General features: G+C 64.9%; 111 protein-coding genes, 1 tRNA gene and 1 other RNA gene (2 of these 113 only partly in view). 72 read left to right on the forward strand and 41 right to left on the reverse strand.

Features of this window, described 5'->3' with window-relative positions; genetic code table 11:
• The 7 genes from CYJ07_RS00775 to tldD all read left to right on the forward strand — a co-directional run.
• Positions 1-617, forward strand: partial view of a rod shape-determining protein gene (locus CYJ07_RS00775; protein WP_104201758.1) — the 3' portion only. The gene continues 421 nt to the left of window position 1, outside the view; the window shows 617 of its 1038 coding nt (coding positions 422-1038); its start codon lies off the left edge, out of view; it ends in the stop codon at positions 615-617.
• 162 nt (positions 618-779) lie between these two features.
• Positions 780-1694, forward strand: coding sequence for a rod shape-determining protein MreC (gene mreC, locus CYJ07_RS00780; protein ID WP_269320529.1), 915 nt, complete (start codon positions 780-782; stop codon positions 1692-1694).
• Complete coding sequence (gene mreD / locus CYJ07_RS00785) at positions 1694-2185, forward strand: rod shape-determining protein MreD (RefSeq protein WP_104201760.1); 492 nt, start codon at positions 1694-1696, stop codon at positions 2183-2185. The genes mreC and mreD overlap by 1 nt, the downstream gene beginning before the upstream one ends.
• Positions 2186-2189: 4 nt before the next feature.
• Positions 2190-2822 carry a Maf family protein gene (locus CYJ07_RS00790; protein ID WP_269320525.1) on the forward strand — a complete coding sequence of 211 codons (633 nt, stop codon included), beginning with the start codon at positions 2190-2192 and terminating at the stop codon, positions 2820-2822.
• A 51-nt stretch (positions 2823-2873) separates the two neighbouring features.
• Positions 2874-4337 carry a ribonuclease G gene (gene rng / locus CYJ07_RS00795; protein WP_104201761.1) on the forward strand — a complete coding sequence of 488 codons (1464 nt, stop codon included), beginning with the start codon at positions 2874-2876 and terminating at the stop codon, positions 4335-4337.
• 7 nt (positions 4338-4344) lie between these two features.
• Positions 4345-8205: a YhdP family phospholipid transporter gene (locus tag CYJ07_RS00800; protein WP_104201762.1), complete on the forward strand. Its 3861-nt coding sequence runs from the start codon at positions 4345-4347 to the stop codon at positions 8203-8205.
• Positions 8202-9656, forward strand: coding sequence for a metalloprotease TldD (gene tldD, locus CYJ07_RS00805; protein WP_104201763.1), 1455 nt, complete (start codon positions 8202-8204; stop codon positions 9654-9656). The genes CYJ07_RS00800 and tldD overlap by 4 nt, the downstream gene beginning before the upstream one ends.
• 127 nt (positions 9657-9783) lie before the next feature.
• Here the strand turns inward: tldD and yjgA are convergent, their stop codons facing one another.
• Complete coding sequence (gene yjgA, locus CYJ07_RS00810) at positions 9784-10290, reverse strand: ribosome biogenesis factor YjgA (RefSeq protein ID WP_104201764.1); 507 nt, start codon at positions 10288-10290, stop codon at positions 9784-9786.
• A 147-nt stretch (positions 10291-10437) separates the two neighbouring features.
• On the opposite strand from yjgA, the gene pmbA reads away from it, so the two are divergent.
• The gene (pmbA, locus tag CYJ07_RS00815; RefSeq protein WP_104201765.1) at positions 10438-11778 is read left to right on the forward strand and encodes a metalloprotease PmbA; all 1341 of its coding nucleotides are present in this window, start codon (positions 10438-10440) and stop codon (positions 11776-11778) included.
• Between the two features lie 110 nt (positions 11779-11888).
• Here pmbA and CYJ07_RS00820 read toward each other — a convergent pair whose 3' ends face one another.
• The 11 genes from CYJ07_RS00820 to CYJ07_RS00870 all read right to left on the reverse strand — a co-directional run bounded on the left by CYJ07_RS00820 (position 11889) and on the right by CYJ07_RS00870 (position 20034).
• On the reverse strand, positions 11889-12158 hold the full coding sequence (locus tag CYJ07_RS00820; protein ID WP_104201766.1) for an HPr family phosphocarrier protein: 270 nt from the start codon (positions 12156-12158) through the stop codon (positions 11889-11891).
• A 2-nt stretch (positions 12159-12160) separates the two neighbouring features.
• The gene (gene rapZ / locus CYJ07_RS00825; protein ID WP_104201767.1) at positions 12161-13081 is read right to left on the reverse strand and encodes an RNase adapter RapZ; all 921 of its coding nucleotides are present in this window, start codon (positions 13079-13081) and stop codon (positions 12161-12163) included.
• A gap of 44 nt (positions 13082-13125) precedes the next feature.
• Complete coding sequence (ptsN, locus tag CYJ07_RS00830) at positions 13126-13596, reverse strand: PTS IIA-like nitrogen regulatory protein PtsN (protein WP_104201768.1); 471 nt, start codon at positions 13594-13596, stop codon at positions 13126-13128.
• A gap of 6 nt (positions 13597-13602) precedes the next feature.
• Positions 13603-13911 carry a ribosome hibernation-promoting factor, HPF/YfiA family gene (hpf, locus tag CYJ07_RS00835; protein ID WP_104201769.1) on the reverse strand — a complete coding sequence of 103 codons (309 nt, stop codon included), beginning with the start codon at positions 13909-13911 and terminating at the stop codon, positions 13603-13605.
• A gap of 111 nt (positions 13912-14022) precedes the next feature.
• Positions 14023-15441 carry an RNA polymerase factor sigma-54 gene (locus CYJ07_RS00840; RefSeq protein WP_104201770.1) on the reverse strand — a complete coding sequence of 473 codons (1419 nt, stop codon included), beginning with the start codon at positions 15439-15441 and terminating at the stop codon, positions 14023-14025.
• Between the two features lie 163 nt (positions 15442-15604).
• Positions 15605-16330: an LPS export ABC transporter ATP-binding protein gene (gene lptB / locus CYJ07_RS00845; protein ID WP_104201771.1), complete on the reverse strand. Its 726-nt coding sequence runs from the start codon at positions 16328-16330 to the stop codon at positions 15605-15607.
• A 7-nt stretch (positions 16331-16337) separates the two neighbouring features.
• Positions 16338-16850: a lipopolysaccharide transport periplasmic protein LptA gene (lptA, locus tag CYJ07_RS00850; RefSeq protein ID WP_104201772.1), complete on the reverse strand. Its 513-nt coding sequence runs from the start codon at positions 16848-16850 to the stop codon at positions 16338-16340.
• A complete protein-coding gene (lptC, locus tag CYJ07_RS00855; RefSeq protein ID WP_104201773.1) occupies positions 16847-17443 on the reverse strand; it encodes an LPS export ABC transporter periplasmic protein LptC in 597 nt (198 codons plus the stop codon). Before lptC ends, lptA begins: the two co-directional genes overlap by 4 nt.
• A gap of 14 nt (positions 17444-17457) precedes the next feature.
• Positions 17458-18015 (reverse strand): KdsC family phosphatase, encoded by a 558-nt coding sequence (locus CYJ07_RS00860; RefSeq protein ID WP_104201774.1) that lies wholly within the window; start codon positions 18013-18015, stop codon positions 17458-17460.
• Positions 18016-18038: 23 nt separating this feature from the next.
• Positions 18039-19055 (reverse strand): KpsF/GutQ family sugar-phosphate isomerase, encoded by a 1017-nt coding sequence (locus CYJ07_RS00865; RefSeq protein WP_104201775.1) that lies wholly within the window; start codon positions 19053-19055, stop codon positions 18039-18041.
• 31 nt (positions 19056-19086) lie between these two features.
• The gene (locus CYJ07_RS00870; protein ID WP_104202022.1) at positions 19087-20034 is read right to left on the reverse strand and encodes a calcium/sodium antiporter; all 948 of its coding nucleotides are present in this window, start codon (positions 20032-20034) and stop codon (positions 19087-19089) included.
• 140 nt (positions 20035-20174) lie between these two features.
• Between CYJ07_RS00870 and CYJ07_RS00875 the strand changes: the two genes are divergently transcribed.
• The 9 genes from CYJ07_RS00875 (at position 20175) to hisD (ending at position 27065) form a co-directional block, all read left to right on the forward strand.
• The gene (locus CYJ07_RS00875) at positions 20175-20987 is read left to right on the forward strand and encodes an ABC transporter ATP-binding protein (protein ID WP_104202023.1); all 813 of its coding nucleotides are present in this window, start codon (positions 20175-20177) and stop codon (positions 20985-20987) included.
• Complete coding sequence (gene mlaE / locus CYJ07_RS00880; protein WP_422666930.1) at positions 20987-21766, forward strand: lipid asymmetry maintenance ABC transporter permease subunit MlaE; 780 nt, start codon at positions 20987-20989, stop codon at positions 21764-21766. The genes CYJ07_RS00875 and mlaE overlap by 1 nt, the downstream gene beginning before the upstream one ends.
• Positions 21767-21803: 37 nt before the next feature.
• Complete coding sequence (gene mlaD / locus CYJ07_RS00885) at positions 21804-22268, forward strand: outer membrane lipid asymmetry maintenance protein MlaD (RefSeq protein ID WP_104201777.1); 465 nt, start codon at positions 21804-21806, stop codon at positions 22266-22268.
• Positions 22269-22320: 52 nt separating this feature from the next.
• Positions 22321-22977, forward strand: coding sequence for an MlaC/ttg2D family ABC transporter substrate-binding protein (locus tag CYJ07_RS00890; protein WP_422666931.1), 657 nt, complete (start codon positions 22321-22323; stop codon positions 22975-22977).
• Positions 22974-23309, forward strand: a complete 336-nt coding sequence (locus CYJ07_RS00895; RefSeq protein WP_231489492.1) for an STAS domain-containing protein — start codon at positions 22974-22976, stop codon at positions 23307-23309. Before CYJ07_RS00890 ends, CYJ07_RS00895 begins: the two co-directional genes overlap by 4 nt.
• A 129-nt stretch (positions 23310-23438) precedes the next feature.
• A complete protein-coding gene (locus CYJ07_RS00900) occupies positions 23439-23708 on the forward strand; it encodes a BolA family protein (protein ID WP_104201779.1) in 270 nt (89 codons plus the stop codon).
• Between the two features lie 13 nt (positions 23709-23721).
• Positions 23722-24984 (forward strand): UDP-N-acetylglucosamine 1-carboxyvinyltransferase, encoded by a 1263-nt coding sequence (murA, locus tag CYJ07_RS00905; protein ID WP_104201780.1) that lies wholly within the window; start codon positions 23722-23724, stop codon positions 24982-24984.
• A gap of 35 nt (positions 24985-25019) precedes the next feature.
• A complete protein-coding gene (gene hisG, locus CYJ07_RS00910) occupies positions 25020-25682 on the forward strand; it encodes an ATP phosphoribosyltransferase (RefSeq protein ID WP_104201781.1) in 663 nt (220 codons plus the stop codon).
• A gap of 54 nt (positions 25683-25736) precedes the next feature.
• Positions 25737-27065, forward strand: a complete 1329-nt coding sequence (gene hisD, locus CYJ07_RS00915) for a histidinol dehydrogenase (protein ID WP_104201782.1) — start codon at positions 25737-25739, stop codon at positions 27063-27065.
• 33 nt (positions 27066-27098) lie between these two features.
• On the opposite strand, the gene CYJ07_RS00920 is transcribed toward hisD, so the two are convergent.
• A complete protein-coding gene (locus tag CYJ07_RS00920) occupies positions 27099-28283 on the reverse strand; it encodes a Do family serine endopeptidase (protein ID WP_104201783.1) in 1185 nt (394 codons plus the stop codon).
• Positions 28284-28383: 100 nt separating this feature from the next.
• Here CYJ07_RS00920 and CYJ07_RS00925 point away from each other — a divergent pair, with 100 nt between their 5' ends.
• Positions 28384-29145, forward strand: coding sequence for a Nif3-like dinuclear metal center hexameric protein (locus tag CYJ07_RS00925; RefSeq protein ID WP_104201784.1), 762 nt, complete (start codon positions 28384-28386; stop codon positions 29143-29145).
• Between the two features lie 24 nt (positions 29146-29169).
• On the opposite strand, the gene CYJ07_RS00930 is transcribed toward CYJ07_RS00925, so the two are convergent.
• Complete coding sequence (locus tag CYJ07_RS00930; protein WP_104201785.1) at positions 29170-29619, reverse strand: Z-ring associated ZapG family protein; 450 nt, start codon at positions 29617-29619, stop codon at positions 29170-29172.
• Positions 29620-29825: 206 nt separating this feature from the next.
• Here CYJ07_RS00930 and zapE point away from each other — a divergent pair, with 206 nt between their 5' ends.
• The 8 genes from zapE (at position 29826) to CYJ07_RS00970 (ending at position 36194) form a co-directional block, all read left to right on the forward strand.
• Positions 29826-31010, forward strand: a complete 1185-nt coding sequence (zapE, locus tag CYJ07_RS00935) for a cell division protein ZapE (protein WP_104201786.1) — start codon at positions 29826-29828, stop codon at positions 31008-31010.
• Between the two features lie 216 nt (positions 31011-31226).
• Positions 31227-31655 carry a 50S ribosomal protein L13 gene (rplM, locus tag CYJ07_RS00940; protein ID WP_104201787.1) on the forward strand — a complete coding sequence of 143 codons (429 nt, stop codon included), beginning with the start codon at positions 31227-31229 and terminating at the stop codon, positions 31653-31655.
• Positions 31656-31668: 13 nt separating this feature from the next.
• Positions 31669-32058, forward strand: a complete 390-nt coding sequence (gene rpsI / locus CYJ07_RS00945) for a 30S ribosomal protein S9 (RefSeq protein ID WP_104201788.1) — start codon at positions 31669-31671, stop codon at positions 32056-32058.
• A 212-nt stretch (positions 32059-32270) separates the two neighbouring features.
• The gene (gene petA, locus CYJ07_RS00950) at positions 32271-32870 is read left to right on the forward strand and encodes a ubiquinol-cytochrome c reductase iron-sulfur subunit (RefSeq protein ID WP_104201789.1); all 600 of its coding nucleotides are present in this window, start codon (positions 32271-32273) and stop codon (positions 32868-32870) included.
• Positions 32870-34129, forward strand: a complete 1260-nt coding sequence (locus CYJ07_RS00955) for a cytochrome b (protein WP_104201790.1) — start codon at positions 32870-32872, stop codon at positions 34127-34129. Before petA ends, CYJ07_RS00955 begins: the two co-directional genes overlap by 1 nt.
• Positions 34129-34896: a cytochrome c1 gene (locus CYJ07_RS00960; RefSeq protein ID WP_104201791.1), complete on the forward strand. Its 768-nt coding sequence runs from the start codon at positions 34129-34131 to the stop codon at positions 34894-34896. The genes CYJ07_RS00955 and CYJ07_RS00960 overlap by 1 nt, the downstream gene beginning before the upstream one ends.
• Before the next feature lie 149 nt (positions 34897-35045).
• The gene (gene sspA, locus CYJ07_RS00965) at positions 35046-35672 is read left to right on the forward strand and encodes a stringent starvation protein SspA (protein ID WP_104201792.1); all 627 of its coding nucleotides are present in this window, start codon (positions 35046-35048) and stop codon (positions 35670-35672) included.
• Positions 35673-35723: 51 nt separating this feature from the next.
• A complete protein-coding gene (locus tag CYJ07_RS00970) occupies positions 35724-36194 on the forward strand; it encodes a ClpXP protease specificity-enhancing factor (protein ID WP_104201793.1) in 471 nt (156 codons plus the stop codon).
• A 76-nt stretch (positions 36195-36270) separates the two neighbouring features.
• On the opposite strand, the gene CYJ07_RS00975 is transcribed toward CYJ07_RS00970, so the two are convergent.
• From CYJ07_RS00975 to CYJ07_RS00990, 4 genes are read right to left on the reverse strand one after another with little or no spacing between them, the layout of a single operon-like run.
• Complete coding sequence (locus tag CYJ07_RS00975) at positions 36271-36849, reverse strand: BON domain-containing protein (protein ID WP_104201794.1); 579 nt, start codon at positions 36847-36849, stop codon at positions 36271-36273.
• 5 nt (positions 36850-36854) lie between these two features.
• A complete protein-coding gene (locus tag CYJ07_RS00980; protein ID WP_104201795.1) occupies positions 36855-37448 on the reverse strand; it encodes a phosphoheptose isomerase in 594 nt (197 codons plus the stop codon).
• Positions 37449-37488: 40 nt separating this feature from the next.
• Positions 37489-37857 (reverse strand): YraN family protein, encoded by a 369-nt coding sequence (locus CYJ07_RS00985; RefSeq protein WP_104201796.1) that lies wholly within the window; start codon positions 37855-37857, stop codon positions 37489-37491.
• The gene (locus tag CYJ07_RS00990) at positions 37841-39598 is read right to left on the reverse strand and encodes a penicillin-binding protein activator (RefSeq protein ID WP_104201797.1); all 1758 of its coding nucleotides are present in this window, start codon (positions 39596-39598) and stop codon (positions 37841-37843) included. Before CYJ07_RS00990 ends, CYJ07_RS00985 begins: the two co-directional genes overlap by 17 nt.
• Positions 39599-39699: 101 nt before the next feature.
• Here CYJ07_RS00990 and rsmI point away from each other — a divergent pair, with 101 nt between their 5' ends.
• The 17 genes from rsmI (at position 39700) to lpxC (ending at position 58596) form a co-directional block, all read left to right on the forward strand.
• Positions 39700-40557 carry a 16S rRNA (cytidine(1402)-2'-O)-methyltransferase gene (gene rsmI, locus CYJ07_RS00995; protein WP_104201798.1) on the forward strand — a complete coding sequence of 286 codons (858 nt, stop codon included), beginning with the start codon at positions 39700-39702 and terminating at the stop codon, positions 40555-40557.
• Between the two features lie 52 nt (positions 40558-40609).
• An RNA gene (rnpB, locus tag CYJ07_RS01000) (RNase P RNA component class A) lies at positions 40610-40974 on the forward strand.
• A gap of 63 nt (positions 40975-41037) precedes the next feature.
• Complete coding sequence (gene rsmH / locus CYJ07_RS01005) at positions 41038-41994, forward strand: 16S rRNA (cytosine(1402)-N(4))-methyltransferase RsmH (protein ID WP_104201799.1); 957 nt, start codon at positions 41038-41040, stop codon at positions 41992-41994.
• An 8-nt stretch (positions 41995-42002) separates the two neighbouring features.
• Entirely contained in the window at positions 42003-42341 is a 339-nt protein-coding gene (gene ftsL, locus CYJ07_RS01010; protein ID WP_104201800.1) for a cell division protein FtsL, read from the forward strand.
• On the forward strand, positions 42338-44047 hold the full coding sequence (locus CYJ07_RS01015) for a peptidoglycan D,D-transpeptidase FtsI family protein (RefSeq protein ID WP_104201801.1): 1710 nt from the start codon (positions 42338-42340) through the stop codon (positions 44045-44047). The genes ftsL and CYJ07_RS01015 overlap by 4 nt, the downstream gene beginning before the upstream one ends.
• Before the next feature lie 31 nt (positions 44048-44078).
• Positions 44079-45590, forward strand: coding sequence for a UDP-N-acetylmuramoyl-L-alanyl-D-glutamate--2,6-diaminopimelate ligase (locus CYJ07_RS01020; protein WP_104201802.1), 1512 nt, complete (start codon positions 44079-44081; stop codon positions 45588-45590).
• Positions 45587-46948 carry a UDP-N-acetylmuramoyl-tripeptide--D-alanyl-D-alanine ligase gene (locus CYJ07_RS01025; RefSeq protein ID WP_104201803.1) on the forward strand — a complete coding sequence of 454 codons (1362 nt, stop codon included), beginning with the start codon at positions 45587-45589 and terminating at the stop codon, positions 46946-46948. Before CYJ07_RS01020 ends, CYJ07_RS01025 begins: the two co-directional genes overlap by 4 nt.
• 9 nt (positions 46949-46957) lie before the next feature.
• Positions 46958-48040, forward strand: a complete 1083-nt coding sequence (gene mraY / locus CYJ07_RS01030) for a phospho-N-acetylmuramoyl-pentapeptide-transferase (RefSeq protein WP_104201804.1) — start codon at positions 46958-46960, stop codon at positions 48038-48040.
• A 41-nt stretch (positions 48041-48081) separates the two neighbouring features.
• A complete protein-coding gene (murD, locus tag CYJ07_RS01035) occupies positions 48082-49455 on the forward strand; it encodes a UDP-N-acetylmuramoyl-L-alanine--D-glutamate ligase (RefSeq protein WP_104201805.1) in 1374 nt (457 codons plus the stop codon).
• On the forward strand, positions 49445-50686 hold the full coding sequence (ftsW, locus tag CYJ07_RS01040; protein ID WP_104201806.1) for a putative lipid II flippase FtsW: 1242 nt from the start codon (positions 49445-49447) through the stop codon (positions 50684-50686). The genes murD and ftsW overlap by 11 nt, the downstream gene beginning before the upstream one ends.
• Before the next feature lie 29 nt (positions 50687-50715).
• Complete coding sequence (gene murG, locus CYJ07_RS01045; protein ID WP_231489503.1) at positions 50716-51771, forward strand: undecaprenyldiphospho-muramoylpentapeptide beta-N-acetylglucosaminyltransferase; 1056 nt, start codon at positions 50716-50718, stop codon at positions 51769-51771.
• Between the two features lie 58 nt (positions 51772-51829).
• Entirely contained in the window at positions 51830-53242 is a 1413-nt protein-coding gene (gene murC / locus CYJ07_RS01050) for a UDP-N-acetylmuramate--L-alanine ligase (protein WP_104202025.1), read from the forward strand.
• On the forward strand, positions 53239-54168 hold the full coding sequence (locus CYJ07_RS01055; protein WP_104201808.1) for a D-alanine--D-alanine ligase: 930 nt from the start codon (positions 53239-53241) through the stop codon (positions 54166-54168). The genes murC and CYJ07_RS01055 overlap by 4 nt, the downstream gene beginning before the upstream one ends.
• On the forward strand, positions 54165-54887 hold the full coding sequence (locus tag CYJ07_RS01060) for a cell division protein FtsQ/DivIB (protein WP_104201809.1): 723 nt from the start codon (positions 54165-54167) through the stop codon (positions 54885-54887). Before CYJ07_RS01055 ends, CYJ07_RS01060 begins: the two co-directional genes overlap by 4 nt.
• 197 nt (positions 54888-55084) lie before the next feature.
• Entirely contained in the window at positions 55085-56371 is a 1287-nt protein-coding gene (gene ftsA / locus CYJ07_RS01065; RefSeq protein ID WP_104201810.1) for a cell division protein FtsA, read from the forward strand.
• A 33-nt stretch (positions 56372-56404) separates the two neighbouring features.
• Positions 56405-57574: a cell division protein FtsZ gene (gene ftsZ, locus CYJ07_RS01070; RefSeq protein WP_104201811.1), complete on the forward strand. Its 1170-nt coding sequence runs from the start codon at positions 56405-56407 to the stop codon at positions 57572-57574.
• 110 nt (positions 57575-57684) lie between these two features.
• A complete protein-coding gene (lpxC, locus tag CYJ07_RS01075) occupies positions 57685-58596 on the forward strand; it encodes a UDP-3-O-acyl-N-acetylglucosamine deacetylase (RefSeq protein ID WP_104201812.1) in 912 nt (303 codons plus the stop codon).
• Between the two features lie 74 nt (positions 58597-58670).
• Here the strand turns inward: lpxC and bioA are convergent, their stop codons facing one another.
• The 7 genes from bioA to bioB all read right to left on the reverse strand — a co-directional run bounded on the left by bioA (position 58671) and on the right by bioB (position 64714).
• Positions 58671-59939, reverse strand: coding sequence for an adenosylmethionine--8-amino-7-oxononanoate transaminase (bioA, locus tag CYJ07_RS01080; protein ID WP_104201813.1), 1269 nt, complete (start codon positions 59937-59939; stop codon positions 58671-58673).
• A 138-nt stretch (positions 59940-60077) separates the two neighbouring features.
• Positions 60078-60162, reverse strand: a tRNA-Leu gene (locus CYJ07_RS01085).
• 44 nt (positions 60163-60206) lie between these two features.
• Positions 60207-60908 (reverse strand): dethiobiotin synthase, encoded by a 702-nt coding sequence (gene bioD, locus CYJ07_RS01090; RefSeq protein WP_104201814.1) that lies wholly within the window; start codon positions 60906-60908, stop codon positions 60207-60209.
• A 2-nt stretch (positions 60909-60910) separates the two neighbouring features.
• The gene (locus CYJ07_RS01095) at positions 60911-61714 is read right to left on the reverse strand and encodes a methyltransferase domain-containing protein (RefSeq protein ID WP_104201815.1); all 804 of its coding nucleotides are present in this window, start codon (positions 61712-61714) and stop codon (positions 60911-60913) included.
• Entirely contained in the window at positions 61711-62451 is a 741-nt protein-coding gene (locus CYJ07_RS01100; RefSeq protein WP_104201816.1) for an alpha/beta fold hydrolase, read from the reverse strand. The genes CYJ07_RS01095 and CYJ07_RS01100 overlap by 4 nt, the downstream gene beginning before the upstream one ends.
• Positions 62448-63611 carry an 8-amino-7-oxononanoate synthase gene (gene bioF, locus CYJ07_RS01105; RefSeq protein WP_104201817.1) on the reverse strand — a complete coding sequence of 388 codons (1164 nt, stop codon included), beginning with the start codon at positions 63609-63611 and terminating at the stop codon, positions 62448-62450. Before bioF ends, CYJ07_RS01100 begins: the two co-directional genes overlap by 4 nt.
• A gap of 5 nt (positions 63612-63616) precedes the next feature.
• The gene (gene bioB, locus CYJ07_RS01110) at positions 63617-64714 is read right to left on the reverse strand and encodes a biotin synthase BioB (protein WP_104201818.1); all 1098 of its coding nucleotides are present in this window, start codon (positions 64712-64714) and stop codon (positions 63617-63619) included.
• 152 nt (positions 64715-64866) lie between these two features.
• Between bioB and CYJ07_RS01115 the strand changes: the two genes are divergently transcribed.
• Together CYJ07_RS01115 and CYJ07_RS01120 are read left to right on the forward strand one after the other, a co-directional pair.
• Positions 64867-65622, forward strand: a complete 756-nt coding sequence (locus CYJ07_RS01115) for a ComF family protein (protein WP_231489493.1) — start codon at positions 64867-64869, stop codon at positions 65620-65622.
• Between the two features lie 65 nt (positions 65623-65687).
• The gene (locus CYJ07_RS01120; RefSeq protein WP_104201819.1) at positions 65688-66677 is read left to right on the forward strand and encodes a serine/threonine protein kinase; all 990 of its coding nucleotides are present in this window, start codon (positions 65688-65690) and stop codon (positions 66675-66677) included.
• A 29-nt stretch (positions 66678-66706) separates the two neighbouring features.
• On the opposite strand, the gene CYJ07_RS01125 is transcribed toward CYJ07_RS01120, so the two are convergent.
• Entirely contained in the window at positions 66707-67270 is a 564-nt protein-coding gene (locus CYJ07_RS01125; RefSeq protein WP_104201820.1) for a hypothetical protein, read from the reverse strand.
• A gap of 270 nt (positions 67271-67540) precedes the next feature.
• Between CYJ07_RS01125 and folE the strand changes: the two genes are divergently transcribed.
• The 4 genes from folE to CYJ07_RS01145 all read left to right on the forward strand — a co-directional run bounded on the left by folE (position 67541) and on the right by CYJ07_RS01145 (position 70525).
• Complete coding sequence (gene folE, locus CYJ07_RS01130) at positions 67541-68098, forward strand: GTP cyclohydrolase I FolE (RefSeq protein WP_104201821.1); 558 nt, start codon at positions 67541-67543, stop codon at positions 68096-68098.
• 78 nt (positions 68099-68176) lie between these two features.
• Positions 68177-68587, forward strand: coding sequence for a dihydroneopterin triphosphate 2'-epimerase (gene folX, locus CYJ07_RS01135; protein WP_104201822.1), 411 nt, complete (start codon positions 68177-68179; stop codon positions 68585-68587).
• 96 nt (positions 68588-68683) lie between these two features.
• Positions 68684-69004, forward strand: a complete 321-nt coding sequence (locus CYJ07_RS01140) for a hypothetical protein (protein ID WP_156085455.1) — start codon at positions 68684-68686, stop codon at positions 69002-69004.
• A gap of 63 nt (positions 69005-69067) precedes the next feature.
• The gene (locus tag CYJ07_RS01145) at positions 69068-70525 is read left to right on the forward strand and encodes an NAD-dependent succinate-semialdehyde dehydrogenase (protein ID WP_104201824.1); all 1458 of its coding nucleotides are present in this window, start codon (positions 69068-69070) and stop codon (positions 70523-70525) included.
• Positions 70526-70646: 121 nt separating this feature from the next.
• Here CYJ07_RS01145 and purH read toward each other — a convergent pair whose 3' ends face one another.
• From purH to ppa, 8 genes are all read right to left on the reverse strand, one after another.
• Positions 70647-72230: a bifunctional phosphoribosylaminoimidazolecarboxamide formyltransferase/IMP cyclohydrolase gene (gene purH, locus CYJ07_RS01150; protein WP_104201825.1), complete on the reverse strand. Its 1584-nt coding sequence runs from the start codon at positions 72228-72230 to the stop codon at positions 70647-70649.
• A gap of 77 nt (positions 72231-72307) precedes the next feature.
• Positions 72308-72658, reverse strand: a complete 351-nt coding sequence (gene fis / locus CYJ07_RS01155; RefSeq protein ID WP_104201826.1) for a DNA-binding transcriptional regulator Fis — start codon at positions 72656-72658, stop codon at positions 72308-72310.
• A complete protein-coding gene (gene dusB / locus CYJ07_RS01160) occupies positions 72655-73698 on the reverse strand; it encodes a tRNA dihydrouridine synthase DusB (protein WP_104201827.1) in 1044 nt (347 codons plus the stop codon). Before dusB ends, fis begins: the two co-directional genes overlap by 4 nt.
• 77 nt (positions 73699-73775) lie before the next feature.
• The gene (prmA, locus tag CYJ07_RS01165) at positions 73776-74693 is read right to left on the reverse strand and encodes a 50S ribosomal protein L11 methyltransferase (protein ID WP_104201828.1); all 918 of its coding nucleotides are present in this window, start codon (positions 74691-74693) and stop codon (positions 73776-73778) included.
• 67 nt (positions 74694-74760) lie between these two features.
• The gene (accC, locus tag CYJ07_RS01170; protein WP_104201829.1) at positions 74761-76101 is read right to left on the reverse strand and encodes an acetyl-CoA carboxylase biotin carboxylase subunit; all 1341 of its coding nucleotides are present in this window, start codon (positions 76099-76101) and stop codon (positions 74761-74763) included.
• A 28-nt stretch (positions 76102-76129) separates the two neighbouring features.
• Positions 76130-76594, reverse strand: a complete 465-nt coding sequence (gene accB, locus CYJ07_RS01175; protein WP_104201830.1) for an acetyl-CoA carboxylase biotin carboxyl carrier protein — start codon at positions 76592-76594, stop codon at positions 76130-76132.
• A 183-nt stretch (positions 76595-76777) separates the two neighbouring features.
• Complete coding sequence (gene dsbD / locus CYJ07_RS01180; RefSeq protein WP_104201831.1) at positions 76778-78673, reverse strand: protein-disulfide reductase DsbD; 1896 nt, start codon at positions 78671-78673, stop codon at positions 76778-76780.
• Positions 78674-78895: 222 nt separating this feature from the next.
• Positions 78896-79426 carry an inorganic diphosphatase gene (gene ppa, locus CYJ07_RS01185; RefSeq protein WP_104201832.1) on the reverse strand — a complete coding sequence of 177 codons (531 nt, stop codon included), beginning with the start codon at positions 79424-79426 and terminating at the stop codon, positions 78896-78898.
• A 317-nt stretch (positions 79427-79743) separates the two neighbouring features.
• On the opposite strand from ppa, the gene CYJ07_RS01190 reads away from it, so the two are divergent.
• Positions 79744-81396, forward strand: coding sequence for a protein kinase domain-containing protein (locus CYJ07_RS01190; RefSeq protein WP_422666932.1), 1653 nt, complete (start codon positions 79744-79746; stop codon positions 81394-81396).
• A 71-nt stretch (positions 81397-81467) separates the two neighbouring features.
• On the opposite strand, the gene CYJ07_RS01195 is transcribed toward CYJ07_RS01190, so the two are convergent.
• A complete protein-coding gene (locus CYJ07_RS01195) occupies positions 81468-82727 on the reverse strand; it encodes a 6-phosphofructokinase (protein ID WP_104201833.1) in 1260 nt (419 codons plus the stop codon).
• Between the two features lie 191 nt (positions 82728-82918).
• Here CYJ07_RS01195 and mpl point away from each other — a divergent pair, with 191 nt between their 5' ends.
• From mpl to CYJ07_RS01210, 3 genes are all read left to right on the forward strand, one after another.
• Positions 82919-84298, forward strand: a complete 1380-nt coding sequence (gene mpl, locus CYJ07_RS01200; protein ID WP_104201834.1) for a UDP-N-acetylmuramate:L-alanyl-gamma-D-glutamyl-meso-diaminopimelate ligase — start codon at positions 82919-82921, stop codon at positions 84296-84298.
• 16 nt (positions 84299-84314) lie between these two features.
• On the forward strand, positions 84315-84932 hold the full coding sequence (locus CYJ07_RS01205) for a flavin prenyltransferase UbiX (protein ID WP_104201835.1): 618 nt from the start codon (positions 84315-84317) through the stop codon (positions 84930-84932).
• An 82-nt stretch (positions 84933-85014) separates the two neighbouring features.
• Complete coding sequence (locus CYJ07_RS01210) at positions 85015-85638, forward strand: LysE family translocator (protein ID WP_197038218.1); 624 nt, start codon at positions 85015-85017, stop codon at positions 85636-85638.
• Between the two features lie 15 nt (positions 85639-85653).
• Here the strand turns inward: CYJ07_RS01210 and CYJ07_RS01215 are convergent, their stop codons facing one another.
• The 3 genes from CYJ07_RS01215 to CYJ07_RS01225 are packed head-to-tail and all read right to left on the reverse strand — an operon-like array spanning position 85654 to position 88883.
• Complete coding sequence (locus tag CYJ07_RS01215; RefSeq protein WP_104201836.1) at positions 85654-87057, reverse strand: bifunctional DedA family/phosphatase PAP2 family protein; 1404 nt, start codon at positions 87055-87057, stop codon at positions 85654-85656.
• Positions 87058-87088: 31 nt separating this feature from the next.
• Complete coding sequence (locus tag CYJ07_RS01220; RefSeq protein WP_104201837.1) at positions 87089-88021, reverse strand: diguanylate cyclase domain-containing protein; 933 nt, start codon at positions 88019-88021, stop codon at positions 87089-87091.
• Entirely contained in the window at positions 88014-88883 is an 870-nt protein-coding gene (locus tag CYJ07_RS01225) for a hypothetical protein (RefSeq protein WP_104201838.1), read from the reverse strand. Before CYJ07_RS01225 ends, CYJ07_RS01220 begins: the two co-directional genes overlap by 8 nt.
• A 91-nt stretch (positions 88884-88974) precedes the next feature.
• On the opposite strand from CYJ07_RS01225, the gene CYJ07_RS01230 reads away from it, so the two are divergent.
• The 11 genes from CYJ07_RS01230 (at position 88975) to lipB (ending at position 99460) form a co-directional block, all read left to right on the forward strand.
• A complete protein-coding gene (locus tag CYJ07_RS01230; RefSeq protein ID WP_104201839.1) occupies positions 88975-90279 on the forward strand; it encodes a glutamate-5-semialdehyde dehydrogenase in 1305 nt (434 codons plus the stop codon).
• A 53-nt stretch (positions 90280-90332) separates the two neighbouring features.
• Complete coding sequence (gene nadD, locus CYJ07_RS01235; RefSeq protein WP_104201840.1) at positions 90333-90962, forward strand: nicotinate-nucleotide adenylyltransferase; 630 nt, start codon at positions 90333-90335, stop codon at positions 90960-90962.
• An 84-nt stretch (positions 90963-91046) separates the two neighbouring features.
• Positions 91047-91409 (forward strand): ribosome silencing factor, encoded by a 363-nt coding sequence (gene rsfS / locus CYJ07_RS01240; protein WP_104201841.1) that lies wholly within the window; start codon positions 91047-91049, stop codon positions 91407-91409.
• Positions 91406-91873: a 23S rRNA (pseudouridine(1915)-N(3))-methyltransferase RlmH gene (gene rlmH / locus CYJ07_RS01245; RefSeq protein WP_104201842.1), complete on the forward strand. Its 468-nt coding sequence runs from the start codon at positions 91406-91408 to the stop codon at positions 91871-91873. Before rsfS ends, rlmH begins: the two co-directional genes overlap by 4 nt.
• Before the next feature lie 38 nt (positions 91874-91911).
• Positions 91912-93819 carry a penicillin-binding protein 2 gene (mrdA, locus tag CYJ07_RS01250; protein ID WP_104201843.1) on the forward strand — a complete coding sequence of 636 codons (1908 nt, stop codon included), beginning with the start codon at positions 91912-91914 and terminating at the stop codon, positions 93817-93819.
• Positions 93820-93828: 9 nt separating this feature from the next.
• Complete coding sequence (rodA, locus tag CYJ07_RS01255; protein WP_422666934.1) at positions 93829-94983, forward strand: rod shape-determining protein RodA; 1155 nt, start codon at positions 93829-93831, stop codon at positions 94981-94983.
• A 58-nt stretch (positions 94984-95041) separates the two neighbouring features.
• The gene (mltB, locus tag CYJ07_RS01260) at positions 95042-96106 is read left to right on the forward strand and encodes a lytic murein transglycosylase B (protein ID WP_231489494.1); all 1065 of its coding nucleotides are present in this window, start codon (positions 95042-95044) and stop codon (positions 96104-96106) included.
• On the forward strand, positions 96103-97095 hold the full coding sequence (locus tag CYJ07_RS01265; protein ID WP_104201845.1) for a septal ring lytic transglycosylase RlpA family protein: 993 nt from the start codon (positions 96103-96105) through the stop codon (positions 97093-97095). The genes mltB and CYJ07_RS01265 overlap by 4 nt, the downstream gene beginning before the upstream one ends.
• Before the next feature lie 84 nt (positions 97096-97179).
• Entirely contained in the window at positions 97180-98343 is a 1164-nt protein-coding gene (locus CYJ07_RS01270; protein WP_104201846.1) for a D-alanyl-D-alanine carboxypeptidase family protein, read from the forward strand.
• A 113-nt stretch (positions 98344-98456) separates the two neighbouring features.
• Complete coding sequence (locus CYJ07_RS01275; protein ID WP_104201847.1) at positions 98457-98771, forward strand: HP0495 family protein; 315 nt, start codon at positions 98457-98459, stop codon at positions 98769-98771.
• Positions 98771-99460, forward strand: coding sequence for a lipoyl(octanoyl) transferase LipB (gene lipB, locus CYJ07_RS01280; protein WP_104201848.1), 690 nt, complete (start codon positions 98771-98773; stop codon positions 99458-99460). Before CYJ07_RS01275 ends, lipB begins: the two co-directional genes overlap by 1 nt.
• Before the next feature lie 112 nt (positions 99461-99572).
• Here lipB and lipA read toward each other — a convergent pair whose 3' ends face one another.
• A complete protein-coding gene (lipA, locus tag CYJ07_RS01285; RefSeq protein WP_104201849.1) occupies positions 99573-100625 on the reverse strand; it encodes a lipoyl synthase in 1053 nt (350 codons plus the stop codon).
• A gap of 182 nt (positions 100626-100807) precedes the next feature.
• Positions 100808-101797, reverse strand: a complete 990-nt coding sequence (locus CYJ07_RS01290) for a LysR family transcriptional regulator (protein WP_104201850.1) — start codon at positions 101795-101797, stop codon at positions 100808-100810.
• 115 nt (positions 101798-101912) lie between these two features.
• Between CYJ07_RS01290 and CYJ07_RS01295 the strand changes: the two genes are divergently transcribed.
• The 8 genes from CYJ07_RS01295 to CYJ07_RS01330 all read left to right on the forward strand — a co-directional run bounded on the left by CYJ07_RS01295 (position 101913) and on the right by CYJ07_RS01330 (position 111961).
• Positions 101913-102863, forward strand: a complete 951-nt coding sequence (locus CYJ07_RS01295; protein ID WP_104201851.1) for a biotin carboxylase N-terminal domain-containing protein — start codon at positions 101913-101915, stop codon at positions 102861-102863.
• Positions 102864-103007: 144 nt separating this feature from the next.
• Positions 103008-105404, forward strand: a complete 2397-nt coding sequence (locus CYJ07_RS01300; RefSeq protein WP_104201852.1) for a DUF3141 domain-containing protein — start codon at positions 103008-103010, stop codon at positions 105402-105404.
• A gap of 285 nt (positions 105405-105689) precedes the next feature.
• Positions 105690-108317, forward strand: a complete 2628-nt coding sequence (gene topA, locus CYJ07_RS01305; RefSeq protein WP_104201853.1) for a type I DNA topoisomerase — start codon at positions 105690-105692, stop codon at positions 108315-108317.
• A complete protein-coding gene (locus CYJ07_RS01310; RefSeq protein ID WP_104201854.1) occupies positions 108314-108778 on the forward strand; it encodes a DUF6586 family protein in 465 nt (154 codons plus the stop codon). Before topA ends, CYJ07_RS01310 begins: the two co-directional genes overlap by 4 nt.
• Positions 108779-108909: 131 nt before the next feature.
• Entirely contained in the window at positions 108910-109368 is a 459-nt protein-coding gene (locus CYJ07_RS01315; RefSeq protein WP_104201855.1) for a hypothetical protein, read from the forward strand.
• A gap of 144 nt (positions 109369-109512) precedes the next feature.
• Entirely contained in the window at positions 109513-110760 is a 1248-nt protein-coding gene (locus tag CYJ07_RS01320; RefSeq protein ID WP_104201856.1) for a GspE/PulE family protein, read from the forward strand.
• Between the two features lie 131 nt (positions 110761-110891).
• Positions 110892-111506, forward strand: coding sequence for a L,D-transpeptidase family protein (locus CYJ07_RS01325; RefSeq protein WP_104201857.1), 615 nt, complete (start codon positions 110892-110894; stop codon positions 111504-111506).
• 191 nt (positions 111507-111697) lie between these two features.
• On the forward strand, positions 111698-111961 hold the full coding sequence (locus CYJ07_RS01330) for an Lpp/OprI family alanine-zipper lipoprotein (RefSeq protein WP_104201858.1): 264 nt from the start codon (positions 111698-111700) through the stop codon (positions 111959-111961).
• A gap of 139 nt (positions 111962-112100) precedes the next feature.
• Here the strand turns inward: CYJ07_RS01330 and CYJ07_RS01335 are convergent, their stop codons facing one another.
• A protein-coding gene (locus CYJ07_RS01335; RefSeq protein ID WP_104201859.1) for a L,D-transpeptidase family protein crosses the window boundary here: on the reverse strand, positions 112101-112884 show its 3' portion. The gene runs 293 nt beyond the window's last position; 784 of the gene's 1077 nt are visible here — the last part of the coding sequence; its start codon lies beyond the right edge, outside the window; it ends in the stop codon at positions 112101-112103.

Here is a 112884-nt window from a genome sequence, read left to right on the forward strand (position 1 = left end):
AGCCGATGGCCGCCGCCATCGGCGCCGGGCTGCCGGTCGACGACGCGCAGGGCTCGATGGTGGTGGATATCGGTGGCGGTACCACCGAGATTGCCATCATCTCGCTCAATGGCGTGGTTTATTCCGAATCGATTCGCGTCGGCGGCGACCGCTTCGACGAGGCCATCTCCGCCTATGTACGCCGCCATTACGGCAGCCTGATCGGCGAAGCCACAGCCGAGCGCATCAAGGAGGAGATCGGCTGCGCCTATCCCGGCGGCGAGCTGCGCGAGATCGACGTGCGCGGACGCAACCTGGCCGAGGGTATACCGCGCAGCTTCACCCTGAATTCGCATGAAATTCTCGACGCCCTGCAGGAGACGCTCTCCTCGATCGTCGCCGCGGTCAAAAGTGCCCTTGAGCAGTCACCTCCCGAACTCGCGTCGGACATCGCCGAGCGCGGCCTGGTGCTGACCGGCGGCGGCGCTCTGCTGCGCGATCTGGACAAGCTGATCGCCGAGGAGACAGGGCTGCCGGTCATCGTGGCCGAGGATCCGCTGACCTGCGTGGCACGCGGCGGTGGCAAGGCCCTCGAAATGATCGATCGGCACACCTTCGAGCTGCTCTCGAGCGACTGACACTGGCGCAAGGCCTGGGGTCTGAAAGCCGCGGGCGACGGTGCTTCGAACCGTTCTGTTGCCGCGAGGCCGAGGTGGGCGCTTTGCGGGTCTGGGTCAGTGCGAATCGACGAATAATCAAGCGCCGCTGGACGGGCGGCGCCTGGTGCGGGGGGAACGTCTATCAAACCGCTGTTCTCGCACGCTTCCGTGCCTGGCTACCGCATGCTGCTGTGTGCGCTGGCCGCTGCTGCGTTGATGTTCGTCGAACATCGGTTCACGCGTATGGAAGAGGTGCGTGGCCACCTCACCACCCTGGTCGCCCCCATTCAGTGGCTGGTCGCCGTGCCCAGTGATGTGCTCGCCTGGGGCTCACTGGCGCTTTCCGAGCAGCGCGCACTGGTGGAGGAGAACCGTCGCCTGCGCGAACAGATTCTGCATCTGTCACACCGTGTCCAGCATATGTCGAGCCTGACCGCCGAGAACGTGCGTCTGCGCGAACTCCTGGGTGCCGCCGCGCGTCTCGAGGCGCCCTATATCACCGCCGAGCTGCTGTCGCTGGATTCCGATCCCTTCACCCATCAGATGGTGATCGATCGCGGGCGCCGCAACGGGGCCTTCGTCGGCCAGCCGGTCATGGATGCCTCGGGCTTGGTGGGGCAGGTGACCGCAGTTTCCGCCTATTCCAGTCGAGTACTGATGGTGGCCGATGCCAGCCATGCCCTACCGGTCCAGATCAACCGCAACGGGCTGCGTTTCGTGCTGCAAGGCAGCGGTCAGTACGACGCGCTGCGGGTGCTGCACGTGCCGGACACGGCCGATATCCGCGAGGGCGACCTGCTGGTCACCTCGGGCCTGGCCGGCCGTTTTCCGCCGGGCTACCCGGTGGCGCGCGTCACGGAGGTGGTCCACGATCCGGGGCAGCCGTTCGCACGGGTCACGGCCGCTCCCGTCGCGCGACTGCAGCGCTCGCGTCACTTCCTGCTGATCTTTCCCCCCGAGCCGGCTCCCGTGCCCGACGATGCCTTGTGGGATCGTGAGCCGGTCGACGACATGGATGACATCGAGCTGCCGCCGACGGCGCAGGGAGAGGGGTAATGGCCGCCGGATACCGTACCTCGCTGTTCTGGATCTGGCTCACGCTGCTGCTGGCGCTCAGCCTTCAGGTCATGCCACTGGCCGAGGGCTGGCAGATCTGGCGCCCCGACTGGCTGGGCCTGATGTTGATCTACTGGTGCATGTCGGCACCCGACCGGGTGGGCGTCCTTCACGGGTTCGTGCTGGGGCTGTTGCTCGATCTGATCGAGGCGGCGCCGCTGGGTCAGAATGCCCTGTTGCTGTCGCTGCTCGCCTTCCTCGCGGCGCTGGTCTATCCGCGCTTCCGCGCTTATTCGCTGCTGCAGCAGGCGCTGCTGGTTCTGGTGTTGCTGGGCCTGGTGCAACTGGTCGAACAGTGGCTGCGCACCCTGTTCGGCTCCTTCTCGATGCACTTGGCTTTCCTGCTGCCCTCACTGATCGGGGCCGTGCTATGGCCGTGGTGGACCACCATGTTCCAGGCCTTCGAGCGCCGCTTGGCGGGTGGGGAGTGAGGCTATGCCGATGATACCCCTGGCGTCCTCGGGTTCGTGCTCTCCCGATGCCCCGGCGCTGTGCCTGGCCTCGGCCTCGCCGCGGCGCCGTGAACTGTTGGCCTCGATCGGCGTCACGGCCGAGGTGAAACCGGTCGATATCGACGAGACGCCACGCCACGGCGAGACCGCCGAGGCCTATGTGCTACGGCTGGCGCGCGAGAAGGCGGCGGCCGGAGCGCGACTCTCGACGCTGCCCACGTTGGGGTCGGACACCGCAGTGGTGTGCGATGGTCACATCCTGGGCAAGCCCGGCGGACCCGACGAGGCGGCGGCAATGCTGCGCCGGCTGTCGGGACGGACCCACCAGGTACTGACCGCCGTCGCCGTGACGGGGCTGGCAGGCCTGCTCGATGTCTGCGTTGAGACGAAGGTGCTGATGCGAGAGATCGCCGAGCACGAAATCGCCGCCTACTGGGCCACCGGTGAGCCGGTCGACAAGGCGGGTGGCTATGCCATACAGGGATTGGCGGCGGTCTTCGTCGAGCGCATCGAGGGCAGCCATTCCGCAGTCGTCGGGCTGCCGCTGTTCGAGACCGCACGCCTGTTGGCGCGGCAACGCGTGCCGCTGTGGTGCGTACATGGGAATGCCGTCTAGCCGACTCCCTATGTCATAATGCGGCGAAGACGAATTGGACAAGGATTCCGCATGAGCGGCGAAGTACTCATCAACCTGACGCCGATGGAAACCCGCGTGGCCGTGGTGGAAAACGGCGTACTGCAGGAAGCGCTGATCGAGCGCACGCGGCGGCGCGGCATCGTCGGCAATATCTACAAGGGCCGCGTGGTGAGGGTGCTTCCCGGCATGCAGGCCGCCTTCGTCGACATCGGCCTCGATCGGGCGGCTTTCATCCACGCCCACGAAGTGATGCCGCCGGGCACTCCGCCGGAGGAGCAGGTCTCGATCGGTCAGTTGCTGCACGAGGGGCAGGCCCTGGTGGTGCAAGTGACCAAGGACCCCATCGGCACCAAGGGGGCGCGCTTGACCACGCACCTGTCGGTGCCTTCGCGCTATCTGGTCTACATGCCCGATTCGCCACACAACGGCGTCTCCCAGCGCATCGAAGACGAGCGTGAGCGCGAGCGACTACGCGAGCTGCTCGACGTCTGCCAGGGCGAGCAGGAGATCGAGGTCACCGGTGGCTTCATCGTGCGCACGGCGGCCGAGAACGTGGGCAGGGACGAGCTCCACACCGACATGCACTTTCTTTTGCGGTTGTGGCGCAAGGTCAGCGAGCGCAAGTTGACCGCCCCCGCGCCCAGCGTGATCTACGACGACCTGCCGCTGTTCATCCGCACCCTACGCGACCTGATGCGCGACGAGATCGAGAAGGTGCGTATCGATTCGCGGGAGAACTACGTCAAGCTGGTCGAGTTCGCCGAGGAGTTTATGCCGGACTCCACCGCCCGCATCGAGTACTACCCGGGCGAGCGACCGATCTTCGACCTCTACAGCGTCGAGGACGAGATCCAGAAGGCACTGGGGCGCAAGGTGCAGCTCAAGTCCGGTGGTTATTTGGTGATCGATCCCACCGAGGCGATGACGACCATCGACGTCAACACCGGCGGCTACGTGGGGCATCGCAACCTCGAAGAGACCATCTTTAAGACCAACCTCGAGGCGGCCAACGCCATCGCCCGCCAGCTGCGTCTGCGCAACCTGGGCGGCATCATCATCATCGACTTCATCGATATGGAGGATCCCGAACATCAGCGCCAGGTATTGCGCGTGCTCGAGAAGGCGCTGGAGCGTGATCATGCCAAGACCAAGTGTACCGGGGTCACCGAGCTGGGCCTGGTGCAGCTGACGCGCAAGCGTACGCGCGAGAGCCTGGAGCAGACCTTGTGCGAGGCGTGTCCCACCTGCGGCGGGCGGGGGACGCTGAAGACCGCCGAGACCGTCTGCTACGAAATCTTCCGCGAGATTCTGCGCGAGGAGCGCGCCTACAACGCGGAGACTTACATGGTACTGGCCTCTCAGCCGGTGGTGGATCGGTTGCTTGACGAGGAGTCGGCTGCGGTGGCCGACCTGGAAAGCTTCATTGGCAAGACCATTCGCTTCCAGGTCGAGGGCCATTATTCCCAGGAGCAGTACGATATCGTGCTGATGTGAGCGGCTCATGCATCCGCTTCGCCTGGTCGCTCGCTGGTCGCTCACCCTGCTTGCCGTCGCGCTGGCGTTGGTGGCCGTGCTCACGCTGGTGCTGCGCCTCGCCCTGACGCAAACCGATGAGCTGGCACCCCGCGTGGAGCGGCTGCTGGAGGCGCGCTCGGGGGCGGCGGTAGGCTTGGCGCGGCTCGAGGCCCGTATGGTTGGACTGGACCCGGTACTGGAGGGCGGCGGCCTTACCGTCACCACCCACGAGGGCGACAGCGGCCTGCCTCTGCTCGAGGTCGAGCATGCCCGCATGCGACTCGACAGCGCCGCCAGCCTGCGCGCGGGCATGCCGGTGGTCGCGGATGCCCGTCTGAGCGGGCTGACACTGCATCTCTACCAGGACGAGCAGGGCGGCTGGCACTGGCCCGATCCCGCCGATCTTCCCGCGGCTCTGATCGAGGGTGAATTCGACCTCAGCCAGATGGATGCCATGGTCGGGCGACTCCTGCGCCAGCGGGCCTGGGCGGAGGACGTGAGACTGGTACTGCATGGTCGTACGCGCAGGCTCGACATGATGGCACCGCGCCTGCTGCTCACCGGCGACGAACGGCGTGCCCACCTGGAGGGCGAAGTGCACTTGATGGGCCAGGAGGAGACCACGCTGCAGGCCGCGCTGGAGGTCTTTCCCGGCCCTCGCGGTTTACGTGACTTCAGTGCTGCGCTGCAGGCCGAGATGAAGCTCGATACCTTGGTCGACTTGGTCGAGGTGTTCACTTACGGCGATCCTCTGCAGCTGGAGGATGCCAGCGGCGACGTGACTCTCTGGGGGCGCTGGCACCGTGGTGCCCTGGCCGATGCCCGTCTCGACATCGACGTGCCGCGTCTGGCCCTACGACGCGACGACGACCCCATCGTGCTGGAGCCCTTCCGCGCCCGTGGCCAGTGGCTGCGGGGCGATGAGGGTTGGGAGGCTTGGCTGCAGGGCGACGCCTCGGCGGCGAATTGGGCGGAACCACGGGAAATGGAGGACGAGGAGAAGCCGGCTCTGCCGCACTTCTGGCATGTGCGAAGCGACGGCGAGGGTTGGTGGCTCAATACCAGCCAGTTCGAGCTGGCCTCGCTGGCCGCATGGCGTGAGCGAGTGCTGCTGCCAGAAGGGCTGATCCGCACCATCGACGCCCTCGACCCTCGCGGACTGGTCTCGGGCCTCGGTTTTGGCCGGCGCGACGGTCAGTGGATTGCGCAGGCTGCCGTGCATCGCGTCGAGGTCTCGCCGCTGGACGATGTGCCGGGGGGCGGTCCGTTGGATGCCTGGGTCGAGGCGCGCGACTTCACTGGGCGTATCGAATTCATCGGTGTCGACGACCCCGTACTCAAGATCCCCCAAGTCTATGCGGAGCCGATGGCACTGTCTCACGCCAGCGGCGAGGTGCGCTGGACTTATGAGGGGCCGCGTACTTTCGTCAGCGGTCGAGGGCTCAAGGCCGGCTGGCAGGGCGCCGAGGTCGAGGGCGGCTTCGGCCTGGCGATCGGCGGCGGCATGCGCGGCGGACTGGGACTCGACCTGAGTTTTCGTGACGTGGATGCGGTGGATCGGCCGCTGACCGACTGGCTGCCTGCCGACGTGCTGGGAGAACAGCTGGATGCCTGGCTGGCGGAGGGTGTGGCCGGCCGGGTGCCGGCCGGCGAACTCAAGCTGCATCTGCCGCTGCAGCGCGATGGTGAATCCGTCCCGCCGCGCTTGCGGCTCGATCTCGCCATCGAGGAGGGGCGCCTGCCCTTCGATCCCGAATGGCCGGCGCTCGAGTCGCTCGAGGGGCATCTCACGGCGGGCGTCGATACGCTAGAGGCCGAGGTACGCCATGCCGAGAGTCTCGGGGTCCAGGGACGTAACGGACGGGTGACTCTTGCCGATGACGTATTGCGAATCAGCGGTGACGTGGCCGCGGACGGCGAAGCGCTGCGTCGCTACCTGCACGCGCTTCCCGTCGACGGCATGGAGCGGGTCGACGACTGGCGTGGCGAAGGAAACGCCTCTGGCCGACTCGATCTGGCCATGCGATTGGGCGAGGAAAAAGAGCAGGAGCAAGAGCAGGAGCAAGAGGACGACTTCACGCTCACGCTCGATACGCAGGTGGACTTGGAGCGTCTCGTCTATCTGCCGCTCGACGTGTCCTTCCGCGACGTCAGCGGTCCGCTCGCCTGGTATCAGCGCGACGAAGAGGGCGGTCTCGAGGGCTATCTTGAGGCGAGCCTGCTCGGTGGACCGATCAGCGCCGATATAGACACCCTGAATGGGGGCGTGGAACTCGAAGGGTCGATCAAGATGGCGCGCCTACTGGAGCTCGGCGGTGCGGACGGCCTCAACGCTCGACTCTCCGGCCGATTGCCCTGGCGTGGACGATTGACGCTGAGCGATGGCCGCAACGCCTTTCGTTTCGACAGCAGTCTCCAAGGGGTCGCGATCGATCTGCCGTCGCCTCTCGGCAAGGCGGCCGGCGAGCCGCGTCCGCTATGGCTGGAGGCCGATCTGGATCGGGAGCTGGTAGAGGCGGAGCTCGGCGGCGACACGCGCTTGCGCTGGCGAGGGCTGTCGTATTCCGACTTGGGGCAAGGGCAGCTATGGCTGGGGCGCTTGCCCGACGCGCCGACCTGGCCCGAGCGCGAAGGCTGGGAGGCGACGCTCTATCAGTCACGCCTGGACCTGCGCGAATGGGCCTCGATGCTCTCTTCCCTGACCGGGGGCGACACTGGCCCCCCCTCCGGCACCGAGGCCGTGAAGCGACTGCGAATCGAGGCCGCTTGCCTGGTCGGGCCCGGCGACGGTTGTCTCGGCCCGATGACCGCCGAGGCGCGCCCCCGCGACGATCAGGGCTGGCGCGTCAATCTCGGGGGAGGGCTGCTCGAAGGTCACTTCGATTATCGCCCGACGCTCGACGATGCGCTGGATATCGCGCTGGATCGGGTGACCCTGGACGGCCTGCTGCCAGCGCAGAGCGAAGGCGCCGGCGAACTGCTCGAGGAGCTCGATGTGCCGCCCGACCCCACTCCGCTGCCGGACTGGGTGACCGAACTGCCAAACGGACGCTTGCGCATCGCCGACATTTTCTACCAAGGGCGTGCGATCGGCCCGCTCACGACCCGTTGGGAGAGCGGGTCCGAGCGGCTCGTGCTGGGACCGCTGGGATTGACGCTGGGTCAGATATCGGCGACCGGTGAGCTGGTCTGGGAGTCGGCAGGGCCGGACGACAGCCTGACCCGGTCACGGCTCAATCTCGATGGCAGCGACCTGGGCTCCGCCTTGGAGCTCCTCGGACAGCCAGTTTCCATCCGCAGCGACGAGACCCGGGTGCGGAGTCAGCTGGCCTGGCCGGGCCCACCATGGCAGTTCGCCCTGGCGCGCTCACGCGGCAGCATCGAGGCGGAGCTGCGCGACGGCCGCTTCGTCCAGCTGGAATCGCCCACGGCGCGGCTGGTCGGGCTACTGAACGTCGACAACCTGCTGCGTCGGCTGCGTATGGATTTTTCCGACGTTACCGGCCAGGGCACGGCCTTCGATCAAGTGAACGGGGCTGCTACTCTCTATGAAGGTGTACTCGAAACGAGCGGGCCGGTACGCATCGACGGTCCGGCCACTACCTTCACTCTCGATGGCACGGTCGATCTTGCGCGCCGGGAACTCGACCAGCACCTGAGCGTCACAGTCCCGGTAAGTAGCAATTTGCCGCTGGCCGCCGTCATTGCGGGGGCGCCGGTGGTGGGAGGCGCACTCTTCATCGCCGACCGTCTGTTCGGTCGCGTTCTCGATCGAGCCACCCGAATTCACTATCGCGTGCGAGGTCCCTGGACCTCGCCCGAGATCAAATTGGAAACCGCTGAATGACGACACCAACACCTGCCCTGCTCGATACCGCCGCCGAGATCCTGTTGCGCCCCGGCGGGCTGGACATCGATGCGCTCGATGTCGGCCTGGGACACGTCCTGACCCCGGGCGTCGACTATGCCGATCTCTACTTCCAGCGCAGCTGGCACGAAAGCTGGGTGCTCGAGGACGGCGAGGTCAAGGAGGCCGGGTATAACATCGACGGCGGGGTCGGAGTGCGTGCGATGGCCGGGGAGAAGACCGGGTTCGCCTATTCCAATCAGATCACCGCCGATGCGCTGGCCGAGACGGGGCGTACGGCATCGGGCATCGTGCGCAGCGGCAGTCGCCTGGCGGTCGCGCCACGTGTGACGAGTCAGTCGGCGGCGCGCTATGCCAACATCGATCCGCTTGCCGGGCTCACCGCCGAGGACAAGATCGCTCTGCTCAAGCAGGCCGATCGGATCGCGCGGGCCGCGGACCCTTCCGTGGTTCAGGTCAGTGCATCGCTCACCGGCGAGTACGAGGTGATGCTGGTGCGAGCCAGTGACGGCACGCTGGCCGCGGACATACGTCCTCTGGTGCGCTTCAACGTCAGCGTAATTGCGGCGAAGGGCGGTCGGCGCGAGCGCGGCAGCGCCGGCGGCGGCGGTCGCTACGCCATGTCCCGCCTGCGCGACGAGAACGTGGCCGAGCGTTTCGCCAAGGAGGCGGTGCGCCAGGCACGGGTCAATCTGGAGGCGGTGGATGCGCCGGCGGGGCAACTGCCCGTGGTGCTCGGTCCCGGCTGGCCCGGCATCCTGCTTCACGAAGCGGTGGGGCATGGCCTGGAGGGCGACTTCAATCGCAAGGGCAGTTCCGCATTCGCTGGACGCATGGGGAAGCGCGTGGCGGCCCCCGGCGTGACGGTGGTCGACGATGCCACCCTGGCCGACCGGCGTGGCTCGATGAGCATGGACGACGAGGGCACGCCGGGCCAGTACACCCCGCTGATCGAGGACGGCATCCTCACCGGCTACATGCAGGACAAGCTCAATGCGCGACTGATGGGCATGCAGCCCACCGGCAACGCCCGGCGCGAGTCCTTCGCCCACTTGCCGATGCCACGCATGACCAATACGTACATGCTCGCCGGCCAGGACGATCCCGCCGACATCATCGCCAGCGTCCGGCGTGGCCTCTATGCGGTCAGCTTCGGCGGCGGACAGGTCGATATCACCTCGGGCAAGTTCGTGTTTTCGGCCAGCGAGGCTTACCTGATCGAGGACGGGCGCATCACCGCCCCGGTCAAGGGTGCTACCTTGATCGGCAACGGACCAGAGGCGATGGGGCGGGTGTCGATGATCGGCCATGACCTCGAGCTCGATACCGGCATTGGCGTATGCGGCAAGGAGGGTCAGGGCGTACCGGTCGGTGTCGGCCAGCCGACGCTGAAACTCGATGAGCTCACCATAGGCGGAACGCAATCCTGAGGGTAAAAGATAAGAGGTAAGAGATAAGAGGTAAGAGTGCAGAAGGAAGAGAGGAGTGAGTTTCCTTCTTTTTCCAGGCGCATGGCGCCGTCTTCCTTCTGAAAGTGGCGCAGCCGCGCCTTGCGATTTACAGTCCGGCGGTATCGCGGATCAGGCGAAACAGCTTGCGAGCGTTGGCTGGAGGCTTACCCCGCTCGCGCTCGCTCTTGGCGTTGCGGATCAGCTGACGCAGCGCCTGTCGGTCGACATCGGGGTGCTCCTCGATGAAGGCCTCCACGGCGGCGTCGCCTTCGTCGATGAGACGATCGCGCCACTTTTCGAGGCGATGGAAGGCCAGGTCGCGACGTCGGCTTTCCTGCTCGATTTCGTCGAAGACGGCTTGAATCGCTTCCAGGTCCTCGCGCCGCATCAGCTTGCCGACGTACTGCATGTGGCGGCGGCGGCCTTCATGGGAGCGGATGCGCGAGGTTTCCTCGACGGCCGCCAGCATGTCCTCCGAGAGAGGGAAGCGAGCCCGCTCGGCGGGGCTCATGGCGATGATGCGTTCGCCCAGCGCCTGCAGCGCGTGCATTTCGCGCTTGAGCTGGGATTTGCTGGGCCGCTCGTCGGCGGGAGAGGGAGAGTCCTGAGTCATGCCGCATCCAAATCGTTTGAGGGTACGCGTCGGTTGGCCGAGATGGCCAAGGTAGAGCGAAGTGCCGCAGTATACCAGCCCGCTGCACGATGGCGGGACAACCACATGTTAGGTGGCCGGTACCACCGGTGAACGAGGGAGAATGACATGAGCAAGGCTTTCGATGCCGCCGCCCAGCAGTCACTGCTGGAATCACGTGCCGAGCAGGCGCTGGCTCTGGCCCGGCGCTTGGGGGCCGAGGCCTGCGAGGTCGGAGCCAGCGTCGACCAGGGGATCGGCATCAGCGTCCGCGAGAGCGAGGTGGAGACCGTCGAGCTCTCGCGCGACCAGGGCATCGCGGTAACCATCTACCTCGAAGGACACAAGGGCAGCGCCTCTTCGACCGATGCCAGCGAAGCCTCGATTCGCGAAGTGGTCGAAAAGGCCATGGCCATCGCCCTGTATACGGGCAAGGATCCCGCCGCGGGGCTGGCCGATGCCGAGCTGATGGCGAGCGAACTGCCCGATCTCGAGGTGCATCATCCCTGGGAGCTCTCCACCGAAGAGGCCATCGAACTGGCGCTGGCGTGCGAGGCGGCCGGTCGCGGTGAGGCGAGAATTCGCCAATCCGAGGGCGCTTCGCTCTCGAGCGGCGAGGGGGTGCGGGTCTACGCCAACAGCCACGGCTTCCTGGGCAGCCAGCGCGGCAGCCGGCATTCGCTCTCGTGCATGCTGATTGCCGGTGACGACAAGGGCATGCAGCGCGACTATGACTATACCAGTGCGCGCAACCCACGCGATTTGCTGTCAGCGGAGGATGTCGGCAGGAGTGCGGCGCGACGCACGCTGCAGCGGTTGGGCGCGCAGCGTCCGGCAACCGGACGCCTGCCAGTCATGTTCGACGCCACCGTGGCGAGCGGGTTGATCGGCCATCTGATGAGCGCCATCGCCGGCGGATCGCTTTATCGTCAAGCCTCGTTCTTGTGCGATCGCCTGGGTGATGCGCTGTTTCCCGAATGGTTCACACTGGGCGAGCGTCCCATGGAGCGGGGCGCCATGGCGAGTTCGCCGTTCGACAACGACGGCGTCCAGACGCGCGACAACGTTTTCATTGAGCGCGGTCGCCTGGCCAGCTACATGCTCTCGGCCTATAGCGCCCGTCGGCTCGGCATGCAGACTACCGCCAACGCCGGTGGGGCCCGCAACCTGCGCATCGCGGCACCGTTGACCTCACGCGAGGAGCTGCTGGCGCGGATGGGGCGCGGCGTGCTGGTCACCGAACTGATGGGGCAAGGGGTCAATGGTGTCACCGGCGATTATTCACGCGGTGCGGCCGGCTTCTGGGTGGAGAACGGCGAGATTCAGTATCCCGTGGAAGAGTTCACCATCGCGAGCAATCTTGAGGCGATGTTCAAGGGGCTGATCGGAGTGGGCAGCGATGTCGACACTCGCGGCAGCATTCACACCGGTAGTTGGCTGATCGATGAAATGACCGTCGCTGGCGGCTGAGGCAAACATGCCCATCGCTTTTTGCGGCTGAATTGCGGAAGCGAAGGTCAGGCCAGGCGAAGCCCGCCGAGCGGACGAGATGCTGGTTGATCGCGAGCGATCATTCATTCCTAAGCATCCTCATCGAAGCGGGCCTCGAAAAGGGCCTCGACGGCTTGCAGCGCTTCGGTAGCGTCCTCCCCCTCGGCATGGATCTCGAGTTCGGTGCCGCAGGGGGCGCCGAGCATCAAGAGCGCCATGATATTGCTGGCGTCGGCCTGCTGGCTTCCGCGGCTGACGGTAACCTGGGCCTGAAAGGGCTGGCAGCGCTGCACCAGTTTGGTGGCGGCGCGGGCATGCAGGCCACGCTTGTTGGTCAGGGTCAGTTTGCGGCTCGGCACGCTCAGGATTCCTTGCTGACGGTGGATTCCGGAATCACCTCCTGTTCTGGAGCGACCGGGGTATGAATGCCGAGTTCTCGATGACGAATACGCACGTCGGGGTGTCGCTGGGCCAGATGATGCGCCAGCCGCTCGGCCAGATAGACCGAGCGATGCTGTCCGCCTGTGCAGCCGATGGCAACGGTCAAATAGCTGCGATGGGAATCGCGATAGGCGGGCAGCCAGCGTTCGACCCAGGCGATGATGTCGTCGAGCATCTGCTGCACCAGCGGATACTGCTCGAGGAAGGCTACGATGCTGGGTTCGCGGCCGGTGGCCGAGCGCAGTCGGGGATCCCAATAGGGATTGGGCAGGCAGCGGGCGTCGAAGACGATGTCGGCGTCCAGTGGTACGCCTCGCTTGAAGCCGAACGACTCTACGGTAAGGGTGAGTTGGTCGGCGTGATGACTGGCCACCTGGTCGGTGATGCGGCCGCGCAGATCGTGGACCGACAGTCGCGAGGTGTCGATGATCAGATCCGCCAGGTTGCGGATATCGCTCAGCGTTGTGTCTTCCGACTCTATCGCCTCGCCCAGCGTCATGTCTCGGCCTCGGGTCAGCGGATGCCGCCGGCGCGTTGCCGAGTAGCGCTCCAAGAGGATGCGAGCGTCGGTAGTGAGATAGATGACCTGGCAATCGACCTGGCGTGAACGCAGCTCTTCCAGCAGGCGAGGAAAGCGCTCCAGCGCGTGGGGCAGGTTGCGTGCATCGATACTGACGGCGATGGAGGTCTGAGCCACCGGTGCACTGCGCAATTCATCCACCAGAGCGCCGAGCAGCATGGCCGGGAGGTTGTCGATGGCGTAGTAGCCGATATCCTCGAGCGCCTGCAGTGCGATCGACTTGCCGGAGCCGGAGCGGCCGCTGATGATCACAAGCTGCATGGCGGTTCTCCTGGTCGGATGGCTGGCCGAACGATGCGGCGGGTTCAGGCCGACGACTGTCGTCGGATGGCGTCGATCAGACGCTCGTGAAGCTCGCGCTGGCTACCGCTCTTGCGTAGCTGGACGCGAGTCTCGGCATCGTTCATCACGGCGGCGACCTGGCTCAGCAGCGCCAGATGGGTATCGTCCGCTTCCTCGGGGACGAGCAGCACGAAGACCAGGTCGACCGGTTCGCCATCGATGGCGTCGAAGTCGATCGGTTCGGCCAGCTTGAGAAAGGCGGCGACGGGGCTATGGCAGTGAGGGCTGCGGGCGTGAGGTATGGCCACACCGTTACCGATGCCGGTACTGCCCAGCCGTTCGCGGCCGATCAGTCTGCCGAACACCTCCTGGCTATCGAGGCTCGGGGTATTCTGCGCAATGAAGGTGCTGAAGAACTCCAGCACCCTCTTCTTGCTGCCCCCGGGGACGTCGAACAGCGCGCGCTCCGGGGGCAGAATGGTTTCCAGTATCATGGCAACTCAGCGAATGCCGGCGCCTTGGGCGCGGGCCTGGGCCTTTTCCTTGTGTTTGACGAGTTGGCGGTCCAGCTTGTCGGTCAAGGCATCAATGGCGGCATACATGTCGGGATCGCTGGCTTCGGCGTGAAGATCGGCACCCGCAGCGTGCAAGGTGCAGGCGGCCAGTTGGCGCTCCTTCTCGATCGAAAGAGTGACCTGCACGTTGGTAATGTTGTCGTAGTGGCGTTGGACGCGGCTAAGCTTCTCGCTCACGTAGTCACGCAGGGGGTCGGTCAGCTCAACATGATGGCCTGTGATGTTGACTTGCATGACAAGCTCCTTCGTCCTTCGAGTGGTAGATCGATTGTAACCCTTTTTACAGCCGTGCAAACCCCCCCGAACCGGCGGGTTTTGTCCGGGATCAAGTTGTTGGCGCGGGATTTATCGGAAGCGCTTGCGCTCACTCGAAGAGGGGATGCCCAGCGCTTCGCGATACTTGGCCACCGTGCGTCGCGCGACCTTGATGCCGTCTTCGGCCAGCAGCTCCACCAGCCGACTGTCGGAGAGCGGCTTGCGCGGCGGTTCGTCGGCGACCAGCTTGCGGATCCGGGCGCGGATCGCCGTACTGGAGTGGGCGTCGCCTTCGCCACCGCCTACATGACTGGAGAAGAAGTACTTCAGCTCGAACACTCCCCGAGGAGTGTGGATGAACTTCTGCGTCGTCACCCGCGAGATGGTCGATTCGTGCATCTCAACTGCCTGGGCGATATCGGCCAGTACCAGGGGTTTCATCGCCTCCTCGCCCTGCTCGAGAAAGTCGATCTGACGTGCCATGATTTCGCGCCCCACGCGCAGCAGGGTGTCGTTACGGCTCGACAGGCTCTTCAACAGCCAGCGGGCTTCCTGCAGGTGGTCCTTCAGGAACTGGTTGTCCTGACTCTTGTCGGCGCGCCGCACCAGGGCCATGTAGTCGGGTTGGATGCGCAGCCGGGGCAGGGCCTCGACGTTGAGCTCCACGCGCCATCCCGACTCGTCATGGTAGGCCACCAGATCGGGGGTGACGTAGCTACTGCCTACCTCGGTATAGTCGCTGCCCGGGCGCGGGTCGAGCGAGCGCACCAGGGCGATGACATCGTCAAGGGCGCTCTCGTCGAGCCCCAGGCGGCGTTTCAGCAGCCGACGATCGTCCGCGGCCAGCGGTTCGAGGAACTGCCGTACCAGGCGCCGCGCCTGAGGCAGCAGGGGGGTGTCGTCAGGCAGGGCGGCGAGCTGCAGCATGAGACATTCGCGCAAGTCGCGGGCGAACACGCCGGTGGGTTCGAACTGCTGCAGCCGCAGCAGGACCTGTTCGACCTCGCGCGTGGGAAGGCCTTCGAGACCCTGCTGGCGCAGCCCGTCGCGAATCTCCTCGAGCGGCTGTGAGAGGTAACCCGCGCCGTCGACGGCATCGATCAGACTCTCGGCAATCTGTCGCTGGCGCTCGTTCAGGTCGGTCATGGCAAGCTGCCAGATCAGATGTCCGGCCAGCGTCTGGCCTGCCGCCTGGCGTTCGAAGTCGGGGCCCTCACCGGCGCCGCCGGTGCTCGTGCCGTGGTCGGGATAGGTGTCCGTCCAGTCGCTGTCGGTGGCCAGCTCGTCGGGAATTTCGCTGGCCCACTCATCCGTCGACGGGATCTCGTCGACGGTCTGCTCGCCATAGTCCTCGTCGAGCTCCAGCATGGGGTTGGATTCCAGTGCCTGCTGAATTTCCTGGCGTAGATCGAGCGTGGAGAGCTGCAGCAGGGCAATGGCCTGCTGCAGCTGGGGCGTCATGGTCAGCTGGGTGCCGACACGCAGTTGCAAAGAGGCTTTCATGGCCATGAGAATAAGAGCTCATCCACCGAAAACCCTACCCTAGACTGGCAATGCATAGGTTGCAAGAGGAAAGTGTGCAATAAGCATGCCATGCGCAAATCCCATGCCTATTTTAGTTGAGTTGGAAAATAACAGTATCTTGCATGGCAGGGTGTGAGCCCGACGCGACTCAAAGGCGGAAATCTTCCCCTAGGTAGACTTCCCGAACGCGCTGGTTGGCCAGGATGGTTTCGGCGTCTCCCTCGGCGATGATCTGGCCATCGCCGACGATATAGGCCGAGTTGCAGATATCCAGCGTCTCGCGCACGTTGTGGTCCGTGATCAGTACGCCGATATCGCGCGCCTTCAGTTGGCGGATAATGCCCTTGATCTCGCCCACCGAGATGGGGTCGACCCCGGCAAAGGGCTCGTCCAGAAGGATGAACGCCGGCTCCGTGGCGAGGGCCCGGGCAATCTCGACACGCCGCCGCTCGCCCCCCGAAAGGCTCATGCCGAGGTTGTCTCGGATGTGCGTGACGTGAAAATCCTCCAGCAGCTGTTCGAGCCTGGCTTCTCGGCCTTGCCGGTCGAGGTCCCGGCGCGTCTCGAGGATCGCCATGATATTGTCGGCGACTGAAAGCTTGCGAAAGATCGAGGCTTCCTGGGGCAGGTAACCGATGCCTGCCCGGGCGCGTTCGTGCATGGCGCTGCTCGTCAGGTCGTGATCGTCGATGGAGACCTTGCCCGCATCCGCCCGTACCAGACCCACGATCATGTAGAAGGAGGTGGTCTTGCCGGCCCCGTTGGGTCCGAGCAGGCCGACGATACTTCCCTGTTCGATGGAGAGGCTGATGTCGTGCACGACGCGGCGACGCTTGTAGCTCTTGGCCAAATGGCGGGCGTGCAGGGTCTTCATTGGCACCTCAACGCTCCGGCTGCAGAGTCATGCGAATGCGCTGGCTACCTTCGACGCCTTCGCCCTGGGCGCGAGCCTGAACCACGCGACGGTCGAGGAAGTACTCGAGATAGCCGCCGGTAAAGGTGTCGCCCCCCTGGTGCAGCTCGGCGCGGTCGATCAGTTCCACGCGGCGTTCGGCGACGTGATAGATGATCGTGCGTCCCCAGCCCCGCACCACCGGTTCGTCGGGGTTGGGCTGCTGCTCGATGTAGGCGCGGTCACCGCGTGCCGCGGCGCGGGTCAGTTCTCCAGCCGCGTTGCGTCGCATCTCGACCCGGTCGCCGGTCAGGAGCATGCTGCCCTGGCGGATCTCGACATCGCCGGTATAAACCGCCGTGCCGGCGTTGTCGTCGAGGTCGAGTCGGTCGGCTTCGACTTCGATGGGTTGTTCGGAATCGGGTTGCTGCGCCAGCCCAGGCGCGGCGATGAAAGCGAGACCGCTGAGCGCGAGGGCCATCAGCAGGGCGGGTCGCGTCATGGTTCGGACTCCTCGTGGTTGGCGGCATGGTCGGGCGGATGATGGCCGCGCACATTGTCGGTCAAACGAGCGCGGTTGTCATGGATCCAGGCATCGAAGCGGTCGCCGCGCATGCGCTGGGGCGGTTGCTGGAGCAGGACTGGAGTGTCGCTCCAGGCGTGCCCGGTGTTGGCGTCGAAGTGCAGTATCTCGGTATCGAGCTGCCAGCGCTCTTCGGGGGCGAACAGGCGCGCATCGCCCGTTAGCGTCAGCGGGTTGCCCCCGGGGCCGAGACGCCCCTCGTTTCCGCTGGCGATCCACAGGCGGTCGTCGCGGTCGTAGAGGTGCGCCAGTGGCGTGACCATCCGGGTCACGTCGTCGTGGGGCGTGTGGACCAGGCGCGGGCTCTCCAGGCGCTGGTGGGCCTGGCCCTCGATGTCGAAGCGGGTCAGCCGGGCGTGCTCCAGGAAGTAGTCGGGTTCTCCGGCTTCGTCGGTGGGCACCGGTCCGGGGGGCGGCGCCTGCCATGGGTCCAGCCATGTCAGCAATCCGCCCAGCGCAAGCAGCAGCAGGAACAGCCAGATGCGAAACGAGGGACGCGGCAGGCGAGGCATGACGTTGGTGATCCTCAACGGCGAGCGTGAAGATAGGTGTCGACGATGGCGTCGCGATGGCCCTGGGCCTCGAGCAGCATATCGCAGATTTCACGCACCGCGCCGTGTCCACCGCTGCGCTCGGTCACATGATCCGCCAGGGCGCGGATGTAGGGCGGGGCGCCGGGTACGGTAATGCCGATGCCCGAGCGCTGCATGGGTGCAAGATCTGGCAGGTCGTCGCCGCAGTAGGCGACCTGCTCAAGGTGCAATCCTTGGCGGGAGCAGAGTTCACGCAGGGTGGCTAGCTTGTCCTCGCAGCGCTGGAAAACGTGGTCGATGCCCAGGGCGGCGGCCCGATGGCTGACCATGGGAGATTCGCGCCCGGTCAGCAGGGCGACCTGCAGGCCGGCGCGAAGCAGTAGTTTGATGCCCAGGCCGTCCTGGGTATGAAACGCCTTGATTTCCATGCCGTCGGCCTGGAAGTAGAGACGTCCATCGGTCAGCACACCGTCCACATCCAGCGCCAGCAGGCGGATCCGGCGCAGGCGGTCGAGAAGCTGGGGAGGAAGGGTGGGATTGGCCAGCGCCATGGGCTCTCCTTGGATTGGGGGCGTCAGATCACGCCGCTTCGCAGCAGATCATGCATGTGCAGGGCGCCGATCGGGTGCCCTTCGTCGTCGACCACGGCGAGTGCCGTGATCAGGTTGTCCTCCATGATACGCACCGCCTCGGCCGCCAGCAGGTCGGGGGCGATTCGCTTGCCCGGGCACGTCATGACCTCGTCGACCCTCAGGCCACTGAGATCCTGATACTGGTCGAGCGTGCGGCGCAGATCGCCATCGGTATAGACGCCGATCAGATGATCCTCCTCGTCGACGACGCAGGTGAAGCCGAGCCCCTGGCGGGTGATCTCCAGCAGCGCGTCGCGTAGCGGGCTGCCCAACGGCACGCGGGGGACTCGGTCGCCCTGGTGCATCAAGTCGTCGACCCGCAGCAGCAATCGCTTGCCCAGGCTGCCGCCCGGGTGCGAGCGGGCGAAGTCCTCGGCGGTGAAGCCGCGCGCTTCGAGCAACGCCACGGCCAGCGCATCGCCCAGGGCCAGGGCGGCAGTGGTCGAGGCGGTAGGCGCCAGGTCCAGAGGGCAGGCCTCGCGCTCCACGCCGGCATCCAGGTGGGCGTCGGCATGTCGGGCCAGGGTCGAGTCGGGGCGCCCGGTCATGCTGATCAGCGGTGTGCCGATGCGCTTGAGCAGAGGGAGCAGCGCCGTGACCTCGCCTGTTTCGCCGGAGTTCGACAGCGCCAGTACCACATCGCCGGGCGTGATCATGCCCAGGTCGCCGTGGCTGGCTTCGCCGGGGTGGACAAAGAACGCCGGGGTGCCGGTACTGGCCAAGGTTGCGGCGATCTTGCCGCCGATGTGGCCCGACTTGCCCATTCCCGTCACCACCACGCGACCCTGACAGGCGAGAATCAGCTCGCAGGCATGATCGAAGTGGCTGTCCAGCTTGTCGGCGAGCGTCGCAATGGCCTGCTCCTCGATCACGAGGGTGCGGCGTGCGCTGTCTCGCAGCGGCGACCCGGTCGAGGGGATGTCGGCGCAAGAGGTTGGGGGGGAGCGGTCTCTGGTCATGGTGAGATTGTTGCCCGTTGTGGGATTTCACTCAAGGGCTGACACCGCCGTGCAGGCCGAGCCATGCGAGGTAGCCGGCATAGACCGCCAGGAAGAGGCCGCCTGGCACCCGGCCGAGGCGCCCCTGGCGCTGCCATAGCAGGACCAAGGCCATGGCGAGGGTCAGCACCAGCATGACGCGGTAGTCGCGACTGGCCGCCTCGGGGCTTGCCGGGCCCGGTGCCAGGATGGCGGGGATCGGCAGGACGGCGAGTAGATTGAACAGATTGGAGCCGACCACGTTGCCTATCGCCAGATCGTGGTGACGCTTCACTGCGCTGGCCACGCAGGCAGCCAGTTCCGGCAGACTGGTACCGACCGCCACCACGGTCAGTCCGATGACCAATTCGCTGACGCCAAGGCTGCGTGCCATCTCGCTTGCGCCCCATACCAGAGCGCGAGAGCTAAGCATCATCAGGGCCAGGGTGAGCACCACCCAGCCCAGCGCTTGCGGCAGCGTCATGGCGGGTATCTCGTTAGCTGGGTGAGTGTCGGGCGTATCGGCGCGTATCAGCCACCAAAGGCTGAAAACCAGCAGGGAGAGCAATACCAGGGCATCAAAGCGTCCGAGGATGCCGTTGGCTAAAGCATAACCCGCCACCCCAGTGGCGCCGAGCAGTAGCGGCAACTCGCGTCTGATCAGCGAGAAGGGAACCGGGATGGGGCGAACCAGCGCCGTGACGCCCAGTACCAGACCGATGTTGGCGATATTGGAGCCGAGGGCGTTGCCGGTGGCCAGGTCGGGCACACCATCGAGCGCGGCGAAGACGGCGACGACCATCTCGGGCGCGGAGGTGCCCAGGGCAACCACCGTCATACCGACCAGCATGGCGCTCATGCCGGAGCGATGCGCAGTGGCGGCGGCGGCCCCGACGAAGCGGTCGGCGCTCCAGGTGAGCCCAACGAGGCCGATGGCGACCATCAGTAGTGGAAGCAGCATGGCGATAGCGTTTGGGTCGAGGATGAGGGCGCCCATTAGACGTGTTCGGACGCCATGGTGCAAGCGCTGGCGAGGGTTGGGCTAGCGCCGCGCGACCGAGTTAGGATACGATGTTCGATAATTTTTCGACGGGTGTTGCCATGATCGGTTCCCCTTTCGTAAGGGTGGAGGGCCTGCACTTCTCGCGCGGCGAGAAGGACATCTTTCGTGGCGTCGATCTTCAGGTACCCCTTGGCAGGATCACTGCCATCATGGGGCCCAGCGGGACCGGCAAGACCACGCTGCTGAAGTTGATCGGAGGCCAGCTCGTTCCCGATGCCGGCCGGGTCGTCATCGATGATCAGGACGTACATGCCCTCTCGCGTCGGACCCTGTTTCGCCTACGACGACGCATGGGCATGCTGTTCCAGAGCGGTGCGCTGTTCTCCGACCTGAGCGTCTTCGAGAACGTGGCGTTCCCGCTGCGTGTGCATACCGACCTGCCCGAAACGATGATCCGCGATCTGGCATTGATGAAACTGCAGGCGGTGGGGTTGCGTGGAGCTCGTGGGCTGATGCCGGCCGAACTCTCCGGCGGCATGGCGCGTCGCGTTGCGCTGGCTCGCGCCATTGCACTGGACCCGGAACTGGTGCTCTACGACGAACCTTTCGTGGGGCAGGACCCGATTTCCAAGGGCGTGCTGGTACAGCTGATCAAGCGACTTAACGAGGCGCTGGGACTCACTTCCATCGTGGTCTCGCACGACATTCAGGAAACGCTGTCCATCGCCGACTACGTTTACGTGATCGCCGACGGACAAGTGATGGCGCACGGCACGCCGGATTCCCTCGACAGCCACGAGGATCCTCGAGTCAGTCAGTTCATTCATGGCGAACCCGACGGACCGGTGCCGTTTCATTATCCGGCCGGCGATTTCTTCGATGACATCCTCAGTCTGGAGGCGCGGCCATGATGGAGCATCTCCGCGGCCTCGGGAGGCGCAGCTGCGATGTGCTCGAGGCACTGGGGCGCTCCGGGCTGTTTCTGGGGCAATCGATGCTGGGCATACCGTCACGCGAGGGCTGGTCGCTCTGGCTGAGCCAGATGCATTTCGTCGGTGTGTTGTCGCTGGCCATCGTGCTTGTCTCGGGCCTCTTCATCGGCATGGTGCTGGCCCTCCAGGGCTATACCATCCTGGTCGACTTCGGCGCCGAGCAAGCGCTGGGACAGATGGTGGCGCTATCGCTACTGCGCGAGCTGTCGCCAGTGGTGGCCGCGCTGCTGTTCGCCGGTCGTGCGGGCTCGGCGCTGACGGCGGAGATCGGCCTTATGAAGGCCACCGAACAGCTGACGAGCATGGAAATGATCGGCGTGGATCCACTGCGGCGCGTCGTGGCGCCGCGCCTGTGGGCCGGTTTCGTGGCGCTGCCGTTGCTGACTGTCGGTTTCAGCGTGGTCGGCATTTATGGCGGCTACTTGGTCGGCGTCGAGTGGCTGGGCGTTTTCGAAGGCTCCTATTGGAGCAATATGCAAGCCAGCGTAGGTTTCATCGAGGATATCGGCAACGGCTTGGTCAAGAGCCTGGTCTTCGCCCTCGTGGTGACCTGGATTGCAGTCTTCCAGGGTTATGACCTGGTGCCGACTTCGGAGGGAATCTCACGCGCCACGACGCGCACGGTGGTGTATTCCTCACTGGCCGTACTGGGGCTGGATTTCGTGCTGACTGCGCTGATGTTTGGAGGCTTTTCCTGATGAAGACACGTTTTCTGGCGACTGACGGAGTGACGCAATGAGGCGCAGCAAGACGATGGAGCTGGGAGTCGGGCTATTCATGCTAGCCGGCATCCTGGGGCTGTTGTTCCTTGGGCTGCGGGTCAGCGGCCTGACCTTCGGTGTGCCGGAAGATACCTTCCGACTCGAGGCCAACTTCGCCAACATCGGCAGCCTCAAGCCGCGTGCCCGGGTCACCATGGCCGGCGTCACGGTCGGCCGGGTCGCGGCGATCGAGCTCGACAGAGAGTGGTACGACGCCCGCGTCGTGCTAGAGCTGAATGCGGAGCTCGAGGATCAGCTTCCGCGCGATACCACCGCATCGATCCTTACCGCCGGTCTGCTCGGTGAGCAGTATATCGGCCTCTCCGTCGGCGGTGATCCCGAAATGCTCGGCAATGGCGACACCATACGTGATACCCAGTCGGCCATCGTGCTCGAAGAACTCATACAGCAATTCGTGTCCAATATGGTCAACGATTGAGTTCGCTTCGCGTCATTCACCGATTCTCCCGTTAGAGGTTCCCATGAGCCAGATGATTCTCCTGCACGCATCCTTTCGCCGCCTGCTGCTCGGCCTGTGCCTGGCGTTGTTCGGGCTCTCCTCGGCGGAGGCCGCTCCCGAGCGCAGCCCCGATCAGGTTATTCGCGACAGCATCGACGAATTGATGAGCCAGATCGAAGGGCGCAAGGACTATTACGCCGACAATCTCAATGAACTCGAGGCTCTGGTGGATGCAAGCCTCGACGACATCGCCGACTTTCGCTACATCGGGGCCAGCGTGATGGGGCGGTATTTCCAGAATGCCTCGCCCCAGCAGCGCTCGCGCTTCGTCGATACCTTCCGCCAAACCTTGATCGATACCTACACCAAAGGCCTGGTCACCTTCGATTACCGTGAGTTGCGAGTGCTGGACAGCCAGCGGCCGCCGCGCCACGACGATCAGGCTTCAGTGGCCATGGAAGTGGTGGCGATGGACGGCACCGCCTACCCGGTCAGCTATACGATGCGGCTCTCCGATGGGGAGTGGAAGGTGGTCAATGTCATCGTCAACGGCATCAACCTGGGCCTGACTTTCCGCAATCAATTCGACCAGGCGATGCGCGAGCAAGGCCGCGACTATGATGCGGTGATCAACAACTGGTCGCCGGAGCTTGCCGCCGAAGAATTGGAAGAAGGCGGCAACTCATGATCCAGCGCCTGCTCGAGCGTGGCGGCGTGCAGCTCGCAGCCTCCCCGGAGGGGCTGGCCGTGAGTGGCGATGTCGATTTCGAGATCGCCGCGGCGCTGGCGGAAACCGGCGCCGACTGGTTGGCCACCCGGCCCGCCGGCACGCGTATCACGCTCGACCTGTGCGGTGTCGAGCGGGTCAGCAGCGCGGCATTGAGCGTACTGCTGGAGTGGACGCGCCGGTCTCGTGCCGCCGATGTCACGATTCGTGAGGTCCGGCTGTCGCCGCCGCTGGAACGTCTGACCCGGGTGGCCGGTCTCGACGACCTGTTGCCCTTGGCCGCACGAACCTGACGGCGGCGACCTCCCTACCCGGCATCGCCAAGCGCGATGCTTTTCTTTACCATGTAGGAATTCTCGTCTCGGCGGCGATTCCGCGTGGATCGCGTGCTGCTTCTCTCGGCCGAAGGAGTTCCGAACTACATGCAACCCAGTGACGTCAAGGCGCTGCTCGAGGCACGCCTCGAGGATTGCGATTTTCATATCCAGGGTGAAGGCTGCAACTTCCAGGTCATCGCCGTGGGCGATGTCTTCGAAGGCCTGTCACCGGTCAAGCGGCAACAGCTGATCTACGGTGCGCTGTCGGAGGAGATCGCTTCCGGGGCCGTGCATGCCGTGAGTATCAAGACCTATACGCCGGCGCAGTGGGCTGATGCGCCGGAAAATGCGGCTTCGCGCCGCCAGGGCGGCTGACGGTCGAATCTCCATGGACAAGTTGATCATTACCGGCAATGGCCCCGTCGACGGCGAGGTCTGGGCCAGCGGTGCCAAGAACGCGGCGCTACCCATACTATGTGCGACCCTGCTGGCCGACGAGCCGGTAACCATCGGCAACCTGCCACACCTCCAGGACATCACCACCACCCTCGAGCTGCTGGGGCGCATGGGCGTCGAGCCGGTCATGGGCGAGAAGATGACCATCCAACTCGACGGCTCCCAGGTGCGCGATTGCCATGCCCCCTACGAGCTGGTCAAGAAGATGCGTGCCTCGATCCTGGTGCTCGGCCCGCTGCTGGCGCATTTCGGTCACGCCGATGTCTCGCTGCCGGGCGGGTGCGCGATCGGCACGCGACCGGTGGACCTGCATATCCGTGGGCTCGAGGCCATGGGGGCGGAGATTCGCGTCGAGAGCGGCTATATCCGGGCTCGCGTCGACAATCGCCTCAAGGGCGCGACCATCTTCTTCGATACCGTCACCGTGACCGGCACCGAGAATCTGCTGATGGCCGCGGCGCTGGCGGAAGGCACCACGGTGCTGGAGAATGCTGCGCGCGAGCCTGAGGTCGTCGATCTGGCCGAGTGCCTGATCAAGATGGGGGCCAAGATCCAGGGCCACGGTAGCAACACCATCGTCATCGAGGGCGTCGAGCGCCTGCACGGCGCCTACCATGAGGTGATGCCCGATCGTATCGAAACGGGCACCTTCCTGGTGGCCGCCGCGTTGTCGCGCGGTCGTGTGCGGGTGCGCAACACGCGGGCGGATATCCTCGAGGCGGTACTGGCCAAGCTGGAAGAGGCGGGTGCCCGGATCCGCACCGGCGAGGATTGGATCGAGCTGGACATGGAGGGGCGCCGACCGCATCCCGTCAACGTGCGCACTGCTCCCTATCCCGGCTTCCCCACCGACATGCAGGCTCAGTTCGTGGCCCTCAATGCCGTGGCCGACGGTACCTCGCGGGTGGTCGAGACCATCTTCGAGAATCGCTTCATGCACGTTCAGGAACTGAACCGCATGGGGGCGAACATCGCGCTGGAGGGCAATGCGGCGCTGATCACCGGGGTCGAGCGGCTATCCGGCGCGCCGGTGATGGCGACCGATCTGCGTGCCTCGGCATCGCTGGTCATCGCGGCGATGATGGCGAGCGGCGAGACCTTGGTGGATCGCATCTACCACATCGATCGCGGCTACGAATGCATAGAAGAGAAGCTGCAACTGCTGGGAGCAAAGATTCGTCGCATTCCCGGCTGAGTGAGCCGCGCAGCGTTCCGATCATAGGCGAGACCATGAGCAAGCAACTGATTCTGGCCCTGTCGAAGGGCCGTATCCTCGACGAGACCCTGCCGCTTCTGGCCGATGCGGGTATCGTGCCGGCGGAGGACCTGAGCAAGAGCCGCAAGCTGCTGTTCGATACCAATCTGCCCGATGTCAAGCTGGTGGTCATTCGCGCCACCGACGTACCGACCTACGTGCAGCTGGGGGCGGCCGACTTGGGCGTGGCGGGCAAGGATGTGCTGCTCGAGCATGGCGCTGAAGGGCTCTACGAGCCGCTGGATCTGGAGATCGCCAGGTGCAAGCTGATGACCGCCGGTATCGACGGTGCCAAGCCGGCGCGGGCACGGCGCCGGGTGGCCACGAAGTTCGTCAACGTGGCGCGACGCTATTATGCCGAGCAGGGTATACAGGCCGAGGTGATCAAGCTCTACGGCGCCATGGAGCTGGCGCCGTTGATGAATCTGGCCGATGAGATCGTCGACATCGTCGATACCGGCAATACCTTGCGCGCCAACGGCATGTCGCCACGCGAGTTGATCGCGCCGATCAGCACCCGATTAGTGGTCAACAAGGCGGCTATGACCATGAAGCACTCTCGCCTCAAGCCGCTGATCGCCCGACTCTCCGAGGCGGTGGAGCGACGCCGGTCGAGCGTGGAGCCGACAGCCGGTTGATGCCATGCAGCATGTAGATAGACGCAAGCAATTCACCTGGAGGCGAAAGCGATCATGAGCGAGACCCTTGCCGATACCGTCGATATCGCCCGACTGTCGACCGGTGACGCCGACTTCGAGGTGCGCCTCGAGGCGCTGCTGGCTTGGGAGGGTGTCTCCGATGCCGGCGTGCAGACGCGCGTGAACGAAATCTTGACCGAGGTCCGCTCGCGCGGCGATGCGGCGCTGATCGAGTTCACCAATCGCTTCGATCGCCTGTCGGCATCGACCATGACCGAGTTGACCCTCGGCGCCGAGCAGCTGGAGCGGGCTTATCTCGGCCTGCCGGCCGAGCAGCGCGAGGCCCTGGCCCATGCCGCCGAGCGCATTCGTCTCTATCACGAGCGTCAGAAGCCGGGCTCCTGGTCTTACGTCGAAGCGGACGGCACGGTGCTCGGACAGCAGGTCACACCGCTCGATCGGGCCGGCATCTACGTGCCCGGCGGCAAGGCGGCCTATCCGTCGTCGGTGCTGATGAACGCGATTCCCGCCCATGTGGCCGGCGTCCGCGAGATCGTGATGGTGGTTCCGACCCCTGACGGCGTGCTCAATGAGCTGGTCCTGGCGGCAGCGCACCTGGCCGGAGTCGACCATGTCTTCACCGTCGGCGGTGCCCAGGCGGTGGCGGCGCTGGCCTACGGCACCGAGAGCGTGCCGCGCGTCGACAAGATCGTCGGTCCGGGCAATATCTACGTGGCCACTGCCAAGCGCGCCGTATTCGGTCAGGTGGGCATCGACATGATCGCCGGACCTTCGGAAATCCTGGTGGTTTCCGACGGTGGTACCGATCCCGAGTGGCTGGCCATGGACCTGTTCTCCCAGGCCGAGCACGACGAGGATGCCCAGGCGCTGCTGGTGAGCTGGGATGCCAATCATCTGGCCGAGGTCGAGGCTGCAGTCGCGCGGTTGCTGCCGACGCTGGATCGGGAGACGATCGTGCGAGAGTCGTTGTCGCGTCGCGGAGCGCTCATCCACTGCCGCGATCGGGACGAAGCGGTGGAGCTGGTCAATCGCATCGCGCCGGAACACCTTGAACTTTCCATGGCCGATCCGGATGCGCTGCTACCGCAGATCCGCCATGCGGGGGCTATCTTCATGGGGCGCTACACCGCCGAAGCGCTGGGCGACTACTGTGCCGGTCCCAACCATGTGCTGCCGACTTCCGGCACGGCGCGTTTCTCCTCGCCGCTGGGGGTTTACGACTTTCAGAAGCGTTCGTCGATCATCCACTGCTCCGAGCAGGGCGCCGCGACGCTGGGTCGCGTGGCCTCGGTGCTGGCACGCGGCGAGTCGTTGACGGCGCATGCTCGCTCCGCAGAGTATCGTACCTCGTCCAAGACATAGCGCTCCACCTGAGGCGTCGCCTCAGGGCGGTTGTCAGCGCTCGGTTCGCCGGCTCGACGGTAGCGGGCGCTCGCCCACTTCCAGGTCGATCGTGAGCTTCTCGCCGCTGCGAACCACGGTCAGCGGCAGGGTGGCGCCGGGCTGGATGGCGGCAATGTCGCTCATCGCCGCCCTGGCGTCGAGTATCGGTCGGCCATCCACTTCCAGCAATACGTCGCCCGGGCGCAGGCCGGCCTGGTCGGCGGGGCCGTCGGGCACCACGCCGGAGATCACCACCCCCCGTGGGGTCTGCAGGCCGAATGAGGCGGCCAGGTCGGACGTCATCTCCTGGGCTTCGATGCCCAGCCAGCCGCGGATTACTCTGCCTTGGGTCACCAAGGCGTCGAGGATGGTGCGCGCCAGGCGCGTGGGGATGGCGAAGCCGACGCCCTGAGAGCCTCCCGAACGGGAAAAGATCGCCGTGTTGATACCCACCAGGGCACCCTCGGCATTGATCAGCGCGCCACCGGAATTGCCGGGATTGATGGCGGCATCGGTCTGAATGAAATCCTCATAGGCGCTCAGGCCCAAATGGCTACGCCCCGTCGCGCTGATGATGCCCATGGTGACGGTCTGCCCCACGCCGAACGGATTGCCGATGGCCATGGCGATGTCGCCTACCGCCACGCCCTCGCTGTCGGCGATCTGAATCACTGGAAGATCGTCCAGCTCGATGCGCAGCACGGCCAGGTCGCTCTCGGGATCGGTACCGATCACCTCCGCCAACGTCTCGCGTCCATCGCGCAGCGCCACTTGAATCTCGTCGGCGCCATCGATCACGTGATGGTTGGTCAGCACATAGCCGTCTTCGCTGACGATGACGCCCGAGCCCAGGCTCGACAGCAGCCGCTGCTGACTCGGCAAGTCCTCGCCGAAGAATTGGCGAAAGAAAGGGTCCGACATCATGGGGTGCTCTTCGCGCGCCACCACTCGGGAGGAGTAGATGTTCACCACCGCCGGGGCGGCCTTCTCGACGGCTTCCGAGTAGCTGACCGGACCTTCGCTGCGGCTTAGCGGGGCGGCTTGCTGGAGCTCCGGCGCGGGGCGCGCTGCGCTTTGTCGAGCCTCGTCGGGATCCGTTGAATGGCGTAGCAGTTGGGGAAAGGTGTTGAGCAGTACAATGGCCAGCAGCACGCCGATGACGACGGGCAAGGCGTAGGCAATGAGAGAACGACGCATGCGGCGCTTCCTGGTCGGCGGACGGTCGAAGGCATCCCGCCCAGTCGGTACAATGGCAAGAAGTGTAACATTGACACCGAACCGCTGTCCGGAGGCCTGGATGATTTCGCGAGACGAGCTGGTACGGGCTTGCGATACGCTGCTCGATGCCTCGACTTTTAAGGATTACACCGTCAATGGCTTGCAGGTGGCGGGGCGTGACGCCGTCGGTCGGGTCATGAGTGGCGTGACCGCCTGCCAGGCACTGCTCGACGAGGCGGTGGCGTGGGAGGCGGACCTGCTGCTGGTCCATCATGGTTATTTCTGGAAGAACGAGCCCATCCCCATTACCGGAATCAAGCAGCGCCGCATCCGGACTCTACTGCTCAACGATATCAATCTGTTGGCCTACCATCTGCCGCTCGATGCCCATGCGACGCTAGGCAACAACGCCGAGCTTGCTCGACACCTCGGCTTCGAGGTGGATGGCTGCGCCGATGGCGAGATCGGCAAGGGGCTAGTCTGGCTGGGCCGGCTGCCCGCGACACGTTCGCCTGCGGCGTTGGCCGAACATATCGGCGAGAGCCTGGGGCGGCAGCCATTGCTCATCGAGGCGCCGGGGGGCGGTGATATCCACCGCGTCGCCTGGTGCACCGGCGGTGCGCAGGACATGATCACCCAGGCCTGGGAGGCGGGTGCCGATGCCTTCGTGTCCGGTGAAATCTCCGAGCGCACCACGCACCTGGCGCGCGAGCTGGGCATTCACTATCTGGCGGCCGGCCATCACGCCACGGAACGCTATGGCGTGCAGGCACTCGGCGAGTGGCTGTCGCGGGAGTTCGGCGTCGAGCATCGCTTCATCGACATCGACAACCCGGCTTGACCGCACCTCGGCCCGCCGCAGATCTCAGTAGCGCGGCGGCTGGGGATCCACGCTCCTGTCGCTGCTCGGCTTGAGACCGAAGTCCTCCGAGAGCGTGCCGCCGGTGCCGTCGGCATAGTCGCGAGGCGCCGGTATATCGTCGTCCTGGCCGGTCAGGGCGGGGCGGTCGGCAGCGTCGAGCCGGGGGCGACCCGGCGGCTCGCAGTGCAGCGTGCTGGCATCCTCGGTCAGGCGATGCTCCAGAGTGCGCATCTCGCGCTGGAGATTGCCCACCATCATGCCCACCTGGCTGAAATGCTCGTTCATGCCCTTGCGCAGCTCGCTCAACTCACGCTCGCGTTCGGCCAGTTGGCGGCGCAAGGCTTGTTGCTGGTTCGCCGACGTTGCGAAGTAGCGATAGCATGCCGCTCCGATACCCAGGCCGGCCAGCAGGCTGACGATGGCTACAATCCAGTTCACGTTGCCGTAATCCACATGGTTCTCCTGATGCTAGATACCCGCAGCTCGTTAGGTCGCGAGTCGTTGGCGATGCGCAAGCCGCCTGGCGGCCCATTATAGAAGCGTTGGCGCCGGGCGGGTCAACGCCGGGGCGGGCGTCGACCATTTTCCTGCGCGCGACGAGCCGGATGCGTATAATGCTTGGCTTATCGAGACGAGCCAAGATAAGCAAGGATTCTGCCATGAGCGCGACTGCGACTCCCGCGGAGACCCGTTCGGCCGGCCCCAGCACGCCGATGGCGCGCTATCGCGCCGACCTCGAGCGCGACGACTTCCAGTACGACCCAGCCCAGGAGCGGGCGGTGGAGCACCTTCAGCGTCTCTACGACCAACTCGTGGCCTCGCCGCGTACCGAGCCGCGAGCGGTGACCACCGGGCGCGGGCTGAAGTCTAAAATGGCGGGGTTGTTCGGCAAGCGTGACAAAAGCTCGCAGGAGCCGGTGCTGCCGACTATCCAGGGGCTCTATTTCTGGGGTGGCGTGGGACGAGGCAAGACCTACCTGGTCGATACCTTTCACGACTCCCTGCCGTTTCCCGACAAGATGCGCACCCATTTCCACCGTTTCATGCAGCGGGTGCACAACGAACTCGAGCACTACAAGGGCGAGAAAAACCCGCTTACGCTCATCGCCGGCAAGTTCGCCGCCGAGGCGCGGGTGATCTGCTTCGACGAGTTCTTCGTCAAGGACATCACCGATGCCATGATACTCGCCAACCTGCTGGAGGCGCTGTTCGAGCGCGGCGTCGTGCTGGTGGCGACCTCCAATATCGTGCCAGACGAGCTTTACAAGGATGGCTTGCAGCGGGCGCGTTTCCTGCCCGCCATCGAGCTGCTCAAGCGACATTGCCAGGTGGTCAACGTCGACTCGGGGATCGACTATCGACTGCGTGCGCTGGAGCGTGCCGAGATCTTCCATGCGCCTCTGGACGAGGCGGCGGAGCGTGAACTGGCCCGCAGCTTCCGTGAGCTTGCAGGGCACGATGGCGAGGTCGATGTAGCGATCGAGGTCAATCGACGCGTGCTTCATGCTCGGCGCCTGCATGACGATGTGGTCTGGTTCGAGTTCCGCGAGCTCTGTGACGGCCCGCGTAGCCAGAACGATTACATAGAGCTGGCGCGTGAGTTCCATACCGTGCTGGTATCCAATGTCACGCGCATGGGAGCGGCGACCGACGACCAGGCCCGACGCTTCATCAACCTGGTCGACGAGTTCTATGACCGGGGCGTCAAGCTGCTGATGTCCGCCGAGGTGCCGGCCGAGCAGCTGTATGCCGATGGACGCCTGGAATTCGAATTCCAGCGCACCCTGTCGCGGCTGCAGGAAATGCAGTCGCAGGAGTATCTGGCGCTGCCCCACAAGCCCTAGACGGAACATGCCGTCATCTGGCGGCGGGGCGTGGAGCGAACCCGACTTTTCGCTATCAATCCCCTTACTCCGGACGCGCGAGTCGTGTAGAATGTGCGCTCCTCGACCGTTGTCGCCGCTATCGGCGTCGACAACCAAGAAAAATAGGGACGATCCTGAAGCGCGTTTCGACGCGGTGGGGTCCAATACACTTGTTTGATTTGTGGTGATTTCTCCATGAAGACGTTTACTGCCAAGCCGCAGTCCGTGCAGCGTGACTGGTACGTCGTCGACGCGACGGACAAGACGCTCGGCCGCCTGGCCACCGAAATTGCGCGCCGACTGCGCGGCAAGCACAAGCCCGAGTTCACCCCTCATGTCGATACCGGCGACTATATCGTCGTGATCAATGCCGAGAAGGTTCAAGTGACCGGCAACAAGGCCAAGGCCAAGACTTATTACCGTCACACCGGTTACCCGGGCGGCCTGCGCTCCATGAGTTTCGAAAAAATGATCGCCCACGCTCCCGAGCGCGTGATCGAGTCCGCCGTCAAAGGAATGCTGCCGAAGGGCCCGCTGGGGCGCGCCATGTACTCCAAGCTCAAGGTCTACGCCGGCGCCGAGCATCCGCACGCCGCCCAGCAGCCGCAAGAACTGAACATCTGAGGGGAATATCACCATGGCACAGCAGTATTACGGTACCGGGCGCCGCAAGACTTCTACCGCTCGCGTCTTCCTCAAGCCGGGCACCGGCAAGATCACCGTCAATAATCGTGATCTCGATCAGTATTTCGGTCGCGTCACCGGTCGCATGGTGGTTCGTCAGCCGCTTGAGCTGACCGAAACCACCGGTCAGTTCGATGTCTACGTTACCGTCAAGGGCGGCGGCGGCTCCGCGCAGGCGGGCGCCATTCGTCACGGCATTACACGTGCCCTGATGGAGTACAATGAGGACCTCCGCCCGGCGCTGCGCGCCGCCGGCTACGTCACTCGCGATGCTCGTCAGGTCGAGCGGAAGAAGGTCGGCCTGCGCAAGGCGCGTCGCCGTCCGCAGTTCTCCAAGCGCTGATCGCGACTGTCTGCGACAAAAAAGCCCGGGCAATGGCCCGGGCTTTTTTATTTTTATTTCAAGAAATTGCAGTTGAGATACCACCTTGGTCAGGCCCGCGTCGTCTTGTGCGAAGCGGTGCGATTCCTTAAGATATGCCGGATTTGGTATCCGTGGTCGCGGGAGTCATCTCGTGCTGGATCAACGGGTAAGCTGATGGGAGAAACCAGAAAATGGCAGACAACGGCGTGAACAAAGGGCGGCGCCGTCTCCTCCTGGGTGCGACAACCGTCATGGGGGCGGTGGGCGCAGTCGGAGTAGCGGTTCCCTTTGTGTCTTCCTGGCAGCCGAGTGCCAAGGCGAGAGCGGCGGGGGCACCCGTTCAAGCGGATGTGTCGAAACTCGAGCCGGGTCAGCGCATGACCGTCGAATGGCGAGGTCGTCCGGTGTGGATCATCAATCGCACCCCGGAAATGATCGAGCGGACCGAGGGTTTCGACCCTTCCCGTCTGGCCGACCCCGATTCCGAGGAGCCGCAGCAGCCTAACTATGTCGAAGGGCCGCTTCGCTCGATCAGGCCTGAGATCGGTGTGCTGATCGGTATCTGCACCCACCTGGGCTGCTCGCCGCTGTTCCGCCCCGAGCCGAATGCCGAAGGCGTTGGTACCGACGACTGGCCGGGAGGTTTCTTCTGCCCCTGTCATGGCTCTCGTTTCGACCTGGCGGGTCGCGTGTTCCGCAACGTGCCGGCGCCGACCAATCTCGAGGTGCCGCCGTATCGCTTTGAAAGCGACAGCGTGATCGTTGTCGGCGAAGATGAGGAGGCCGCGTGATGGGTAACCCGAATCGTGTCAAGGCAGAAAGCGGGTTCATGCGCTGGGTGGACGACCGCTTCCCCGCCACGCAGATGTGGCAGGAGCATCTTTCGCAATACTATGCGCCCAAGAACTTCAACGTCTGGTACTTCTTCGGCTCTCTCGCCCTGCTGGTGCTGGTCAACCAGATCCTCACTGGCGTCTGGCTGACCATGAGCTACAACCCCTCGGCCGAGGGGGCGTTCGCTTCCGTCGAGTACATCATGCGCGACGTGGAGTGGGGCTGGCTTATCCGTTACATGCACTCCACCGGTGCCTCCGCCTTCTTCGTGGTGGTCTACCTGCACATGTTCCGAGCGATGCTCTACGGCTCCTACAAGGCGCCTCGCGAGCTGGTCTGGATCTTCGGCATGGCCATTTATCTGGCGCTGATGGCGGAGGCCTTCATGGGCTACCTGCTGCCCTGGGGGCAGATGTCCTACTGGGGAGCCCAGGTGATCATCTCGCTGTTCTCGGCGATTCCCGCTATCGGCCCGGATCTGGCCCAGTGGGTGCGCGGTGACTATCTGATCTCCGGCATTACGCTCAACCGCTTCTTCGCTCTCCATGTGGTGGCGCTACCCATCGTGATTCTGGCTTTGGTGGTGCTGCACATCATTGCGCTGCATGAAGTCGGTTCCAACAACCCCGACGGCATCGACATCAAGGCCAAGAAGGATGAGGCCGGCAAGCCGGTCGACGGCATTCCCTTCCATCCGTACTACACCGTCAAGGATATCTTCGGCGTGGCGATGTTCCTGTTCGTGTTCTGTGCGGTGCTGTTCTACTTCCCGGAAGGCGGCGGCTACTTCCTCGAGAAGCCCAATTTCGAGCCGGCTAACCCCTTGAAGACGCCGGATCACATCGCGCCCGTCTGGTACTTCACGCCCTTCTACGCCATCCTGCGGGCCATTACCTTCTCGATCTTCGGGCTGGATGCCAAGTTCCTTGGCGTGGTCTTCATGGGTGCGGCCATCGCGGTGCTGTTCGTTCTGCCCTGGCTCGACCGCAGCCCAGTGAACTCCATGCGCTACAAGGGCTGGATCTCCAAGGTCATGCTGCTGCTGTTCGCGATCAGCTTCGTGATTCTCGGCGTGCTGGGCGTTCTGCCGGCTACCGACGGCCGAACAGTGCTGGCGCAGGTCTGCACCGCGATCTACTTCGCCTTCTTCCTGCTGATGCCGTTCTACACCAGGATGGAGAAGACCAAACCCATTCCGGAGAGGGTGACTGGCTAATGAAAAAGCAACTGTTCGCACTGCTCTTCGCGCTGGTGCCCTTCACGGCGATGGCCGCAGGCGGCGAGAGCGTGCCGTATTCGATGACGCCGGATCTCCACGACAAAGCGTCGCTGCAGAGGGGTATGCAGCTCTTCGTCAACTATTGCATGGGTTGCCATTCGCTCGAGCATCAGCGCTTCGCCCGGGCTGCCGAGGACCTGGACATCCCTCAGGACCTCATCGAAGAGAACCTGATCTTTTCTTCCGGACTGGCTTATAACGATCAGATGCGCAATGCCATGAGCACCGACGACGGGGAGAGCTGGTTCGGAGCGCCGCCTCCCGATCTGACGCTCGAGGCACGCTTGCGCGGTACCGACTGGATCTACTCTTATCTGTTGACCTTCTATCGCGACCCCGAACGTCCCAACGGGGTCAACAATGAGGTGTTCGACCTAGTGGCCATGCCCAACGTGCTGGAGCCGCTGCAAGGCGTGCAGGAGAAGGTGTGTGCCGAGACGGATCGTCCCGTCCACGGGGCCGAGCTCGATCCGCTGACCGGCAAGTACCAGTCTTGCGAGGTACTGCAGGTGACGCAGCCTGGGGCCATGGAACCCGATGAGTTCGAGGAGGCGGTCTACGATCTGACCAACTTCCTGGCCTACGTGGGCGAGCCGTCCAAGCTACATGCGCAGGTGCTAGGGCCGAAGGTGCTGATCTTCATTTTCATCTTCGGTGTGCTGGCCTATCTGCTGAAGCGCGAGTACTGGCGCGACATACACTGATTCGCATCGAATCGGTACGTTGCGCGACAGGGGGCGTATGGCCATTGCCATGCGCCCCTTGCGTCTTGTCCATGTCTGAGCATGCCGGGCACGTCCCGAAGGCGGGTGCGTGTTATCATGCAGGTTCGAATTGATGCGAGGATTGTTACATGGGTGTAGTGGCCAAGCGGTCATCGATGATCTTCTACTCCGGAAGCGATGATCACTTCAGTCATCGCGTGCGTATCGTGCTCGCCGAGAAGGGCGTAGCGGTCGATATCGTCGAAGTCAGCGGCGATCAGCGCCCCGAGGAGCTCGCGGATCTCAACCCCTACAACAGCGTGCCCACGCTGGTCGATCGTGAACTGGTGCTCTATGAGTCCAAGGTAATGATGGAATACCTGGATGAGCGTTTCCCTCACCCGCCGCTGTTGCCGGTCTATCCGGTCGCGCGGGCTCAGAGTCGGTTGTGGATGCACCGCATCGAGAGGGAGTGGTGTCCGCTCGTCGAGCAGATCGAGCAAGGGGGTAAGAAGGATGTGGAGAAGGCTCGCAAGGAGCTGCGCGAAAGTCTCGTCGGTATCTCGCCGATCTTCGAGGACATGCCTTACTTCATGAGCGAAGAGTTCTCGCTCGTCGACTGCTGTATCGCCCCGATTCTCTGGCGCCTGCCGGTACTTGGCATCGAGCTGCCGGAGAAGCAGGTGAAGCCGCTGATCACCTACATGGAGCGGCTGTTTGAGCGCGAGGCCTTCTTGTCCTCGCTAAGCGAGGGTGAGCGCGAGATGCGCGTCTGAACCCCTTTTAGCCGGGCCACGGCCCGGCCAACGGCATGAGGAGGGCAGAGCATGTCATCGAGCCGTCCCTATCTCGCCAGGGCCCTTTACGAGTGGCTGCTGGACAACGAGCAGACCCCCTATATCGTGGTCGACGCCGAGCAATCCGGCGTCAATGTGCCGCGCCAGTTCGTGCAGAACGGTCAGATCGTGCTGAACGTAGGGCCATCGGCAGTCAGGGAGCTGCGCATCGAGAACGATGCCATCTCCTTCAATGCACGCTTCGGCGGCCAGCCCATGCAGGTATTCGTGCCGACACCGGCGCTGGTGGCGATCTATTCGCGGGAGAACGGAGTGGGCATGGTGTTCGGCCATGAGCCGGCGATGCCCGAGCCTCAGGTCGAAAGTGACCCCGAGCGGCCGGAGCTGACCAGTATCACCAGCGATGTCGACTCCGCCGAGCGGGAAGGAGGCAAGCCGGGCGAAGAGCCTTCGCAGGATCCACCGCCGAAGGGGCGGCCATCGCTGCGCGTCATCAAGTGAACGCTGCGGTGGCGCCGCAACGCAAACGGCAGGCCAAGGGCCTGCCGTTTGCGTATTCGCGGTCGAGGCATCGGGGTCAGTCGAGGTAATCGAATACCTTCACGATGCGCTGTATGCCGCCCACATCGGCTACCGCTTCCACGATGCGGTCGGCCTCGGCGCGTGTCACCATGCCCATGATGTAGACGGTGGCATTCTCGGTGATAAAGCGCAGGCGGCCGGTGTCGATGCTCTGGTCGGCAGCCAAGGTGGTACGGATGCGTGTGTTGATCCAGGTATCGGAAAGCCGTTGGCTTGCTGGAAGGTTGGCGGCGACAGAAAGCTCGTTGTGTACGTCGCGTACGTTGCGCACCTCGAGGGCCACCTCGTTGGCCTTCTCCTTGAGCTCTTCACTGGGTACCTGGCCGGTCAGCAGCACGATGCCGTTATAGCTATCGACATTGATGCGAGCGTCACCGAGCCGGGCGTCGGTGCGGCGCAGGTTGTGCTCGATCTTGGTCTCGATACTCTCGTCCTCGACCTGGGCGCCGAGCGTGCGCTTGCCGTAGTTCTCGTCGATGGTGCCGGGGTTGGTCACGCCGGTCACGGTGGTACAACCACCCAGTGCCAGGGCGATAGCGACCGGAAGCCACACGAAGCGTTTGATGAATGCCATATGAGTTACTCGCTGCTGCCGAAGAGTTGTTCATCGATAAGGTCGCACAGGCAGTGGATCACCAGCAGGTGAACCTCCTGGATGCGCGCCGTGGAAGTGGCCGGGACGCGAATCTCACAGTCGTCCTGACCAAGCAGGGAGGCCATGTTCCCGCCATCGCGGCCAGTCAGCGCGACGACCGCCATGTCACGGTCGTGAGCCGCCTGGATGGCCTGGATCACGTTGCCCGAGTTGCCGCTGGTCGAGATCGCCAGCAGGATGTCGCCCGGCTGGCCGAGGGCGCGCACCTGTTTGGAAAAGACTTCATTGTAACTGTAATCGTTGGCGATGGAGGTCAGCGTCGAGGTATCAGTGGTCAACGCCAGGGCCGGCAGGCTGGGGCGTTCCCGCTCGAAGCGATTGAGCAGTTCGGAGGAGAAGTGTTGACTGTCTCCGGCGCTACCGCCGTTGCCGCAGGCCAGAATCTTGCCTTCGTTGATCAAGCACTGAACCATCATCTGGCTTGCCACCTCGATGAAGGGCGGCAGCACTTCGCTGGCATAGGTCTTGGTATCGATGCTGGCGTTGAAGTGTCCGAGTATGCGTTGCTGAAAGTCCATTCTGTCGAGTCCGGGTCGTATAGGGTGCCCAGTAGCACCGTCAAAAGGCTTCGAAAGCGCTCTGCACCCAATCGAAGTCCAGCGCTGGCGGGGTGCCGGTTACGGCCAGCACATCGAAACGGCAGGGACATGATAGCCGGTTGCGCAGGAGATAAAAACGCGCCGCGTGGACCAGGCGGCGCTGCTTGGTGGCAGTGACGGTCTCCAGCGGATGGCCGTGGCGGGTGTCGGCGCGGTGGCGCACCTCGACGAAGACCAGCGTCTCGCCGTCGGCCATCACCAGATCCAGCTCTCCGCCCTTGAATTGCTGATTGCTGGCAATCAGGCGCAGACCTCGGGCGGCGAGCCAGTCGGCCGCCAGCCGTTCGATACGCGCGCCGCGGGCGCGCGCGTCAGCGGAGCGGTTCACTGCGAAGAATCTCGGTGGACAGGACGGGGCGAGGAATGCCGTCTTCGAAGCGCGCCCAGGGCAGACGCCGCTGTATGCGGCCATCGCTGCCCGGCGAGAGCATGCCGGTGGCGCCGAACATCTCGCTCTCGGGAAGCAGCTGGAACTGAGGCAGGCGGCGCGCCAGTTCGTAGGCATCGACCCCCATTGCCATCAGCCGGAAGGTGGCGGGGTCGGCGTTCTCCTGCAGCTCGCGATAGCTGTCGAGATAGGGCAGCGCCTCGACGCCGCCCACCGCGGCGTCGGGAATCTGCCAGGGAATGTCGAGAAAGTAGACGTCGTCGAGATCGTGATCCAGCAATGGCTGTGACCGCCCCTCGTAGAGATGGGAGGTGGCGTAGATGGGGAGGTCACTGGCACTGTAGTAGTCCAGTGTCGGTGGTACCTGGCGGGCATAGCTGGGCAGCGCCAGCAGGAACAGCATGTCGGGGCGACCGCCGGCCAGCACGCGCCGGGTGCTCTCGGTGGCGGAGCCGCGCGGATCGTAGGCGACGACATTGGTGATGGTGCCGTCGCGGTCGCGCCATTCCCGCTCGAAGGCGCGGCCGACGCGGGCCCCCCATTCGTTGTCGGGCACCAGCATGGCGCTGCTACGATGGCCATCCTCGCGCCCGCGACGAGCGACCTGGCGCGCCTCGTCCTCCGCCGACAGGCCGTATTGGAACAGTCCTTCGGTCTGGTTGGTAGCGCCGGCTCCGTAATTGAGCGCCAGGGTCGGCAGCGGCACTCGGTCGCGGCTCTCGAGTTCGCTGACTTGCTCCTTGTCGAGCGGCCCGATCACTACTTGCGCACCAAGATTTCGTGCTTCCTCGTAGAGGGCCTCGATGCTGCCCTGGCTGGTGTCGAGAAAGGTGAGGCGTACGCCGCCACTTCGCTCGATGCTGTTGAGGTGATGGATCCGCAAGCCGTTGCGAATCGGCTCGGCGACACTTGTCAGGGGGCCCGAACCCGGGAGAAAGACGGCGATATGGCGAACTTCCTTGCCGCGAAGCTCGCGCAGCGCCAGCAGTTCCGCAGGCACGCGGCGCGCGGCCGGATGCTGTGGGTGACGCTCGCGCCACGTCTCCAGGCGCGCAAACAGACGCTCAATGTCGCCGTCGCTCTCGCGCACCAGGCCGGCGAGTCGCAGCCAGCCCAGAGTCAGCTCGTCAGCGTCTTCGCGCAGGCTGGCCAGTTCGCTGCCGTCGAGGCGAGAGAGTGACGCCCAGATGGCATCGTTGAGCGCCTCGCGCTCGGTCCTTGCCTGTACGTACATGAGCATGGCCGCCGCGGCGCGATGTTCGTCGACCTGTGCCAGCGCGCGACCCATGCGGGCGCGCAGAAGCAGGCCGGCATCGCGCGGCAGGTCGGCTTCGTCGAGTAATTGCCCGGCCTGGATCACCGCCCAGGGCTCGTCGAGCTCCTCGCCGAGTTCCGAGAGCAGCATGGCCCAGTGCAGGCGGTAATCGTCGGGGAGCTGGGTATCGTCGATCTCGGTGGCGACCTCCAGTGCCTGGGTGCGCTGACCCCGGCGTGCTAGGATATCGGCCGCCTCGAGTCGGCTGAGCGCTGCCTGCTCGGGCGCCTGCTGGCGTGCCTGTTCCAGCAGGTAGCCGGGGTCATCGTCGGGAGTCCGTTCAACGATGCCTGGCGGGGCGCAGCCGGCCATCACTAATAAGGTGAGAAGCACGAAGGCCAGCAGGGCGCGGGGCGTTTTCAGCATGAATCCTTCCTTGTGTACAGGGCTTCGAGGAGGCCGGTCGACCTCCGCAAACGATGGAGCCGTCACGTTCGGCCAAGCCCGACAAACTTCGAGGAGCCGACATGTCTGACACTGTTAATGGCACATTGTACGTGGTCGCCACACCGATTGGGAATCTGGAGGACCTCGGCCCGCGCGCGGCCCGGCTGCTGGGAGAAGTCGCATTGGTGGCCGCAGAAGATACCCGGCATACTGCAGGGCTGCTGCGCCACCTGGGGCTCAGCGTGCCGCTGCTTTCGCTGCATGAGCACAACGAGGCGGCACGGGTCGACCAGCTCGATGCACGCCTCGTCCGCGGCGAAGACATCGCCCTGGTCAGCGATGCCGGCACGCCGCTGATCAGCGATCCGGGGTTCGTGTTGGTGCGGGAATTGCGCTCCAGGGGGCGTCGCATCGTGCCGGTGCCGGGGCCCTGCGCGCTGGTGACCGCACTCAGTGCCGCCGGCCTGCCCACCGATCGTTTCCTGTTTCAAGGCTTCCTGCCGGCCAAGGCCGGTGCGCGGCGCCAGCGTCTCGAAGCATTGGCGAGCCGTGAGGAGACGCTGGTGTTCTACGAGTCGCCCCACCGCATTCGCGACAGTCTGGCCGCCATCGCCGAGGCTTTCGCTGAGCGCCGGCTGGTACTCGCACGGGAGCTGACCAAGACTTTCGAGACGTTTCTCGACGGCAGTGCCGAAGCCCTGCTGGCACGCATGGACGACGATCCGGACCAGGCGCGCGGCGAGTTCGTGATCATGGTCGCCGGTGCCGCGCCGAACGACGAGGCGGAAGCCGCCCATCTGGAGGCCGACGCACTGCTCGCCGCCTTGCTTGCCGAGGGGGTCGGGGTCAAGCAGGCGGCATCAGTGGCGGCGCGGCTGCTGGGTGGGGCCAAGAAGGCCTGGTATGCCCGCGTCCAGGCGCTCAAGGAAGCGGACTGACCCACACGGAAAGCCATTGAGAGGCCACCGGCACGCTGGTATTCTTGCGCTCGGAGTCGGCCAGACAGTCGCCGCTGACATTGATCTCGATCGATGTCAGGGGAGGAAAGTCCGGGCTCCATAGGGCAGGGTGCCAGGTAACGCCTGGGCGGCGCGAGCCGACGGAAAGTGCAGCAGAGAGCAGACCGCCTACGTCTCCTTCGGGAGGCCGGCAAGGGTGAAAGGGTGCGGTAAGAGCGCACCGCACGGCTGGTAACAGCGCGTGGCATGGTAAACCCCACCCGGAGCAAGACCAAATAGGAACCCGATGGCGTGGCCCGCGCCGGGTTCGGGTAGGTTGCTTGAGGGTCGCGGTGACGCGACCCCTAGATGAATGACTGTCCCCGACAGAACCCGGCTTACCGGCCGACTCCCCCTATTCCTGCCGTCGCCCCGGCGAAGCCGGTGCGTTCACTCGTGTTCGTGAGCCCTGGGAAGTGCATGTCGTCATCCGCCCCTGAATCGGCCCGTCGCGGCTTTCGTCATGCCAGTGTCCTGCTGGATGGCGCCGTGGAGGCGCTCGTCCACGACCCCTGTGGTGCCTACCTGGACGGCACTTTTGGCCGCGGCGGCCACTCGCGGGCGATACTTGCCCGTCTCGAGCCGGAGGGTCGTCTGCTGGCGATCGACCGCGATCCGCAGGCCATCGCCGAGGCGCGCAGCATCGACGATGCTCGCTTTGCCATCGAGCAGGGGGAATTCGCTCGCCTGGGCGAGCTGGCCGAGCGACACGAGTTGCACGGTCGGCTGGCGGGCGTGCTGCTCGACGTCGGCGTGTCATCTCCACAGTTGGACGATCCGGAGCGCGGCTTCAGCTTTCTGCGCGACGGCCCGCTGGACATGCGCATGGATCCGACACACGGCGAGAGCGCGGCGCAATGGCTGGCTCGCGCCAGCGAGACGGAGGTCGCTCGGGTGTTCAAGACCTACGGCGAGGAGCGTTTCGCCAGACGCCTGGCCCGGGCAGTGGTGGCCCGACGCGCCGAACGCCCTTTTCAGCGCACCGGCGATCTAGCCGAAGTGCTCAAGGGCGCCCATCCGGCCTGGGAGAAGGGCAAGCACCCCGCCACGCGTGCCTTTCAGGCGCTGCGCATTCATGTCAATGGCGAGCTGGAGCAGCTCGATGCTGCGCTGTCGGCCGCGCTGGAAGCGCTGGCCCCGGGTGGGCATTTGGTCGTCATCAGCTTTCACTCCCTCGAGGATCGCCGCGTCAAGCGCTTCATTCGCGAGCATGTGCGCGGCGATACCGATCTGCCACGCGGCATGCCGGTGCGTGAGGACCAGTTGGCCAAGCGCATGACGACCCTGGGCAAGGCGCAACGGCCGACGCCCGAGGAAGTGCAGGACAACCCCCGAGCCCGTAGCGCCGTGATGCGTGTGGCGCGCAAGTTGGCCTGAGGAACGGCATGAGCCAAGCAAAAAGCCTACCCCGTACCCCCAAAGCGCTGCGTGCCGCTTGGCCGCCCGCCTGGCTGCCCAGCTGGCGCCTGCTGCTGATCGTCGGTCTGGTGCTGGCGTGTCTGATCAGCGCCACTGCAGTGATCGCCACCAGCCATCAAACACGAACCCAGTATGCTCGCCTGCAACAACTCGAGCGTGAGCGCGATCAACTGCAGACGGAGTGGGGGCAACTGCTGCTCGAGGAGAGTGCCTGGTCGTCTCCGGCGCGCATCGAGCGGCTGGCCGTCGAGCGGTTGGAGATGCGTCTGCCCGAAGTCGATGAAGTCGAGGTCATCCGCCCATGAGCACCGACGTTCGCAACGGCGTCACGCCCCGTCGTCGTCCGCCGATGGCGCCGATGGGAGGCGCACGTTACGGTCTGGTATTGGGACTGGTCATCCTGGGCATGCTGCTGCTGGCCGGACGCATCGTCACCCTGCACGTCTTCGACCGCTCCTTCCTGCAGGGGCAGGGGGACGCACGGACGCTGCGCACCGAATCGCTGACCGCGCACCGCGGCATGATCACCGACCGTCACGGGGAGCCGCTGGCCGTCTCCACGCCGGTGGTGACGCTATGGGCCAATCCGCAGGAGGTGCCTGACGATCGCATCCAGCGGCTGATGCTGTCCCAGGCGCTGGGCATGTCGCTGGACGATCTCGACGCCCGCCTGGAGCGCTTCGCCGAGCGTGAATTCATGTACCTGCGTCGACAGCTGACTCCGGCCGCTGCGCAGCGAGCGCTGGATCTGCGCATTCCCGGGGTCTATGCCCAGCACGAGTACAAGCGCTACTACCCAGCCGGAGAAGTGGTGGCGCAGTTGCTGGGGGTGACCAACGTCGACGACATGGGGCAGGAGGGCGTCGAGCTCGCCTATCAGCCCTATCTGGCCGGTACGCCGGGCCAGCGCCGGGTGATCAAGGATCGCCGCGGACGCCTGGTCCGCGATCTGGCGATGCTGCGCGAAGCCCAGCCTGGCGGCGACCTGACCCTGGCCATCGATCAGCGGCTGCAGTACATGGCCTATCGTGAGCTCAAGGCGGCGGTGGCCGAGCACGACGCCGATGGCGGCGTGGTAGTAATGATGGATGCGCGCACCGGCGAAGTGCTGGCCATGGCCAACCAGCCCTCATACAACCCCAACAACCGAGCCGGCCTGGATCCGCGCGGCTTGCGCAACCAGGCGATCGTCGACGTGTTCGAACCTGGGTCGGTCATGAAGCCGCTGGCAATGGCGGCGATCATGGAGAGCGGTCTCTTCGACAGCGATGTCGTGGTCGATACCTCGCCGGGCTGGATGCGCATCGATCGCTTCACCATCCGCGACATCCGCAACTACGGTGAACTCGACCTGGCGGGCATTCTCGAGAAATCCTCCAACATCGGCATGTCCAAACTGGTACTCGAGCTGGACGATCCGCTGGTGCCCGACCTGTATCGCCGTCTCGGATTCGGCCAGAGTACCGATACCGGTTTCCCCGGCGAGGCCGTCGGGCATCTGCCGGCGCCGGTGCGCTGGTCGCGCAGCCAGTGGGCGGCGCTCTCCTACGGCTACGGTCTGTCGGCGTCGGCGCTGCAACTGGCCAGCGCCTATACCGCACTGGCCAACGGCGGTGTCAGGCTGTCACCATCGCTGCTCAAGCTGGACGAGCCGCCGGAAGGTATCCCCACCATCGACCCTGACGTGGCACACGAACTGCTGCGCATCATGGAGCGCTCCGTACAGCCCGATACGGGGGGGCGGCGCGCCTCGGTGCCGGGCTATCGGGTTGCCGGCAAGACCGGTACAGTACGCAAGAACTCGGCGAGCGGCTACGAGGAGAATGCCTATCGCAGTCTGTTCGCCGGTATTGCGCCGGTCTCCGATCCGCGTATCGTGACCATCGTGATGATCGATCATCCGCGGGGAGACAGTTATTTCGGCGGTGCGGTAGCGGCACCAGTCTTCTCGCGTGTGACGGGCAGCGCTCTGCGCCTGCTCGATGTTCCACCGGACCAACGCGTAAGATGAGCGACCCTTTACTTTTGTCCGAGGTTTGCCCATGCAGGTGAGTGCTTCCCGTCTCCAGGCTGCACTGAGCCACTGCTGGCCCAACCTGGCGATACCCCGGCCCGAGCTCGGCGAACGGGTTCGCCTGGTGCTGGATAGCCGTCGTCTGGAGCCGGGCGATGTCTTCGTCGCCGTTCCCGGCGTAGCGGCCGACGGCCGCGACTTTCTCGAGGACGCCCTGCGTGCGAAAGCCGCCTGGGTCCTCTACCACCTGGAGGCGGACGACTCGCTGCCTGCGTCCGCCAAGGACAGACCGGTGCTTGGGCTGCCGTTCCTGCGCCAGCGCTTGGGTGAGTTCGGTCGCGAGCTCTTCGCCGTTCCCGAATCGCTCGAGTTGATCGGCGTGACCGGCACCAATGGCAAGAGTTCGGTAACGCATTATATCGCCGAGCTTAGCGCCGCACTTGGCCAGGAGGCGGGTCTCGTCGGCACGCTCGGCATGGGGCGTCCCGGTCGGTTGCAGGACTCGGGGCTGACCACGCCCGGCCCGTTGAGTTTGCAGGCGACGCTGGGCGAGCTGGCCGCTGACGGCGTCACACGGGCAGCCATGGAGGTCTCGTCGCATGCCCTGGCACAAGGGCGGCTCGACGGCTGCCGGATCAAGGCGGCGGTATTCACCAACCTGAGTCGCGATCACCTCGATTATCACGGCAGCATGGCGGCCTATGCCGCTGCCAAGGCCAGGCTGTTTCGGCGTTCGGAGCTCGAACTCGCCGTGGTCAACGCCGACGATTCATTGGCGCGACTGATGCTGGCCGGACTCGTCGACGGGGTGCGAGTGCTTGCGGTAGGGAACGAGCCGGCGGCTACGCTGCGCGTTCTCGACTGGCAGCCTTCGCGCAGCGGTCAGTTGGCCCTGGTGGCGACGCCGGAGGGGGAGCGCTCGCTCGAGCTGCCGCTTATGGGACGCTTCAACCTGGACAACGTGCTGCTTGCCATCGCCACACTTTTCGGCCTGGGGGAAGGGCTCGACCCCTTGTTCCAGACGGCATCGCGGCTGACGCCGGTGCCGGGGCGCATGCAGCCCGTGCTGCGTGCGGGAGCGCCCACGGTGATCGTCGATTATGCCCATACCCCCGATGCGCTGGAGAATGCCTTGAGCGCGCTACGCGATCATCTACCTGGCGATGGGCGTCTATGGTGCCTGTTCGGCTGCGGTGGTGACCGCGATACCGGCAAGCGGCCGCTGATGGCCACTGCCGCCGAACGCGTCGCCGATCGCTTGGTCGTCACCGATGACAATCCGAGGGGAGAGGAGGCGTCCGACATCCGTGAACAGGTGCTCGCCGGGCTGTCGCCCGAGGCGCGGCGGAGGGCATGGAACGTCGAGGGGCGCGGGGCGGCGATTGCCCACACCTTGGCCGAGGCGGACGACAACGATGTGATACTGATTGCCGGCAAGGGGCATGAGAACTATCAGGAGGTCGCCGGCGTGCGTCACGCCTTCAGCGACGTGGTCGAAGCCGAGGCCGCGCTGGCGGCGAGAAGCGGGGTGCGCGCATGAGCGTGTGCGGTCTGCAGAGCCTGTCCGCCGTTGCGGAAGTGCTGGGCGTCGCATCGCCCGTCCCAGACCTGGCGCTGACCGGTATCGTCACCGACACGCGACGACTTTCGCCGGGTGCCCTGTTCGTGGCGCTGCGCGGCGAGCGCTTCGATGCCCACGATTTTATTGCCCAGGCTCGTGCGGCAGGCGCCGCCGCCGCTCTCGTCGAGCATGCGGTCGACGATACGCTGCCACAGTTGATCGTGCCCGACACCCGACTGGCGCTGGGGCTGCTCGGCCGAGCGCGCCGACGGATCTGGGGCGGGTCGCTGATCGCGGTGACCGGCAACAGCGGTAAGACCAGCGTCAAGGAACTCCTCGCCCAATTGCTTTCTCGTCGCGGCCCCGTCCTGGCCACGCGGGGCAACCTCAACAACGACATCGGCGCACCGCTGACGCTGTTGGGGCTGACCTCGGAACACCGTCAGGCGGTGGTGGAGCTGGGTGCCAATCATCTCGGCGAAATTGCCTGGACCGCGACACTGGCCGAACCGCAAGTGGCTATCATCACCAACGTCACCGGAGCTCACGTGGGGGAATTCGGCGGCATGGGGCAGATCGCTCAGGCCAAGGCCGAGATCCTGTCCGGTCTCGCGGCGGACGGGGTGGCGGTGCTCAATCGAGACGACGTCTATTATCCGCTGTGGTCTCAGCTCGCCGCGCCACGCGAGGTGCTCGACTTCGGCCTTTCGTCGCGCGCCCGCGTGCACGCCACCGAGCTGGCCTGCGACGCCCTGGGACGCTATGCTTTCACGCTTGTCGCGGATGGCCGTCGGATCGGTCGGGTGCAGCTGGCGCTGCTCGGTCGGCACAGTGTCGCCAACGCGTTGGCCGCGGCGGCGGGTGCCATGGCCCTGGGGTTGGACGACGAACGGGTGCTCGATGGCCTGGCGGCGGCATCGCCGATGCCGGGGCGGCTGAGCCCCGAGCACGGCGTACGCCAATCCCAGTTGCTGGACGATACCTACAACGCCAACCCGGGGGCCGTGAAAGCGGCGCTATCACTGCTGGCCGACCTGCCCGCTCCCCGTTGGTGCCTGCTCGGCGCCATGGGGGAGCTGGGAGCGGAATCGTCGCGCCTGCACGCTGAAATTGGCCGCTACGCACGTGAAATGGGGATCGACATGCTGCTGACCTGCGGCGAAGCGGCGAGACCCGCCAGCGAGGCCTTCGGCGGCGGTCATTTCGACGACTACGAGGCGCTGACGCGCCATGTCCTGAATCATCTGCCCACCGGGGCCAGCGTCCTGGTCAAGGGATCACGCAGCGCTGGCATGGAACGGGTCGTGGCCGCGCTACGAGCAGACGCATCAAGGTGAACGCAACACATGCTGCTTTTTCTGGCTGAACTCCTGGCGCAATACCAGAGCGCCTTCAACGTCTTCAATTACCTGACCCTGCGCATGATTCTGGGCACCATGACGGCACTGCTGCTGTGCCTGTGGCTGGGGCCGTGGATGATCAAACGCCTGGTGGAGCGTCAAATCGGCCAGGCGGTGCGCGACGACGGTCCGCAATCCCACCTGTCGAAGGCTGGCACGCCCACCATGGGAGGGGCAATGATCCTGATGGCCATTGCCGTCAGCACATTGCTCTGGGCTGACCTGTCCAACCGTTTCGTGTGGATCGTGCTGGCGGTAACGCTGGGATTCGGCGCGATCGGCTGGGTCGACGACTATCGCAAGGTGGTGGAGAAGAATCCCCGCGGGTTGCCGGCGCGCTGGAAATACCTGTGGCAATCGGTGATCGGTCTGGCCACCGCTCTGGTGCTCTACACCACGGCCACCAGCACGGTGGAGACCAGCCTGATCGTGCCGCTGTTCAAGGACATCGTCGTCCCGCTGGGCGTGTTCTATGTCGTGCTGACCTACCTGGTCATCGTCGGCAGCTCCAATGCCGTCAACCTCACCGATGGCCTCGATGGCCTGGCGATCATGCCGACCGTCATGGTTGCCATGGGGCTGGCGATCTTCGCCTACGCCAGCGGTAACGCCGTATTCGCCAACTACCTCCAGATCCCCGGCATCGTTGGTGCCGGCGAGCTGGCGGTATTCTGCGCCACCATCGCCGGCGCGGGGCTCGGCTTCCTGTGGTTCAATACCTATCCGGCCCAGGTGTTCATGGGCGACGTGGGCGCACTGGCGCTGGGCGCCGCCCTCGGCGTGGTTGCCGTGATCGTACGCCAGGAGATCGTGCTGTTCGTCATGGGCGGCATCTTCGTCATGGAAACCGTCTCGGTGATCCTGCAGGTGGGTTCCTACAAGCTCACCGGGCGGCGAATCTTCCGTATGGCACCGTTGCACCACCATTACGAACTCAAAGGCTGGCCGGAGCCGCGCGTCATCGTGCGCTTCTGGATCATTACCGTGGTATTGGTGCTGGCCGGTCTGGCCACACTGAAGATCCGCTGATGGCGCGGAGCCAGCCGTTCCCGAGGGGCGAGGAGGCAAGAATGCACAAGGTGCCGAAGGGAATGACGCTGGTCGTCGGGCTCGGCATCTCGGGGCGCGCCATCTGTCGTCACCTGGCCCGACAGGAGGTGCCGTTCATGGTGGCCGACACCCGCGAGACCCCGCCGGGTGTCGACGATTTCCGCGCGGCGCATCCCGGCGTCGCCCTCCATTGCGGGCCCCTCTCGGCGCTGGATCTGCGTGAGGCGGCCGAGGTAGTGGTGAGCCCGGGCGTGGACCCACATGCGCACGGCCTGGCCGAGCTGACGGGCGAGAGGATCGAGCCGCGCGTGGTGGGCGAGATCGCGCTGTTCGTCAGGGCGTGCCGCGCACCGGTCGCGGCGATTACCGGCTCCAACGCCAAATCCACCGTGACCACCCTGCTCGGCGAGATGGCCCGCGAGGCCGGCCGTCGCGTGGCGGTCGGCGGCAACTTGGGCACCCCGGCGCTCGACCTGCTCGCCGAGACGCCCGATGCCGAACTCTACATCCTCGAGCTTTCGAGCTTCCAGTTGGAGACCACGCCACGTCTGGGCGCCGAGACCGCCGCCTTCCTCAACCTCTCCGAGGATCATCTGGACCGGCACGGCGACATGAGCGGCTATCGCCGCGCCAAGCTGGGCATCTTCCGTGGCGCCCGCCACGCGGTGATCAATGCGGAGGATGCCATGACCTGGCCGGAGGCGCCGCTACCCGCCATGGATCGCTTCACCATTCGGTCGCCCGAGAGTAACGAGTGGGGGATCGCCAGGCATAGGGGAAGCGAGTGGCTGATGCATGGCGCTACGCCATTGATGCCCACCGGGGACATGGGGCTGGCCGGGCGCCACAATCAGGTCAATGCGCTGGCGGCCATGGCCATGGGACATCGGCTCGGTTTCCACCATGAAGCCATGTGCCGCGTGCTGCGCCGTTTCACCGGCCTGCCTCATCGCAGCGAGACGATAGCGGACATCGACGGCGTGCGCTGGATCAACGACTCGAAGGGCACCAACGTGGGTGCTACGTTGGCCGCCATCGCCGGACTGGGGCCGACCCTGGCGGGGCGCATCGTCTTGCTCGCCGGCGGGCTCGGCAAGGGGGCCGACTTCTCCCCCTTGGGCGATCCCATGGCGCGCTACGGCCGCGAGGCGATCCTGTTCGGCGCCGACGCCGAGCGTCTCCAGGCGGCACTGGACGGACACGTGAGGGTCTCTCGCGTGCCGGATCTCGATGCAGCGATGACACGTGCGCGTGAGATCGCCGAGGCCGGCGACTGCGTACTGCTCTCGCCGGCGTGCGCCAGTCTCGACCAGTTCCCTCATTATCAGGCGCGTGGCGAAGCCTTCCGGCGCCGTGCCGAGCAATACGCCGAGGAGGCGTGGCATGGCGGCTAGCGACAAGCGCTCCCGACTGCAGCGACTGCGTGAGAGACTCTCGACGCGCGATCATCCGTTCGATGGCTGGTTGCTGTTCGCTGCGCTGTCGCTGATCCTGATCGGCTGGGTCATGGTGACCTCGGCCTCCACCGAGGTCGCAGCCGGACTGACCGGCAATCCCTGGTACTTCAGCCAGCGCCACGCTGTCTTCGTGCTGGTGGCCTTACTGGCGGCGGCGCTGACCCTGCGCTCGCCGTTGGCCTGGTGGCGCGCCAACGGACCCTTGCTGCTGCTGGTGAGCATGGCGCTACTGGTGTTGGTGCTGGTGGTGGGCCGCGAAATCAACGGCAGCAAGCGCTGGCTGTCGCTGCCGCTGCTGCCCTTCAACCTCCAGGTCTCGGAAATCGCCAAGCTGTGCCTGATCGTGTATCTGGCCGGCTATCTGGAGCGTTTCCTGCCTGATGTGCGCCGCCAGTGGGGGGCCTTCCTGCGTCCGCTGATGGTCATGGGTGTGATCGCCGTGCTGCTGATTCTCGAACCCGACTATGGCGCGGTGGTGGTCATGATGGGGTGTGCCATGGGCATGCTGCTGCTGGCCGGCGCGCCCTGGGGGCGTTTCGTGCTGATACTGGTCGGCCTTGGACTGCTGGGCTTCTACGTCGCCATCGCCGAGCCTTATCGCCTGGCGCGTCTGACCAGCTTTGCGGACCCTTGGGCGGATCAGTTCGCCAGCGGCTACCAGCTGACTCAAGCGCTGATCGCCTTTGGTCGTGGCCACTGGTTGGGTATGGGGCTGGGCAATAGCGTTCAGAAGCTGTTCTATCTCCCTGAGGCGCATACCGATTTCGTCTTTGCCGTGCTGGCCGAGGAGCTCGGCCTGTTCGGTGCCATCGGCGTGGTCGGGCTGTTCGCGCTGCTGATCTACCGCGCTCTGGCGGTAGGGCGACGCGCGGAACTGGCGGGACTCGCCTTTGCCGCCTATGTCAGCTACGGCATCGCCCTGGTGATCGGCGCCCAGGCATTCATCAATATTGCCGTCAGTACCGGCATGCTGCCGACCAAGGGATTGACCTTGCCACTGCTCAGCTACGGCGGCTCGAGCCTGCTCGTCAGTTCGATGATGATGGCGCTCTTGCTGCGCGTCGACATCGATACGCGCCGGGCCTTACGACGTGCCAGTCCGGCCGCGCGGCGGGAGGCGGCGGGGCGGCGCGAGCCACGCCTCAACGGACAGGGAGTCGCGAAGTGACCCAGGCGAAATCGAGGCGGGTGCTGATCATGGCGGGCGGCACCGGGGGCCATGTCATCCCGGCCCTCTCGCTTGCCCGTGGTTTGCGGGACGAGTCGCTGGAGGTGCACTGGCTGGGCAGCCCGCGGGGGATCGAAAACCGCCTGGTGCCGCAGGCCGACCTGCCGCTGCATCGGATCTCGGTGGCGGGCCTGCGCGGTAACGGTCTGGCCGGTTGGTTGCTGGCGCCGTTCAACCTGACACGCGCGGTATGGCAGGCGGCGGGCATCATACGACGCCTGGATCCGGCGCTGGTGGTCGGTCTAGGCGGTTTCGCCAGCGGCCCAGGCGGAGTGGCCGCCTGGCTGCTGCGGCGTCCGCTGGTGATCCATGAACAGAACGCCGTGGCAGGGCTGACCAACCGAGTGCTGGCGCGGCTGGCGAACCGCGTCTATGCCGCCTTCCCGCAGGCGTTCGGCCAACGCGGCGAAGTGGTCGGCAACCCGGTACGGGCGGATATTGCCGCGCTGGGCGAGACGCCGCGCACGGCGCAGGCGATGCGAGGGCGTCGATTACGGCTGCTGGTCGTTGGCGGTTCGTTGGGGGCGCAGGCGCTCAACCAGCGCTTGCCCGAGGCCTTGGCGGCACTGCCCGAGACCAAGCGCCCCGAAGTCTGGCACCAGGCCGGCCGCGACAAGGACGATCCCACCCGTGAGGACTACGCGGCTCGGGGGGTCGAGGCCGAGGTCAGCGCCTTCGTCGACGACATGGCTGCCGCCTATGCTTGGGCCGATCTGGTAGTGTGCCGTGCCGGCGCGTTGACGGTGGCCGAAGTGGCTGCCGCTGCCAAGCCAGCGCTGTTCGTGCCTTTTCCGCACGCGGTGGACGACCACCAGACGGCCAATGCCCGCGCTCTGGTGACGGCGGGCGCAGCCGAACTGATGCCGCAGCAAGAGATGACCGCGGTGTCGCTGGCGGCGAGCCTGACGACACTGCTCGAACCCGACACACTCGCCGCCATGGCACGACAGGCACGTCGCTGTGCGCACCTCGACGCCGTCGAGCGCCTGGTGGCCGGCTGCATGGAGACAGCGCTTGAGCGATAGCACACTGAGGCCGGTTCCCGGCCAGGCAACGTTGCCTCGCCACGGGCGGGGCCTGGGCATGCGCCGCATTCGGCACATTCATTTCGTCGGTATCGGCGGCGCCGGGATGTGCGGCATCGCCGAGGTCCTGGCCAACCAGGGCTACCGGGTCAGTGGCAGCGATCTGAAGCCGTCGCCGGTGGTGGGTAGGCTGCGCGAGCATGGCATTCGCGTGGCCATCGGCCACGCCCCGGAGAACGTGGCGAACGCCGATGTGGTGGTGGTTTCCACCGCCGTGGATCCGTCGAACCCCGAGATTCGCTGGGCGCAGGAGCATCGCGTGCCGGTGGTGCGTCGCGCCGAGATGCTTGCCGAGCTGATGCGCTTTCGCCACGGCATCGCGGTGGCCGGTACCCACGGCAAGACCACCACCACCAGCCTGACCGCTACATTGCTGGCGGAGGGAGGGCTCGATCCCACCTTCGTCATCGGTGGCAAGCTCACCAGCGCCGGCACCAATGCGCGGCTAGGGGAGGGCGACTATTTGGTGGCCGAGGCTGACGAATCCGACGCCTCCTTCCTGCATCTGCAACCGATGGTGGCGATCGTCACCAACATCGACGCCGACCACATGAGCACTTACGGCGGCGACTTCGAGCGTCTCAAGGGCACTTTTATCGAGTTCCTGCACAACCTGCCGTTCTACGGTCTGGCCATCCTCTGCATCGACGACGAGCATGTCCGCGGCCTGCTGGAGCGCGTGCATCGCCAGTTTGTCACCTACGGTTTCAGCGAGGACGCCGACTACCGGGTCGTCGACTTTGCCCAGAAGGCCGGCGAGGTTCGTTTTACCGCGCTGCGCCCGGACGGGCTGGCGCCGCTGGAGGTGCGTCTGGCCATGCCCGGTCGGCACAATGCGCTCAACGCGTTGGCCGCGATTGCCGTGGCGACCGACGCGGGGGTCGACGACGCCGCCATATTGCGTGGCCTGGCCAGTTTCGCCGGGGTGGGGCGACGCTTTCAGGTGCATGGTCATTTTGCTCCACCCGATGGCAGCGGGGAGGTCATGCTGGTCGACGACTATGGCCACCATCCGCGCGAGGTCGACATGGTGATTCGCGCGGTGCGTGCCGGTTGGCCGGAACGCCGGCTGGTGATGGTGTATCAGCCGCATCGCTACACCCGCACGCGCGATCTCTACGAAGACTTCGTGCGCGTATTGGCCGAGGTCGACGTCCTGCTGTTGCTCGATGTCTACAGTGCCGGAGAAACGGCCATACCCGGTGCCGACGGCAAGACGTTGGCGGGCTCGATTCGCCAACGTGGCGCACTCGACCCGATCTTCGTGCGTGACAAGTCAGAGCTGCCCGGGCTGCTTTCCACCGTGTTGCGCGCAGACGACATACTCATTACCCAGGGGGCGGGCGACGTGGGCGGTATCGCCCTTGCCCTGGCCGAGAGCCGGCTGAAACTCGAAGAGGTGGCGCTATGAGGCAAGCACAGGATTTCGGACGCGTCGCGGTGCTCTTCGGTGGGCGTTCCGCCGAGCGCGACGTTTCCCTCAAGAGCGGGGCGGCGGTGTTGGCCGCCCTGCAGCGCAGTGGCGTGGACGCCTTCGGCTACGATCCGGCCGACGGCGGGCTGGTCGGCCTCGAGGCGCTGGCTCCCGATCGTGTTTTCATCGCCCTGCACGGACGGGGCGGTGAAGATGGCACGCTGCAGGGCGCTCTCGAGCTGCTCGGCATTCCCTATACCGGCAGCGGCGTGCTGGCCTCGGCGCTGGGCATGGACAAGCAGCGTACCAAGCAGGTCTGGCAGGCCGTTGGGCTGCCCACGCCGGAGGCGGTGATGCTGGACGACGATGCCGATTGGGGTGAGGTCGTCGCGCGTCTGGAACTACCGTTGATCGTCAAGCCAGTGCACGAGGGCTCGACGCTGGGCATCAGCATCGTTGATGACCGCAACACCCTCGAGGCCGCATACCGCGAAGCGGTCCGCTTCGATGCCCGGGTCATGGCCGAGCGTTACATCCGCGGCGAGGAGTACACCGTCTCGTTGCTGGGCCAGCGTGTGCTCCCCGCCATTCGCGTCGAGGTGCCGAGCGGCTTCTACGACTACGAGGCCAAATATCTTTCCAACGACACGCGCTACCATCTGCCCTGTGGGCTCGATACGGAGCAGGAGGCCGCGCTTGGCGAGCTGTGTCGCCAGGCCTTCGAGGCCGTCGGCGGCGAAGGGTGGGGGCGAGTCGACGTGATGCGCGATGCCGAGGGGCGTTTCTGGCTGATCGAGGTCAATACCTCGCCGGGCATGACCGACCATAGCCTGGTGCCGCAGTCCGCCGCGCATGCCGGCATCGGCTTCGATGAACTGGTGCTGCGCATACTGGCGACCACGCTGGAGCGTAGTCGGGTATGACGGCGCGTGGCTCGACGCTCGGCGTCCTGCTACTACTGATCCTGCTGGGAGCGGGGGGGCGAGCCCTTTGGACCTGGCTCGACCGACCCATCGAGCGGGTCTCGATTCGTGGCGAGCTTCATCATGTCAGCGCGGACTATCTGCGCTCCCAGTTGGCGCCGCTGCTGCAGGGCGAAACCTGGCTGTCGGCGGATCTGCCCGCGTTACGCCGGCGCGCACGTGATATCCCCTGGCTAGCCGAGGTCGGGGTGGCACGGGAGTGGCCCTATGCGCTGGCTTTCGAACTGGTCGAGCAGGTACCGGTGGCGCGCTGGAACGATGACTATCTGCTCAACGCCGAGGGCGAGCCGTTCGCCTTTGTACCGGTGGAGCCACCCGAAGGGCTGCCCGACCTGGCCGGGCCGGTAGGCAGCGGTGCCGAGGTTCTGGCTTATCTCGACCGCCTGTCGCCGCGATTCGAGTCGCTGGGCCTGACAATTAGCCAGCTGCGGCTCGAGCCGCGTGGCGCCTGGCGTTTTCAACTCGACGATAGCGTCTGGGTCATGCTCGGTCGCAATGATCGCGAAGCGCGCCTGGCGCGCCTGACCGCGGCCTGGCAGCGCCAGCTCGGTCCCCAGGCCACTCATATTCGTTATATCGATCTGCGTTACCCCAATGGCGTGGCCGTGGCCTGGCACGGTGAAACCGAAGTCGAAGAGAGCGACGACGGGACAGGCTGAAACGTTTTGTCACGCAAACAATTCGATAAGCGGCAACGCCGGTGTTTCCTTTGCCGTCGATAACCCGTATCGTGAACTTTGTTTTTCGTATTGGACTGGTGGTTTAACGCCAGTTCTTTCTATAATGGGCGCAATGACCATTTATAGCAGAATAATGGTAGTCCCAGCGGGTCAAGTTTCAGGAGACACTCCGGCGCATGGCAGTCACTTCCAACTCATCCAACATGGTAGTCGGGCTGGATATCGGAACATCCAAAGTGGTGGCCATCGTCGGACAAGCCACCGATGACGGCAGCATTGAAATCGCTGGCATCGGGTCCCATCCTTCCCGCGGGATGAAGAAAGGCGTGGTGATCAATATCGAATCGACAGTGCAGTCGATTCAGCGCGCCGTCGAAGAAGCCGAACTGATGGCCGGCTGTGATATTCATTCGGTTTATGTCGGCGTGGCGGGTAGTCATATCAGTTCGATGAACTCGGATGGCGTAGTCGCGATTAAAGAGCGCGAAGTCACTTCCTCGGACATCGATCGAGTCATCGATTCCGCCCGGGCGCGTGCGATTTCCGAGGGTCAACGTGTCCTGCACGTGCTGCCTCAGGAATTCGCCATCGATACCCAGGGCGGCATTCGCGAACCGCTGGGCATGTCGGGTGTGCGCCTCGAGGCGCGCGTTCATCTCGTCACCGCCGCCCTCAATGCGGTTCAGAACATTGACAAGTGCGTGCGACGTTGCGGTCTCGAGGTCGATGCCATCATCCTCGAACAGCTCGCCTCCAGCATGGCCGTACTCACCGAGGACGAGCGCGAACTCGGCGTTTGCATGGTCGACATCGGCGGCGGTACCACCGACATCGCGGTCTTTACCGAAGGTGCCATTCGCCACACGGCGGTCATACCCATCGCCGGCGATCAGGTCACCAATGACATTGCCATGGCGCTGCGCACCCCGACCCAGTACGCCGAGGAGATCAAGGTCAAGTACGCTTGCGCCCTGACCCAGCTCGCGGCGAGCGACGAGATGATCAAGGTGCCCAGCGTCGGCGACCGGCCTTCCCGCGATCTGTCGCGACAGGCTCTCGCCGAAGTGGTCGAGCCGCGCTACGAGGAGCTTTTCACGCTCATCCGCGACGAGCTGCGGCGCAGCGGGTACGAAGACTTGGTGGCGGCCGGCGTGGTGCTGACCGGCGGTACCTCACGCATGGAGGGGGTGGTCGAACTGGCGGAGGAGATATTCCATATGCCGGTACGCATCGCCTGCCCTCACAACGTGCGCGGACTCTCCGACGTGGTGCGCAACCCAATTTATTCCACCGGCGTCGGTTTGCTACATTACGCCCTTCAGGAAGCGCGCCAGGGGCATGGCCGCAAGAGCAGGGTGGCAGCGGCACCGCCACCCAGGCGTGATGACGTCTCCCAGCGTGGTGGATGGGAAGGGATTCCGGCGCTGGCAAAACTCAAGGGCTGGTTGAAAGGAAATTTTTGACAGGGCCGCGGCGCGGTCCAGGAGACGGGGCTTATGTTCGAACTGGTAGATAGCGCACCCTCGAGCAGTGCGGTCATAAAAGTCGTTGGCGTGGGCGGCGGTGGCGGTAACGCCGTCAACCACATGGTCGAGAGCAACATCGAAGGCGTGGAGTTCATCTGTGCCAACACGGATGCCCAGGCACTCAAGCGTGTGGCAGCCAAAACGGTGCTCCAACTCGGCCACGAGATCACCAAAGGGCTCGGTGCCGGGGCCAATCCCGACGTGGGACGTCAGGCGGCCATGGAGGACCGTGAACGCATCGCCGAGTTGCTCAGCGGTGCCGACATGGTGTTCATTACCGCCGGCATGGGAGGCGGCACCGGTACCGGTGGGGCCCCCGTGGTCGCTCAGGTGGCCAAGGAACTGGGTATTCTCACCGTGGCCGTGGTGACGCGTCCGTTCCCCTTCGAGGGGCCCAAGCGCATGCGAGTGGCCGAAGAGGGGATGAAGGAGCTCTCCGAGCACGTCGATTCACTGATCACCATCCCCAACGAGAAACTGCTCTCGGTGCTGGGCAAGAACGCCAGCCTGCTGACCGCGTTCAGTGCCGCTAACGACGTGCTTCTGGGGGCGGTGCAGGGCATTGCCGAGCTGATCACCAGTCCCGGCATCATCAACGTCGACTTCGCCGACGTGCGCACCGTAATGTCCGAGATGGGCATGGCGATGATGGGAACCGGCGGCGCTACCGGCGAGAATCGGGCTCGCGAAGCCGCCGAGAAGGCGATCCGCAGTCCGCTGCTGGAGGACATCGACCTGCATGGCGCGCGCGGCATCCTGGTCAATATTACCGCGGGGCCGGATCTCTCCATCGGCGAGTTCAACGATGTCGGTGCCACGGTGCAGGAGTTCGCCTCGCAGGACGCTACCATCGTAGTAGGCACCTCGATCGACATGGACATGACCGACGAGCTGCGTGTCACGGTAGTGGCGGCAGGACTGGAAGGGCGTCAAGTCAAAGCGGCGGGGCGCGATACCGTCAAGCGCAACGAGGGCAGTGAGTATCGCCAGCGTCCGCAGCCGGCCCTGCGACAGCAGAGCGCCGTGGCCAAGTCCGAGCCCCAGGAGGCCGCCAAGCCGCAGCCGGAGAAGCGTCGATCGCCTCAGGAACTGGACGATTATCTGGATATTCCGGCCTTCCTGCGTCGTCAGGCTGATTGATAAAAGCTATTGTACGATCGGGCAGGGCCAGAGATGTTTTTTTGTTGAAACACTTGTTCGGTGTTATAGTGAACGGTGTTTGATAACTTACAACCGCCTGGCTACTGCCCATGATCAGACAACGCACCCTGCAAAACACCATCCGCGCCACCGGCGTTGGCCTCCATTCCGGCAAGAAGGTCTATCTGACGCTGCGTCCGGCTCCGGTGAACACGGGTATCGTGTTCGTGCGCACCGATCTCGATCCCGAGGTCCAGGTGCCGGCTAGTGCCATGCTGGTCAATGACACGACCCTGTGCACCGCGCTGTCACGCGACGGGGTCAAGGTCGCGACCGTCGAACACCTGATGTCCGCGCTGGCAGGCCTAGGTATCGACAATGCCTACATTGACCTCAGCGCCCCCGAGGTGCCGATCATGGACGGCAGCGCCGGGCCCTTCGTCTTTCTGATCCAGTCGGCGGGCATCGCCGAGCAGGAAGCGCCCAAGCAGTTCATCCGCATCAAGCGTGAAGTCGTGGTGCAGGAGGACGGCAAGGAGGCACGCTTCCTGCCGCACCAGGGCTTCAAGGTGTCGTTCGCCATCGAGTTCGATCATCCGGTCTTCGAGGACCAGAAGCAGACCGCCGTGGTGGATTTCTCGACCACTTCCTTCGTCAAGGAAGTGTCGCGCGCCCGGACATTCGGCTTCATGCGCGACCTTGAATACCTGCGGGCCAATAATCTGGCGCTGGGTGGCAGCCTAGACAATGCCATCGTGGTTGACGACTACCGCATCGTGAACGAGGGCGGTCTGCGCTACGAGGACGAGTTCGTCAAACACAAGGTGCTCGACGCCATTGGCGATCTCTATCTGCTCGGCTACAGCCTGATAGGCGAGTTCCGCGGCCTGAAGTCGGGACATGCGCTGAACAATCAGCTGTGCCGAGCCCTGCTGGCCCAACCCGATGCCTACGAGATCGTCACCTTCGAGAACGAGCGTGAGCTGGCGCCGATCTCTTATGCCCAGCCGGCCATGGCCTGACGCAGCAAGTTTAAGGCTCAGCCGACCCTGCCGACACATAGCGACAGCGCCGCCTTAGGGCGGCGCTGTCGCGTTCAGCGCAAGAACCATTTCTTCATGGTGCTCGCAATGAGGCGCATATCCGCCTCCGGCGTGATGTAGGCGGGCATGGTGTAGAGCCAGCGGCCAAAAGGGCGCAGCCAGACGCCATGTGCCCTGGCATGCTCTGCGACGCCGCGCAGCGAAACGGAATCCTCGACCTCGATCGCTGCGGTAGCTCCCAGGACGCGTACGTCGCGCACCTGAGGATGAGCAAGCAGGCCTTGATCTACCAGCAACTCTTCGCGCAGCACCCGGCTCAGGTCGGTGATCTTTTCCAGATAGTCCTCTTCCTCGAACACGGCGAGACTTTCCAGTGCCACGCGGCATGCCAGCGGATTGCCCATGAAGGTGGGACCATGCATGAAGGCGTGCTGCGGCGTGTCGCCGATGAAGGCGTCGTGCACGCGATCGGTTGCCAGCGTTGCCGCGTGTCCCAGGTAGCCGCCGGTCAGTCCCTTTGAAAGCACCATGATGTCCGGCGTCACTTGGGCATGGTCGGCGGCAAATAGCCTGCCGGTGCGACCGAAGCCGGTCGCTACCTCATCGAAGACCAGCAGCACGTCGAACTCGTCGCACAGCTCGCGTGCGCCCCGCAGATAGTGCGGCGAGGTCATGTTGAGGCCGCCCGCCGCTTGCAGCAGCGGTTCCATCAGCAGGGCGGCGATCTCGTCATGATGCTGCTCGAGTATGGCGCGCAGGGCGGCGAGGTCGCTTGCTACCGCATCGTATTCGGCATCGAAGGTCGCCGTGGGGGCCGGGGCGAAGTGGTGCCGGGGCAGATAGCCCGAGAATAGCGAATGCATGCCTTCTTCGGGGTCGCAGACCGCCATGCAGCCTGCGGTGTCGCCGTGATAGGCCTTCATCAACGAAAGCATGCGGGCCTTGTCGGGCTTGCCCATCAGGCGGTGGTACTGCACCGCCATTTTCATGGCGACCTCCATGCCCACCGAGCCGCTGTCGGAAAAGAACACGTGATTGAGCCCAGGCGGCGTCACCCGCACGAGTTCTCGGGCCAGGCGCTCAGCAGGATCGTGTATCAGCCCGCCCAGCATGACGTGGCACAAGGTATCGGCTTGCTCCTTGATGGCTGTCACCAGGCGCGGGTGCGCATAGCCATGGATCATGCACCACCAGGAGCATGTGGCATCGAGCAGCTGCTCGCCGCCCTCCAGAGTGAAGCGCGGCCCGGCACCTCCAACCACCTTGGGCGCGGTCGGCTGCGTGGCGAGATGGGCATAGGGATGCCATACGGGGGATGTCATATCGCCTCCGTTGGGTAGCGGAAAGGAAGAGCGGGGTGGGTTGTGGGGATAGACGCGCACGCGGACGCACTGAGCGAACGGGCGCTCATGTCAGGCAAGGCCAAGGTAGCCGGCAAGGGGTACGCTGACACTTCAAGATGGTGCGGATGGGGAGACTTGAACTCCCACGCCCGAAGGCACCAGAACCTAAATCTGGCGTGTCTACCAATTCCACCACATCCGCACGGTTGGGCAGGCGTCCACATTGTACGGACCCCCGGTCGCAAGTCAATCGCCATCGGGCAGCCTGAGATGGGCGATGGCGGCCTCCGGGCGCCTTGCGGGGGCAACCCGGCGCAACCGCGGTACCACGCCGAGACACGGGGCGTCGAGGGTCCGCTGCAGTGTTGTGAGGTTGTCAGCATAGAGCGAAGCGTCGCGAGCGAAATCGGCATCAAGCAGATTGCCCACCCAACCAACGAGCTGCGCACCATCGGCACGTATGGCCTCGGCCGTCAGACGCGCGTGGTTGAGACAGCCGAGCTTGAGTCCGACCACCAGAATCACTGGCAGGCCGAGGCGTAACGCCACTTCAGCAAGATCTTCGGTTTCGTTGAGAGGCACGCGCCACCCTCCGGCGCCTTCGACGAGAACGACATCGCGGCGCTCGTTCAGCCAGGGCGCGATGCGCTCACAGAGCTGGGCGAGGTCAAGGCTGACGCCTGCCTGGCGAGCGGCCAGGTGTGGAGCGATGGCGGGTTCGAAAGCGAAAGGATTGATCGTGACATAGTCCGCTGCTGGCACACTGCGTGCCTGCAGTGCGAGGGCATCGTCGTTGCGCAACCCTGCGGGAGTGGCCATACACCCTGAGGCGACGGGCTTGAGTCCCAGCGTGGTCAGACCTTGCGAGCGGGCCAGCGCCAGCAGCCCGGCGCTGACCAGCGTCTTGCCGGCGTCGGTGTCGGTACCTGTCACGAAGAAACTCGGCATGGCTAGCTCTCCTTGTCGAGGCGCAGCGTCAGGCGAAAGTAGCTGACAGGCAGACCCGCCGAGGTGCGCAGCGTCTCGTAGCGACGCTCGGCACGTGCCAGGTCCGTGCGGGTGAGATGCGCGGCGGGGCGTGGGGTCTGGGCGCCGACTCCCTTGATCGAGGCCATGACCGCTGCCAGGTCGGGGTAATGGAAGCGCTCCGTGGCGATCTCGCAGTACGCCCGGGCGAAGCCGGCCCGTCGCGCGGATGCGAGATGCTGCTGGCGTGAACGGAAATCGAGCAGGGCGGTGGGCGCGTCCCAGGCGTGTGCGACTTCCCGCAGGGTGCCGGGGCCCAGGGTATTGATCAGCGCTCGCCCGCCGGGACGGAGCACGCGATACACTTCGGCCAGCGCAGCGTCGAGATCAGGGCACCACTGGAGCGCCAGGTTCGAGAAGACCAGCGATACGGCGCTATCAGCCAGAGGCAGGCTGGCGGCATCTCCGCAGAGCCAACGAATGTCCGAATGTGTGGCGGCGGCCGACTCGAGCATGCCCAGGGAAACGTCCAGCCCAACGACCTGGCATTTGGCGCCGAAGCGATCCGCCAGCCGTCGACTCCAGTGGCCCGGGCCACAGCCCAGGTCGAGCACGCGGTCGGCCCGGGGAGGTAGCTGCGACCACAGCGCTGCCCCCATGGCCTGCTGGGCCCTGGCCAGCCGTGTGTAGCGATGCGCGGAGCGCGAGAAGGCCCGCGCCACATGACGGCGCCACTCTATGTGTTGCCACGTTGCGGGTGCGATGCTGCCGGCGGGAGAGTGAATCATCGGTCCCTTCCTGCCGTGAATGCCGGAACGACTCTTCCGGCTTCGTCCGCCAGCGCTGAGAGAAGCTGCGCCAGGTCATCGGGCCGCGTCAGCATCGGGCAGTGACCGGTATCGGCCAGCAGCGAGTCGACCTGGTGGCGTTCGGTCGTAGGCGCCAAGGGGTCGTGTGCGCCGGCAATGCGATGAATCGGGCAGGGTGGTGCCGATAATTGCACGGTCAGGTCGATACTCGACAGCTGCTCCAGGCCCGTCGCCAGGGCCTGCAACGTGGCGGGGGGCGCGTGGCCGATGAGATCGAGCAGGCGACGATGGGCAAGACGTGGGGCGGGCTCGCCCAGTAGCTGCCAACGCAGGAAGTGTTGCCAGGTGGCGTGCGGGTGACGGCCGAAGGCGCGACGGAAAGTGGCCAACTCGGCGGAGGTGACGCCGCTCCTGCGACAAAAACGTTCCCCTATGCCGAGCAGTACCAACCCTCGTGGCGGCGGTAGATGATCGAGCAACGCACCCGCCAGCAACCCTCCCAGCGACCAGCCGACCCAGATGGCGCTCGGCGGTAGGTCGTGGCACATCGAGTCGGCCAGGGCGTCGAGCGATGCCGGTACGGGCACGCCGAGACGCTCACCGTAGCCCGGCCAGTCGGGGGCATGAACCGCCTGGTTCGCCGACCAATGGGGAGCCAAGGGCTGCCAGATGCGCGCGTCAATGCCCCAGCCCGAGAGCAGTACCAGAGGCGTCATACCACCTCCTCGGCCAGACGCGCCAGGGCTTCCAGCAGCATATCGATATCGTCGCAGGTATGCGCCGCGCTGAGGGTGATGCGCAGGCGCGCTTCGCCGCGAGGCACCGTTGGCGGGCGTATGGCACCGACCAGCAGGCCCGAGTCGCGAAGCCTCGCCGCCCAGTGCAAGGTGCGCTGGCTGTCGCCGAGCCGCAGTGGCTGAATCGGCGTGACCGAATTCGTCAGCGGAAGAACGAGACGTCGCGCCTCGTGGCGGAAGTAGGCGATCAGCGCGTGCAGGCGTTCGCGACGCTCGGGCTCGGCCGCGAGGACGTCGAGCGCTTTCAGCGTCGCGGCGGCCACGCCCGGGGGTTGGGCCGTGGTATAGGCATAAGGTCTGGCGAACTGGATCAGATGGTCGATGAGCGCTTCGCTACCGGCCACGAAGGCGCCGGCGGTACCCAGCGCCTTGCCCAGCGTGCCGACCAGCACCGGCACCGCATCGTAGCCATGCAAACGGCCGACGCAACCATCCCCGGCGGGGCCGAGGACACCCAACCCGTGGGCATCATCGATCATCGTCCAGGCGCCATGACGAGCGCTCGTGGCCGACAGTCCGGCGACATCGGCGATGTCGCCGTCCATGCTGAACACGCCGTCGCTGACCACCAGGCGGCGAGCCTCTGACGGTGCACGGGCGAGCAGTCGGTCCAGGTCGTCTAGGTCGCGATGATGGAAACGCCTCGAGCGCGCTCCCGCCAGGCGGGCACCGTCGAGCAGCGAGGCGTGGTTGAGTCGGTCCTGAAACACATGGGTGCCTGCGTCGCACAGGGCCTGCAGCGTGCCCAGATTGGCCATGTAGCCGGTCGAGAAGAGCAATGCCCTTGGGCGGCCTACCCACGCGGCAAGCCGTTCTTCGAGCGCTTCGTGGACTTCGAGGTGGCCGCTGACCAGATGCGAGGCGCCGGCGCCGGCGCCGAAGCGGCGCGCGCCTTCGGCCTGCGCTTCGGCGAGCCTGGGTTCCTGCGCGAGCCCCAGATAGTCGTTGCCGGCGAAGTCGCGCAGATTGTTGCTGCGGCCAGGGTGGCGGCGTTGGAGGCGACGCTCGCGCCATAGCCCGCGGTCGCGCTGCAGGTGGGCGCGCTCGGCCAGCAGTGTCGACCATTCGGCGTGACGCATAGCCGTCAGGCCCGGGCGGCGTCGTAGAAGAGTTCGCTGGGTTGCGTGGCGGCCTTGCGGGCCAGCTGCGCTTCGAGATCCACCTCGGCCCGGGCGTTGTCGACGCAGGTGTCGCGACGCTCGGGATGCAAGCCGAGCTTGGCGAATAGCTCGCGGTCGCGTTGCGCCTGCGGATTGGCCGTGGTCAATAGTCGCTCGCCATAGAAGATCGAATTGGCGCCGGCGAGGAAAGCCAGGGCCTGGGTCGAGTCGCTCATCTGTTCGCGGCCGGCGGAGAGGCGCACGTGGCTGGATGGCATCACGATGCGAGCGACGGCGATGGCGCGTATGAAATCGATGGGGTCCAGGTCGTCGACGCTCTCCAGGGGCGTGCCGGGCACCTTGACCAGCATGTTGATCGGCACCGATTCGGGATGCGGATCGAGACGGGCGAGTTGCTGCAGCAGTGCGGCGCGATCCCGTGGTGCCTCGCCCATGCCGAGAATCCCGCCGGAGCAGACTTTCATGCCGGCGTCGCGCACGTTGGCGAGGGTCTCCAGACGGTCGGCGTAGGTGCGGGTGGTGATGATCTCGCCGTAGTACTCCGGCGAGGTATCCAGGTTGTGATTGTAATAATCGAGGCCGGCGTCCGAGAGTCGCTTGGCCTGCTCGTCGTCGAGCATGCCCAGCGTCATGCAAGTCTCGAGTCCCAGTGCCTTGACCCGACCGACCATTTCCAGCACGACGTCGAAATCCTTTTCCCGTGGGCTGCGCCAGGCGGCGCCCATGCAGAAGCGGCTGGCGCCGGCCTGCTTCGCCGCACGAGCCTGCTCCACCACCTTCTCGATCTCCAGCAGCTTTTCCTTGTCCAGGCCTGTCGTGTAGTGACCGGACTGTGGACAGTACTTGCAGTCCTCTGGGCAGGCGCCGGTCTTGATCGAAAGCAGGGTGGAAACTTGCACGGCACCGGGATCGAAATATTGACGGTGCACTTGTTGAGCATGGAACAGCAGATCGTTGAAGGGCCGCGCGAAGAGCGCCTCGATCTCGGCCAGCGTCCAATCGTGGCGGATGGCGGCCTGGCTGGACGCGTCGTTATAGGTGGCTTGCTGGGCGTCGGGCATGGAGGGCTCGCTTGTCGTCAACCTGATAGGGATAATGGGTTGACTAGCGAGGTTACGTGAAATGAAGCGGCTGTCAACTCCGAGAAGTTGGGCTGGTTAACCAGTGGCGCCACCAACGGTAGCGCTGACATTCGGATCGCGGGGAGGCGGACTTGAAGGCACGACGTAGGCGAGGAATAGGGCGGTGGGGAAATGAACGGCTGTCGTCTCTATGGCGTGGTGTCGATGCGACCCTTCGCCAGGCGCTGCCTGGCCGCTGCGGTTTCTGCCTGGCGCCGGCCGAGCGCGAGCGCCCCTGGTGCAAGGCCTGCTTCGAGGTGCTGCCGTGGAACCTGCCGGCTTGCCCAGCTTGTGCCGAACCGCAGCCTTCGGGGTCGCTGGCGGGGCGACGCTGCGGCCGCTGCCTGCAACGACCCCCCGCCTTCGCTCGCGCTCGCGTGGCGCTGCGCTACGAGGGCGATGTGGCGCGATTGATGCAGCGTTTCAAGTTTCACGCTTCCCCACGCGCCGGCACGGTGCTGCTGGAGCTGCTCGAGCGCGGCCTGCCGCAGGAAGCCCTGGCTTGGCCGCAGGCGCTCGTGCCGGTGCCTCTCCACCCCCAGCGCGCTCGCGAGCGCGGTTTCGATCAGGCCGGCTGGCTGGCAAGGCGACTGGCCCGGCGCTACCGACTGGCGCTTCACCGGGCGCAGCGGCTCAATCACACGCGCTCGCAGCGAGGCCTGGATCGGGCAGAGCGCTACCGCAACCTTCGCAACGGCTTTCTGGTCGAGGGAGGGCTGCCGTCGCGGGTGGCACTGCTCGACGACGTCATGACCACCGGGGCCACGCTGGACGCCTTGGCGCAGGCCTGTCGAGCGGCCGGAGCGCGTGAGGTGGAGGCCTGGGCTGTCGCGCGCACACCGCTGTAGGCGGTCGACATGCCCATCGAGACGACTGGCCTGTTAACATGGGGTTTTCCACCCCGGAATCGATCATGTCGCAAGCGTCTCACCCCTTCGCTGAACTCTCGCCGGCCCGCGTCGTGGCGGCGGTGGAGTCGCTCGGTTTCTGGCTGCCCGGCGAACCGTTTACGCTGAACAGCTACGAAAACCGTGTGTTTCTCCTCCATGACGACGAGGCGCGGCGCTGGATAGCCAAGTTCTATCGCCCTGATCGCTGGAGCGACGCTCAGATCCAGGAAGAGCATGATTTTCTCGACGAGTTGCAGCGCACCGGCGTGTCCGTCGCAGCTCCTTGGCGGAGCGCGACGGGGCATAGCCTGCACCGAGCCGAAGGATTCCGCCTGGCGCTGTTTCCGCAGATACCCGGGCAGGCACCGGAGCTCGAGAATCCAAGCCACTTGTTCGTTCTGGGCGAGCTGATCGGTGCCGTTCATGCCGTGGGCGAGCGTGCCGGTTTCGTCCACCGCCAGCGACTCGATCTCGACGGCATGGTGCGCGAGGCGCAGGAGCGCGTCCTGTCCAGTCCTTGGCTGGATCGGCGCCAGCGCCAGGCCTACGCGCGCGTCTCGGAAGCTCTGCATGCCGCCCTGAAGCCCCATGCCTGGAGCGCGGAACGCGCTATCCGCGTACACGGGGATTGCCATATCGGCAACATCCTGGGGCGCGACGAGCATTTCTCCCTCGTCGATTTCGACGATTGCCTGATGGCGCCGGCAATGCAGGATCTATGGATGCTGCTAACTGCCGAGCACGAGGCGGAGTGGCACATGCAACTCTCGGAAGTGATGGAAGGCTATGAGCAGCAGCGTGAGTTCGACCGTAGCGAGCTGACGCTCATCGAGCCGCTGCGTACGCTGCGGCTCATGCGGCATAGCGCATGGCTGGTAGCGCGCTGGGGGGATCCGGCGTTCCCGCAGGCTTTCCCCTGGGTGGCGGACAGCGGTTACTGGGAAAGCCATATACGTCAGCTGGAGCAGCAGCGCCAGGTACTCGAGCGAAGGCCGCGCTGGCTGGCGGAGTGATGCTCCCGCAGGGTGCGGGAGCGTCGTGCTCACTCGTCGTCGGGATCCGGGCGCTGGGCGGGGATCGGGTTGGCGACACCGGTACCGTCGGCCTGGCGACGCTGCTCGTTGATGCGCTCGGAGGGATTGTCCTGCTCTTCGATGGTCATGTCGTCGGCCAGCCTGAGCAGGAAGGTGTGATCGGACGATAGCACGCAGCGACCGGAATCGCAGGCGGGAATGCCGTAGCTGTCATCCAGTTCGTAGGCGGCTGCGGATATTTCGCCGCTGTAGATGCGGCTGTCGTCGCTGCTGGTCTCGATACAAGTGAGAGCCTTGGTCGTGATGCGCAGACGAGCTCCTTCCTGGCGAGCATCGGCGACGACCACACAGTACTCCGGAAGCGTATCGGTGGCCTCGGCAACGCCACTGACAGGGCGTAGCAGGATATCGTCGCGCCGATCGCTGCCATCCTCGAAGACCAGTTCGTCGACCGTCTGCACGGCGAGGCGGGCATCGGTGGGTAGCGACAGGGTAGCGGCAGCGGCGCCCAAGGGCAGGAGAAGAAGGGCCAATCCGGCGGCGGTCGCTCGGGCGTCCGGTATCTTGATCATAACGGGCTCTCGGTATAAATGGAGGCTGCGTGTGAGCAGTATCGATACCGCGAGTCTACCATAGGCACCTCGCACCGGCAGCGGCAGGAATGTCGCAGGGGCGGCCCGGAGTGGGTCATCTTCGGCCTGCGAGCGGATGTCGGTTACGATAGAATGTCGCCTTGGGAAGAACGCTATTCGTACAAGAATCCATCCCTATGGAGCTGGTATGAAGCGGTGGTGGCCAGGCCATCACGAAACGACCGATAACTCTCGGCACAGGGCCTGACCATGACCGAAGAACTTGCGAACCACTACCGACAGATCATACTCGAACTGGGCGAGAATCCCGACCGGGAAGGCCTGCGCGATACGCCCAGACGGGCCGCGAAGGCCATGCAGTTTTTGACGCGCGGCTATGCCCAAGCGCTCGAAGAAATCGTCAACGGCGCCGTTTTCGAGTCCGAAACCGATGAGATGGTGCTGGTCAAGGATATCGAACTCTACTCGATGTGCGAGCACCACCTGCTGCCCTTCATCGGCAAATGCCATATAGCCTATCTGCCGAGTGGCAGAGTGTTGGGGCTTTCCAAGTTCGCTCGCATCGTCGAGATGTTCGCGCGGCGCATGCAGATCCAGGAGAACCTGACCCGACAGATCGCCGAGGCCGTGCAGCAGGTGACTCAGGCGCGTGGCGTTGCCGTGGTGATCGAGGCACGCCATCTGTGCATGATGATGCGAGGTGTCGAGAAACAGAATTCGAGCATGACATCCTCAGTGATGCTGGGCGCTTTCCGTAACAACCTGACCACACGGCAGGAGTTCCTGACCCTGGTCAGCGGTCGCTAAGCATGCGCCCGTAGTATTGGGGAGTATTTTTGGGATCTGCCATGAGCGGCTCTCTTCCTCCACTTGGAGCTTGACGTCATGACGCTGCATGCCCTCGACGACCAGCATCTCGATCACGATCTGGCTACGATCCGCATCAAGAACCTGCGATTGCGTACTTTCATCGGTATCAAGGAGGAGGAGGTCCTCAATCGGCAGGACGTGGTGATCAATGCGGTGATTCGCTATCGTGCCGACAAGGCGGTCGAGTTCAATCTCATCGAGCAGGCGCTCAATTATCGAACCATCACCAAGGCGGTGATCGGCCTGGTGGAGGGCGGCCGCTTCCAGCTGCTCGAGCGCATGACGCGCGAAGTGCTGGACCTCATCATGTCCCACGAGCCGGTGCTTACCGCACAGGTCGAGATCGACAAGCCGCATGCGCTACGCTTCGCCGATTCGGTCTCCGTCACCCTCTCGGCGAGTCGCGAGCCGCGACGCGAGCGTTGAGCGAAGCGACACCCACAGTAGACGTCACGCGGCGTTTGGTCATGGCCAGGCTTTGCGCTTAGCATGGAGGTTTTGAAACCATAGAGAGACGCGGCGTTGGCAAGCGAAACTCCTCCCCCCGCCCCATCACGACGGCGCTACTCGCCCTGGGCGATGGCGGCCATCATCACGGCGATCGTCGCTCTGCTGTTCGAGGGCAGCCTGCTTCCGGTGAACTTCGCCGCCGCCATCTTTGCGCTCATTGGGCTGCGCCAGATACATCGCCAGCCCCAGCGCTACATTGGCCGCCCCTTCTGCTGGATCGCCATCGCGCTGGTGCTGATACTTGCCATACTGACGGCTATGTTGCAGCCAACGCTGCCGGAGGAAGGTGCGCCCCGAGAGGCGTCCGGGCAGCGCGCTACCGAAACGCCGTGACAGGGAAAGGTTTCAAGACCACGCATCGCTGAAATCGAGGCCTACGAGGCCGGGAGACATGACATGGAAGCTCTCAAGGAAACACAACTCTATTGCCCCTTCGCCTATATCGATGGCAGTTGGGTCGCCGCCGACAGCGGCGAACAGATCGAGGTCATCAACCCTGCGACGGGAGAGACCTTCGGCACCGTGCCGCGGCTGGGACGCGTCGAGACCGAGCGGGCCATTGCCGCGGCGGATGCGGCGCTGGTCGGCTGGCGCGGGCTCACCGCCCAAGAGCGGGCCGACATCCTGATGAAGTGGCACGAACTGATGCTCGAGCATCAGGAAGACCTGGCCAAGATCATGACCTACGAGCAGGGCAAGCCACTCAAGGAGGCGGCCGGCGAGATCGCCTACGCCGCCAGCTTCATCCGCTGGTACGCCGAAGAGGCGCGACGCATCTATGGCGAGACCATTCCTGCAGGCAAGCCCAATCAGCGTATCGTGATCACCAAGCAGCCGGTGGGCGTGGTCGGCGCCATCACGCCCTGGAACTTTCCGGCGGCAATGATTACGCGCAAGGCCGGGGCGGCACTGGCGGCAGGGTGCACCATCGTCATCAAGCCCGCCAGCCAGACGCCGTTCTCCGCCACTGCGTTGGCGCTGCTGGCCGAGCGCGCCGGGGTTCCTCGCGGTGTGTTCAATGTGGTGCCGGGGCGTGCCGGCGAAATCGCGGCGGCGCTCACCGAGTCGCCGCTGGTGCGCAAGATCACCTTCACCGGTTCCACCGAAGTCGGCCGCGAGCTGATGGCGCGCGCCTCACAGCATATCCAGAAGATCTCGCTGGAACTCGGTGGCAATGCACCCTTCATCGTGTTCGAGGATGCCGACCTGGATGCCGCGGTGGAGGGCGCCATGGCGGCCAAGTTCCGCAACGCCGGTCAGACTTGTATCTGCACCAATCGCTTCCTGGTGCAATCCAGCGTGGTCAATGCCTTCTGCGAGAAGCTGGCGGTAGCGATGAACAGCGAGCTCAAGGTTGGCAATGGCACCGAACCCGATATCAACATCGGTCCGCTGATCGACGACCAGGCGGTGAACAAGGTCAGCGAGCACGTGCACGACGCCGTCGACAAGGGCGCCGAATTGCTGCTGGGTGGGCATCCGCATCCGCTGGGAGGCAATTTCTTCACTCCGACGCTCATCAGCTTCGCCAATGCCGACATGAAGGTGGCGCACGAAGAGACCTTCGGTCCGCTGGCCGCGGTGTTTCCGTTCGAGGACGAAGAGGATGCCGTGCAGATGGCCAACGACACCCAGTACGGTCTGGCTTCCTACTTCTATTCGCGGGATCTGGGCCGCGTGTGGCGCGTCGCCGATGCCCTGGAGTACGGCATGGTGGGGATCAATACCGGGCTGATCTCCAATACCGCCGCTCCCTTCGGTGGCGTCAAGGCCTCGGGGCTCGGCCGCGAGGGTGGCCATCAGGGAATAGAGGAGTTCCTGGAAACTAAGTATCTCTGCATCGATCTCGGTTGATCGAGCCGGAAGCTTGAGAGCGCCGCTTCGCGGCTGGAAGCTGGAAGAAAAACACCCCCGTCGGCTGCCGGCGGGGGTGTGCTTTTAAGCTTGGTTCAGGCTGATCTCCAGCTTCCAGCCTCTAGTGGCGGAAGTGACGCATGCCGGTGAAGACCATGGCGATGCCCGCTTCATTGGCCGCGTCGATCACTTCCTGGTCGCGCATGGAGCCGCCGGGTTGGATCACTGCGGTGATTCCGGCCTCCGCGGCGGCATCGATGCCGTCGCGAAAGGGGAAGAAGGCGTCGCTGGCCATGACCGAGCCGGGAACCTCGAGCCCTTCGTCCGCCGCCTTGATGCCGGCAATCTTCGCCGAGTAGACGCGACTCATCTGACCGGCGCCGACGCCGATGGTCTGGCCGCCTTTGGCGTAGACGATGGCATTGGACTTGACGTACTTGGCTACCTTCCAGGCGAAAGCCAGGTCGCGAAGTTCCTGTTCGCTGGGCACCCGCTCGGTGACCACGGTGAGTTCGTCGCGGCCGACCATGCCCAGATCGCGCTCCTGTACCAGCAATCCTCCAGTGACGCGCTTGAAGTCATGGGCGTGCTCGCGCTCGCCGGGCCAGCTGTCGCCGACATCGAGCAGACGCACGTTCTGCTTTCCGGCGACGATAGCGGCGGCCTCTTCTTCGACGCCGGGGGCGATGATCACCTCGACGAACTGGCGGTCGATGATGGCGCGGGCGGTTTCGGCGTCGAGCGGGACATTGAAGGCGATGATGCCGCCGAAGGCGCTGGTGGGGTCGGTAGCAAAAGCCTTGTCGTAGGCTTCGCGTGGCGTGGCGCCGACCGCCACACCGCAGGGATTGGCGTGCTTGACGATCACGCAGGTGGTGTCGGTGAAGCTCTTGACGCACTCGAAGGCGGCGTCGGTATCGGCCACGTTGTTGAACGACAGGTCTTTGCCCTGCAGCTGGCGCGCGGTGGCGACACTGGCCTCACGGGCGTCGGCCTCGACGTAGAAGGCTGCGCCCTGGTGCGGGTTCTCGCCGTAGCGCATGGACTGCTTCTTGATGAACTGCACGTTGTAGGTACGCGGGAAGCCATCCTCACTGCCGGAGACTCGGCCGCCCAGAAAGTCGGCGATGGCGGCGTCATAGCCCGCGGTATGCTCGAAGGCCTTCACTGCCAGGTCGAAGCGGGTCTCGGCACTGACGGCGCCATCGTGCGCGTCGAGCTCGGCGACTACCTTCGCATAGTCGCCAGCATTGACCACGATAGTGGTAAAGGCGTGATTCTTGGCGCAGGCGCGCACCATGGTCGGGCCACCGATGTCGATGTTTTCGATGGCGTCCTCGAGCGTGCAGTCCGGGCGAGCCACGGTTTGGGCGAAGGGGTAGAGGTTGACCACCACCATGTCGATCGGAGCGATGCCATGCTTGGCCATGATGTCATCGTCCTGGCCGCGGCGGCCGAGGATGCCGCCATGAATCTTGGGGTGCAGGGTCTTGACCCGGCCGTCCATGATTTCGGGAAAGTCGGTGTGCTCGGAGACTTCCGTCACCTCGATACCGTTCTCCTGTAGTAGCCGGTAGGTGCCACCGGTGGAGAGCAGCACGATTCCCCGGGCCTGGAGGGCGCGGGCGAAATCGACGATCCCTGTCTTGTCGGAGACGCTGATCAGGGTGCGGCGAACCGGTTGGGGAGCGGAAGTTTCGGCCATGGTGGGGCAACTCTGTGTCGAGGATTGAGGGAAAGGGTCCGGTGCGCATGGCGCAGCGGCCGGCGGGTCCGGCAGCGTCAGATCAGGTCGTGCTGCTTCAGTTTCTTGCGCAGCGTGCCTCGGTTGAGGCCGAGAATCTCGGCGGCACGGGTCTGATTGCCCTGGGTATGGTCCATGACGGCGGCCAACAGGGGCGCCTCGACCTCGGTCATTACCATGGCGTAGAGGTCGGTCACGGTTCCTCCGTCGAGATGGGCGAAGTAGCGTCGCATGGCGGCATCCACGGCGGCGCGCAGCGGCTGCTCCGCCAGGCTGGGAGGCGTAATGGCCGGCAGCGGTTCAAGGCCGCCGAGCTCCGGTATTTCACTACAGGGGCCATTGTCGAGACCCGACAGGTCGGCATTCCGGTTGAAGGCTTCTCGGTTCATGCGGCACTGATTCCATTGGTTGCCCACGGCGAGGCGATATCGCTCGCGGGGCGAAAGAGATCGTCGATGAAGTGATACTGCTCGTCCGGCCGCTCCAGGGCGTTGAAGGTCGCCCTCAACTCACGCTGACGGCCGGCATCGAAACGGCTGTCGGAAGCGAGATACCAGCCGAGATGCTTGCGCGCGATTCGCACTCCCATGTAGGCGCCGTAGAAATCGTGCAGCGCGCGCAGATGGCCATGTAGCACCTCGGCTCGTTCACTGGCATCGGGTGGCGAGCAGGTCTTGCCATGGCGCAGGTAGTGGTCGATCTCGCGAAAGATCCAGGGATTGCCTTGGGCGCCGCGGCCGATCATCACCGCGTCCGCACCAGTATAGTCCAGAACCCGGGCGGCCTTCTGCGGCGAATCGATGTCGCCGTTGGCAAAGACCGGGATGCTTACCGCCTGCTTGATGGCGGCGATGGTGTCGTATTCGGCCTCGCCGGAGTAGCGCTGCTGTCGGTGGCGGCCATGTACCGCCAAGGCCTGGATGCCGGCCGACTCGGCGAGTCGGGCCACGCGCACGCCATTGTTGCTCTGCGCGCACCAGCCGGTACGGATCTTGAGCGTGACCGGAACGCTCACGGCGGCCACCACCGCTTCCAGAATGTCGGCGACCAGCAACTCGTCGCGCAGTAGCGCCGATCCGGCGGCCTTGTTGCAGACCTTCTTGGCCGGGCAGCCCATGTTGATATCGATGATTTCGGCGCCCTGGGCGGCGTTGAGCCGCGCCGCCTCGGCCAGCATCGCGGCATCGCCGCCGGCGATCTGCACCGAGCGCGGGCCGGGTTCGCCCCGATGGTCCATGCGCTGGCGCGACTTACGCGTGTGCCACAGCGCGGGATCCGAGGTCACCATTTCGCCCACCACCAGGCCCGCGCCCAGCCGTCGGCAGAGCTGGCGAAAGGGGCGGTCGGTCACGCCGGCCATGGGGGCCAGGATGATCCGGTTGGGCAGACGGTGGCGGCCGATCTGTGGCAGCGGACGGCTATCGGACATGATGCTGACTAGTGGGCTTGGGGCTGCATATCATACGCCCCCATGGCAGTGGGGTGAAGGGAATCCATTGGCGTGGCTCAGGCGGGCGGGCGGCGACCGCTGAGCCGGACCCAGCCCTCGCGTGTCTCGGGCTCGTCCATGATCATTCCCTGGGCGCGGTAGGCTTCCAGCACTTCATTGGCCTGACGTTCGAGAATGCCGGAAAGCGCCAGGCGCCCGCCCGACGCCACGTGGCCGGCGATCATCGAGGCCAGTTCGACCAGTGGGCCGGCGAGAATGTTGGCCACCACGACGGGAAAGGCACGCTCGGCCTCGAGCTGCTCGGGATAGCAGAGCATGAATTCGCGCTCGTCGATCTCGTTGCGTTCGGCGTTATCGCGGCTGGCTTGCAGCGCCTGTGGATCGATGTCGGTACCGGTGGCGTGTGCCGCACCCAGCTTGAGCGCGGCGATGGCTAGAATGCCCGAGCCGCAGCCCACATCGAGAACTTCGCGGTCAGTCAGTCCATCCGCCAGGGCCAGGGCATCGAGCCATTCCAGGCACAGTGCCGTGGTGGGATGGGTACCGGTGCCGAAGGCCAGCCCGGGGTCGAGGTGCAGGTTGACCGCGTCGGGCTCCGGCGGCCGGTGCCAACTGGGTACGATCCACAGACGCCGACCCATGCGCAGCGGCTGGAAATCCTCCATCCACTCTCGCTCCCAGTCGCGATCGGCGAGCAGCTCGTGCTCGATCTCGGGACACGGTTCGCCGGGTATTTCTTCGGCCCAAGCCGCCGCCAGCCGCTCAAGCATGGCCTCGAGCCCTTCCAGGTCGTCATACAGGCCGGTCAGAACCGTTTCGTTCCACAGCGGCGTGGTGCCGCGCTCGGGCTCGAATACCGGGTCGTCGTGGGCATCCTGAAGCGTAATGGCGGTGGCGCCTTCGGCCAGCAACAGCTCTTCGAGCAGCTCGGCCTGCTCAGGAGCGATGCGTGCCTTGAGTTGCAGCCAGGGCATGGGAATCTCTCCGTGCGTAACGCAGGCGGGGTGGCCATGGCCACCCCGCCGGGAGCGAGACTCGAACTCAGGAGCCGAGCTTCTTCTCCAGATAATGGATATTGACGCCGCCCTGCTGGAAGTGTCCGTCGCGAACCAGGTCCTTGTGCAGGTCGGTATTGGTCTTGATGCCTTCCACCAGCAGCTCATCGAGACCGTTGCGCATGCGCGTGAGAGCGATTTCGCGGCTGTCACCCCAGGTGATCAATTTGCCGATCAGCGAGTCGTAGTGGGGCGGCACCGTATAGCCGGTGTAGAGGTGCGAATCCATGCGCACGCCGAGCCCGCCCGGCGGATGGTAGAGAGTGACCTTGCCAGGGGAGGGCATGAAGGTACGGGAATCTTCGGCGTTGATGCGGCACTCGAAGGCATGGCCGTTGAGCTTGACGTCTTCCTGGCGAAGCGACAGGGGAAGGCCCGAAGCGATGCGCAGCTGCTCACGCACGATATCCACGCCGGTGACCATCTCGGTGACAGGATGCTCCACCTGAACGCGGGTGTTCATCTCGATGAAGAAGTACTGGCCGTCTTCGTAGAGAAACTCGAAAGTACCGGCACCGCGATAGTCGATCTCGATACAGGCTTCGCGACACGCATCGAGAACCTTGGCCCGGGCGTCCGGATCGAGGCCTGGGGCCGGCGCCTCTTCCAGCACCTTCTGGTGGCGCCGCTGCAGCGAGCAGTCGCGGTCGTAGAGATGGATGGCATTGCCCTGGCCGTCCGCCAATACCTGCACTTCGACGTGGCGCGGGCGCTCGAGGAACTTTTCCATGTACACCGTGCCATCGCCGAAGGCGGCGTGCGCCTCGGTGCGGGTCACATTGATCGCCGACAGCAGGTGGCCCTCAGTGTGCACCACGCGCATGCCGCGGCCGCCACCGCCGGCAGCGGCCTTGATGATCACCGGGTAGCCGATGCGCCGGGCGATGGCGATGTTCTCGCCCTCGTCATCACCGAGAGGACCGTCCGAGCCGGGTACGGTGGGGACGCCGGCCTTCTTCATCGCTTCGATGGCGCTGACCTTGTCACCCATCAGGCGAATGGTCTCGGCGCGGGGGCCGATGAAGACGAAGCCGGAACGCTCCACCTGCTCGGCGAAGTTGGCGTTCTCGGAGAGAAAGCCATAGCCGGGGTGAATGGCACTGGAGTCGGTGACTTCCGCCGCGCTGATCAGCGCCGGAATGTTGAGATAGGACTGGGCCGAGGGCGCCGGTCCGATGCATACGGCCTCGTCGGCCAGGCGCACGTGCATCAGTTCGCGGTCGGCCTTGGAGTGAACCGCGACGGTCTTGATGCCCAATTCCTTGCAGGCGCGCAGGATTCGCAGGGCGATCTCGCCGCGGTTGGCGATGAGAACCTTGTCCAGCATAGGGAGTCCGCCAGTATCGGGTGAAAGATCAGGAGATGATGAGCATCGGCTGGTCGAATTCGACCGGCTCGCCGTCCTCGACCAGGATCGCCTCGATCACGCCGTCACGATCCGCCTCGATCTGGTTCATCATCTTCATCGCTTCTACGATGCACACCGTCTCGCCTTTCTTGACGCTCTGCCCCACTTCCACGAACGCCTTCGAACCCGGCGCCGGGCTACGGTAGAAAGTGCCGACCATGGGCGAGGTCAGTGCATGGCCCTGGAAGCTCGAAGTGGCCTCTTCGGCAGGCTCGGCGGTGGCCGAAGTCGGTGTCGACTGACTCGGCGCCGGCTGCGGCGGGGCATACTGGGGCATGGGGGGTTGTGGCCAGCTCACCCCGTTGGGATGCCGGCTGATGCGCACCGATTCTTCGCCTTCCTGAATCTCGATTTCGCTGATATTGGATTCTTCGAGCAGCTCGATCAGTTTCTTGACCTTGCGGATATCCATGTTACGTCTCGATCGGTGGGTAAAGGGCGATGGGCCGGGCGCTGTTAACCCCGACCAACTTTCGATAGATCACGGCAAGATTACGAACATTGCCGACGCTATCGGCCTTGATAAGCGTTGTTGGCGGAGTGTGCCTAAAAACCGGGGGGATGTCCAGCCGGTCGAGAACGGTGTTCGAGCCGCTCAGGAGCGGGCCAGTGCGGCGCTGTCCGTCTCGCTCGCGGCGGTCTCGAACCAGTCGAGCAGGCGATGCAGATGATTAGCGAACTCGGTGGCGCCGACCTCGCCCTGGATACGAGCCTCACGGATCTCATTCTCCCCGCTGAAGAATAGCAGGCTCGGCGGGCCGAACAGGCCGAAGTGATCGAGCAGCTTCCGAGTGGTGGCATCAGTGCGCGTGACGTCGACATTGATGCGCGCGAAGTTCTGCAGCGGCTCGGCCACTTGGGGATCGGGATAGACCTGGCGCTCCAGCTGCTTGCACGAGATGCACCAATCGGCGGTGAAATGGACGAAGGCGGGGCGCTGCCCATCGGTTTCGCGTAGCGCAGCACGCAGCGACTCGAGGTCGGCGACAGTGGTGACCTCGTTCGCGGCGGGTGTCGCCGAGCGGGCCAGGCCGGGAGCCAACGGGCGCAGCGGATCGTTGCCGCCCATGGCGGCTCCGATCACCAGGGCAATGCCCCAGGTCAGCAGCATCAGGCCGGCGGCCTGGCGCACCCTGGGCCAGCCCTGGGCCTGGTTGACAGTCAGTGCGCCCATGGCCAGGGCGCTACCGATCGCCAGGGCCGCCCACAGCAACAGGCTCATGGCAGGTGGCAGCAGCCGCTCGACGAGCCAGACCGCCACGCCGAGCAGCAGAATGCCGAAGGCGATCTTGACGCCGTTCATCCAGGCACCGGAGCGCGGCAGGGCGGTGGTGCCGAAAGTGCCGACCAGCAGTAGCGGCACCCCCATGCCGAGTCCCAGGGCGAGCAGAGCGGCCCCGCCCAGCAAGGCATCGCCGGTGGAGGAGATGAATACCAGCGCACCTGCCAGTGGGGCCGATACGCAGGGTGAAACGACCAGCACCGAGAGCGCTCCGGCGCCGGCCAGGCCGAGCGGGCCGCTGCGCTGGGCGCGAGCCTGCCAGGCGTCGACGCGCGTGGCCAGGCGCGGTGACAGGCGCAGATCGAAGGTTCCGAGCATGGCCAGGGCGAACAGGGCGAAGAGCAGTGCGAAGGTGATCAGTACCGCCGGTGCCTGCAGGTGCGCCTGCAGGTTGAGCCCCGCGCCGAACAGGCCCATCAGCACGCCGGCCAGCGCATAAGTCAGCGCCATGCCGGCCACGTAACTGGCCGAGAGGACGAAGGCGCGCGGGCGAGTCGGGTTCTGGCCGACGACGATCGACGACAGGATGGGCACCATCGGCAGGACGCAAGGGGTGAAGGTCAGTCCCAGTCCGGCCAGGAAGAACAGGCCCAGCGCCAGCGGCAGGCTGGCTTCGCCGATCAGGCGACTGAAGCGGCCGTCCTCGCTCTGTGGGGCCGATGAGGCGAAGCCGGCAGCGGCCTGGGCGGAAGCCGCCTCCGTGCCTTTGCCTTCCCCATTCGTCCAGTCGACGAAGGCGGCCGGCACCGCACCCTCCGGTGCCTGGAGATTCACCTGCTCCGGCGGGTAGCAGAGGCCGGCGTCGGCGCAACCCTGGAAGCGGACCGACACGTCGAGCGGTCCTTCGGTGGCGCCGGCGAGCGGTGTCTCGAAGACCACGCGATCGTAGAAGACATAGACGTCACCGAGGAATTCGTCGCTCTTGAACTGACCTTCCGGCAGGATCGACTCGCCCAGCTCGACGCTCTCGTCGCGACTCTGGACATCGAATTGGTGCCGGTAGAGGTAATATCCCTCGGCATTCTCGAAGCCGACGTAGAGCGTCTCGCCATCGTGCCAGGCGCTTGGCTGGAAGGCATCCTGTACCGGCAGAAACGAATCCGACTGGTTCGAAGAGGAGAACCACTGGGCCTGGGCCGCCATGGGCAACCACAGCAACAGGGCTAGCAGTAGGCGATGGACGAGATGGCGATGAATCAATGCAATCATCCCTCTGAGGAGCGAGCGCGCCTCCAAATGGACCGGTTGCGAAGTCCCGGGTTCCGAGTGGGTCAGACGACGCCAGCGTTGGCGCTAGCCTACCTCAGGCGCAGAGAGGGGTGAACCGGCAAGTTGCGTGCACGGCTGCGCTGCATTGTCGCATGGCCAGGCTGGCCTGACCGCGAGGCTGTAAGTGAGGCGGGCCGCATGAAGCCGGCCCGCGACGGGAACTCAGGCCTTGTCGTAGGCGGCCACGGCCTTCTCGATGGCCTTGCGGGCGGCTTCGACGCCCTCCCAGGATTCCACCTTGACCCACTTGCCCTTCTCGAGGTCCTTGTAGTTCTCGAAGAAGTGAGCGATCTGCTGACGCAGCAGCTCCGGCAGGTCGGTCACTTCCTGCACTTCGTCGTAGAGCGTGGTCAGCTTGGCATGGGGCACGCATACCAGCTTGGCGTCCTCGCCGGCCTCGTCGGTCATGTTCAGAATGCCGACCGGACGGGCGCGGATGACGCTGCCGGGCTGGACTGGGTAGGGCGTGACCACCAGCGCATCGAGCGGGTCGCCATCATCAGCCAGGGTATGGGGAATGAACCCGTAGTTGGCCGGATAGAACATCGGGGTGGCCATGAAGCGGTCTACCAGCAGTGCCCCCATGTCCTTGTCGATCTCGTACTTGATCGGTGCGTGGTTGGCGGGGATCTCGATGGCGACGTAGACGTCGTTGGGAAGGTCCTTGCCGGCGGGGATATGGTCGAAATTCATCGTCGCTTCTTCCTTCGTTGGCCAAAAGTGAAGTCATCGCAAAATGCGCCAAATTATACGGAGCCGATTGGATGATTACCAATGCGACATAGGTGACGAGCGGCGTGCCTGCCCGCCGCGGCTTTAGCTTTGGTTGACAGGTGGCGGGTCCGACAACCGTGTATGATGGCCGACGTCAGAGTGTTCGGCCAGCCAATCGGAGCGAGCGGGTGATCAGCGGCGAAATCATTAAGGAGCGTGTCTTGCCATCCAACCGTCTGTCGTTGAGCGTTGGCCAGGCCTTCGTGGCGCCGGATCGTCGCAACCATCGCAGCTCCATGTCGGTCCGCATCGCGGAGGAGCCGGGGCAGCTCGCTGCCAAGGGCGCCTGCGCGCTGATCAGCGATACCAGCTCGCGTAATGCCATCGCCAAGCAGGCCGGCGATCTCAGCGTGCGCGGCTTTCTGGCCGACTATTTCTCGACCCCCGATCACTGGGACGTCAAGACGTCCGCGACGCGAGTGCTGCGCGCCCTTAACGGCTGGTGCTACAGCCAGAGTACTTTCGTCGAGAACGGCAGCTACGTGGCGTCGCTCTCCGCCATGGTCTATCGCGGCCGCGAGTCGCACCTGTTCCATATGGGCGATACCCTGGTGTTTCGCCTGCGAGGTGCGGAATTCGAACAGCTCTCGCGCGATCATGTCACCGACCTGGGGGGGTATCGCTATCCGTCGCGTGCGCTGGGGTTGGATGGCAGCATCGATATCGACTACATGAATCTGCCGCTGAAGCAGGGCGATATTTTTCTGTTCACCACCCAGGCAGTGCGCGGCACGCTGATGCCCTCCGACTACGTTCGACTGATCCGGCAGGATGCCAGTGATCTCGATGCGGCCTGTGAACGGCTCGCCGAGGCGGCCCGCGAGCGGGCGCAGGAGCGCGGCTATGGCGCCGACCAGTTCTGCTTCCAACTGGTGCGCATCGACCAACTGCCGGAAGAGGAACGCGATCACCCGAGCCGCATCTATGGCGATCTGCCGATTCCCCCCGAGCTGGCGCCAGGGGAACGAATCGATGGACTGGAGGTGCAGGAGGTACTTTCGCGCACCGCTCAATCGCGAGTCTATCGGGTGCGCGACACCCGCAGCGAGCGCGAGATGGTGATGAAGGCGCCAAGCCCCGAGCTGTCCCATCGAAACGCCTATATGGAGCATTTCCTGCTGCAGCAATGGGTGGTGGAGCGGGTCAAGTCGCCGTTCGTCGCTCGCGTCATGGAGCCTTCGCGTCCGCGCCGTTACCTCTATTACCTGATGGCCTACGTCGAGGGCACTACGTTGACCGAATGGGCCCGCCGCCATCCTCAGGCCAGCCTGGCTCAGCGGCTGGATATCGCCGCCCAGCTGGGCAAGGCGGTGCAGGCACTGCATCATCGCGATCTGCTGCACCAGCGCATTCACCCCGACAATGTCCTGATCGACGTGCACGGACAGGTGGTATTGACCGACTTCAGCGCCTGCAGCATGCGCGATCTGGAAGGGCATCGCCGCTCGCGTGAGCTGGCGCGCCAGACCGGGCTTTCCGAGCACAGCGCTCCGGAATATGCGCTGGACGATAGCGTCGGGCGGCGCAGCGACCAATATTCGCTGGCTTCGACCATCTACTGGCTGGTGACCGGCGAGCTGCCCTACGAGTTGACGCCGGATCGCCTGCGTAGCCACACCGACCTCGAACGGCTGAGCTATCGCAGTGCGCGCTTGTTTAATCCCGAAGTATCGCCACAGCTCGACGACACCCTGCGGCGCGCGCTGGACCCTCAGCGTTCGCTGCGCTTCCGGCGCATGTCGGAGCTGCTCTATGCGCTGCGCCAGGATGGTCGTCCCGTTGCCGTGCATCGCGATCCCCGGCGTTTGCTGCGCGAACCGGCCAACTTCTGGCAGGGCGTGGCGGCTCTTCTCCTGTTGCTGCTCATACTCTCCTGGCTACTGAGATAGCCTCGCAAGCGAGCGCGTAAAACGAGAAAGCCCGGCCAATGGCCGGGCTTTCTCGTTCAAGCGTGGATGCGTCAGAGCTTGAACTCCGGCAACTTGCGTTCGGCCTTGGCCAGCTTGAGATTCGCTACCTTGGGTAGGCCGTTCTCGAACGGGGGGTAGTCCTCCCCCTGAATCAGCGGGGACAGGTAGCGGCGACAGGCGTCGGTGATGCCGAAGCCGTCCTCGCGAATGTACTCGCGCGGCATGAACTTCTCGCGATTGGCCACCTCCGCCAGCGGCGCGGGCTCGATGCGCCATTCATAGGGCGAATCGCTGATGCGCTTGATGGCCGGCATCATGGCGTTCTTGCCGTCAACGGCCAGTTCCACGGCGTGCTGGCCGACCGCATAGGCTTGTTCCACATCGGTGCGTGACGCCAGATGGCGTGCGGCGCGCTGCAGGTAGTCGGCCACCGCCCAGTGGTACTTGTAGCCGAGGTCCTGCTTGACCATGCCGGCCAATGTCGGCGCCACGCCTCCCAGCTGACGGTGACCGAAGGCGTCGGTGTTGCCCGAATCGGCAAGGAAGGTGCCGTCCTCGTAGCGGGCACCCTCGGAGACGACGATCACGCAATAGCCGTACTTCTGCACGCACTCCTCGACGCGCGCCATCACCTTGGTCCGCTCGAACGGCACCTCGGGGAAGATCACCAGATGGGGCGGCTCACCTTCACCTTCCCCGGCCAAGGCGCCCGCGGCAGCGATCCAGCCGGCGTGGCGGCCCATCACCTCGAGCACGAACACCTTGGTCGAGGTGGCGCACATGGAGGCGATGTCCAGCGAGGCCTCGAGCGTTGAGGTGGCGATGTACTTGGCTACGCTGCCGAAGCCCGGCGAGTTGTCGGTGATCGGCAGATCGTTGTCGACGGTCTTGGGCACATGGATGGCGGTCAGCGGGTAGCCCATCTTCTCGGAGAGCTGGGAAACCTTGAGGCAGGTATCGGCGCTGTCGCCACCGCCGTTATAGAAGAAGTAGCGGATGTCGTGGGCCTTGAAGACCTCGATGAGGCGTTCGTACTGGGCGCGGTGGCTCTCGATGTCCTTGAGCTTGTAGCGGCACGAACCGAAGGCGCCGCCGGGCGTGTGACGCAGGGCGGCGATGGCCTCGTCCGACTCCTGGCTGACGTCGATCAGGTCTTCGGTCAAGGCGCCGATGATGCCGTTGTGTCCGGCATAGACCTTGCCGATGCGATCGGCGTGTTGGCGACAGGCTTCGATCACGCCACAGGCGCTGGCGTTGATCACGGCGGTAACACCGCCAGACTGGGCGTAGAAGGCGTTATGCTGGGCCATGGGGCTTGCGTGCTCCTGGTCTCGTGCGGGGGAAGGTTCCGTTTCATACTTCACGACAAGGCGAAATATTTTAGCCGAAAGGCGGCGAACCTGCACGCCGCTGGAGGGGTGGCGCCGGGCCGTGCTAGTCTGCCGCTTTCTCGGCGGCAGGTAGTGAGCGCCTGCATCACTGGTGAAAGGGTCGAATCAACATGCACCTCCACATTCTCGGCATCTGCGGCACCTTCATGGGCAGTCTGGCGTTGCTGGCGCGAGACCTGGGGCACACCGTCACCGGGTCGGATACGGGTGTCTACCCGCCGATGAGTACCCAACTGGAGGAAGCCGGAATCGAGCTGCAGGAGGGCTACCGTGCCGAGAATCTGTCGCCGCGCCCCGACCTGGTGGTGGTGGGTAATGCCATATCGCGGGGCAATCCGGAGGTGGAGGCCGTGCTCGACATGGGCCTGCCCTACGTCTCGGGCCCTCAATGGTTGGCCGAGCATGTCCTGTCGGGCAGGCGAGTCATCGCCGTGGCCGGTACCCACGGCAAGACCACCACGGCGAGCCTTGCCGCCTGGCTGCTGGAATCGGCGGGCCTGGCGCCGGGCTTCCTGATTGGAGGCGTGCCGCGCAATTTCGGCATATCGGCGCGGCTCGGTGCCCCCGGGGCTCCGTTCGTGATCGAGGCGGACGAGTACGACACGGCATTTTTCGACAAGCGCTCTAAGTTCGTCCACTACCGCCCCGAGATCGCCGTATTGGGCAATCTCGAGTTCGATCATGCCGACATCTTTGACGATCTGGCCGCCATAGAGCGCCAGTTTCACCATCTCGTGCGTACCGTGCCGGGCAAGGGGCGGCTGCTGGTCGCCGACGCCGAGCCGGCCCTCGATCGAGTGCTGGCGATGGGGAGCTGGACGCCGGTGGAGCGCTTTGGCGAAGAGGCGACGAGCCCTTGGCGCATCGAGCTCGAGCGCGACGACGCCTCGCGCTTCCGCGTCGTTCACCAGCAGGGCGAGGTGAACGAGGACGCGGTGGTCGACTGGAGCCTGACGGGAGCTTACAACGCTCGCAATGCCCTGGCCGCTCTGGCTGCGGTGCATGCCTGCGGCGTCGATCTGGCGCGCGGCTGTGCGGCGGCTTCGCGCTTCGAGACCCCGCGGCGACGTCAGGAGCTGCGCGGTGAGGTGGCCGGCATCCAGGTGATCGACGACTTCGCCCATCACCCCACGGCGATCGCCGCCACCCTCGAGGGGCTGCGTGCCGCCACGCCACGCGGCCGGCTGCTGGCAGTCATCGAGCCGCGCTCCAATACCATGCGCCTGGGTACCCTGCGCGAGCGCCTGGCGGCAAGCGTGAATGCCGCCGACGCTGCATTCTGGTACCAGCCACCGGGGCTCGACTGGTCGCTTGACCCGATGCTCGTGGCGAGCCCGGTCCCGGCCAGGCTCGAGCAGGACATCGACGCCCTGGTGGCGGCGCTGGTGGCCGAGGCGCGCCCGCTCGATCGCATCGTGATCATGTCCAATGGCGGCTTCGGCGGCATTCACGCAAAACTGCTCGTTGCGCTAAAGGTGGCGCATGGCTGAGGCGAGTTCCGGGCCGATGGATAAGACGGCCTTTCGTCCGCCGGTCACGGTAGCGATTACCGGCGCCTCCGGTGCCCAATACGGGCTGCGGCTGATCGAGGCGCTGGTGGCCGCTGACCATGCGGTATGGGTGATGATCTCGAAGGCCGCTCATCTGGTGATCGACACCGAGACCGATGCCGCCTTGCCGGCACGTCCCGAGCGGCTGGCCGCAGCGCTGACGGAGCGCTGCGGCGCGCGCGCCGGCCAGATTCGCTGCTTCGGTCGCGAGGACTGGATGGCACCGGTGGCATCGGGGTCCGGGGCACCGTCGGCGATGGTGATCTGTCCCTGCAGCACCGGCACGCTCTCCGCAGTCGCCACCGGGGCCAGCAACAACCTGATCGAGCGGGCCGCCGACGTGGCGCTGAAGGAGCGGCGCAAGCTGATCCTGGTGCCGCGCGAGACACCGCTGTCGGCGATTCATCTCGAGCATATGCTGTCCTTGACCCGCATGGGGGCGGTCATCCTGCCGGCAGCTCCCGGCTTCTACCATCGGCCCGTGAGTGTGGACGATCTCATCGACTTCATCGTGGCGCGAATTCTCAACCAGCTCGCTATCGAGCACCGGCTCTTGCCGCGTTGGGGGGAGTAAGGGCGGTGACGCTTGCAAGGGGTGTCATGCCCCTGTCATCGGTTTCCGTCAGAGTCGGCGTACACGAACGAGGCCAACCCGCATGATCAAGCTGTCGCTGATGTCGGTCTTCGTGCCGACGTTCCTGTTCGTCTCGCTGACGCCCGGCATGTGCATGACATTATCCATGGTGCTGGGCATGACCCAAGGCGTGCGCCGCACCCTGTGGATGATGATCGGCGAACTGGTCGGGGTGGGGCTGGTGGCCGCCGCCGCCGGTGCCGGTGTGGCGACGCTGATGTTGCGCCAGCCGGAACTCTTTGCCCTGTTTAAGTGGTTGGGCGGTGCCTACCTGGCCTATCTGGGCGTGATGATGTGGCGTTCGCGTGGACGCATGGCGATCCCGCTGGAGAGCATGGAGCTGGCGCCAGCGTCGCGTGGCCAGTTGGCGCTGCAAGGGTTCGTTACCGCCGTGGCCAACCCCAAGGGGTGGGCGTTCTTCGTTGCGTTGCTGCCACCTTTCCTCGATCCCGCGCAACCGCTGAGCGGTCAGCTCGCAGCGTTGATCGCGGTGATCCTCACCATCGAGTTCGCTTGTCTCCTAATGTATGCCGCCGGCGGGCGCGGCCTTCGCCGCATGCTGGGCGAAAGCGACAACGTGCGGCTGCTCAATCGTATCGCCGGCTCGCTGATGCTCGGCGTTGGCGCCTGGCTGGCCTTCGGCTGATCGGGTTCAGCACGGCTAGATCGGCGGCAGCCAGATCACGCGAGCACTCAGCAATACCAGCGAGGCGGCGCTCAGTAGCTGCCAGGGGCAGGGGGAGAGCGGGGGGCGCGGCTTGCTCTGCCAGGCCAGGCGCACCAGAGCGCAGACCACTAACCCAAGCAGACCGCCGCCGATCAGATCGGTGAGCCAATGTACGCCGACCACCAGACGCGACAGCGCCATGGGAATGATCAAGGCGATGGCCAGCCAATAAGCCCAGAATCGTTTCCGCTGTGGTAGCTCGCTTGCGATGAAGGCCGCTGCGAGGCCGTACACCACCACCGCCGATGAGGCGTGGGCGCTGGGATAGGAGAGCGAGCCAAGCAGGTAGTCGGGTGTTTCGGGGCGAGGGCGTGCGATGAGAGCCTTGCCCAGGGTATTGAGCACGGCGATGGCGCCGAGCCCGGCAGCGATATGGATGAACGCGGCCAGATGACGCCGAGCCAGCAGCCATGCACCCCAGGGCAGGATCAGGGCCAGGATGCCGACGAGGTCGCCGACCTTGGCCAGCAGCTGGCCGGCTTCGGGCAGCAGCGGCACGACGAGCGCTGTGAACAGGGCGTACACGTGCAGATCGATGGGGAAGGGGCCGTCCTGGCGAATCACTGCGATGGTCAGTCCCGAAAGGCCGCCCAGCGAGAAGATCAATAGCAACCAGCTTGCCAGCGGCACTTCGCCCTGACCGCGCCAGCTCTGGCGTAGCCATAGCCGCCGGAGCAAGGGGCGTTGGCGCGCGCTCCGGGCCAGCAGGCGATAGACGCGGCCGCTGCGGCTGACCTGGTGGCGTAGCCAGGAGAAAGCCACGATCAATGTCACGACCAGCACCGCCAGCACCACGAGCAGTTCCTCGAGGCCTGAGGGAATGTCGAGCAGCTGCTGCCAGGTCTGGCCCAGTAGGTAGCCGGGCAGCACGTAGGCGGGTGCCCATAGGGCTGCCGATATAAGATTGGCCCAGAGGAAGGAGCGCGGCGCCATGTGCAGCATCCCCGCAGTGAGGGGAACAATCGGCCGCACGGGGCCGACGAAGCGGCCGAGGAATACCGACAAGCTGCCGTAACGCTGGAAGAAACGAGCGCCGCGGGCCAGCCATTCCGGGTGACGGGAGAGCGGCCACATCTGGATGACCCGCTCGCGTTGTGTGTAGCCCAGAGCGAAGCTGATGCCATCGCCCAGTACGGCTCCAGTGAAAGCCGCGAGCAGCAGTCCGGTCAACGCCATGTCCTGGTGCCCGGCGAGCGAGGCGACAGCCGTGATCAGCACCACACCGGGCAGTAGCAGCCCGATCAGAGCCAGCGATTCGACTAGGGCGATGGCGGCGATGAGCAGCAACAGCGTCTCGGGGGTGGGGGCGAGCTGCTGAAGAAACTCGGTAGGGCTCAAGCATCGACTCCTTGTGTCTGCAATGGGCCGTTCAGGGTTCGCTGAGCTGTCGGGTCAGGGCCAGCAAGCGCTGTTCGAAGCGCGGCCAGCTCTCGCCCGCCAAGCGTTGACATAGCGCGGTGGGCACGCGTAGCGGGCCGGTATCGACGAGCACCGTGCTCTCGACGGTCTGTCCGATGCGCTGCTGTACCATCTGGGCTCCGCTTTCGCTGGTGTCCGGCAGTACCAGCCAGAAGGTGGCCGGGCTCTGCCGGCCGAGGAAGTCGTGGCGCCTCGAGCAGCGGCTGACGGCCTGGCAGAGAGCGTCGAGCAGTGCCTGGCGCGCCCGGCTCCCGAACTGTTCGCTGGCCATTTCCAGCTGTGGCAAGTGGAGTACCAACACGGCAAGCGGCTGGTCCAGCTTCTGTGTGCGCTGGTACTCGCTGGCCAGCAATTCGTGCAACGCCTCGCGAGCCAGTGCGTTGCAGTGCGGGTCGCGAGGGTCGGTGGCGTTCAGCAGCGCCCGCTGACGTTTCTGCTCCCAGGGTATCAGGGCGGCTACCAGCGTCATGGCCAGATAGCTGATCGTCAGATGACCGTCCACCGTGGTCTCGCCAAGCAGCACTAGCCAGACGGGGGCCAACATCAGGTTGAGAAGCATGGCCGAAGCCAGTGGCAACAGCAGGACGGTCAGCAGCGGGGGCAACCCTAGCCACATGACGCCCGATTCGTCGAGACGGGGCAGCTCCAGCGCCAGCATTAGATAGCCCGCGATCAATGCCAGATAGGCCGACAGGCGAGCCTGATTGGCGCTCGACAGGCGTAGCAGGCAGGCCACGAGCATGACCAGGGCCAGAGCGGTGGGCAACAGAATGCGATCATATTCGCCCATCAGGTAGTGCCAGATCGCATAACCGCCCAACAGCAGTGCAGCGGTGGCGTAGGCAACGATAAAGCGCATCGCGCGTTCGCGGTTGTCATCCATGCGCGCTCTCCGCTTCGACCTCGAAATCGCTGGATTGGCGCTCGAAGCGCTTCAGCAGCGCGTCGAGCGCCCCGACCGCATTCAGTGCGGTGAAACGCACCTTGGCGCTGGGGCGCAATCCCTTAAGCAGGGCATGGCGACGCTTCTGCGCCTGATGAATATCGCGGCTGAGGAGCAGCACGGCCAGGGTGCGGTGATCGAGGCGGTAGCAGTTCTCGAATTCATGGGTCAGGCGGCACAGATCCTGGGCCAGCGTCCAGAACTGATTGCGCGGCGCACGCAGCAGCATCAGTTCGCCATAGACCCCCTCGCGGCGACAGCGGGCGCGTTCGCGGCGCAGATCGATGGCGAGTCGCTGGGCGCTCCACAGCGGCAGACCTGGGATCAGACGCACGCGCTGGCGCGCAGCCGCACGGGCCGGCAGCAAGTGTCGATTGCGAGCCAGGCCGAGCAGCATCAGCGGCAGCAGCACCAGGCCCGAGAAGAGCGTCTGCTCGGTGCCGAGCAAATCCGCCAGGGACCACCAAGTGATGCCGGCGAGCGCGCAGGAGAGGGCGAGGATCCAGCCAGGCTGGGGCAACATCAGCAGCGCTGGCCAGGCCCATAGCCACAGGGCGTGGCGCTCCGGATCCACCCAAAGCAGCCCTGCCAGCAGCAGGCTCGGCAATATCTGCCAGGGCACCGTGGCGGGGCGCCGATGGCTGAATTCCAGCAGGGTCGCGGTGAGCGCCAGCCAGGCGCTGGCCAGCCCCAGCAGCAGCGCGCTGGAGAGCGGCTCCGAGAGATAGGCCAGTAAAGCCAGCAGCAGCGCCGCGGCCCATAGGTTCAGGCGCATCAGCCTGACTTTGTACTTGCTCTGCATGGTGCCTTACTATGAGGGTTCGACGCGGTGTCGCGCCAGTATAACGTTCGCAGCGCCATGTGGCGCTCAGTCTAGGAGACTCTCGTTCCGCATGATCGCCCACGCCTCCCATACCGAACGTGCCGATGCGCATGAGATCGGCGACGTCGCCGCCTACATGGCGAAGCTTGGTGAGTCGGCGCGTGCCGCTGCCGCACAGATGCGCCGCGCCAGCACATCCGACAAGAACCGCGCCCTGCTGGCCATGGCCGATCACCTGCAGCGGCGCCGGGGCGAGGTGCTGGCTGCCAATGCCAGCGATCTCGCCCGCGGTCGCGAGAACGGTCTCGATACCGCCTTGCTGGATCGTCTGGCGCTCAACGATGCTCGCTTTGACGCCATGATAGAGGGACTGCATCAGGTCGCTGCGTTACCCGACCCCGTCGGCGAGATCGATGGCCTGCGGTCACGCCCCAGCGGCATCCAGGTGGGACAGATGCGGGTGCCGCTGGGCGTGATCGGCATCGTCTACGAATCGCGACCCAACGTGACGCTTGAGGCCGCGAGTCTGTGCCTGAAGTCCGGCAACGCCTGTATTCTGCGCGGCGGCTCCGAGGCGCGTGACGCCAACGCTGCGATCGCCGCGTGCATTTGCGAGGGGCTGCGCGAGGCCGGCCTGCCCGACACGGCGGTGCAAGTGGTGGCCATTACGGATCGTGCCGCCGTGGGCCATCTGATCACCATGCCCGAGTATGTCGACGTGATCATTCCGCGCGGCGGCAAATCTCTGATAGAGCGAATCTCGCGTGAAGCACGCGTGCCGGTGATCAAGCACCTCGATGGCGTATGCCATGTCTACGTCGACGCCACGGCTGACCTCGGCAAGGCGCTGGCCATTGCGGTCAATGCCAAGACCCAGCGTTACGGCACATGCAATACCATGGAGACGCTATTGCTCGACGCGCCTGTCGCCGAGACCCTGCTGCCGAAGCTGGCCGAGGCCTATGCCGAGCATGGCGTCGAGCTGCGCGGCTGCGAGCGCACCCAAGACATCCTTGGCGGTATCGTCGCCGCTACCGAGGAGGACTGGCATGCCGAGTACCTGGCGCCGGTCCTGGCGATCCGCGTGGTCGACGGCATCGAGCCGGCCATCGAACACATCGAGCGCTATGGTTCGCACCATACCGACGCCATCGTCACCGAGCATTACGGGTTGGCGCGACGCTTCATGGCTGAGGTCGATTCCAGCTCGGTGATCGTCAACGCCTCGACGCGTTTCGCCGATGGGTTCGAGTACGGCCTGGGCGCGGAGATAGGCATTTCCACTGACAAGCTTCACGCTCGCGGTCCGGTGGGGCTCGAGGGGCTGACCACGCGCAAGTACGTCGTGCTGGGCGATGGCCAGGTTCGACAGTGAGCGAAGCGTCTGAGCACGGCCCGCGGACGCCGGATCGACCGCCGCGCATCGCCATGCTCGGCGGCACCTTCGATCCGGTGCATCTGGGGCATCTGCGCAGCGCCGTGGAGCTGCGCGAGGTCCTGAACCTCGACCGCGTGCACATGGTGCTGGCCAAGGTTCCGCCCCTGCGGGGCAAGCCCCAGGTATCCGCCCGGGATCGCCTCGCGCTGCTGCGTCTCGGCGTCGGTGATACACCGGGACTGCTCGCCGACCCGCGCGAACTCGAGCGCGAGGGGCCCTCCTACAGTGCCGACACCCTGGCAAGCCTGCGTCAGGAGTATGGCCCCGAGGCGTGCCTGGTCATGGTGCTGGGGCACGACGCCTTTTTGCGTTTATCCGATTGGCGCTCGCCGAAGCGACTCTTCGAGCTGGCGCACCTGGTGGTTATCGATCGCCCCGATTTCGACGCCCCGCTATCGCAGCCGTTGCGTGAACTCATCGCCGGGCGCGAGGTCGATAGCGGCGAGATGTTGATGCAACGGCCCGCAGGGGGCTTGTTACGCCTTGCGCTGCCCACCCGGTTGGCAATTTCGGCCACGGAAGTGCGGCGCCGCCTGGCGGAGGGGAGCAGCGTTCGTTACCTCCTGCCCGAAGCGGTGGAGGCGCGTCTTCTCACCGATTCGCTGTATCGGCACTCTTAGGCATGTTTGGCGCCAGCAGGCGCGACGCTGCGGGCATGAGACGCTACAATGGCAGCGACCAAGACTTCCCGTTGACGAGGGGCTATGCATAACGATTCGCTCAAGACTCTGGTGGTGGACGCTCTGGAGGATCTCAAGGCCAAGGACGTGGCTCTGCTCGACGTATCCCGGCTGACCAGCGTTACCGACCTGATGGTCGTAGCCAGCGGGACATCCACTCGACACGTGGCCGCGCTTGCCGACAGTGTCATCGAGAAAGCCAAGGCCAACGATATCCAGCCGCTAGGGGTAGAAGGGCAATCGGGCTCCGACTGGGTGTTGGTGGATCTCGGCGATATCGTGGTACATGTCATGCTTCCAGAGACGCGCCAGCTCTACGACCTTGAGCGGCTATGGGCCGATCTGCCCAGCGACAGCGAGCTGCAGCAAGGGCATAGCGGCGCATGAGGATCCGCCTGCTGGCGGTCGGTACGCGCATGCCTGGCTGGGTGAGCGAAGGAATCGAAGAGTACCGCAAGCGGCTGCCGCGTGATTTCGCCCTGGAAATCGAAGAGATCGCTCCCGGTCAGCGCGGCAAGAACGCCGACGTCGCACGTGCCGTGGCACTCGAGGCGCAGCGCATCCGGGAACGCCTGCGCGGCGACGAAATCACGGTGGCGCTGGAAGTCCAGGGCCAGGCCTGGAGCACCCAGCGCCTGGCTCGCGAGGCCGAGGAGTGGCGGCTTGCCGGCCGTGACGTTGCACTTTTGATCGGCGGCCCCGATGGCCTGTGCCCTCAGCTCTCGGCCAGTGCCGACAGGTGCTGGTCGCTATCACCTCTGACCCTGCCGCATCCGCTGGTGCGGGTGATCCTGGCCGAGCAGCTTTATCGCGCCTGGACACTGCTGGTGGGTCACCCCTATCACCGCTGAGTGGCGGCTACACGAGAACCAGCGAGATCATTGCCGGCATGCGCGATCGCCGTGACACCCTCAAGAATCCTGAACAAGAGCTGCGTATCTTTCGTATGCGGGCGCTGCTGGCGGCGCTGGTCGTCCTGCTCCTGACCGGACTGCTGGCGGGGCGCCTCGGCTACCTGCAGATCGTGCAGCACGAAGTCTACAGTACGCGTTCCGAGAAGAATCGCGTGCGCGTGGAGCCGCTGCCGCCCACCCGGGGTCTGATCTACGATCGGAACGGCGTACTGTTGGCCGAGAATCGGCCCACCTACAACCTGACCCTGACCCGCGAACGCGTCGAGGATCTCGATGCCACCCTCGACTTGCTCGAGGAGCTGCTCGAACTCACGCAGGAGGAGGCCGAGGGGTTTCGCATCCGCGCCCGCCAGCCTCAGCGACCGTTCCAGCCGTCGCTGTTGATGAGCGAACTTGACGAGATACAGATCGCGCGGCTGGCGATCAACCGACATCGTCTTCCCGGGGTCGAAGTCGAGGCGCAACTGCTGCGCTACTACCCCGATGCCGAGATCATGGCGCACGCCCTGGGCTATGTGGGACGGATCAATGCCGAGGAGCTAAAGAGCCTCGATCCGGGGCGCTATGCCGGTACCCATTTCATCGGCAAGACCGGCGTAGAGCGCTTCTACGAGGACGTGCTACATGGCCAGGCCGGCCTGCGCCAGGTGGAGACCAATGCCCGCGGGCGCGTTCTGCGCGAACTGGGGCGTACCGACCCGGTACCGGGACAGAATCTGACGCTGACCCTCGACAAGGAACTGCAGGCGCTGGCCTATGAGCTGCTCGACGGTCGCCGAGGCTCCATCGTCGCCATCGCACCCAAGACCGGAGAGATCCTGGCCATGGTGTCGGCGCCCGGGTTCGACAGCAACCGGTTCGTCACCGGCATCGACTTCGCCTCCTATCGTGCCCTGCAGGAGGACATCGACCTGCCGCTGTTCAACCGCGCGATCCGGGGGCAGTACCCGCCAGGCTCGACGATCAAGCCGTTCCTGGCCCTCGCCGGGCTCGCGGAGGGGGTCATCACACCCGATCGAACCATCAACGATCCTGGATTCTACCAACTGCCCAACGACAGCCGCCGCTACCGCAACTGGTTGCGCTGGGGGCATGGCCGCGTCGACATGGAGCGCTCCATCGCCGTTTCCAACAACACCTACTATTACACCCTGGCCCATGACATGGGCATCGATCGCCTGCACGCGCAGATGAGTGCGTTTGGCTTTGGCGAGCGCGTCGGTCACGACGTATTCGGCGAGAGTGCTGCGCTGATGCCCTCGCGAGAGTGGAAGCGTGGTCGCTTCAACCAGTCTTGGTATCCGGGCGAGACGCTTTCCGTCGGCATCGGTCAAGGGTACTGGCAGGTTACGCCACTGCAGCTTGCGACCGCCACGGCGGTGCTGGCCAACCGTGGGGAGTGGGTCAAGCCGCGCCTGGCACAGCTGATCGGCGACGAGTCGGTTCCGCAGGAATTACCCGATACGCCGGACGATATCACCATCGCCAATGATGCCTGGTGGGATCGCGTCTTCGCGGGCATGGAGAAGGTGCTCAGCGGTAGCGAGGGTACGGCCAGGCGCACCGGGGTGGGACTCGAGTATCGCATGGGCGGGAAATCAGGCACCGCTCAGGTTTTCTCCCTGGGGCAGGACCAGAAGTACAATGCTGAAGAGCTCGCCGAGCGGCTGCGGGACCATGCACTATTCATGGCCTTCGCCCCGCTGGAAGACCCGCAGATCGCCGTCTCCGTGATCGTCGAGAACGCCGGTGGCGGCAGTACGCATGCGGCGCACCTGGCGCGAGCGATCACCGATGCTTGGCTGCTCGAGGAGGAGGCTCCCGACGTCGAGGAAGTCCGCGAGACGTTGGAGAGCGACACCGGTACCGTGGCGGGGAACTGAGCGATGGCGATGAATGGATTGACCCGAGCCCTGCGTGGCCGACCCACACGAGCCCCGGAGAGCGGCATATCGCGGCGCAAAAGCATTTGGGAGAGGGTGCACCTCGACCCTTGGTTGCTGCTGCTGCTGCTGATACTGCTGGTGGCGGGACTTGGCGTGCTCTACAGCGCCAGCGGCCAGCGCATCGAGGTCGTCATTGCCCAGGGCTCACGCTTCCTGGTGGCACTTGTCGTCCTGCTGGTGCTGGCGCAGCTGCCTCCCGCCACGCTGATGCGCTGGGCGCCGCCGATCTATGGGGTCGGCGTGCTGATGCTGGTGGCGGTCGAACTGGTGGGCGACATGGGCATGGGGGCTCAACGCTGGCTCGAGATTCCCGGCGTGATCCGCTTCCAGCCGTCGGAATTGATGAAGCTGGCCATGCCGCTGATGCTGGCGGCATGGTTGAGCCGACGACAATTGCCGCCGCGCTGGAAGGATCTGCTCGTGTGTGCCGTGCTGCTTGGTCTGCCGGTGGTGCTGATCGCCAAGCAGCCCGACTTGGGGACATCATTGCTGGTCGCCTGTGCGGGTATTTTCGTGGTGCTGCTGGCGGGGCTCTCCTGGCGCTTCATCGTCTTTCTCGCCGTAGCCGCAGCCGCAGCACTCCCGCTCCTGTGGATTAACCTGCACAACTATCAGCGCCAGCGGGTGCTGACCTTTCTCAACCCCGATAGCGATCCGCTGGGCTCCGGCTGGAATATCATCCAGTCGACCACGGCGATCGGTAGCGGCGGCCTGTGGGGCAAGGGCTGGCTGCAGGGCACCCAATCCCAGCTGGAGTTCCTGCCCGAGCGGCATACCGATTTCATCGTCGCGGTACTGGGCGAAGAGTTCGGGCTGGTGGGCATGCTGGTGGTGCTGCTGCTCTACCTGCTGATCATCCTGCGCGGCTTATGGCTATCGATGGCCGCCCATGACACCTTCGGTCGTCTGCTCGGCGGTAGCATCATCCTGACGTTTTTCATTTACGTCTTCGTCAATGTGGGCATGGTCAGTGGCATCCTGCCGGTGGTCGGTGTCCCCTTGCCGCTGGTCAGCTATGGTGGGACCTCCAGCGTGACCTTGCTGGCGGGATTCGGTATTCTCATGTCCATTCATGGGCACCGTCGCCTGCTGCCGCGCTGACGTTCGGCGGCGACGCAAAGCCCAGGCGAAGAGGCCCCAAGTAGGGAGTGGCGAGTGCATGATGCCATCGAAGAAGTGGATGGGGGCCGGCGGTGCCGTGCTGACGGTGACGGCTCTGTGGTGGCCGACGCTCGGACTGAATGCTGCGGATTTCGATCCGTCTCGGCACGAGGAGGCGAGAGCGCTGGTGGAAGAGCTTGCCGAGCGCGAAATTCCACATGACTGGCTGGAAGCGGCGCTGCGCGATGCCGACTTTCAGCAGGGTGTGCTCGATGCCATGGCGGGGGCGGTCGAGCGGCACCTGCGCTGGGATCAGTACCGCGATATCTTTCTCAAGCCCGAGCGCATCAGTCGTGGGGTCGCCTTCATCGAGACCCACGCCGAGGCCTTTGCGCGTGCCGAGGAGAGGTTCGGCGTACCGGCGGAGGTGATTGCCGCGATCATCGGCGTCGAGACCAGCTACGGTCGCTACACCGGCGGACACCGTGTACTCGACTCCTTGGCGACGCTGGCCTTTCACCATCCCGTACGCGGCGGTTTCTTCCGCGGTGAGCTGGCGGCTTTTCTCGAGATTGCCCATGAGCAGGAGGTGGTTCCCGGAAGTCTGAAGGGTTCCTATGCCGGCGCCATGGGCTACCCGCAATTCATTCCCACCAGCTACCGTGCGTACGCGGTGGATTTCGATGACGACGGGCTGCGCGATCTCTGGACCAATCCGGTGGACGCCATAGGCAGCGTGGGCAATTACTTCGCCGAGCATGGCTGGCGTCAGGGCGAGCCGATCTATCACGAGGCAACCGGCCCTGAAACGCCACCCGACGACATCGCCTTCAACCGCACCCAACGGCCCTATGCGGCCCTGGACGAACTGGCCGCGGCGGGAGTGCAAGTCGAAGCGTCGCTCGACGAAGCAATACCGGTGATTCCGCTGGCGCTGGAACGGGACGAGCAGACATGGCGCTATCGGGTAGGGCATGACAATTTCTACGTCATCACGCGCTACAACCATAGTCACCTCTATGCCATGGCCGTGACCGAACTGGCCGAGGCGATCGCAGAAATGCGCGAACTCGAGCCTTTTCCGCTGGACTTGCGGGGCGACGATGCGGAGGGCGAATCATGAGGGCGCTGTGGACGATACTGGTGATGGCCGCGCTGCTGGCTGGCTGTGCAAGCGGTGGCTCCAGCGCGCCGGAGCCGCGAGAGGTCTCGTCGCGGGCGCCTGCCGGCGGCGGAGAGCGCTACGCCCTGAGTGGTGACGCCTACCCGCAGGATCCGCCCGACGTCAGCGAGATTCCCGATGCGGTTCCGCGTACCGAAGAGCCGTCGCGGGGCGGCAATCGATCGGTCTACGAGGTCTGGGGCAAGACCTACCGCGTGCTGCCCGATGCCAGGGGCTACGTGCGTCAGGGGACCGCCTCCTGGTATGGCGAGAAGTTTCACGGCTACGCCACGTCCAATGGCGAGATCTACGACATGTACAAGATGAGTGCCGCCCATCGCTCCTTGCCGCTGCCGACGTTCGCCCGGGTGACCAACCTGGACAACGGGAGTTCGGTCATCGTGCGGGTCAATGATCGCGGCCCCTTCCATAACGACCGCGAGATCGATCTCTCCTATGCCGCGGCGGCGCGTCTGGACATTCTCGATCGCGGTACTGGCCGCGTGAAAGTCGAGGCGATCGACCCCGAGGCATGGCTGGCCGAGAACGGGCGTGGCGGGGTGAACCGAGAGGCATCGCGTACTGTCCAACCGGCGCCCGCAGAGGCAGAGGTCGCCGCAACCCCGGCTCCTCGCGCTGAGAACGCGGCCGCAACCGTAGCCGCAGCATCACCTCGCGTCGCTTCGACCGGGAACGCCGGCGCCAGCGACGACACGGGCGGTAAACCCATTTACCTGCAGATCGCGGCGCTGGGGTCCGCCGACAACGCTCGCGCGCTCAAGGCACGGCTCGAGAGCGAACTGTCGCATCCCGTGCGCGTATCGGATGCCACCGGCATGTACCGTGTACAGGTTGGTCCTCTGGCCCATGCGGGGCAGGTGGAGCCCGTACGCGACGAGCTCAGGCGGGCCGGCTTCGACCAGGCCTTTATCGTCAACGGCGCCGACTGATCGGCGCCTTCCCTTGATTCTCTCGACGTAGCGATGACATCCATGCCCATGCAAGTGCTATTCCGTTATTTCCCCCCACGATTGATGCCGGCAGTACTGATGTGCCTGCTGCTGTTCGTTTCCCAGGCCTTGGCCCAGTCGACACCGTCGCCGCAGGCCATCGTTCCCTCGCCGCCCCAGATCGCCGCCAAATCGTGGATACTCATGGATGCCAACAGCGGCAGGGTGTTGACGGAGCACAATGCCGACGAGCGCCTGCCGCCAGCCAGCTTGACCAAGCTGATGACCGCCTATTTGGTCGAGCGAGAGCTGGATCGTGGCAATATCTCGCTGGACGACATGGTACCGGTCAGTGAGAACGCCTGGCGTACGGGTGGCTCCAAGATGTTCATCGAGGTCGGCAAGCAGGTATCGATCCGCGACCTGCTCTACGGCATCATCATCCAGTCGGGCAACGATGCCAGCGTCGCCGTGGCCGAGCACCTGGCCGGTGGCGAGGGGCCCTTCGCCGACATGATGAATCAGCACGCTTCCCGGCTCGGCCTGAGCAACACTCACTTCGTCAATGCCACGGGCCTGCCGCATCCCGAGCACTACTCCTCGGCCCGAGACCTGGCGCTATTGTCCCAGTACATCATCGACGACTACCCCGAGCACTACGCCATCTACGCCGAGAAGTATTTCACTTTCAATGATATCCGCCAGCCCAACCGCAATCGTTTGCTGTGGCGTGATGCGTCGGTGGATGGTTTGAAGACCGGTCATACCGACGAAGCGGGCTATTGCCTGGTGGCGTCGGCCGAACGCGATGGCATGCGTCTGATCTCGGTAGTGATGGGGACTAGCTCCGAGGAGGCTCGTGCCCAGGAGACCCAGAAGCTGCTCAGCTATGGTTTTCGCTACTTCGAGACCTTGAAGCTCTACGACCAGGGAGCCGTGCTCAATTCACCCCGCGTCTGGGGCGGTGAAAAGAACGAGCTGCGCCTGGGGGTCGACCAGGACGTCTTCATGACCCTGCCGCGGTCGCGCAGCGAAGAGCTGAGCGCACGGCTCGACGTTCGGCCGGACCTGACGGCGCCGATCAATTTAGGTGAGCGCGTGGGTACCCTGGAAGTGCGTCTGGGAGAGGAAGTGGTCGGCGAGCAGCCCTTGGTCGCGCTGGAGGCGATCGAGGAGGGCGGCCTGTTCAAGCGACTGTTCGACCAGGTGCGCCGCTTCTTCACCAACTTGCTGGGCGGATGGTTCTAGACGCTTCCGGAGTCTCTACGCTCAGCGTCTCGCACGGACAAGCCCCGGTGACCTCCTTGGTTGCCGGGGAAAGGTTGAGTAGAATACTCGGAAATTGCCTTCGATAGAGAATCATGAGCGACAAGACATGGCGTGACATGCGGCAGGTGAGGGCGGCGCGGGCCGCGACCCCGTCGCCGACGATCACTTTCCCCTGCGACTATTCGATCAAGGTAGTGGGTGACGCCGCCGATGACTTTCCGGCCACCGTGTGCCAGGTGGTGTCGCGCCACGACGCCGACTTCGACGCCACGCGACTGGAAGTGGTTGCGAGCCGCAACGGGCGTTACCAGTCGGTGCGGTTGACGCTGCGAGCCACGGGCGAGGCCCAGCTCAAGGCGCTGTTCGCCGAACTCAAGGCGACTGGCCGCGTGCACATGGTGGTCTGATGGGCGGTTTTGCCTCGCTTGCGCCGATTGTGCTCCATCGCCTGGGGCGACGTGACTATCTGCCGGTCTGGCAAGCCATGCGCAAGCTCACCGATACCCGCGACAGTGGCACGCCCGATCAGTTCTGGTTGGTGGAGCACCATCCGGTGTTCACCCAGGGCCAGGCGGGCAAGCCCGAGCACTTGCTGATGCCGGGCGACATTCCGGTGGTGCAGACCGATCGGGGCGGACAGGTAACCTACCATGGGCCCGGCCAGGTGGTGCTCTATCCGTTGCTCGACGTGCGGCGCGCGCGGCTCGGTGTGCGCGATCTGGTCTCGGCGCTGGAGAATGCGGTGATTGCGCTGCTGGGCGATTACGACGTCCGCGCTCACGCACGTCCCGATGCACCCGGTGTCTATGTGGGCGAGACAAAGATCGCTTCGCTGGGATTACGTATCCGTCGCGGGGCGAGCTTTCACGGCGTGGCGCTCAATGTAAACGGTGACCTGACTCCGTTCTCGCGTATCAATCCCTGTGGCTACGCCGGTATGACGATGACGCGGCTCGTCGATCTGATCGCTGACTGTCCCGGCGTCGAGGCGGTGGGGTCGAGGCTCGCATACTGCCTGGCCCATGAGCTGGGGCGTGTGCTGGTCGAAGCCGAGGCCGCTTGCCCGCACGCGATCCATGAGACACCGACGTCCTGAGCGCGGCGAAAAGGGCGCAAAGCATGCCGGGGGTGGATAACCCGATGATGCAAAAGGCGACCGCGAGAGCGGTCGCCTTTTGCATGGCGCCAGCATTGGCTGAGTGAGAGCCTTAGCCGACGTTGATTGCGTCGATGCGATTGGGATCGGGAGACTGCCCGGGTATCTCGGCGGGAGCGGCCAGGCCCAGGTTGTTCTTCTCGAATACCCGATCGGCACGGTAGCTGGAGCGTACCAGCGGACCCGAGGCCACTTCCATGAACCCTTTCTCCAGTCCCAGGCGACGGTAGCGCTCGAACTCCTCGGGCGTAACCCAGCGCTCCACCGCTAGGTGGTTGCGGGTGGGGCGCAGGTACTGACCGAGCGTGACGATGTCGACGCCGATCTCGCGTAGGTCGTCTAAGGTGGCCAGTATCTCTTCGTCGGTTTCGCCGAGACCCAGCATGAGGCTGGTCTTGGTCAGTACCTCGGGCTTGTGGCGCTTGGCGTGGGCCAGTACATCCAGTGTCTTGCGGTAGCCGGCGCGGGGGTCGCGCACGGTGTGCGTCAAGCGCTCAACCGTCTCGACGTTCTGGGCGAACACCTCCAGCCCCGAATCGACCACGCGCTCGATGGCCACCGGATCGGCATCGAAATCGGGGGTCAGCGCCTCGACGACGACCGTTGGGGTGTTGGACTTGATCGCTCGAATGCAGTCGGCGTAGTGGCCGGCGCCGCCGTCGGGCAGGTCATCCCGATCGACCGAGGTCAGTACGACGTAGCGCAGCCCCATCAGCTCGACCGACTTGGCCGTGTTGGCCGGTTCCTCGTGGTCGAGCCAGCCGCGGGGATTGCCGGTATCGACCGCGCAGAAGCGACAAGCGCGGGTGCAGACCGAGCCCATCAACATGATGGTGGCGGTGCCGTTGCTCCAGCACTCGCCCATGTTGGGACAGTGAGACTCGGCACAGACGGTGCTCAGCCGGTGTTCGTTGACATTGCGCTTCACCGCCTCGAAGCGGTCGCCTCCCGGGATCTGGGCGCGCAGCCAGTGCGGTTTTCGGTGCGTCTCGGGGCGCTCCTCGACCTGCTTGCGCTGCTTGATGCCGTCCTTGATCACGGCCATGCCATGTTCGTTGCGGAACTTCTCCCCGCTCGGCACACGTTTTGAGGCGTTGTCGCTCATAGGGTGTGAGCCCCTCCACTCGGCGCTGCCAGACCATGTCGCCTTGCCTGAGGCGTCCGGCGAGCGGCCGGGATGACGGCGCACGGCCACATGGTATGCAGATTGATACGTTGGTCGCAGGCCATTAATCTACCATACCCCGCTCGCCTGGGGACAGACGACCGCGCCCTGCGCGGGGACTCCTACGCGGGCGGTATCGGCAGGCAGATCACTCCGTGATCGGGCATCGGTTGCGGCGGCGCCCGGAAGTGGGCATCGATTTCGCCGAGCCGCTCGCGCACGAAGCGCAGGAACAGCTCGGTCACCGGGGTGGGGAAGCGATCACGCGGGTAGACCGTGCACCACGAGCGGCGCAGCGGGAATCCCGGCAACGCCAGCTCGGCCAGCAGCCCCGCGCCGAGCTCCAGACGCACGGCCAGCCGCGGCAGGACCGCGACACCGAGATGTGCCATCACGCCCTGTTTGATGGCCTCGTTGGTGCCGAGCTCCATGGTGTGATGAAGCGCGACGTCCTGTTCGGCGGCTAGCTGCTCGAAGGCGGTGCGTACGCCCGATCCCGCCTCGCGCATCAGGACATAGTGGCGAGCCAGATCCTCCAGCGTCGGCGAGCGAGCCTCGAGCAGAGGGTGTCCGGGCCAGACCACCGGGATCAGCTCGTTTTCGAGAAAAGGCATGAACACGAGGTTGTCGTCGTCCTCGGGCACCATGGCCATGATCACCAGATCGTCGCGGCGGGCGGCCAGGCGCTCGAGTGCCTGGCTGCGATTGCACACCTGCAGCCGTACCTGCACGTTGGGATAGCGGGCGCGAAAGCGCGCTATCAGATGCGGTACCACGTACTGGGCGGTTGAAACGGCTGCCAGATTGAGCTCGCCCGAGATGGTGCCGGCCATGTCCGACAAGGCCATTTGCAGATGCGAGACCTGACCGAAGATGGCCTGGGTCGAGGCGGCCAGGGCGTCGGCGGCGGGCAAGACATGAAGCGTCTTGCCGGCATACTTGAATAGCGGCTGTCCCAGCGCCTGTTCGAGCTGCCGAATCTGGGCGCTGACCGCCGGCTGGGTCAAGCCCAGCTGCTCGGCCGCTCGCGAGTAGGACTGCTGGGAGTGCACGGCCTGGAAAACCTGGAGCTGGCGAAAGGTCAGGCGATTCAACAGCCTTGGCGTCGTCATCGGTCGATCCGCTGGAAGGGCGCAGCGCGGCCCGGTGGAGGCATCTCATTTTCATGCTATCACCGCCGCCGCTCGTGGTCATGCCGAGCGCCGCGGTGACGAGGAGGTTGACGACATGCAAGCCGACGACAACGATTCGGGACATGCCCTGAGTTGGCAGCGTGTGATGCTGGCCGGAAGCGGCCTGGCGGCCCTGCGCGCGGAGCAGGCCTGTGCCGAACTCGGGCTGGACTGGCGCAACGCTGCGAATGGTGAGGACATCGTCGAGCGCGCCGTACGGCTCGGCTGCAAGGCGCTGCATCCCGGCGAGTCCTCCGTGGAAGAGCAGTGGCGTCTGGCTCGTGCCTGTCAGCAGGCCGGCCTGGCTTTTATCGGCCCGCGCGAGTCGCTGATCGCCGCCATGTGCGATGAAGCCGCCAGCCGCCAGTTGATGCGCGAGGCGGGGTTGCCGCTGGGCGATACTCGGCATCGGACGCCCTGCGTGCACCTGCCGGTACTGGCCGATACCCGGGGGCAGGCGCTTGCGCTGATCGAGCATGAAGTGCTCGACGATACCTTCGCCGTGGCGCCCAGCGAGCGACTCACCCCTGAACAGCGCGCCTATCTGGGGCAGCTTGCGATCCAGGGCGCGCGTGCCGTGGGGCTGGTGGGGCTGGCGACACTGAGCTTCACTCTGGTCGGCAATCGCCCGGGATTCGTTGCCATGTGGCCGGGACTGACCGGCTTTGACGGACTCGCCGAGGTGCTGACCGGCCTCGACCTGTCGGTCGAGTTGATGCGGCTGGTAGCGGGGGAGCGCTTGAAGCGGCCCCGCGTCGGGCCGATGGGGCATGGTCCCGGGCGTCCCGGCCAGGCGCGCTGGCGACGGCTCGCTCCCGGTGTGGGGCAATTGGGAGGCGGGCCGGGTGTTCGGCTGGACCGAGCCGTCCTCGCTCCGGAAGCCGAGACGCGGCTACTGGTTTGGGGGCGCGATGGCGCCGAGGCACGGCGACGTGAACGGCGCGCGCTGGCGGAATGGGGTGGTGATGCTGGGCTGTCGACGGATGGAGACGACCCGCGAGGTTGAACTTCATCGCACCGTCGGACACAAAAAAACCACAAAAACGGCTGCGCCGGACCGGCGCAGGGCGTACTATGCTTGTTGCAGCGCAGCAAACAGTTTCTTCCCGATGTCGTGACACTCGACGTCGGCGAACCTCTGGAGTCGAACATGAACTCACTGATGCCGACACCGCCTGCCGAGGCGCTCAGTTTCCTTGACCCCTTCGGTATCGGCCGTGCCGCCTTCGACTACTGGCGCGATGCCGTCGAACGCAGTGTGCTTTACATGGACGTGATGCGCGAGCGGGGCAACCAGTATCTCGAACACATCGAGAAGACCAAACCCAACGTACTCGGTTTCGACGCCGAGGTCGTGATGGATGGCCGCACATTGTCGCGGCCGGTCAACTATGAGCTGATGAAGATCCTGCCCCCGGCGGGGGTCGAGATCGACCCGCAGTCGCGCCCCTTCGTGGTGGTCGATCCGCGGGCCGGCCACGGGCCGGGCATCGGCGGCTTCAAGCCGGACAGCGAGATTGGCGTCGCCCTGCGCGCTGGCCATCCCTGCTATTTCATCGGCTTCCTGCCTTACCCGGAACCGGGACAGACCGTCGAGGACGTGGTCGAAGCAGAGATCGCCTTCCTGCGCCGCGTCGTCGAGCTGCATCCGGAATCCTGCGAAAAGCCCATGGTGGTGGGCAACTGCCAGGCCGGCTGGCAGATCATGATGGCGGCCTCGCTGGAGCCCGACGTGTTCGGGCCGATCCTGATCGCCGGTGCGCCGCTCTCCTACTGGGCCGGCGAGCGGGGACGCGCGCCGATGCGCTATACCGGAGGCATGTCCGGCGGTAGCTGGATGACGACGCTGGCCAGCGATCTGGGCAGCGGCCTGTTCGATGGTGCCCTTCTGGTCCAGAACTTCGAGCGGCTCAACCCGGCCAACACCTGGTGGGACAAGCAGTATCGGCTCTATGCGAGCGTCGACAGCGAAGCGGAGCGCTACCTGAACTTCGAGCGTTGGTGGGGCGGCCACGTGGTGCTGGGCGGCGAGGAGATCCAGTACATCGTCGACAACCTGTTCATCGGCAATCGACTCTCGACCGCCCAACTGGTCACCTCCGACGGTCGGCGCATCGATTTGCGCAACGTGCGCTCGCCGGTGGTGGTGTTCTGCTCCCAGGGCGACGACATCACGCCGCCTCCCCAGGCGCTGGGCTGGGTACGCGATCTCTACGACGGGGTCGACGACATCATCGCCAACGAGCAGACCATCGTCTACTGCGTGCACGACAGCACCGGTCATCTGGGCATCTTCGTGTCGAGCAGTGTATCTCGTAAGGAGCATACCGAGTTCACCGCCAACATCGACTATATCGACGTTCTGCCGCCGGGGCTCTACGAGACCAGCGTGACCAGCGCCGCCGAGCGCGACGACGCCGAGCTCCTGGAGCGCGATTACCTGCTCGAGTTCAAGGCGCGTTCGATCGAAGGACTCAACCGCGACGTTCTGCATCATCGTGAGGATGACGACACTCGCTTCGCCACCGTGGCGCGCATCTCGGAGATCAATCTGGGACTTTACCGCCTGTTCTGGCAGCCCTGGATTCGTGTGGTAATGACCCCCGAGGCGTCTCGCCTGGTACGCCGTCTCCATCCGATTCGACTCGGCTATAAACTGCTTTCCGATCGCAACCCGCTTTCGGTTCCCCTGCCGGTGCTGGCGGACTGGGTGCGTCAGGATCGTCATCAGGTCGACGAGAACAACGTCTTTCGCACCATGGAGAAGTCCGTCTCGGCGCAGATCAGCCACGCGCTGGATACCTGGCGTGAGATTCGCGACCAGAGCATCGAGCAGACCTTCCTCACCGTGTACGGCCAGCCGCTGCTGCAGACGATGGTGGGGCTGGGTGGCGACGCCCACGTGCATCGCCGCCGTCCGGGCAGCGAGCCGGAGCATCGGCGTTTCATCGAGCGGCGCCAGGACGAGCTGCGGCACCGCGTGGCGGAAGGCGGCAGCCACGAGGCGGTGATGCGTTCGGTCATCCACGTGCTGGGCGGTTCGCCGACAACCGACGAACGCAACTTCAAGCGCCTGCGGACGTCCCGTGTCGAGCTGGAGCCCAGCAGCAGCCTGGCGGACTTCAAGCACTTGGTGCGCGAACAGTTCTTCATTCTCAAGCTGCACCGTGAGGAGGCGCTCGAAGCGATTCCCGAGCTGCTCTCGGGCGAGAGCGCGGAGGCGATTCGCGGCTACCTCGCGCACATCGACCACGTGCTGGCCGCCAGCGGTGAGCTGTCCGAGCAATCCAGCAAGCGCTACGAGCACATCCGGTCTCTGTTCGAGCAGGCCATGGAGCGGGCCGATCCGGCGGAGCGTCGCCAGGCCTTGGCCGATCTGCACGATCAGGTCGAAAGTGGGGCCAAGGCCGAGGTCGCGGCACGCGACGAGGTCGAGCGGTTGCTTGCCGCACCGCCCGCCCAGAAAAGCGCCGGTGAATCGAAGGCTAGCCAGCCCCGGCGCAACGCCGGCAAGCGGGCGCCGCGCAGGGCAAGCAAGAAGGATTGACCCCGCTTGCCGATGACAGCACCATCCGCGCCCCCGCCGGTTTTTCCGGCGGGGGCGCAAGCGTTGGGGGGGACGACATTGGCCCGACGTGCCGATGACGCTACCTTGATGCTACGTTCCCGATGCTGGTTTACTCCGCCAAAGTGGTCGCGACTGGCGCGAAGCGGGTGGCTGGGGTAGGGTAAGCGGATTTTTCACCCCGCGAGGATCGTCCGCCGAGGCACCGGTGGACCGGAACCGTTCAGGTGGGGCTCCAGAACCCCGCCGTGCAGAATGTGGAGCACTATGGGCAAGTCATTGGTCATCGTCGAGTCGCCGGCCAAGGCCAAGACGATCAACAAGTATCTCGGCAGCGAGTTCATCGTGAAGTCGAGCGTGGGTCATATCCGTGACCTGCCGACCAGCGGCTCGGGCAAGGCGGCTTCCGATCCCAAGGAGCGCGCGCGCCAGGCAGCAGCGACACGCAAGATGTCGCCCGATGAGAAGGCCGAGTACAAGAAGCACAAGGCCAAGGATCAGCTCATCCGGCGCATGGGCATCGACCCGGAGCACGGCTGGAAGGCTCACTACGAGATCCTGCCCGGCAAGGAAAAGGTGGTCGCCGAGCTGCAGAAGCTGGCCGAGAAGGCCGATGCCGTGTATCTCGCCACCGATCTGGACCGCGAGGGTGAGGCCATCGCCTGGCACCTCAAGGAGACCATCGGCGGCGCCGACGAGCGCTATCGCCGTGTGGTGTTCAACGAGATCACCAAGAATGCGATCAAGGAGGCATTCAAGGAGCCCGGCACGCTCAATATTCCCCGCGTCGAGGCCCAGCAGGCCAGGCGCTTTCTCGACCGCGTGGTGGGTTTCATGCTCTCGCCGCTGCTGTGGGCGAAGATCGCCCGCGGCCTCTCGGCCGGCCGGGTGCAGTCGGTGGCGGTGCGCCTGATCGTCGAACGCGAGCGCGAGATACGAGCCTTCGTTCCCGAAGAGTTCTGGGACGTGCATGCCGATCTCGTCTCGAAGGATGGCGAGCCCGTGCGTTTCGAACTGGTGCGTCAGGATGGGAAGGCCTTCCGGCCCACCTCGGAAGCCGAAACGCTCGAGCGTATCGAGCGCCTGCGCAAGGCGAGCCTTGCCATCACGGCGCGGGAGGACAAGCCCACCCGTTCGAAGCCGAATGCCCCCTTCATCACCTCGACCCTGCAGCAGGCCGCCAGCGGGCGACTCGGCTTCTCGGTGAAGAAGACCATGACGCTGGCCCAGCGCCTCTACGAGGCGGGCTACATCACCTACATGCGTACCGACTCCACCAACCTGTCCCAGGACGCGGTGGCCATGGCGCGCGAGCATATCGAGCAGGAGTACGGCAAGCGCTACCTGCCCGAGTCGCCCAACCGCTACTCGAGCAAGGAGGGCGCACAGGAAGCGCACGAAGCGATCCGCCCCTCCGACGTCAATCGCATGGCCCCCGACCTGGCCGGCATGGAGCGTGACGCCGAGCGCCTGTACGAATTGATCTGGCGCCAGTTCGTGGCGTGCCAGATGACCCCGGCCGAATACCTCTCCAGCACCCTCACCGTGGAAGCCGACGGCTATGAGCTCAAGGCCAAGGGGCGCGTGCTCAAGTTCGACGGTTACACCCGGGTCATGAAGCCGGCCGGCAAGAACGAGGACCAGGCGTTGCCGGACCTCGCCGAGGGCACGCCCATGCAACTCGAGGCGCTCGACCCCCAGCAGCACTTCACCAAGCCGCCGGCGCGCTACACCGAAGCGAGCCTGGTCAAGGAGCTGGAAAAGCGCGGTATCGGCCGTCCCTCGACCTATGCCTCGATCATCTCCACCATCCAGGATCGCGGCTACGTCAAGCTCGAAAACCGGCGCTTCTACGCCGAGAAACTTGGCGACATCGTCACCGAGCGGCTCAAGGAATCCTTCCCCGACCTGATGGATTTCTCCTTCACCGCGCGCATGGAAGATAGCCTCGACGAGGTCGCCGAGGGTGAGCGCAACTGGCGCGAACTGCTTGATGCGTTCTATGCCGAGTTTCGCGAGGAACTCGAAGCTGCCGAGAGCGAGGAGGGCATGCGGCCAAACCAGCCGGTGCCCACCGATATCGACTGCCCCTCCTGTGGGCGCAAGATGCAGATACGCACGGCCTCAACCGGCGTGTTCCTGGGCTGCTCCGGCTATAACCTGCCGCCCAAGGAGCGTTGCAAGACCACCATCGACCTGCTTCCCGGCGACGAGGCGGTACCCGCCGATGCCGGTGAGGAGGCCGAGACCCTGGCTCTACGAGCCAAGCACCGCTGCCCCAAGTGCGGCACGGCGATGGACAGCTACCTGATCGACGAGACGCGCAAATTGCATATTTGCGGCAACAGCCCCGACTGCGAAGGCTACGAGATCGAGCCCGGCAAGTTCCGCATCAAGGGCTACGACGGACCGACCATCGAGTGCGACAAGTGTGGCAGCGAGATGCAGCTCAAGTCGGGGCGTTTCGGCAAGTACTTCGGCTGCACCAACGAGGCGTGCAAGAACACCCGCAAGCTGCTGCGCAACGGCGAGGTGGCCCCGCCCAAGATGGACCCCGTTCCGATGCCGGAGCTGGCCTGCCAGAAGGTCGACGACCACTATGTGCTGCGCGACGGCGCCAGCGGCCTGTTCCTTGCCGCCAGCAAATTCCCTCGCAATCGCGAGACGCGCCCGCCCCTGGTGCGCGAACTGCGGGCACACGCCGACGAGCTTCCCGAGAAGTATCGCTACCTGCTCGACGCGCCCAGCGAGGATCCGGAGGGTCGCCCGGCGCAGATCCGCTTCTCGCGCAAGCAGAAGGAGCAGTTCGTGATGACCGAGGAGGAGGGCAAGGCAACCGGGTGGAAGGCATCCTACGCTAACGGTAGGTGGCAGGTGGAGGACAAGCGCAAGTGAACCCACGAGCCCGTACCAATCAACTGCTCTACCAGGCCGAGCTGATGCTGGATATCGCCTCGGGCGAGGACGAACATGCCGAGGCCCGGCGCATGGCCGCGGAAGAATCGGCCCTCGCCCTGGCCGAGCTGGCGCTGGAGTCGCTGCTGCGCGAAGTCACAGAGCATGCCCGCCTGGCGCGTCATGAATGGCGCGAGTTGCTCGGTCCCGAAGGGGCGGGCATCGCCGAGCTGCATCGCCTGCGCGAGCTAGCGGCACGCCCCGAGAGTTGGTTGGCTTGGCTGCTCGATCGTATCGAGGCGCTGCACGATAGTGCCGGCGCTGCGCGACGCCGCAGCGCGGCAGGCCAGGGCATGATTGCCGTGGGCAGTGCGGCGGCACTGGGCGAAGAGTTACGCGCCTGCCTGCGGGAGGCCAAACATGAGATCGCGATGCTGCGCGAGACCAGCATCGAATGGTGAGCGGGGCCCTCTCGATCATTGATAAGGGGACCAGGCGCCGGTCGTTTGGCAGGTGCGACGTGCAGTCGCTCGAAGGTTATTGAGTTTATATGCCAGACTGCAGGTAGGTTCCCCAGTGCAAGGAGACCGCCATGCCGGAAAGATCCACGATGAATGCCAGCTCGAGCGTTTTTCTCTCTCCCGAGATGCTTGGCTATTGGACCGATGAAACGTTGCGGGAAGTGCCGGACGATTCCGGTATCTACTGCGTCTTTCGTGCGGCCCGAGAAGCCGAATCGCAAGAGATGGAGGTGAAGCAACTTCTCTACGTGGGTGAGCATCGCAACGTGCGCTACTGCCTGCAGCATCACCCCGACAAGGAACTGTGGCGTGACACCCTCGAGCCGGGCGAGGAACTATGGTACTCGATGGGGCTTTGCAGCCATGCGAACCGTGAGCGCCTGCTGGCGGCCATGATCCATGCGCACAAGCCGCGCTTCAACAACACAAGCGAATACCTGGATCGGTTCCCGTTCCCGGAAACGTCGGTGCATCTCTACGGCAAGAAGGACAAGCTGCTGAGCATTTTTACCGTAGAGCAGAAGGATTAGACCTTCTGCGCCCGGCCGGCGTTCGAGCCGCCGGCTCTCGCCGCGCCGGGCGATGCCTCTCTTCGCTGCGAAGTCTGGGCTAGACTGCTTCCATCGACCACGCTTCGGTCCACCGAAGCGTGGATTCTTCACGGAGGAAGCGATATGCCCGATAGTCAAGACACCTACCGCTCCCACCTGATGCCGGCGTTGCGCCCGCTGCTCGAAGCGTCACCGGCTCCCGGCAGCAATGCCCTGGAGGCCCACGCGCTGCTTGACGATGCCCTGCGGGCCAGGGCGACCGATATTCATCTCGACCCCATCCATGACGCCTACCGCATTCGCCTGCGCATCGACGGCCGCATCGTCGACGCACTGCGCATCGAGACCGGCCAGGGGGCGCGTCTGGTCAACCAGTTCAAGGTGCTATCGGGGCTCAATCCGGTTCCTTCGCTGGCGACCGCCGAGGGCAGCTTCAGTTGGGCGCTCGAGCCCGGGGCCGAAGCGCTCTACATGCGGGTCACGGCGGTGCACTGCGTGGCGGGCGAGAAACTCGCGGTGCGTTTCCTGGCGCCGCCGCAGACCTTCGACGATACCGCCTCTCTGGGCATCGGTGAGGAGGGGGCGATGGGGATACGCCGATGGATGGATGCCACCGGCAGCATGCTGCTGGTGGCCGGGCCCACCGGCGCCGGCAAAACCACCACGCTCTACACGCTGCTCAACCAGCTGCGGCTGACCGACAGCCATGTGGTGACGCTGGAAAACCCCGTGGAGTACGGCGTTTCAGGCATCAATCAGGTTCAGGTGGACAAGGAGCATGGGCTGAGCTTCGAGAGCGGGACCCGCTCGCTCCTACGCCTGGACCCCGATTACGTGCTGATCGGCGAGATTCGCGATGGCGACTCGGCTCGCGCGGCGTTGAGTGTCACCAGCAGCGGCCGTTCGCTGATGGGCACCCTGCACAGTCGCGATGCCGTTGGCGTGGTCACTTCGATGCGCCAACTGGGGCTCTCCGACAGCGAGATCGGCGCCAACCTGGGGCTGGTGATCGCGCAGCGCCTGGTGCGTCGTCTGTGTCCGCATTGTCGCGTACAGCAGCCGCCGGAGCGGGTCGACAGCGAGTGGCTGCAGGCCATCGGGCTGGAAGTGCCGGACCTGGCCTGGAGCGCGTCGGGCTGTGCGCAGTGCGATGGTCTGGGGTACCGCGGCAGGACCGGGGTTTTCGAGATATGGCAGCTCACCCCGGAGGACTACGCCCGGATTTTGCGCCATGCCGACGAGTCCGAGCTGCGTCGCGCCCTGCTCGAACGAGGCGAGACGCTGATGCTGGCCGATGGCCTGGCCAAGGCCGAGGCAGGCGTCACCTCGCTGCGCGAGGTGTTTCGCATGGGGGCCATACTCACGGCCTGACCATGCCGCTCCGCTCACCGAACGAAAGATCTTAGGACCTGCTCCGTGTTACGCCAAGACGACAGACAGCGGCGACCCGGATGCGTTATAACACGGCGAACTACGTATCGATTCAGTCCGCATGAGGAGCCATGACCTCCATCACTCGTCGCCGTTTTGGCCAGCTCGCCCTGCTGACACCCTTTACGCTGCTCCTTGCCGAGCGCTCCAGCGCCAATCTGATCGAAACGCTGCTGGCGCGCGCCGATATCCCACGCCATGCCGATGAAGTCTGGGTGCTCGTCGATGATGTCGAGGCGTCGCTGAGCGTCTATCGTGGCAATCTTCGCCTCGAGCGATTCGCTCCGATCTCGCTGGGACGTGGCGGGGCGAGTGTTGAGCGCACCGAGGGAGGCAATGTAACGCCTAAGGGGGAGTTCCGTGTCAACCGTTTTAATTGGGAGAGCCAATGGCGCACCTTCATCGGGCTTGATTACCCGACGCCATCGCATGCGCGCATGGCATTGGAATCAGGGCTTTACACGGAGCAAGATTACGCGGATTATTTCGCCTACTACCGGCGCCATGGCTATCCGCCCCAGCGCACCGTGCTGGGAGGCTACATCGGTATCCACGGTCTCGGTAGGGCAGACCCGGAGGTGCATGCCAGCTACCACTGGACTCAGGGTTGCGTGGCGGTGACGGATACGCAGATCGACAGGCTTTCCGAGCTAATCGGCATTGGCACTCGCGTCGTCATCCGCTAGGCTCTAGATACGCAAGGGACGTTTCGAGCTATGGACAAGCGCCGTAGGGTATTATAAAACAGCGTTTGACTCCTGTGCTTGGCAGCAGTCGCTGCAAGAATCCTGCATTGAGCAGGATAGCCTGATCTCAGGCTTCATTAACGCCGCTGTACTAACCTGTGCAGTACCAAGGAAGACTCAAGGAGAACACCATGACTCTGAAGACCACCCTGAAGCTGACCGCCGCTGCTGCTTCTCTGGCCATCCTGGCCGGTTGTGCCTCTAACGCTGCGCTGGACGAAGTTCGCCAGACTGCCGAAGCGGCTCAGGCCGACGCTGCTGAAGCACGCAGCATCGCCACTCAGGCGCAGAACACAGCCAACCAGGCGCAGCGTGACGCCCAGGCGGCTCTGCAGATGTCCGAGCAGAACCGCGATGAAATGAACCGCATGTTCCAGCGTTCCATGCAGAAGTAATTCTGCTGGAGCGCCGCATTGCCAAGGGCAATGGCGGTTCTGCAATAGGAAAACCCCGCCTAGGCGGGGTTTTCTCGTTGGAGCGGCTTGTACTTCACCACAGCGGAGCATCGCGGGCGATTTCCGCCGTGGCTTCAAGCTAGAGGTGGCTGACTTCCAGTTCCGAGAACAGTTCGGGCTTCTGAGTGATCTCCAGTTCGGAGAACAAGCCACCGTCGAGCGCCTCCTCATGACCCTCCGAGGCCGGTTCTTCATCGGCGACCTGAAGCAGCGAAACCAGGCGACCGTCGGGCTGCTCCACCACTTGGCGCAGCTGGGCATAATCGATCGGTGCGGGTTCCTCGTCGAAGGCGCCGGCCACGATTTCCATGGCGTTGAGGATCGGCTCGAAGGTGCCGAGGTTCTCCTCGAGCTGAGGGAACGACTGCGCGTAGAGAACCCCGTCGGCGGACCAGGCGACCTTGAACGGCTGGTCGATGATATTGACTTGGGTGCCGCTCGGGACGCGCTCGTAGAGCGACTCGATATCCTCGGGGAACATGCGAATGCAGCCGCGGCTGGCGCGCATGCCGACGCCGTCGGGACGATTGGTGCCGTGAATCAGATAACTGGGCAGGCCAAGCAGAATGGCATGGCGGCCCAGCGGGTTGTCGGGACCGGGTGGCACAATGGCGGGGGCCGGTTCACCGCGAGCGGCAGCCTCCTCACGCATCGAGCGCGGCGGGGACCAGTGAGGGTCTTTCACCTTGACCGTGGTCCGGGTGACTCCGACCGGGGTGGCATAGCCGTCGCGACCGATGCTGATCGGATAGGTCTCGACGATACCCGGGCGTGAGTAGTAGTAAAGACGCAGCTCGGAGAGGTTGACCACGATGCCCTCGCGTGGGGCGTCGGGCAGGATGTACTGCGCGGGAATGATCACC

The sequence above is a fragment of the Billgrantia saliphila genome (assembly GCF_002930105.1).
GTDB lineage: Bacteria > Pseudomonadota > Gammaproteobacteria > Pseudomonadales > Halomonadaceae > Halomonas > Halomonas saliphila.

Coding starts and splice junctions, on each gene's coding strand:
- mreD (WP_104201760.1), top strand. CDS start 1,694: ATGGCCGCCGGATACCGTACCTCGCTGTTCTGGATCTGGCTCACGCTG.
- CYJ07_RS00790 (WP_269320525.1), top strand. CDS start 2,190: ATGCCGATGATACCCCTGGCGTCCTCGGGTTCGTGCTCTCCCGATGCC.
- rng (WP_104201761.1), top strand. CDS start 2,874: ATGAGCGGCGAAGTACTCATCAACCTGACGCCGATGGAAACCCGCGTG.
- CYJ07_RS00800 (WP_104201762.1), top strand. CDS start 4,345: ATGCATCCGCTTCGCCTGGTCGCTCGCTGGTCGCTCACCCTGCTTGCC.
- tldD (WP_104201763.1), top strand. CDS start 8,202: ATGACGACACCAACACCTGCCCTGCTCGATACCGCCGCCGAGATCCTG.
- yjgA (WP_104201764.1), bottom strand. CDS start 10,290: ATGACTCAGGACTCTCCCTCTCCCGCCGACGAGCGGCCCAGCAAATCC.
- pmbA (WP_104201765.1), top strand. CDS start 10,438: ATGAGCAAGGCTTTCGATGCCGCCGCCCAGCAGTCACTGCTGGAATCA.
- rapZ (WP_104201767.1), bottom strand. CDS start 13,081: ATGCAGCTTGTGATCATCAGCGGCCGCTCCGGCTCCGGCAAGTCGATC.
- ptsN (WP_104201768.1), bottom strand. CDS start 13,596: ATGATACTGGAAACCATTCTGCCCCCGGAGCGCGCGCTGTTCGACGTC.
- hpf (WP_104201769.1), bottom strand. CDS start 13,911: ATGCAAGTCAACATCACAGGCCATCATGTTGAGCTGACCGACCCCCTG.
- CYJ07_RS00840 (WP_104201770.1), bottom strand. CDS start 15,441: ATGGCCATGAAAGCCTCTTTGCAACTGCGTGTCGGCACCCAGCTGACC.
- lptB (WP_104201771.1), bottom strand. CDS start 16,330: ATGAAGACCCTGCACGCCCGCCATTTGGCCAAGAGCTACAAGCGTCGC.
- lptA (WP_104201772.1), bottom strand. CDS start 16,850: ATGACGCGACCCGCCCTGCTGATGGCCCTCGCGCTCAGCGGTCTCGCT.
- lptC (WP_104201773.1), bottom strand. CDS start 17,443: ATGCCTCGCCTGCCGCGTCCCTCGTTTCGCATCTGGCTGTTCCTGCTG.
- CYJ07_RS00860 (WP_104201774.1), bottom strand. CDS start 18,015: ATGGCGCTGGCCAATCCCACCCTTCCTCCCCAGCTTCTCGACCGCCTG.
- CYJ07_RS00865 (WP_104201775.1), bottom strand. CDS start 19,055: ATGACCAGAGACCGCTCCCCCCCAACCTCTTGCGCCGACATCCCCTCG.
- CYJ07_RS00870 (WP_104202022.1), bottom strand. CDS start 20,034: ATGCTGCTTCCACTACTGATGGTCGCCATCGGCCTCGTTGGGCTCACC.
- CYJ07_RS00875 (WP_104202023.1), top strand. CDS start 20,175: ATGATCGGTTCCCCTTTCGTAAGGGTGGAGGGCCTGCACTTCTCGCGC.
- mlaE (WP_422666930.1), top strand. CDS start 20,987: ATGGAGCATCTCCGCGGCCTCGGGAGGCGCAGCTGCGATGTGCTCGAG.
- mlaD (WP_104201777.1), top strand. CDS start 21,804: ATGAGGCGCAGCAAGACGATGGAGCTGGGAGTCGGGCTATTCATGCTA.
- CYJ07_RS00890 (WP_422666931.1), top strand. CDS start 22,321: ATGATTCTCCTGCACGCATCCTTTCGCCGCCTGCTGCTCGGCCTGTGC.
- CYJ07_RS00895 (WP_231489492.1), top strand. CDS start 22,974: ATGATCCAGCGCCTGCTCGAGCGTGGCGGCGTGCAGCTCGCAGCCTCC.
- CYJ07_RS00900 (WP_104201779.1), top strand. CDS start 23,439: ATGCAACCCAGTGACGTCAAGGCGCTGCTCGAGGCACGCCTCGAGGAT.
- murA (WP_104201780.1), top strand. CDS start 23,722: ATGGACAAGTTGATCATTACCGGCAATGGCCCCGTCGACGGCGAGGTC.
- hisG (WP_104201781.1), top strand. CDS start 25,020: ATGAGCAAGCAACTGATTCTGGCCCTGTCGAAGGGCCGTATCCTCGAC.
- hisD (WP_104201782.1), top strand. CDS start 25,737: ATGAGCGAGACCCTTGCCGATACCGTCGATATCGCCCGACTGTCGACC.
- CYJ07_RS00920 (WP_104201783.1), bottom strand. CDS start 28,283: ATGCGTCGTTCTCTCATTGCCTACGCCTTGCCCGTCGTCATCGGCGTG.
- CYJ07_RS00925 (WP_104201784.1), top strand. CDS start 28,384: ATGATTTCGCGAGACGAGCTGGTACGGGCTTGCGATACGCTGCTCGAT.
- zapE (WP_104201786.1), top strand. CDS start 29,826: ATGAGCGCGACTGCGACTCCCGCGGAGACCCGTTCGGCCGGCCCCAGC.
- rplM (WP_104201787.1), top strand. CDS start 31,227: ATGAAGACGTTTACTGCCAAGCCGCAGTCCGTGCAGCGTGACTGGTAC.
- rpsI (WP_104201788.1), top strand. CDS start 31,669: ATGGCACAGCAGTATTACGGTACCGGGCGCCGCAAGACTTCTACCGCT.
- petA (WP_104201789.1), top strand. CDS start 32,271: ATGGCAGACAACGGCGTGAACAAAGGGCGGCGCCGTCTCCTCCTGGGT.
- CYJ07_RS00955 (WP_104201790.1), top strand. CDS start 32,870: ATGGGTAACCCGAATCGTGTCAAGGCAGAAAGCGGGTTCATGCGCTGG.
- CYJ07_RS00960 (WP_104201791.1), top strand. CDS start 34,129: ATGAAAAAGCAACTGTTCGCACTGCTCTTCGCGCTGGTGCCCTTCACG.
- sspA (WP_104201792.1), top strand. CDS start 35,046: ATGGGTGTAGTGGCCAAGCGGTCATCGATGATCTTCTACTCCGGAAGC.
- CYJ07_RS00970 (WP_104201793.1), top strand. CDS start 35,724: ATGTCATCGAGCCGTCCCTATCTCGCCAGGGCCCTTTACGAGTGGCTG.
- CYJ07_RS00975 (WP_104201794.1), bottom strand. CDS start 36,849: ATGGCATTCATCAAACGCTTCGTGTGGCTTCCGGTCGCTATCGCCCTG.
- CYJ07_RS00980 (WP_104201795.1), bottom strand. CDS start 37,448: ATGGACTTTCAGCAACGCATACTCGGACACTTCAACGCCAGCATCGAT.
- CYJ07_RS00990 (WP_104201797.1), bottom strand. CDS start 39,598: ATGCTGAAAACGCCCCGCGCCCTGCTGGCCTTCGTGCTTCTCACCTTA.
- rsmI (WP_104201798.1), top strand. CDS start 39,700: ATGTCTGACACTGTTAATGGCACATTGTACGTGGTCGCCACACCGATT.
- rsmH (WP_104201799.1), top strand. CDS start 41,038: ATGTCGTCATCCGCCCCTGAATCGGCCCGTCGCGGCTTTCGTCATGCC.
- ftsL (WP_104201800.1), top strand. CDS start 42,003: ATGAGCCAAGCAAAAAGCCTACCCCGTACCCCCAAAGCGCTGCGTGCC.
- CYJ07_RS01015 (WP_104201801.1), top strand. CDS start 42,338: ATGAGCACCGACGTTCGCAACGGCGTCACGCCCCGTCGTCGTCCGCCG.
- CYJ07_RS01020 (WP_104201802.1), top strand. CDS start 44,079: ATGCAGGTGAGTGCTTCCCGTCTCCAGGCTGCACTGAGCCACTGCTGG.
- CYJ07_RS01025 (WP_104201803.1), top strand. CDS start 45,587: ATGAGCGTGTGCGGTCTGCAGAGCCTGTCCGCCGTTGCGGAAGTGCTG.
- mraY (WP_104201804.1), top strand. CDS start 46,958: ATGCTGCTTTTTCTGGCTGAACTCCTGGCGCAATACCAGAGCGCCTTC.
- murD (WP_104201805.1), top strand. CDS start 48,082: ATGCACAAGGTGCCGAAGGGAATGACGCTGGTCGTCGGGCTCGGCATC.
- ftsW (WP_104201806.1), top strand. CDS start 49,445: ATGGCGGCTAGCGACAAGCGCTCCCGACTGCAGCGACTGCGTGAGAGA.
- murG (WP_231489503.1), top strand. CDS start 50,716: ATGGCGGGCGGCACCGGGGGCCATGTCATCCCGGCCCTCTCGCTTGCC.
- murC (WP_104202025.1), top strand. CDS start 51,830: ATGCGCCGCATTCGGCACATTCATTTCGTCGGTATCGGCGGCGCCGGG.
- CYJ07_RS01055 (WP_104201808.1), top strand. CDS start 53,239: ATGAGGCAAGCACAGGATTTCGGACGCGTCGCGGTGCTCTTCGGTGGG.
- CYJ07_RS01060 (WP_104201809.1), top strand. CDS start 54,165: ATGACGGCGCGTGGCTCGACGCTCGGCGTCCTGCTACTACTGATCCTG.
- ftsA (WP_104201810.1), top strand. CDS start 55,085: ATGGCAGTCACTTCCAACTCATCCAACATGGTAGTCGGGCTGGATATC.
- ftsZ (WP_104201811.1), top strand. CDS start 56,405: ATGTTCGAACTGGTAGATAGCGCACCCTCGAGCAGTGCGGTCATAAAA.
- lpxC (WP_104201812.1), top strand. CDS start 57,685: ATGATCAGACAACGCACCCTGCAAAACACCATCCGCGCCACCGGCGTT.
- bioA (WP_104201813.1), bottom strand. CDS start 59,939: ATGACATCCCCCGTATGGCATCCCTATGCCCATCTCGCCACGCAGCCG.
- bioD (WP_104201814.1), bottom strand. CDS start 60,908: ATGCCGAGTTTCTTCGTGACAGGTACCGACACCGACGCCGGCAAGACG.
- CYJ07_RS01095 (WP_104201815.1), bottom strand. CDS start 61,714: ATGATTCACTCTCCCGCCGGCAGCATCGCACCCGCAACGTGGCAACAC.
- CYJ07_RS01100 (WP_104201816.1), bottom strand. CDS start 62,451: ATGACGCCTCTGGTACTGCTCTCGGGCTGGGGCATTGACGCGCGCATC.
- bioF (WP_104201817.1), bottom strand. CDS start 63,611: ATGCGTCACGCCGAATGGTCGACACTGCTGGCCGAGCGCGCCCACCTG.
- bioB (WP_104201818.1), bottom strand. CDS start 64,714: ATGCCCGACGCCCAGCAAGCCACCTATAACGACGCGTCCAGCCAGGCC.
- CYJ07_RS01120 (WP_104201819.1), top strand. CDS start 65,688: ATGTCGCAAGCGTCTCACCCCTTCGCTGAACTCTCGCCGGCCCGCGTC.
- CYJ07_RS01125 (WP_104201820.1), bottom strand. CDS start 67,270: ATGATCAAGATACCGGACGCCCGAGCGACCGCCGCCGGATTGGCCCTT.
- folE (WP_104201821.1), top strand. CDS start 67,541: ATGACCGAAGAACTTGCGAACCACTACCGACAGATCATACTCGAACTG.
- folX (WP_104201822.1), top strand. CDS start 68,177: ATGACGCTGCATGCCCTCGACGACCAGCATCTCGATCACGATCTGGCT.
- CYJ07_RS01145 (WP_104201824.1), top strand. CDS start 69,068: ATGGAAGCTCTCAAGGAAACACAACTCTATTGCCCCTTCGCCTATATC.
- purH (WP_104201825.1), bottom strand. CDS start 72,230: ATGGCCGAAACTTCCGCTCCCCAACCGGTTCGCCGCACCCTGATCAGC.
- fis (WP_104201826.1), bottom strand. CDS start 72,658: ATGAACCGAGAAGCCTTCAACCGGAATGCCGACCTGTCGGGTCTCGAC.
- dusB (WP_104201827.1), bottom strand. CDS start 73,698: ATGTCCGATAGCCGTCCGCTGCCACAGATCGGCCGCCACCGTCTGCCC.
- prmA (WP_104201828.1), bottom strand. CDS start 74,693: ATGCCCTGGCTGCAACTCAAGGCACGCATCGCTCCTGAGCAGGCCGAG.
- accC (WP_104201829.1), bottom strand. CDS start 76,101: ATGCTGGACAAGGTTCTCATCGCCAACCGCGGCGAGATCGCCCTGCGA.
- accB (WP_104201830.1), bottom strand. CDS start 76,594: ATGGATATCCGCAAGGTCAAGAAACTGATCGAGCTGCTCGAAGAATCC.
- dsbD (WP_104201831.1), bottom strand. CDS start 78,673: ATGATTGCATTGATTCATCGCCATCTCGTCCATCGCCTACTGCTAGCC.
- ppa (WP_104201832.1), bottom strand. CDS start 79,426: ATGAATTTCGACCATATCCCCGCCGGCAAGGACCTTCCCAACGACGTC.
- CYJ07_RS01190 (WP_422666932.1), top strand. CDS start 79,744: ATGTCGGTCCGCATCGCGGAGGAGCCGGGGCAGCTCGCTGCCAAGGGC.
- CYJ07_RS01195 (WP_104201833.1), bottom strand. CDS start 82,727: ATGGCCCAGCATAACGCCTTCTACGCCCAGTCTGGCGGTGTTACCGCC.
- mpl (WP_104201834.1), top strand. CDS start 82,919: ATGCACCTCCACATTCTCGGCATCTGCGGCACCTTCATGGGCAGTCTG.
- CYJ07_RS01205 (WP_104201835.1), top strand. CDS start 84,315: ATGGATAAGACGGCCTTTCGTCCGCCGGTCACGGTAGCGATTACCGGC.
- CYJ07_RS01210 (WP_197038218.1), top strand. CDS start 85,015: ATGATCAAGCTGTCGCTGATGTCGGTCTTCGTGCCGACGTTCCTGTTC.
- CYJ07_RS01220 (WP_104201837.1), bottom strand. CDS start 88,021: ATGGATGACAACCGCGAACGCGCGATGCGCTTTATCGTTGCCTACGCC.
- CYJ07_RS01225 (WP_104201838.1), bottom strand. CDS start 88,883: ATGCAGAGCAAGTACAAAGTCAGGCTGATGCGCCTGAACCTATGGGCC.
- CYJ07_RS01230 (WP_104201839.1), top strand. CDS start 88,975: ATGATCGCCCACGCCTCCCATACCGAACGTGCCGATGCGCATGAGATC.
- nadD (WP_104201840.1), top strand. CDS start 90,333: ATGCTCGGCGGCACCTTCGATCCGGTGCATCTGGGGCATCTGCGCAGC.
- rsfS (WP_104201841.1), top strand. CDS start 91,047: ATGCATAACGATTCGCTCAAGACTCTGGTGGTGGACGCTCTGGAGGAT.
- rlmH (WP_104201842.1), top strand. CDS start 91,406: ATGAGGATCCGCCTGCTGGCGGTCGGTACGCGCATGCCTGGCTGGGTG.
- mrdA (WP_104201843.1), top strand. CDS start 91,912: ATGCGCGATCGCCGTGACACCCTCAAGAATCCTGAACAAGAGCTGCGT.
- rodA (WP_422666934.1), top strand. CDS start 93,829: ATGAATGGATTGACCCGAGCCCTGCGTGGCCGACCCACACGAGCCCCG.
- mltB (WP_231489494.1), top strand. CDS start 95,042: ATGATGCCATCGAAGAAGTGGATGGGGGCCGGCGGTGCCGTGCTGACG.
- CYJ07_RS01265 (WP_104201845.1), top strand. CDS start 96,103: ATGAGGGCGCTGTGGACGATACTGGTGATGGCCGCGCTGCTGGCTGGC.
- CYJ07_RS01270 (WP_104201846.1), top strand. CDS start 97,180: ATGCCGGCAGTACTGATGTGCCTGCTGCTGTTCGTTTCCCAGGCCTTG.
- CYJ07_RS01275 (WP_104201847.1), top strand. CDS start 98,457: ATGAGCGACAAGACATGGCGTGACATGCGGCAGGTGAGGGCGGCGCGG.
- lipB (WP_104201848.1), top strand. CDS start 98,771: ATGGGCGGTTTTGCCTCGCTTGCGCCGATTGTGCTCCATCGCCTGGGG.
- lipA (WP_104201849.1), bottom strand. CDS start 100,625: ATGAGCGACAACGCCTCAAAACGTGTGCCGAGCGGGGAGAAGTTCCGC.
- CYJ07_RS01290 (WP_104201850.1), bottom strand. CDS start 101,797: ATGACGACGCCAAGGCTGTTGAATCGCCTGACCTTTCGCCAGCTCCAG.
- CYJ07_RS01295 (WP_104201851.1), top strand. CDS start 101,913: ATGCAAGCCGACGACAACGATTCGGGACATGCCCTGAGTTGGCAGCGT.
- CYJ07_RS01300 (WP_104201852.1), top strand. CDS start 103,008: ATGAACTCACTGATGCCGACACCGCCTGCCGAGGCGCTCAGTTTCCTT.
- topA (WP_104201853.1), top strand. CDS start 105,690: ATGGGCAAGTCATTGGTCATCGTCGAGTCGCCGGCCAAGGCCAAGACG.
- CYJ07_RS01315 (WP_104201855.1), top strand. CDS start 108,910: ATGCCGGAAAGATCCACGATGAATGCCAGCTCGAGCGTTTTTCTCTCT.
- CYJ07_RS01320 (WP_104201856.1), top strand. CDS start 109,513: ATGCCCGATAGTCAAGACACCTACCGCTCCCACCTGATGCCGGCGTTG.
- CYJ07_RS01325 (WP_104201857.1), top strand. CDS start 110,892: ATGACCTCCATCACTCGTCGCCGTTTTGGCCAGCTCGCCCTGCTGACA.
- CYJ07_RS01330 (WP_104201858.1), top strand. CDS start 111,698: ATGACTCTGAAGACCACCCTGAAGCTGACCGCCGCTGCTGCTTCTCTG.